At 32.7% G+C, this 83,344-nt stretch carries 77 protein-coding genes and 1 tRNA gene (1 of these 78 running past the window's edge); 36 read left to right on the top strand and 42 right to left on the bottom strand.

The window, feature by feature from the left end; genetic code table 11:
• Positions 1-184: 184 nt before the first annotated feature.
• On the bottom strand, positions 185-904 hold the full coding sequence (locus tag ACEN2I_RS12180; RefSeq protein ID WP_441766372.1) for a DUF4369 domain-containing protein: 720 nt from the start codon (positions 902-904) through the stop codon (positions 185-187).
• Positions 905-1,084: 180 nt separating this feature from the next.
• On the opposite strand from ACEN2I_RS12180, the gene ACEN2I_RS12175 reads away from it, so the two are divergent.
• The 5 genes from ACEN2I_RS12175 to ACEN2I_RS12155 all read left to right on the top strand — a co-directional run bounded on the left by ACEN2I_RS12175 (position 1,085) and on the right by ACEN2I_RS12155 (position 5,707).
• Positions 1,085-1,981 carry an EamA family transporter gene (locus ACEN2I_RS12175; protein WP_441766371.1) on the top strand — a complete coding sequence of 299 codons (897 nt, stop codon included), beginning with the start codon at positions 1,085-1,087 and terminating at the stop codon, positions 1,979-1,981.
• An 81-nt stretch (positions 1,982-2,062) separates the two neighbouring features.
• A complete protein-coding gene (locus tag ACEN2I_RS12170; protein WP_441766370.1) occupies positions 2,063-2,419 on the top strand; it encodes a DoxX family protein in 357 nt (118 codons plus the stop codon).
• A 29-nt stretch (positions 2,420-2,448) separates the two neighbouring features.
• Complete coding sequence (aqpZ, locus tag ACEN2I_RS12165) at positions 2,449-3,153, top strand: aquaporin Z (RefSeq protein ID WP_441766369.1); 705 nt, start codon at positions 2,449-2,451, stop codon at positions 3,151-3,153.
• A 321-nt stretch (positions 3,154-3,474) separates the two neighbouring features.
• Positions 3,475-3,753 carry a DUF2805 domain-containing protein gene (locus ACEN2I_RS12160; protein WP_007803893.1) on the top strand — a complete coding sequence of 93 codons (279 nt, stop codon included), beginning with the start codon at positions 3,475-3,477 and terminating at the stop codon, positions 3,751-3,753.
• A 100-nt stretch (positions 3,754-3,853) separates the two neighbouring features.
• Positions 3,854-5,707, top strand: a complete 1,854-nt coding sequence (locus ACEN2I_RS12155; protein ID WP_441766368.1) for a M61 family metallopeptidase — start codon at positions 3,854-3,856, stop codon at positions 5,705-5,707.
• 75 nt (positions 5,708-5,782) lie between these two features.
• On the opposite strand, the gene ACEN2I_RS12150 is transcribed toward ACEN2I_RS12155, so the two are convergent.
• Positions 5,783-8,194, bottom strand: coding sequence for a prolyl oligopeptidase family serine peptidase (locus ACEN2I_RS12150; RefSeq protein WP_441766367.1), 2,412 nt, complete (start codon positions 8,192-8,194; stop codon positions 5,783-5,785).
• 264 nt (positions 8,195-8,458) lie between these two features.
• Between ACEN2I_RS12150 and ACEN2I_RS12145 the strand changes: the two genes are divergently transcribed.
• Positions 8,459-9,466, top strand: a complete 1,008-nt coding sequence (locus ACEN2I_RS12145; RefSeq protein ID WP_441766366.1) for a 3-oxoacyl-ACP synthase III family protein — start codon at positions 8,459-8,461, stop codon at positions 9,464-9,466.
• 89 nt (positions 9,467-9,555) lie between these two features.
• Positions 9,556-10,227 (top strand): copper homeostasis protein CutC, encoded by a 672-nt coding sequence (locus ACEN2I_RS12140; RefSeq protein ID WP_441766365.1) that lies wholly within the window; start codon positions 9,556-9,558, stop codon positions 10,225-10,227.
• Positions 10,228-10,326: 99 nt separating this feature from the next.
• Here the strand turns inward: ACEN2I_RS12140 and ACEN2I_RS12135 are convergent, their stop codons facing one another.
• Positions 10,327-12,741 (bottom strand): TonB-dependent receptor domain-containing protein, encoded by a 2,415-nt coding sequence (locus ACEN2I_RS12135; protein ID WP_441766364.1) that lies wholly within the window; start codon positions 12,739-12,741, stop codon positions 10,327-10,329.
• A gap of 283 nt (positions 12,742-13,024) precedes the next feature.
• On the opposite strand from ACEN2I_RS12135, the gene argS reads away from it, so the two are divergent.
• Positions 13,025-14,803 (top strand): arginine--tRNA ligase, encoded by a 1,779-nt coding sequence (gene argS / locus ACEN2I_RS12130; protein WP_441766363.1) that lies wholly within the window; start codon positions 13,025-13,027, stop codon positions 14,801-14,803.
• A 101-nt stretch (positions 14,804-14,904) separates the two neighbouring features.
• Here argS and ACEN2I_RS12125 read toward each other — a convergent pair whose 3' ends face one another.
• Complete coding sequence (locus tag ACEN2I_RS12125; protein WP_441766362.1) at positions 14,905-15,810, bottom strand: DUF6607 family protein; 906 nt, start codon at positions 15,808-15,810, stop codon at positions 14,905-14,907.
• A 103-nt stretch (positions 15,811-15,913) separates the two neighbouring features.
• On the opposite strand from ACEN2I_RS12125, the gene ACEN2I_RS12120 reads away from it, so the two are divergent.
• The 14 genes from ACEN2I_RS12120 (at position 15,914) to ACEN2I_RS12055 (ending at position 32,673) form a co-directional block, all read left to right on the top strand.
• Positions 15,914-17,980 carry a TonB-dependent receptor plug domain-containing protein gene (locus tag ACEN2I_RS12120; protein ID WP_441766361.1) on the top strand — a complete coding sequence of 689 codons (2,067 nt, stop codon included), beginning with the start codon at positions 15,914-15,916 and terminating at the stop codon, positions 17,978-17,980.
• Between the two features lie 26 nt (positions 17,981-18,006).
• Complete coding sequence (locus ACEN2I_RS12115) at positions 18,007-18,606, top strand: HmuY family protein (protein WP_441766360.1); 600 nt, start codon at positions 18,007-18,009, stop codon at positions 18,604-18,606.
• Between the two features lie 269 nt (positions 18,607-18,875).
• Positions 18,876-20,360: an SGNH/GDSL hydrolase family protein gene (locus ACEN2I_RS12110; protein WP_441766359.1), complete on the top strand. Its 1,485-nt coding sequence runs from the start codon at positions 18,876-18,878 to the stop codon at positions 20,358-20,360.
• 82 nt (positions 20,361-20,442) lie between these two features.
• On the top strand, positions 20,443-21,774 hold the full coding sequence (locus ACEN2I_RS12105) for a GDSL-type esterase/lipase family protein (protein WP_441766358.1): 1,332 nt from the start codon (positions 20,443-20,445) through the stop codon (positions 21,772-21,774).
• A gap of 1 nt (position 21,775) precedes the next feature.
• Positions 21,776-23,458 carry an MBOAT family O-acyltransferase gene (locus tag ACEN2I_RS12100; RefSeq protein WP_441766357.1) on the top strand — a complete coding sequence of 561 codons (1,683 nt, stop codon included), beginning with the start codon at positions 21,776-21,778 and terminating at the stop codon, positions 23,456-23,458.
• Positions 23,459-23,630: 172 nt separating this feature from the next.
• Complete coding sequence (gene ffh, locus ACEN2I_RS12095) at positions 23,631-24,983, top strand: signal recognition particle protein (RefSeq protein ID WP_441766356.1); 1,353 nt, start codon at positions 23,631-23,633, stop codon at positions 24,981-24,983.
• 155 nt (positions 24,984-25,138) lie between these two features.
• Positions 25,139-26,020, top strand: a complete 882-nt coding sequence (locus ACEN2I_RS12090; protein ID WP_441766355.1) for a bifunctional 5,10-methylenetetrahydrofolate dehydrogenase/5,10-methenyltetrahydrofolate cyclohydrolase — start codon at positions 25,139-25,141, stop codon at positions 26,018-26,020.
• A 313-nt stretch (positions 26,021-26,333) separates the two neighbouring features.
• A complete protein-coding gene (locus ACEN2I_RS12085; RefSeq protein WP_441766354.1) occupies positions 26,334-26,948 on the top strand; it encodes a hypothetical protein in 615 nt (204 codons plus the stop codon).
• 4 nt (positions 26,949-26,952) lie between these two features.
• Positions 26,953-27,243, top strand: coding sequence for a winged helix-turn-helix domain-containing protein (locus tag ACEN2I_RS12080; protein ID WP_441766353.1), 291 nt, complete (start codon positions 26,953-26,955; stop codon positions 27,241-27,243).
• 137 nt (positions 27,244-27,380) lie between these two features.
• A complete protein-coding gene (locus ACEN2I_RS12075) occupies positions 27,381-28,766 on the top strand; it encodes a DUF4153 domain-containing protein (RefSeq protein ID WP_441766352.1) in 1,386 nt (461 codons plus the stop codon).
• Positions 28,767-28,779: 13 nt separating this feature from the next.
• Positions 28,780-29,178 carry a hypothetical protein gene (locus ACEN2I_RS12070; protein WP_441766351.1) on the top strand — a complete coding sequence of 133 codons (399 nt, stop codon included), beginning with the start codon at positions 28,780-28,782 and terminating at the stop codon, positions 29,176-29,178.
• Between the two features lie 402 nt (positions 29,179-29,580).
• A complete protein-coding gene (locus ACEN2I_RS12065; RefSeq protein ID WP_441766350.1) occupies positions 29,581-30,060 on the top strand; it encodes a hypothetical protein in 480 nt (159 codons plus the stop codon).
• A 338-nt stretch (positions 30,061-30,398) separates the two neighbouring features.
• Positions 30,399-31,934 carry a tetratricopeptide repeat-containing sensor histidine kinase gene (locus ACEN2I_RS12060; RefSeq protein WP_441766349.1) on the top strand — a complete coding sequence of 512 codons (1,536 nt, stop codon included), beginning with the start codon at positions 30,399-30,401 and terminating at the stop codon, positions 31,932-31,934.
• Entirely contained in the window at positions 31,927-32,673 is a 747-nt protein-coding gene (locus ACEN2I_RS12055) for a LytR/AlgR family response regulator transcription factor (RefSeq protein ID WP_441766348.1), read from the top strand. The genes ACEN2I_RS12060 and ACEN2I_RS12055 overlap by 8 nt, the downstream gene beginning before the upstream one ends.
• Positions 32,674-32,703: 30 nt before the next feature.
• On the opposite strand, the gene rluF is transcribed toward ACEN2I_RS12055, so the two are convergent.
• The 3 genes from rluF to ACEN2I_RS12040 form a co-directional block, all read right to left on the bottom strand.
• Entirely contained in the window at positions 32,704-33,516 is an 813-nt protein-coding gene (rluF, locus tag ACEN2I_RS12050; protein WP_441766347.1) for a 23S rRNA pseudouridine(2604) synthase RluF, read from the bottom strand.
• 86 nt (positions 33,517-33,602) lie between these two features.
• Positions 33,603-33,950, bottom strand: coding sequence for an antibiotic biosynthesis monooxygenase family protein (locus tag ACEN2I_RS12045; protein WP_441766346.1), 348 nt, complete (start codon positions 33,948-33,950; stop codon positions 33,603-33,605).
• Between the two features lie 11 nt (positions 33,951-33,961).
• Positions 33,962-35,116: a cytochrome P450 gene (locus ACEN2I_RS12040; protein WP_441766345.1), complete on the bottom strand. Its 1,155-nt coding sequence runs from the start codon at positions 35,114-35,116 to the stop codon at positions 33,962-33,964.
• A 75-nt stretch (positions 35,117-35,191) separates the two neighbouring features.
• On the opposite strand from ACEN2I_RS12040, the gene ACEN2I_RS12035 reads away from it, so the two are divergent.
• Entirely contained in the window at positions 35,192-35,872 is a 681-nt protein-coding gene (locus tag ACEN2I_RS12035) for an ArsR/SmtB family transcription factor (RefSeq protein ID WP_441766344.1), read from the top strand.
• Between the two features lie 71 nt (positions 35,873-35,943).
• Here the strand turns inward: ACEN2I_RS12035 and ACEN2I_RS12030 are convergent, their stop codons facing one another.
• From ACEN2I_RS12030 to ACEN2I_RS12020, 3 genes are read right to left on the bottom strand one after another with little or no spacing between them, the layout of a single operon-like run.
• Entirely contained in the window at positions 35,944-36,813 is an 870-nt protein-coding gene (locus ACEN2I_RS12030; protein WP_441766343.1) for an alpha/beta fold hydrolase, read from the bottom strand.
• 55 nt (positions 36,814-36,868) lie between these two features.
• Positions 36,869-37,648 carry a zinc ribbon domain-containing protein gene (locus ACEN2I_RS12025; protein WP_441766342.1) on the bottom strand — a complete coding sequence of 260 codons (780 nt, stop codon included), beginning with the start codon at positions 37,646-37,648 and terminating at the stop codon, positions 36,869-36,871.
• Between the two features lie 3 nt (positions 37,649-37,651).
• On the bottom strand, positions 37,652-38,746 hold the full coding sequence (locus ACEN2I_RS12020; RefSeq protein ID WP_441766341.1) for a Nif3-like dinuclear metal center hexameric protein: 1,095 nt from the start codon (positions 38,744-38,746) through the stop codon (positions 37,652-37,654).
• A gap of 186 nt (positions 38,747-38,932) precedes the next feature.
• Here ACEN2I_RS12020 and ACEN2I_RS12015 point away from each other — a divergent pair, with 186 nt between their 5' ends.
• The 3 genes from ACEN2I_RS12015 to lpxK are packed head-to-tail and all read left to right on the top strand — an operon-like array spanning position 38,933 to position 40,450.
• Positions 38,933-39,175 (top strand): DUF2683 family protein, encoded by a 243-nt coding sequence (locus ACEN2I_RS12015; protein WP_441766340.1) that lies wholly within the window; start codon positions 38,933-38,935, stop codon positions 39,173-39,175.
• A complete protein-coding gene (locus ACEN2I_RS12010; RefSeq protein ID WP_441766339.1) occupies positions 39,151-39,432 on the top strand; it encodes a Txe/YoeB family addiction module toxin in 282 nt (93 codons plus the stop codon). The genes ACEN2I_RS12015 and ACEN2I_RS12010 overlap by 25 nt, the downstream gene beginning before the upstream one ends.
• A gap of 4 nt (positions 39,433-39,436) precedes the next feature.
• Positions 39,437-40,450, top strand: coding sequence for a tetraacyldisaccharide 4'-kinase (lpxK, locus tag ACEN2I_RS12005; protein WP_441766338.1), 1,014 nt, complete (start codon positions 39,437-39,439; stop codon positions 40,448-40,450).
• 5 nt (positions 40,451-40,455) lie between these two features.
• Here lpxK and gap read toward each other — a convergent pair whose 3' ends face one another.
• Together gap and lipA are read right to left on the bottom strand one after the other, a co-directional pair.
• Positions 40,456-41,496 carry a type I glyceraldehyde-3-phosphate dehydrogenase gene (gap, locus tag ACEN2I_RS12000; RefSeq protein ID WP_441766337.1) on the bottom strand — a complete coding sequence of 347 codons (1,041 nt, stop codon included), beginning with the start codon at positions 41,494-41,496 and terminating at the stop codon, positions 40,456-40,458.
• Positions 41,497-41,572: 76 nt separating this feature from the next.
• Entirely contained in the window at positions 41,573-42,439 is an 867-nt protein-coding gene (lipA, locus tag ACEN2I_RS11995; RefSeq protein WP_441766336.1) for a lipoyl synthase, read from the bottom strand.
• A gap of 330 nt (positions 42,440-42,769) precedes the next feature.
• Here lipA and ACEN2I_RS11990 point away from each other — a divergent pair, with 330 nt between their 5' ends.
• A complete protein-coding gene (locus tag ACEN2I_RS11990) occupies positions 42,770-43,639 on the top strand; it encodes a M48 family metalloprotease (protein ID WP_441766335.1) in 870 nt (289 codons plus the stop codon).
• A gap of 62 nt (positions 43,640-43,701) precedes the next feature.
• Here the strand turns inward: ACEN2I_RS11990 and ACEN2I_RS11985 are convergent, their stop codons facing one another.
• From ACEN2I_RS11985 to recF, 12 genes are all read right to left on the bottom strand, one after another.
• Positions 43,702-44,082, bottom strand: a complete 381-nt coding sequence (locus ACEN2I_RS11985) for a PH domain-containing protein (protein WP_441766334.1) — start codon at positions 44,080-44,082, stop codon at positions 43,702-43,704.
• 180 nt (positions 44,083-44,262) lie between these two features.
• A complete protein-coding gene (locus tag ACEN2I_RS11980; RefSeq protein ID WP_441766333.1) occupies positions 44,263-45,096 on the bottom strand; it encodes an energy transducer TonB in 834 nt (277 codons plus the stop codon).
• 158 nt (positions 45,097-45,254) lie between these two features.
• On the bottom strand, positions 45,255-45,806 hold the full coding sequence (locus ACEN2I_RS11975; RefSeq protein ID WP_441766332.1) for an RNA polymerase sigma factor: 552 nt from the start codon (positions 45,804-45,806) through the stop codon (positions 45,255-45,257).
• On the bottom strand, positions 45,797-46,903 hold the full coding sequence (locus ACEN2I_RS11970) for a glycosyltransferase (protein WP_441766331.1): 1,107 nt from the start codon (positions 46,901-46,903) through the stop codon (positions 45,797-45,799). The genes ACEN2I_RS11975 and ACEN2I_RS11970 overlap by 10 nt, the downstream gene beginning before the upstream one ends.
• Before the next feature lie 82 nt (positions 46,904-46,985).
• On the bottom strand, positions 46,986-47,600 hold the full coding sequence (locus ACEN2I_RS11965; protein ID WP_441766330.1) for an FMN-binding negative transcriptional regulator: 615 nt from the start codon (positions 47,598-47,600) through the stop codon (positions 46,986-46,988).
• Between the two features lie 10 nt (positions 47,601-47,610).
• Entirely contained in the window at positions 47,611-48,069 is a 459-nt protein-coding gene (locus ACEN2I_RS11960; protein WP_441766329.1) for a GNAT family N-acetyltransferase, read from the bottom strand.
• A 105-nt stretch (positions 48,070-48,174) separates the two neighbouring features.
• Entirely contained in the window at positions 48,175-49,188 is a 1,014-nt protein-coding gene (gene murB / locus ACEN2I_RS11955; RefSeq protein WP_441766328.1) for a UDP-N-acetylmuramate dehydrogenase, read from the bottom strand.
• A 71-nt stretch (positions 49,189-49,259) separates the two neighbouring features.
• Complete coding sequence (locus ACEN2I_RS11950; RefSeq protein WP_441766327.1) at positions 49,260-50,813, bottom strand: rhomboid family intramembrane serine protease; 1,554 nt, start codon at positions 50,811-50,813, stop codon at positions 49,260-49,262.
• Positions 50,814-50,845: 32 nt separating this feature from the next.
• A complete protein-coding gene (locus ACEN2I_RS11945) occupies positions 50,846-51,907 on the bottom strand; it encodes a glycosyltransferase (protein ID WP_441766326.1) in 1,062 nt (353 codons plus the stop codon).
• Between the two features lie 8 nt (positions 51,908-51,915).
• On the bottom strand, positions 51,916-52,593 hold the full coding sequence (locus tag ACEN2I_RS11940; RefSeq protein ID WP_441766325.1) for a DUF2461 domain-containing protein: 678 nt from the start codon (positions 52,591-52,593) through the stop codon (positions 51,916-51,918).
• 9 nt (positions 52,594-52,602) lie between these two features.
• A complete protein-coding gene (gene trxA, locus ACEN2I_RS11935; RefSeq protein WP_441766324.1) occupies positions 52,603-53,301 on the bottom strand; it encodes a thioredoxin in 699 nt (232 codons plus the stop codon).
• Between the two features lie 64 nt (positions 53,302-53,365).
• Positions 53,366-54,445 carry a DNA replication/repair protein RecF gene (recF, locus tag ACEN2I_RS11930; protein WP_441766323.1) on the bottom strand — a complete coding sequence of 360 codons (1,080 nt, stop codon included), beginning with the start codon at positions 54,443-54,445 and terminating at the stop codon, positions 53,366-53,368.
• 243 nt (positions 54,446-54,688) lie between these two features.
• On the opposite strand from recF, the gene ACEN2I_RS11925 reads away from it, so the two are divergent.
• The 6 genes from ACEN2I_RS11925 (at position 54,689) to ACEN2I_RS11900 (ending at position 60,928) form a co-directional block, all read left to right on the top strand.
• Positions 54,689-55,468, top strand: a complete 780-nt coding sequence (locus tag ACEN2I_RS11925; RefSeq protein WP_441766322.1) for a tetratricopeptide repeat protein — start codon at positions 54,689-54,691, stop codon at positions 55,466-55,468.
• A gap of 83 nt (positions 55,469-55,551) precedes the next feature.
• Positions 55,552-56,124, top strand: coding sequence for a 6,7-dimethyl-8-ribityllumazine synthase (ribH, locus tag ACEN2I_RS11920; protein WP_441766321.1), 573 nt, complete (start codon positions 55,552-55,554; stop codon positions 56,122-56,124).
• Positions 56,125-56,306: 182 nt separating this feature from the next.
• Positions 56,307-58,211: a DNA mismatch repair endonuclease MutL gene (mutL, locus tag ACEN2I_RS11915; RefSeq protein WP_441766320.1), complete on the top strand. Its 1,905-nt coding sequence runs from the start codon at positions 56,307-56,309 to the stop codon at positions 58,209-58,211.
• Positions 58,211-58,963 carry a rhomboid family intramembrane serine protease gene (locus ACEN2I_RS11910; protein WP_441766375.1) on the top strand — a complete coding sequence of 251 codons (753 nt, stop codon included), beginning with the start codon at positions 58,211-58,213 and terminating at the stop codon, positions 58,961-58,963. The genes mutL and ACEN2I_RS11910 overlap by 1 nt, the downstream gene beginning before the upstream one ends.
• Positions 58,964-58,999: 36 nt before the next feature.
• A complete protein-coding gene (locus ACEN2I_RS11905) occupies positions 59,000-59,863 on the top strand; it encodes a rhomboid family intramembrane serine protease (protein WP_441766319.1) in 864 nt (287 codons plus the stop codon).
• A gap of 18 nt (positions 59,864-59,881) precedes the next feature.
• Positions 59,882-60,928: an endonuclease/exonuclease/phosphatase family protein gene (locus ACEN2I_RS11900; protein ID WP_441766318.1), complete on the top strand. Its 1,047-nt coding sequence runs from the start codon at positions 59,882-59,884 to the stop codon at positions 60,926-60,928.
• Between the two features lie 50 nt (positions 60,929-60,978).
• Here ACEN2I_RS11900 and ACEN2I_RS11895 read toward each other — a convergent pair whose 3' ends face one another.
• The 8 genes from ACEN2I_RS11895 to ACEN2I_RS11860 form a co-directional block, all read right to left on the bottom strand.
• Positions 60,979-61,599, bottom strand: coding sequence for a WbqC family protein (locus tag ACEN2I_RS11895; RefSeq protein ID WP_441766317.1), 621 nt, complete (start codon positions 61,597-61,599; stop codon positions 60,979-60,981).
• Between the two features lie 87 nt (positions 61,600-61,686).
• Entirely contained in the window at positions 61,687-63,249 is a 1,563-nt protein-coding gene (gene lepB, locus ACEN2I_RS11890; RefSeq protein WP_441766316.1) for a signal peptidase I, read from the bottom strand.
• Positions 63,250-63,296: 47 nt separating this feature from the next.
• Positions 63,297-64,004 carry a 4-hydroxy-tetrahydrodipicolinate reductase gene (gene dapB, locus ACEN2I_RS11885; RefSeq protein WP_441766315.1) on the bottom strand — a complete coding sequence of 236 codons (708 nt, stop codon included), beginning with the start codon at positions 64,002-64,004 and terminating at the stop codon, positions 63,297-63,299.
• A gap of 37 nt (positions 64,005-64,041) precedes the next feature.
• Positions 64,042-64,608, bottom strand: coding sequence for a DUF5683 domain-containing protein (locus ACEN2I_RS11880; RefSeq protein WP_441766314.1), 567 nt, complete (start codon positions 64,606-64,608; stop codon positions 64,042-64,044).
• A complete protein-coding gene (locus tag ACEN2I_RS11875) occupies positions 64,608-65,510 on the bottom strand; it encodes a ParB/RepB/Spo0J family partition protein (RefSeq protein ID WP_441766313.1) in 903 nt (300 codons plus the stop codon). Before ACEN2I_RS11875 ends, ACEN2I_RS11880 begins: the two co-directional genes overlap by 1 nt.
• A 5-nt stretch (positions 65,511-65,515) precedes the next feature.
• Positions 65,516-66,283 carry a ParA family protein gene (locus tag ACEN2I_RS11870; protein WP_441766312.1) on the bottom strand — a complete coding sequence of 256 codons (768 nt, stop codon included), beginning with the start codon at positions 66,281-66,283 and terminating at the stop codon, positions 65,516-65,518.
• Positions 66,284-66,506: 223 nt separating this feature from the next.
• The gene (locus tag ACEN2I_RS11865; protein ID WP_441766311.1) at positions 66,507-67,739 is read right to left on the bottom strand and encodes a hypothetical protein; all 1,233 of its coding nucleotides are present in this window, start codon (positions 67,737-67,739) and stop codon (positions 66,507-66,509) included.
• Complete coding sequence (locus tag ACEN2I_RS11860) at positions 67,726-70,206, bottom strand: DUF2339 domain-containing protein (RefSeq protein ID WP_441766310.1); 2,481 nt, start codon at positions 70,204-70,206, stop codon at positions 67,726-67,728. The genes ACEN2I_RS11865 and ACEN2I_RS11860 overlap by 14 nt, the downstream gene beginning before the upstream one ends.
• 201 nt (positions 70,207-70,407) lie before the next feature.
• Between ACEN2I_RS11860 and ACEN2I_RS11855 the strand changes: the two genes are divergently transcribed.
• Both ACEN2I_RS11855 and trxB read left to right on the top strand, forming a co-directional pair.
• Positions 70,408-70,482 (top strand) — tRNA-Pro (locus ACEN2I_RS11855).
• A 153-nt stretch (positions 70,483-70,635) separates the two neighbouring features.
• Positions 70,636-71,583: a thioredoxin-disulfide reductase gene (trxB, locus tag ACEN2I_RS11850; RefSeq protein ID WP_441766309.1), complete on the top strand. Its 948-nt coding sequence runs from the start codon at positions 70,636-70,638 to the stop codon at positions 71,581-71,583.
• 119 nt (positions 71,584-71,702) lie between these two features.
• Here the strand turns inward: trxB and ACEN2I_RS11845 are convergent, their stop codons facing one another.
• From ACEN2I_RS11845 to ACEN2I_RS11825, 5 genes are all read right to left on the bottom strand, one after another.
• Positions 71,703-72,536, bottom strand: a complete 834-nt coding sequence (locus ACEN2I_RS11845) for a GIN domain-containing protein (protein WP_441766308.1) — start codon at positions 72,534-72,536, stop codon at positions 71,703-71,705.
• An 86-nt stretch (positions 72,537-72,622) separates the two neighbouring features.
• The gene (locus ACEN2I_RS11840; RefSeq protein ID WP_441766307.1) at positions 72,623-73,357 is read right to left on the bottom strand and encodes a head GIN domain-containing protein; all 735 of its coding nucleotides are present in this window, start codon (positions 73,355-73,357) and stop codon (positions 72,623-72,625) included.
• A 4-nt stretch (positions 73,358-73,361) separates the two neighbouring features.
• Positions 73,362-75,086: a PspC domain-containing protein gene (locus ACEN2I_RS11835; RefSeq protein ID WP_441766306.1), complete on the bottom strand. Its 1,725-nt coding sequence runs from the start codon at positions 75,084-75,086 to the stop codon at positions 73,362-73,364.
• A gap of 3 nt (positions 75,087-75,089) precedes the next feature.
• Entirely contained in the window at positions 75,090-75,422 is a 333-nt protein-coding gene (locus ACEN2I_RS11830) for a PadR family transcriptional regulator (RefSeq protein ID WP_007804050.1), read from the bottom strand.
• 192 nt (positions 75,423-75,614) lie between these two features.
• A complete protein-coding gene (locus ACEN2I_RS11825; RefSeq protein WP_441766305.1) occupies positions 75,615-76,094 on the bottom strand; it encodes a DUF4870 domain-containing protein in 480 nt (159 codons plus the stop codon).
• A gap of 230 nt (positions 76,095-76,324) precedes the next feature.
• Between ACEN2I_RS11825 and ACEN2I_RS11820 the strand changes: the two genes are divergently transcribed.
• On the top strand, positions 76,325-76,777 hold the full coding sequence (locus ACEN2I_RS11820; RefSeq protein WP_441766304.1) for a DUF4442 domain-containing protein: 453 nt from the start codon (positions 76,325-76,327) through the stop codon (positions 76,775-76,777).
• 54 nt (positions 76,778-76,831) lie between these two features.
• On the opposite strand, the gene ACEN2I_RS11815 is transcribed toward ACEN2I_RS11820, so the two are convergent.
• The 5 genes from ACEN2I_RS11815 to ACEN2I_RS11795 form a co-directional block, all read right to left on the bottom strand.
• Positions 76,832-79,084 (bottom strand): multicopper oxidase family protein, encoded by a 2,253-nt coding sequence (locus ACEN2I_RS11815; RefSeq protein ID WP_441766303.1) that lies wholly within the window; start codon positions 79,082-79,084, stop codon positions 76,832-76,834.
• 8 nt (positions 79,085-79,092) lie between these two features.
• Positions 79,093-81,633, bottom strand: coding sequence for a heavy metal translocating P-type ATPase (locus ACEN2I_RS11810; RefSeq protein WP_441766302.1), 2,541 nt, complete (start codon positions 81,631-81,633; stop codon positions 79,093-79,095).
• 141 nt (positions 81,634-81,774) lie between these two features.
• The gene (locus ACEN2I_RS11805; RefSeq protein ID WP_441766301.1) at positions 81,775-82,233 is read right to left on the bottom strand and encodes a DUF305 domain-containing protein; all 459 of its coding nucleotides are present in this window, start codon (positions 82,231-82,233) and stop codon (positions 81,775-81,777) included.
• Positions 82,234-82,368: 135 nt separating this feature from the next.
• Entirely contained in the window at positions 82,369-82,929 is a 561-nt protein-coding gene (locus ACEN2I_RS11800; protein ID WP_441766300.1) for an AraC family transcriptional regulator, read from the bottom strand.
• A gap of 2 nt (positions 82,930-82,931) precedes the next feature.
• Positions 82,932-83,344: the 3' portion of a DUF3347 domain-containing protein gene (locus ACEN2I_RS11795; protein ID WP_441766299.1), read on the bottom strand. Its footprint extends 115 nt past the window's final position; only the last 413 of its 528 coding nucleotides appear in the window; its start codon lies beyond the right edge, outside the window — the gene reads right to left on this strand; the stop codon is at positions 82,932-82,934.

Below are 83,344 nucleotides of genomic sequence, written 5' to 3'. Positions count from 1 at the left end.
TGTAATGGTAACACAACTGTTTTTGGTGCAGTCTTTCTAGGTTCGAGTCCTAGTAGACCAACATAAAAGCCTCTCAATTGAGAGGCTTTTTTATTTATATTGATTTTAAAAACCGTTTTCTAAAATAGATTACATCTAAAAGGCCTGAAAATTTTCAGGCCTTTTGCTTAATTAAAGTTTCAAATTATTTATTTTCTTCTTTTTTAATATCGTTTACATACTTGGTAAGTTTTTTACCATATAATGAATTTGCCACTTTAGGAGTCATGGATTTTTGAATTGTATCCAGAAATTTAATATTAATGTCGTAAATCTCTGCTAAGGCAATATATGGTGCTATTTCGTGGTCTTTGTTGTTAATTGCAAAGTTGGTTGCGAATAAATATTTCCGTTTGATGTTTGAATCACCTTTTACTATAATACTGTCAATCGCTTTTTGATCTTTTCTTTTTAAAGCTTTGAATTTTGCTTCAATTAAAGAGAGGCTTTCATCTTTAAAACGGGAGTTTACTTTTTGATATTCTTCATATAACTCATGGTTTTTTGAACCTGTAATTTTTGCTTCATTTATAAAGTTATCAAGATTTGTATCAATATTTATGTTTCCAGGCTCAGCAAAAAACATAATATTATTGTCTAATGAATTGGTAACGCCACGATCCAAGAATAAATAAAGCATTTCAGGAGATTCTAATTTAATAGTGCTTTCGAAGGCTGAATTACCATCAATTTTGATACTGTCTACAGCTGTAAGGATAGTGTCATTGTATTTTTGAATATACAAAGTTCCTTCTTTTAATCCTTTTATGTTTCCAGTAATATGTAAACTGTCAGTTGATTCTTTTTTGTCACATGAGACAGTTAATAAGGCAATTGCAATAAATGCAATAATTAATTTTTTCATTGGGTTTTAGATTTTGCTGCAAAATAAAGAAATTTTTTAAATCAAGGAGATTGAAGGTTTAATTTTTCAGAAATAAATATAATAGATCCAAAAAAGTCAAATTTCACCTTTTCCAATTTTTAACAATCAGCTAAAAACTAAGTACTATCTTTGCAGGCTAATTTTTTTAAATAAAACAAAATGTCACAAAAACATGTACTGAAGGGTGTTTTTCTGGTTGCTTTAGGTGCTACAAGTTACGGTATGCTTGCGACTTTTGTAAAAATGGCTTACACGGAAGGTTTTACTACTGCCGAAGTTACAACTGCCCAATTTATATTAGGTATTTCAGGAGTTTTGTTGATTAATGCTTTTCAAAAAGCAAAACATAAAGAAAATGTCGTAAAAGCAACTTCTAAAAATATTTTTAATTTAATGCTGGCCGGAACTTCGCTGGGAATGACTAGTTTATTTTATTATTTGGCTGTAAAATATATTCCTGTTTCTATTGGTATTGTTCTCCTTATGCAAACTGTCTGGATGGGCGTTTTGCTCGAAATGGTTTTAGAAAAGAAATTGCCATCACTTCAAAAAATAATTGCTGTTTTTATCGTTCTTGTCGGAACGGTATTGGCAACTAATATTCTTAAAAACGATATTGCATTAGATTGGAGAGGAATTGTCTGGGGTATCCTTGCTGCTGCATCATTTACAACAACTATGTTTACAGCAAATCGTGTTGCTGTCGAAATTTCTTCCGCACAACGAAGTTTATATATGCTATTAGGTGGTGCTGTTATTGTTTTTTTGTTTGCATTAGTTACACAAAATTCACCTTTTAATTTTTCAATTTTCATGAAATGGGGTATTGTACTTTCTCTTTTTGGAACTATAATTCCTCCAATGCTTATGAATGCTGGTTTTCCGTTAACCGGAATTGGTTTAGGAAGTATTGTTTCGGCACTTGAACTGCCTGTTTCAGTGATGATGGCATTTTTTTTATTAAATGAAAAAGTAATTTTTTTACAATGGATTGGAATTGTGCTGATTATTTTAGCTATCATTATTATGAATATTAATTTCAAGAAGAAGTATTGATTTTATTTATTTGTAAAAAAAATCATACTTCGAAGTAAAAGTGTTTTAAATTTATTAAATTCGTACTAAACTCTGATTATCATGAATTTACCATGGCATTTGTACTTAATGGCTTTGCTTTATATTGCTGCAGGAATTAATCATTTCAGATCTCCGGGGATGTATCTTAAAATCATTCCTCCTTATTTTTCAAACCCCAAATTATTAAATATTTTAAGCGGAACTGCCGAAATAATTTTAGGCTTTCTCCTGATACTGCCTGTTTTGAGTCATTTTGCTGCATGGGGAATTATAGCTTTGCTGATTGCAGTGTTTCCGGCAAATCTTTTCATGTATCAAAACAAAAAAGCAGGTTTTGGTTTACCAAAATGGATTTTATTGCTACGTATGCCTTTACAGCTGTTGTTGATTTTATGGGCATACCAATATACCTTTTAACTATTAACCATTATTTAAAATTATTTATTATGAAAAAATTATTTGCAGAGTTTTTCGGAACGTATTGGCTTGTATTTGGGGGGTGTGGAAGTGCTCTTTTTGCAGCAGGAGTCCCGGAATTAGGAATTGGATTTGCAGGTGTTTCATTAGCATTTGGTTTGACGGTATTGACAATGGCGTATGCAGTTGGACATATTTCGGGAGGGCATTTTAATCCGGCAGTATCTATTGGATTATGGGCTGGCGGTAGGTTTTCGGTAAAAGATTTGATTCCGTATATCATTGCACAATGTATTGGCGCACTTGCTGCAGCCGGAACTTTGTTTATTATCTGGTCAGGAAAAGCAGGAAATGCAATAGATAATACTAAAGCCGGAGCTTTTGCATCTAATGGTTTTGGAGCATTTTCTCCGGATGGTTATTCTATGTCATCAGCTTTTATAGCTGAATTTGTACTTACTTTATTCTTCTTATTAGTGATATTAGGTGCGACTGATAAATTTGCAAACGGAAGATTTGCTGGTATTGCTATCGGATTAGCTTTGACATTAATTCACCTAATTAGCATTCCAATTACAAATACTTCTGTAAACCCTGCAAGATCATTGTCTCAGGCAATTTTTGCAGGAGGAGAGCCCTTGTCTCAGGTTTGGTTATTTTGGGCGGCACCAATATTAGGTGCGATCGTGGCAGGATTTGTTTATAAAACGTTACTGCAAGATCATGCAGCGTAATAATAATTTTAGCCTTTAAAATTAGAAGGGAAAATCAGATTTTGAATTGGTTTTCTCTTTTTCTTTAATCAGATTATCAAAACTTTTGAAAAATTACATTCTAAATACACTAAAAATACATATATAGTATAAGAATAAATGATAAATTGAAAAATTAAAAAATTTTTCTATGAAAATTCACATCCTTAAAAAAAATACTAAAATCAATAAAAAAAAATTACTCTATCTGATCAACTAATTATTTTTTTTATTAATATTGATACTTAAATTGAAAATCAATCTATTAATCATTAACCTCTATTTTGAATTAATTTTCACGTGATGAAAAAGAGTAACCGCAAAGAGTTAAATTGGGAACAAACTGAAAAACTTGTTTCGTTGGCATTAGAAGAAAGAAATCCATTTGAAATTATAAAAAAAGAATTTGGATTGTCAGAAAAAGAAGTTCTGGAAATAATGAAAAAGAAAATGCCTCTTGAAAAATTTGAGATGTGGAAAAAGAAGGCAATCGCAAATAAACCAAAACCAAAACCAGTTAAAATAGACGATTTTGATGAAGATTTGGACGGAAAATATTATATAAAAAATAAATTAGACTAACAAAAAACTCCTGAATTGCAGGAGTTTTTTTTATTTATATCTTTACTGTAACAGTTTTGCATTTTGTAAGACTTATATAAAAAATTAAACTTTTAAATAAATGAAAAAAATAATTTGCACATTAGCTCTTGCGGTTACACTTTTTAGCTGTAAAACAGGGACATCAAGTGCTGCGAAAAATAATGTAGCGGTCAATATTAACCTTACTGATGTAAAAGATGATAAAGTTTTGGTAACAGTTACAGCACCGGAAATAAAAACGGATGAAGTAATTTACAGTATACCTAAAACTGTTCCGGGAACTTATTCTACAGATAATTACGGAAAATATTCAGATAGTTTTAAGGCTTTCGATGTAAAAGGAAATGCTTTAACAGTAAAAAGGATTGATGATAATTCCTGGTCGATTTCAGATGCGAAAAAATTAAAAACAATTACCTATTTGGTTGGAGATACTTTTGATACCGAAAAAGGAACCGGTTTTGGTAATGATGATGTGTTTTCGCCAGCGGGAACAAACATTAATGCAGGAATCAACTTTATGGTTAACACACATGGTTTTGTGGGATATTTTCAGGATAAATTAGATATTCCTTATAAAGTTACAATTACACATCCCGATACACTTTGGGGAGCAACTTCAATGACAGATGAAGATGCCAGTAAAACAAGTGATGTTTTTACAACTCCTCGTTATGCTGTTTTGGTTGAGAATCCAATTATGTATTCTAAACCTGATTATACTACATTCAACGTTAACGGAATGGATATTTTGATCGCTGTTTATTCCCCAACGGGAAAATTTACTGCTGAAAGCATTACTCCAGAAATGAAAACAATGATGACGGCCCAAAAAAACTTTTTAGGAAAAGTAAACGCTACTAAAAAATATACTGTTTTGGTGTATTTGTCAAGTATGGCAAAAGATGATGCACATGGTTTTGGAGCTTTAGAACATCCAACAGCTACTACAGTTGTTTTACCGGAATCTATGCCCAAAGAAAAATTGGTTGAAACTATGAAAGATGTAGTTTCCCACGAATTTTTCCACATTGTAACGCCATTAACGATTCATTCAAAAGAAATTCAATACTTCGATTATAATGCTCCAAAGATGTCTGAACATTTATGGATGTACGAAGGAGTTACGGAATATTTTGCCAATCTTTTTCAGATTAATCAGGGGCTGATTGATGAATCCGAATTTTATACCCGTATTGCTGATAAAATTGAGCAAGCAAAAGGTTTAAATGATACGATGTCGTTTACAGTAATGAGTAAAAATGTTTTGGAACAGCCATATAAAGATCAATATTTAAATGTATATCAAAAAGGAGCTTTAATAGGGATGTGTATTGATATTATCATTAGAGAAAAAAGTAATGGTGAACGAGGAATTCTTGATTTGATGCATAAATTGTCTGAAGAATATGGTGTTGAAAAACCATTTAATGATAATGAACTTTTTGATAAAATCACAAAATTGACATACCCTGAAGTTGGTGAGTTTTTAAAAACCTATGTTGCGGGAACAACTCCAATTCCGTATGATCAATATTTAGCAAAAGTAGGAGTAACAAAAGCATCTGAGAAAAAAGCTGGTTCGGTTTTCATAAAGGGACAAGTTCCGTACATAGGAGTAGATCAACAAACCAAACAAATAAGTGTACGTCCGGATATTGAGCTAAATCCATTTTTTACTAATTTAAATCTTAAACCTGGAGATGTTATTTTGTCTATAAATACAAAAGCATATTCTTTGGAGAATATTTATGACTTAATTGGTGAGAGTGAAAACTGGAAAGAAAATGATCCGATTACGGTTCAGATAAAACGTGGTGGTGCTGATCAAACTATAAAAGGAACTGTAAAATTGCCATATGAAGAAAGTGAAACCTTTAAAGCTACTGACCCTTCAAAAGAAAAGCTTAAAAATGCCTGGTTAAAAGGTTAAGGAAAATTATAAATAAAACCCCTAAATTGCTTAGCTTTTTAGGGGTTTTTTATGGTTTTGAAAACGAAATGTAAATTACTTTTTTAAATATTTTTCTAAGAATTGATCTTGTTCCCAAAGTAAATGCAAAATATTTTCTTTAGCTGCGTATCCGTGGACTTCTTTAGGTAAAAGAACCATTCTAACAGGAGCTCCTAAACCATTTAGAGCCTGGTAGTAACGCTCCGTTTGTAGTGTAAAAGTACCGGGATTGTTATCAGCTTCACCGTGAACCAGTAATAATGGTGTTTTCATTTTTTCAGCATTCATAAAAGGTGACATTGTGTTGTAAACTTCAGGGACTTCCCAATAGTTACGTTGTTCTCTTTGAAAACCAAAAGGAGTTAATGTTCTGTTGTAAGCACCGCTTCGAGCAATTCCACAAGCAAAAAGATTACAATGTGTTAATAAATTTGCAGTCATAAAAGCGCCATAAGAATGTCCGCCAATAGCTACTTTTTTTCTGTCAATATAGCCTAAAGCATCTACGGCATCAATTGCAGCTTCAGCATTTGCTACCAATTGCGGTATAAATGTGTCGTTTGGTTCTGTTGTTCCTTCTCCAATAATTGGGAAAGCAGCATCATCTAAAACAACATATCCTTTGGTTACCCAATATACAAATGAGCCATAATACGGGAAAGTAAATTCATTTGGATTTTGAGTTACTTGACCTGCTGAATTTTTGTCCTTATATTCTGCTGGATAAGCCCAGATTAATAAAGGCATTTTTTCTTTTTTAACTTTATCATAACCTACAGGTAAATACAAAGTACCAGATAATTCAACACCATCTTTACGTTTGTATTTAATAACTTCTTTGTAAACATTTTTAATGCTTTCAAATGGATTTTTAAAATCTGTAATTTGAGTTAATTTGTTCTTTTGTTTTATGTTTCTAAAGTAATAATTTGGGTAATCATTTTTAGATTGAATTTGAACTAACACGTCACCTTTTTTGAAATCTTCAATCGATAATAAATCTTCTTTTTTATCGGTATATGTTGAAGTATACAAACGGTTTGTTTTTAATGTTTTTAAACTAAATTCATCAATAAAAGGGAATTGACCATTTTTAGTAAATCCATCACCGATAAGAAACAAATTGTTATTTTCAATCGCTAAGACTTTTTTGCCATATTGATTTTTAAAGGTTTCAAAGTTTCCCGGATCTGAATAATTATCTTGAGAGTTTCTGTCAGAAATTACTTTTGGATTTGGATTGTTTGTAGATGGATTAATTAAATAAGTTTTAGTATTTCGAGTATCGTACCAACTATCATATACAATAGCAGTATTTTCATCTCCCCAAATTAATCCTGCAAAACGTTGTTGCGTTTTTACTAAAGATGTTGGAGCATTATCAAATGGAGCGTCCCAAAGAAAAACCTCATCTCTGAATTCTGCTTTAACACCTTGGTCACCTCCGTCAAGTGCTTCAGTATAAGCTAATGTAGCAGGCTTGTCGTTTCTCCAACGCATACTTCTTTTTCCAGTTCTTACAGATGAAAAACCTTTGGGCATAACTTCGTTTAAAGGAACTTCGTTTACCACTTTAATTTCTTTTCCACTCAAATCATAAACAACTGTTTTTTGAGGAAAACGATTTAAAGGGACAATGTATGAAAATGGTTTTTGAATAGTTGTGATCAACAAATAATTTCCATCTGATGAAAAATCTTCACCCGCATACATATCTGCTCCTTTATATAGGGTAGCATTTCCGTTTAAATTTACTTTATATAACTCAGCAGTAATAAAGTTCTCAAAGTTAGTTTCATCATTTTTGTTTTTCAACAAATCAGGATAAGTTCTATTTTGAGATTTCTTGCCATCAGAGTTAGAAACAATTGGACCAGTAGGTAAATCTTTTTTAGCATCTAACATTGCGGGTCTGTTAGCAGGAATCATTTTCACTAAAATAGACTCATTGTCATTATACCAACTAAAAGGATTTCCAAGATTTGCATTTACTTTGGCTTCGGTTAATTTGCTGGCTTTTGCAGTTACAACATCGACAACCCATAATTCAACCCCGGCATTTGTAGTATGCGAAAAAGCAATTTTCTTTTCATTTGGTGACCAGGATAAATTGCTTATTCTTGGTTCTGCAGGCAATCCTGAAACCTGAATTTCATTTTTGTCTTTTAGCTTTCTTAGTTTGATGTTGTTAATGTAAGTGACAGAACTTGAGATGTTTGTTGTTGGGTTGATTCTTAAACCCGCTAAACGAAGCTCATCCTGATTCAATTCATCTAAACTTTTATAAGTGTTTCTATAAGACAAGAGCATATACTCTTTTTTAGTATCCATTGACACTGAAGGGGCTCTATCAAAATCAGCTAACTCAAGGATAGATTTAGAAGGTTTTTGATAGGTAAGGTTTTCTTGTGCAAAAGCAGCAAAGCCAATGCTTAAAAATAGAAGCAGGGTAACTTTTAATTTCATAATTTCAAATGTTGTGTTTATAAAGCAAGTATGTCTTTTGATTAGACTAAAGTATTGTAATCTTGTTACATTTTTTTAGTTTTTGTCTCATTTTTTTGATTTATTAAACAAAATTAATTTTTTAAAAAGCAGACAATGAATATAATAATATTTTTTAAAGCCTATTGAATTGTTAATTGCGAAAAAAAGAGTAATTTGTATACTAATGTTTTAAACTATACTTAAATTTGCAGTTCATTTTTTTAACAAATAATAAAAAAGAATATGTATCATTCAAAAATAGCGGGCTTAGGATATTATGTTCCTTCAAATGTTGTGACAAATGATGATTTGTCTAAGATTATTGATACCAATGATGAGTGGATTCAGGAACGAACCGGAATTCAGGAACGAAGACATATTATCCGTGGAGAAGATACAACAACTTCAATGGGAGTAAAAGCAGCTAAAATAGCTATTGAACGTTCAGGCATAGCCAAAGAAGATATTGATTTTGTGGTTTTTGCTACATTAAGTCCTGATTATTATTTTCCTGGACCAGGAGTTTTAGTTCAGCGTGATTTAGGTTTAAGAACTGTTGGAGCATTGGATGTTAGAAATCAATGTTCAGGTTTTGTGTATGCGATTTCTGTTGCAGATCAATATATTAAAACCGGAATGTATAAAAACATTTTGGTAATTGGTTCAGAAGTACATTCTACAGGACTAGATATGACAACTCGAGGACGTGGTGTTTCCGTAATTTTTGGAGACGGAGCAGGAGCGGCAGTCTTAAGTCGGGAAGAAGATTTGACAAAAGGAATTTTATCAACGCATTTACATTCAGAAGGGCAGCATGCCGAAGAATTGGCTTTGCAGGCGCCAGGAATGGGAGCGCGTTGGGTAACGGATATTATTGCAGATAATGATCCTAATGATGAAAGTTATTATCCATACATGAATGGCCAATTTGTGTTTAAAAATGCAGTAGTTCGTTTTGCCGAAGTTATCAATGAAGGTTTGGAAGCAAATGGTTTACAAGTATCTGATATTGATATGCTGATTCCGCATCAGGCTAATTTGAGGATTTCACAATTCATTCAGAATAAATTCAAATTATCAGACGATCAGGTTCATAATAATATTCAGAAATACGGAAATACAACGGCAGCCTCTATTCCGATCGCTTTGACCGAAGCTTGGGAACAAGGCAAAATCAAATCAGGGGATACAGTTGTTTTAGCAGCCTTCGGAAGCGGATTTACCTGGGCAAGTGCTATTATCAAATGGTAATTTAGCTTAAAGATATTTGTAAAGCCTGTTTCGTTTTGAAACAGGTTTTTTTTATATTTGGTTTTTGTTCTATTTGAATTAAAGATACAATGAAAAAAAATCAATTAGAAATAGCATGTTTCAACTACGAGTCAGCCATAATTGCTCAGGAAAACGGAGCAGATCGAATCGAATTGTGTGAAAATATGCAACTTGGCGGTACAACACCTAATTATGTTTTAGCGGTAAGGGTTCGCGAAAAACTTTCCATAAAAATGCATGTTATCATTAGACCGAGAGGTGGAGATTTTCTTTACACTGATGAAGAAATTATTGAAATGAAACAAGATCTTAAACAGTTTAAAAAATTAGGAGTTGATGGTTTTGTTTTTGGAATTTTAAATGAAGACGGCAGCATAAATATAAAGAAAAATCAGGAACTAGTCAGTTTGGCTCAGCCACTTTCGTGTACTTTTCATCGTGCTTTTGATGTGGTTAAAAATGTTGAGCAATCTTTAGAAGATGTTATAGATTGTGGTTTTAAAACCATTTTAACTTCTGGACAGGAATTAAATGTTGAAGAAGGTGTTTTTAATCTGCAGAAAATTCAAAAATTAGCCAATAACAGAATTGAAATTATGCCTGGCGGAGGATTACGATCTTCAAATATTAAATTATTACAGGAACAATTAGAACCTACTTTTTATCATTCATCAGCGATTACGGATGATACAGAATCTGCTAACCCCGAAGAAGTAAAAGAAATTCGAAATTTTTTATAAAGATTGAATAAATAAAAAAAGGCCTGAAGCTGGCAAACTTCAGGCCTTTTTCTCTACAAGTGCTAATTAAATATGAAAGTTGATCAATAAAAATGGCAACTAGAACATTCCGCCACCACCTTTATTAGTATTGTCTTCTCTTTGTTTACGTTGCAATTTTTTAATTTTTCCACCTCCAAAATTGTAAGTTAAACCTAAATAAACAGTTTGACTTTCCCATGTAAACTGACCTGATTGCGGATAAGGATATTGAGTATCAAAAGCATATTTCATAGTGTTGAAAATATCATTAAAACGTAAGCTTAAATTCATTTTGTTATCTAATAAAGTATAGCGTGAACCAATATCCATTTTATACATTTCTTTTCTTTCCTGCTGTATATCTTCAACGGAACTTCTGTAAAATCCAAACAATAAAAAGCTTAAACGTTTTGTAGCCTTAAAGTTCGAATTCATACGGCCATTGAATGCAGCAACTGTAACAGTTCTGTCCTCTGCACTGTTTTTTGGGTTTTGTGTTTCATCATACACAAAAACAACTCCCTGCTGGTTAATGCTTGAAAAGTCGATAGATGGCTGGATATCCCACCATTTTGTGATTTTGTAATTAAGAGAAACTTCAAATCCATAAGCGGTATTATGATCATAATTGGTAAAAGTCAAAACTTGTTTATTACCACTTAAATCTGATTCATCCGGTTTTATAACTCTGCTGATTTGGTCATTTATGCTTCTGATAAAAACACCTGTTGTAAAACTTCCTTTTTCTAACGTTTTGGTATAATTTAGTTCTACAGAATTGGTAAACTGAGGTTTTAATTCAGGATTTCCAAATGAGGTTACCAATGGGGTAGAAAATTCGCGAATAGGTTTTGTCTGCTCTAAACTAGGGCGGTCAACACGGCGGCTATAGCTCAGTTGTAAAGTGTTTTTCTCGTTCACATTATAAGTTAAATAGGCTGATGGGTACAATGTAATATAATCATCATCAAATTTTTCGAAACCATGGTTAAAATTAGCAGCTACCTTATAACCCTCAAAACGAGCTCCTATCTGATAACTTAATTTGGTAAATTTTTGACCAAAAGTTACATAAGCTGAATAAATATCGGTATCATAAGTATAATTAGAAACCGCAAATGGAGCAAGCGGGTTACTTGTATTGTAATTGTTCTCTGACCTGGTTATTCTGGCTTCTGCACCTGCTTCAAGAGTAGTTTTTTCGTTTAACGGATTTACATAATCAATATTTAAAGTGCTTAGTTTTCGTTCATCATTTATGAAATCATTATAAAAAATGCTGTTGGATGTATGATCAGTTTTTATGGTTTGAGTATCAAAAGAGGCATTCTGAGTTTCTTCTGTCTTGCTATAATTTCCTTCAAAATCCAGTGTATGGCCTTCTTTTTTAAAGATATGTTTATAGGCTAAATTATAAGTTCCGGTTTGGTTTGGTCCTTGATATCTTGATTTTTGATAGATGTTACTGATTTCTTCAGGTGAATTAAGGTAGTCAATGTCAGTATTTACAAAACCAAGTCCTGTTGCTTTATTTTGAGTCGTATAAAACGACAAAGTATTATGGTCGTTAATTAAATAATCCATACCAACTTTGTACAAATAGGAATCGTCTTCATTGGAAATGTCTAAATTTTGAGTAATACTTTTATCAGTTTTTGTGATAAATCCGTCGTTAAAGTGAGTTCCAAAATTATTACCTGCATTTCCAAAGAAATTTACTTTTCCGGTTTTGTAATTCAAATCCAAAGACTGATTGTATTTTGCAGTTTGTCCAAAGGTAATTCCCCCGCTATAAGTTCCGTTAAAACCGGTATTAGCATTTTTGTGTAAAACAATATTGATAATTCCCGACATGCCTTCAGGATTGTATTTTGCACTCGGATTTGTAATCAACTCAATTTTTTTAATAGATGTTGACGGAATTTGTTTTAGCAATTGCGCCGGATCAAGGTTTGTTGGTCTTCCATCAATTAATATACGCACATTTTCGTTTCCACGAAGAGAAAGTTTTCCGTCCTGATCTACGTTTACAGATGGTATATTATTCATGATGTCAGATGCCGAAGCTTCTGCAGTTGTCAGATCCTTACCAACATTAATTACTTTACGATCAATTTTTTGTTCAATTGTAGAACGTTCGGCGACAATGTTAACGCCTTTAAGCTGTGTTGCTTCTTCTTCCAGAGAAACATTTACGGTTGCAGATTTTTTATTGTCGCTTAAAATTACAGAACCAATATATTTTCTAAACCCAATGTACTGAATTTCGATTGTGTAGCTTTTAAGAGCCAGATTTTTAATAGTAAAATCTCCGTTGTCATCTGTGTTTACTCCGGATACTACTTTTCCGTTGTCTTTAATCGAAACGGTTGCATAAGAAATGGGCGTATTATTCGATTTTTCAATAATTTTCCCGTATATCGTTCCCGTGTTCTGGGCTTGAGCTGTCGCAATTACACCCAGTAATGCGAACAGAAAAAATTTTAATTTCATAATTTGTTGATTGATTATTTGATTTGATTGATGATTGTATTGAAATTTGTTAATAAGACTTTTTTATTAACGATTTGTTACAAGAATTTAATAAGAAAATTTTAAAATTTTCTTACATCCTCTGTTCTGCAAGAGATTAGTGTTTTGATTTTTCGATAATTTTAACAATTATAAACAGTCTGCTCATGAGTATTTCTAATTGTTGTTTGATATTTATTATGTTTTTCGTTTTCTGTAATTGATGAATAAGCAGTATATTTGCACACTTTAAAAATAAGTTTACATGTCATTATCACAAATTCTTACTCCTTCTATACAAAGCGCCATACAAGCACTATTTGATGTTACTGTTGATAAAATTGAATATCAGACTACCCGAAAAGAGTTTGAAGGCGATATTACAATGGTCATTTTTCCATTAGTGAAATTGATTAAAAGTAATCCTGCTGAATTAGGAAATAAAATCGGAAATTACTTGGTAGAAAATGTCTCAGAAGTAGCCCGTTTTAATGTAGTTTCAGGTTTTCTGAATATTGTAATTGCAGACAGTTATTATTTGAATTTCTTTAATGGAATAAAAGACAATTCTAAATTTGGATATGTAACACCAAATCCGGAGGACAAGGCCATAATGGTAGAATATTCTTCGCCTAATACAAATAAACCGCTTCATTTAGGTCACGTCCGTAACAATTTATTAGGGTATTCTGTTGCTGAAATTATTAAAGCTTCGGGTAAAAAAGTGTATAAAACTCAAATCATCAACGATCGTGGAATTCATATCTGTAAATCGATGCTGGCATGGGAGAAATTTGGAAACGGTGAAACTCCTCAAAGTTCAAATTTAAAAGGAGATAAATTAGTTGGTAAATATTATGTTGAGTTTGATAAAGCGTATAAAGGTGAAATCAATCAATTAATAGAAACCGGCAAAACGGAAGAAGAAGCAAAAAAACAGGCGCCTATTATTATTGAAGCACAAGATATGCTTAAGAAATGGGAAGCCGGAGATGAAAAAGTAATTGCACTTTGGAAAAAAATGAACCAATGGGTTTATGACGGTTTTGCTGTAACATATACCAATCTTGGAGTTGATTTTGATAAATATTACTACGAAAGCAATACGTATTTATTAGGAAAAGATGTTGTTCAGGTTGGACTTGACAGAGGTGTTTTCGAAAAGGATCCTGACGGCTCTGTTTGGATTGATTTGACAGACGAAGGCTTAGACCGTAAAATTGTGTTGCGTTCAGACGGAACAGCGGTTTATATGACACAAGATATTGGAACCGCTATTCAGCGTGTAAAAGATATGCCGGATGTTGGCGGAATGGTTTATACCGTTGGTAACGAGCAGGATTATCACTTTAAAGTTCTATTCCTGATTTTGAAAAAATTAGGTTTTGACTGGGCTTCAAGTTTATATCATTTATCATACGGAATGGTTGATTTACCATCAGGAAAAATGAAGAGCCGTGAAGGAACTGTTGTAGATGCTGATGATCTGATGCAGGATATGACCAATACAGCCAAACAAATTTCTGAAGATTTAGGAAAACTGGAAAGTTATTCTACGGAAGAAAAAGCGAAATTGTACAAAACAATTGGGCTTGGAGCTTTAAAATATTACATTTTAAAAGTAGATCCTAAAAAACGTATTTTGTTTAATCCTGAAGAATCTGTTGATTTTGCTGGAAATACAGGTCCGTTTATTCAATATACCTATGCGAGAATTCAATCGATCATCCGTAAAGCTGATTTTGATTTTTCTGCTAAAACGAATATTGAAGAATTACACGAAAAAGAAAAAGAACTCGTAAAACAAATCGAACTTTTCCCGGAAGTAATTCAAAATGCGGCTCAAAATCATAGTCCGGCTTTGATTGCGAATTATACTTATGACCTAGTAAAAGAGTATAATTCTTTCTATCAGTCGGTACATATTTTAGGAGAAGTTGATTTGACTAAAAAAATATTCAGAGTGCAGCTTTCGCAAAAAGTTGCCGAAGTTATTAAAGCAGCTTTTGCTTTATTAGGAATTGAAGTTCCGGAAAGAATGTAAAAAAAAGGTTTGTTACATAATTATTAATTCGAAATAAGCAGCCATAAAAAGAGCCGATAGTCATAAAAAACTTTCGGCTCTTTTAACTAACACAAAACAATTTATTTTTTCACGAACTTATCAATAATGATGTCGGTTTCTGCTTTTGTGGCATTTGGTTTCAAATCAAACAAAAGTGAATAAAGTGCTTTTCTATCTACTTTGGCTTCTAAGTTTAAATCCTGATGTCTGTCAAACAGCGTTTGCCATTTATCACGAACATTTTTCCACAGGGCATTGTTTTCTGCCCACCATTTTTGACCGGCAATACATTTACTATCAGCAACTTTGGTATAGACATCAAACCCTTTTTCTTGTGCCAGCAAAACATCTTTTCCACTGTCATCTCTAATTAGCTTGTCATTGTCTTGCTCATGATTCCACCCTGAAGCGGTAATTTCATGAATATTTCTTCTCTTTAAAACATTATAATCATTACGTTTTGTCATTTCTCTTCTTGGCAGTGGTGCATCAGCAATGTTGGCCCAGTAATCCTTCCCATCAACATGAACCCATGTTGCAGTTCCTTCGTATCTTGGACTGTCATCTACCTGATATACTTTTTGTGTCCATTGGCCTTTAACTGCTTTCTTGTCCATTTTTTTATACTTCCATGAAGTGTTTTTGTCGAATAAATATAAATCAGTGTTTTCGTAAAGCCAGTCTTGTCTCCAGTGTTTGATAATCATATCGTCGCTTACTATTAATAAATGCTGCAAGACAATTTTGTTAGGCGTATCTTCTACTAATTCTACCCATTCCAGAGCCGATTCATGTTTGGTTTGTGAAGGTTTGTAAGTTGCAGAATCTTTTGCATATTGAAAAGTTTCTGCAAAATTAAATTTTACTTCATAGCACCCACACATAGATTTGATTGATTTGATGTCCTGCTGTTTTTTATCCTGACTGAAACCAAGACCGAAAGTTAAAGCCATAACGGCTGATAAGTAGAGGCTTTTTGTAATCATAATTATTATTGGTTTAATTTTTTTTGGCAAATATATAAAACTTATTTAGAATAAATAAAAATAATTATATATTTGCATTGGTTATTAAGACTGAATAAAAATAATGAAAAATAAAATTACCCTTTTTATGCTGTTTGTTTTTTGTCAGATTACTGTTGCGCAGGAAATACAAAAAGACAGTGTTGCTGCAAATGAATTATCAGAAGTTATGGTTGTTACCGGTACTAGAACGGAGAGAGTACTTTCATCGTTGCCGTTACCCATGACAGTCATTACATCTCAGCAAATTGTGAAATCAGGGGTTACCAGATTAAACGAAATTTTAAGTGAGCAGACAGGAATTATTTTGATTCCGGATGAAAGTGGTTTCGAAGGTATTCAGATGCAGGGATTAGATGCAGCGTATACCATGATTCTGATTGATGGTGTCCCACTTGTGGGGAGAACATCAGGAGTTTTAGATTTATCAAGGGTTTCTGTTGGAAATATTGAGAGAATTGAAATTGTAAAAGGTGCATCATCAGCTTTATATGGTTCAGAAGCTATGGGCGGAGTGATTAATGTAATTACAAAAAGACCAGTAAAAGATGTGTTTTCGGGTAATCTGTCTTACAGATATGCAACATTCAATACCAATGATGTGAATGCAAATGTTCTTTGGAAGAAAAAGAAATTTGCGGCTAATTTGTTTGCTAATTATTATTCAACTGATGGATATGATTTGGATAAAAGTACATCCCTGAAAAATGTAGAAGGATATCATAATACTACCATTCAGCCAAAATTATATTACGATTTTTCAAAAAACCTGAAATTAATTGTAAACAATCGTTTTTTTAATCAGAAAGCCGATAATGTTGCTGAGATTGAATCCGAAACCTATATTGGTGAAGCAAAAGAAAACGAATGGAATTCACAGATAAAGCTTGAACACAAATGGAATTCTAAAGTATATTCTGAATACGAATTATATACGACCAATTATATAAATGATTCATTTTTAAATGATGAAAATAATGTGCTTTTTGAGAAAACGTATTATGACCAATGGCTCTTCAGACCTGAAGTCAGAACCACTTTTTCGATAAAAAATGACAAATTAACTGCCGGAGTGGGTTTAAATTATGAAACCCTTGACAGAACCTATTTTGAAAGCAATGTAAATTTTAATTCGCAATATATTTTTTTACAATACGATTACAACCCATCAGGAAAATTGAATATTCTTGCCGGATTCAGATATGATAATCATAGCGAATACGCCTCGCAGTTTAGTCCGAAACTAGCTGTGAATTATAAGTTTAATAATAGTTTTTCTTTAAAATCGTCAGTTGGTTACGGTTACAAAGCACCAGATTTCAGACAATTATTTTTCGATTTTACCAATCCTTCAGTTGGGTATACCGTTTTAGGATATAATGTTGCAGAAGATCGCTTAACCGAATTTGAAGAACAGGGGCAGCTTTTGTCCAGAACAGCAGGGATAAGTTTTGACAAACCATTAGAAGCTGAAAGTTCAATTAATTTCAACTTTGGAGGTTTTTACAAAAGAGACAAACTAAAAATAGATGTAAATGCTTTCTATAATTTAATTGATAATTTAATTGATACACAGGTTGTAGCTCAAAAAATAAATGGTCAGAATATTTTTAGTTATACGAATTACGATAAAATATTTACTTATGGTATAGAGTATAATTCAACTTATAGTTTTACTAAAGAATTTGTTGTTTCGTTAGGGTATCAGTATTTAATAGCTAAAGACAAATCTGTTGTTGATAATTTTGAAGAACACCAATACATCCGAAATTCACAATTACAAACGGTTCAGATTAGTAAATCAGATTATTTCGGATTATACAATCGATCGAAACATACAGCCAATATTAAATTTGGGTACACAATTCCGAAAATAAAAACGGATATCAATTTACGCGTTTTCTACCGTAGCCAATACGGACTCTTTGATACCAACAACAATAACATTCTGGACAAATACGACCAATTTGTAAATGATTATTTTTTAATCAATTTGTCAATTTCAAAATACATTACGGACAAATTATTGCTTCAGGCAGGAGCTAATAATTTATTTGATTATACAGATTCTACTCAGATACCAAATCTTGCAGGAAGACAGCTTTTTACAAGAATTCAATATAATTTTTAATCAATATTTATTTAAACATTTTTACCATGAAAACAAAATTTTTAAAACTTTCTCTTTTAGCTTTAGTACTTTTTACTGCATCTTGTAGTAGTGATGATAACAATGATAATACAGTTCCGGCAGTTGAAACTGTAAAAGTTTCTAATCTTGATGCGTCACAAACAGGATATACGAAGTTCAGTTTTTCAGAAAATAAAGTCGTTACCACTGATAATTGGGACGTAGCTTTCAATACTACAACTATTATCGTAAATGGAGGAGTTAAAATGACTGATAATGAACCAAACAGAACAGGATCTGGTGCAGCCAGTATCGTTTCGGGAACATTCGCCAGCGTAACGTTATATCCTGCGGCTTCTGCTTTTGCTCAGGATGCAGCTACTGTTTATGCAATTCCTAAAGGAAGTGGAAAGGGTTGGTATAATTATGATATGAACTCTCATATTATTTCACCTATTGCTGGAAAAGTTTTTGTTATAAAAACGCATGATGGTAAATATGCAAAATTCGAAATTTTGAGCTACTATAAAGGGGCTCCTGTAACCCCAGACCCATTAAAAACGGAGGATACTGGGTTTTATACTTTCAATTTTGCTTATCAGGCAAACAGCACTACAACATTCTAAGAAAACATTTTAGCACCTGATAAAAGTGTGACTTAAGAATAAGAGTTAATAATATTCAATTATCAATTAGTTAATAACTTTGTTTTTTTTATTTTTTTTGATAAAGAGGTTAGATTCGTTTAGCCTCTTTTTTTTATTTCTTTATTGTTAAAATGAATTAAAAATGAATGTTTAGTTCTATCTTTGCGCATTATTTTTATAAGGAATTAATAGGAATTTTAAATACTTCTAGTTTTTGTTATTCCAATCTCAAATTTATAGTTTAGTAAGTGAATACAAAATCTTATTTTTTTCAGTCTTTTGCAATCGTAGCATTAGCTTTATTAGCTTTTATTGGATTTAAACAAATTTTACCAGATAAAATATTCTCTGATAGTAAAATCGATTCTAAAAACGTGCTGATAGATAGTTTGCTTTTAGAGTCGGTATCTAATGATTCTATATCTGAAGAAAGCGACAGCATAGTTGAAATTGAAAAAAAAGAAGCACAGGAAAAAATCGTTTACAAGACTTCAGAAGGAATTGAATTTCCTACTGAAACTTTTGAAAACTATAAAGGATATCAGTACCTGATTTCTTTCTACGAAAAATTATATCAGTTAGAGCAAAATCCGCAAAACAAAGTCAGAATTGCTTATTACGGAGATTCAATGACAGATGGCGATTTAATCGTTCAGGATGTAAGAACGAATTATCAGGAACGTTTTGGCGGAAATGGCGTTGGTTTTGTTTCCATAACTTCAGAATCTGCGGCTTCGCGAGGTTCTGTAAAGTCTTCATATTCTAAAAATTGGAAAACGCAATCATATTTAAATGTAAAAAAACCAGTAAGTCCGTTTGGAGTAAACGGTCATGTGTTTTTTGCAAACGACAAATCCAAGCCAACATGGGTGCAATACGAAGCAGGAACCAATAAATATGCAACGACTTTAGATAATCCCGTTTTGTTTTATGGAAAATCAGGCAAAAGAGGAAACGTGAACTTTATTGTTGGTAAAGATACACTTCGAAAAAATCTTGTTCCAGGTAATTTGGTAAACAGCTTAAAAGTAACTTCAGGAAGTATAAAGGCATTTAAAGCTAATTTTGTTGATGCCGATTCTATTCCGATTTATGGTTTCAATTTTGATAACGGAAGCGGTGTTCACGTTGATAATTTTTCACAAAGAGGAAATTCAGGTTTACCAATTTCAATGTTTGATGCTGAGGTAATGAGAGCATTTAATAACAATCTAAAATATGATTTGGTTGTTTTGCATTACGGAACCAATGTACTGAATTATGGTAGTAAAAATTACCATTGGTATGAAAAAGGTATGAAAAAAGCCGTGTCCAAAATAAGAGAATGTTTTCCGGGAGTTTCTGTTTTAATTGTTTCTACTGCTGATAAATCAACCAAATATGATTTAGAAATGAAAACAGATTCGGCAGTTGTTCCGCTAATGAAAGCACAAAAAAGATATGCTTTAGAATCAGAATCCGGATTTGTGAATTTGTATACTTTAATGGGAGGAGACGGATCAATGGTTAAATGGGCTGATGAAACTCCGGCAAGAGCCAATAAAGATTATACACATTTTAATCAACGAGGCGCAAAAGCAATCGGAAGATTATTATATGATCAGCTAAATAAAGGTTACGAAGAATATAAGATACTTCGAGAGAAACATGATGCTGCGCCTCGCCAGCAAAGAGCAGCACGAAAAACAAGCACAGATTCTGTTTCTGTAAAAAACGATACTGTAAATGAATAAACTTATTATTTTCTTTTGTTGTCTTTTTTTCTCCACAAACAACAAAACACAAAATTCGGTCTCAAATCCAATAACTAAAAATATGAGAAGTAAAATCGACAGTGCAGCGATTGAATCTTATGATGAAAATCAAATTTATAATGCAAAAGTATTAGAAAATGTTTTCAAAAAATTGCAGGAGAATGAAAGCAAAAGCAATCAGAAAATAAAAATCGTACATATTGGAGATTCTCATATTCAAGGCGATTTAATGACCAATGAAATCAGAAAGAATCTACAGAAGAAATTTGGAAATGCAGGACGAGGTTTCGTTTTTCCGTATCAGCTTGCAAAAACAAATGGTTCTTACAACGAACGATTTTCTTCTAACAGAACTTGGCAAAGTTACAGGAATATTAGTCCAGTAAAAAATAATCCGGTGGGATTAAGCGGAATTGGACTTTGGAGAGATGATGCCGGTTTTGCAGTGCAAATGAATATTAAAGATGCGGCCTATAAGTTTAATTCGATTCATATTATTACACCTCAAAACCAAAATATGTTTGATTTGGCAGTAGCATCTCAAACTAATATTATTCAAGGAACGGAGCAAAAAGTAGTTATACATAAAATAAAAAAAGGAGAGGCAATTTCGATAATTGCACATAAATACAATGTTTCTGTAGCTGAAATTAAAAGAGCAAATCAATTAAAATCAGATAATATTCGCGCAGGAAGAATTTTAAAAATTCCAACAAACGAAACCAAACCAAAAAACTTTAAAAGCTCAGAATTTGTTCCTTTAAATATAGAATCAGATTCATTTTCACATTATTATAAATCTGAAAAAGCATTAGATAAAATTTATTTGATTCCGAATAAAAATGCATCAAAATACGAACTTAACGGAATTGTTTTAGAGAAAGATGCATCAGGAGTAACTTATAGCAGTATAGGAGTAAACGGAGCTAAGTTTTCAGATTATAATAAATATCCGCTGTTTTTTGAACAGTTAAAAGCTTTGCATCCGGACTTGTTGGTGTTTTCATTAGGAACCAATGAAAGTTATGATCATGTAGAAGCAGATGCATATATTAAGCAATTGCGTCAGTTTATAAAAAATATAAAAGAACAAAATACCAATGTTTCTATAATTGTGATGACACCGCCTCCATCTTTTCTTAAAGGAAAAAGAACTAATACTTATGTTTACGATTATGCTAGAAGTATAATTCAAATTGCCGAAACGGATAATGTTGCCGTTTGGGATTTATATGATGAATTTGGTGGAATGCACGGAATTAATCAATTAAAAATTCAAGGATTAATTGGTCCGGACTGGGTTCACTATTCTAAAAAAGGATACGAGAAGCAAGGAGATTTGTTTACACAGGCATTTTTAAACGCATACAATAATTTTAAATTAAAAAATTAAGTTGATTACAATTGATAGGATAAATAATTGGTTTGTTCAAAACTTTGGTGCAGTTACCTTAGAAGAGGCTAAAAGTTGGTTTATATACAATCCGGAAGAAAAATTATTATTTAATACGGGTTTGTTTTTAGGTTTATTTCTGGTTTTTTATTTTGTGTATGGCTTTTTTTTACGAAAGACATTTTATTTGAGATTAACGTATGTTATTCTTTTCTCGCTTTTCTTTTATTATAAGTCAAGCGGAGTTTACTTTTTACTTTTACTGCTATCCTCTGTAGTTGATTATGGTTTGAGTCAGATTATTTACAATACAGCAAAAGACAGTACCAAAAAAGTATATTTGGTAATAAGCGTAATCCTGAATTTAGGATTGTTGGGCTATTTCAAATATATGAACTTTATGATCGTTACGTACAATGATATGTTTAATGGTCATTTTGAGCTTCATAATGTTTTTCTTCCGGTAGGAATTTCATTTTATACTTTTCAGTCGATGAGTTATATTATTGAGATTTATCGGGAAGAAATTAAACCGACAAAAAACTATATCGAATATCTGTTTTTTGTTTCGTTTTTCCCGCAGTTAGTTGCAGGGCCAATTGTAAGAGCAAAAGATTTTCTTCCTCAGATTTATCAAAAATTAAATCTGACGAGACAAGATGTAAACAATGCGTTGTTTTTGATTATTGGAGGATTAATCAAGAAAACGGTTATTTCAAATTACATTTCGATAAACTTCGTTGATCGTGTTTTTGATACTCCAATGACTTATACGTCGTTTGAAAATTTAATGGCTTCTTACGGATATGCCATTCAGATTTACTGTGACTTTTCAGGATATTCAGACATGGCCATCGGAATTGCTTTATTATTAGGATTCAAATTACCAACTAACTTTAGAACACCCTACAAATCGGTTTCGATTACTGATTTTTGGAGAAGATGGCACATTTCGTTGTCAACCTGGTTAAAAGATTTCTTGTATATTTCAATAGGAGGAAATCGTGAAGGTTCATTCGCCGGATTTTTATTTCCAAGTTTATTCTTCTTCGGATTATTGCTTTGGGGAATTACAAATATCAATACTAGCATTATTCCGTTAGCAATTGCTATTGGGTCAATTATTGTTTTTTGTTTGTCCTTTTTACTTTCAAAAAAGAAAAACCAAACACTGGTAACCAATTTTAATCTGTTTACAACCATGCTTTTAGGAGGCTTATGGCATGGGGCCGGAGCCCAATTTATCGTTTGGGGGGCTTTACACGGATTGGCTTTGGCGGTTCATAAAATATTCATGGAACTTTTTCCTTCTAAAAAGGAAGGTGCAAGTTGGTTGTGGAAATTCTTTTCTATTGTAATTACATTTCATTTTGTTGTTTTCTGCTGGATCTTTTTCCGCGCCAGAGATTTCGAAACAGCTTTGCAGGTTATCAATAATATTGGACAATTAACATTTGAACCAGAAAATTGGAAAACCATAGTTTTAGGATATAAAAATGTATTTTTATTGATGCTGTTTGGTTACGTTTGGCATTTTTTACCAGAGGTTATTACAGAAAAAATGAAATGGGTTTTCGATAATACGCCATTATTACTAAAAGCTGTAATTCTGGGCTTTGTTTACTGGATCGTTTACGCAACGGCAGTTGCAGGTTCGCAGCCCTTTATTTACTTTCAATTCTAAGCTAAATGAATTAATCTCGCAAAGTCGCAAAGTTTTATATTCTTTGCGACTTCGCGCCTTTGCGAGAAATAGCATAGTGAGCTTTGCGTTCTTTGCAGTTAAATGCTCTCAAATAAAAATTGCCTGAAATATCTAATTAGATTATCTTTGCACTTCAAATAAAGAAAATAGTATGTTTGATAATTTAAGTGATAAGTTAGATAAAGCGTTCCATATATTAAAAGGGCACGGTAAGATTACAGAAGTAAACGTTGCCGATACCTTAAAAGAAGTTCGTCGCGCCTTGCTTGATGCCGATGTTAACTTTAAAATTGCTAAAGATTTTACAACCAAAGTTAAAGAAAAAGCAATTGGTCAGGATGTTTTAACAACGCTTCAGCCGGGACAATTATTGGTGAAGCTGGTAAAAGACGAGTTGACAGAATTAATGGGAGGCGATGTTGCCGGAATCAATCTTTCCGGAACTCCTTCTATTATTTTAATGTCAGGATTGCAAGGTTCTGGTAAAACAACTTTTTCAGGAAAATTAGCCAACTTTTTAAAGACAAAGAAAAATAAAAAACCACTTTTAGTAGCTTGTGATATTTACCGTCCAGCGGCGATCAATCAGCTGCATGTTGTTGGCGATCAAATAGGTGTCGAGGTTTACTCAGAACCAGAAAATAAAAATCCTGTTGAAATTGCTCAAAACGCAATCAAACACGCAAAAGCAAACGGTTTCAATGTTGTTATTGTCGATACCGCTGGTCGTTTGGCAGTAGATCAGGAAATGATGGACGAAATTGCCCGTGTTCATAAAGCAATTCAGCCTCAGGAAACTTTGTTTGTGGTCGATGCCATGACAGGACAAGATGCTGTAAATACTGCAAAAGCTTTCAACGATATCCTGAATTTTGATGGGGTTATTTTAACCAAATTAGATGGTGATACTCGTGGTGGAGCTGCAATTTCGATTAAATCGGTAGTAAACAAACCAATCAAATTTGTTGGTACAGGCGAGAAGATGGAAGCAATTGATGTTTTCTATCCGGATCGTATGGCCGAGCGTATCCTTGGTATGGGTGATGTTGTTTCCCTTGTAGAAAGAGCGCAGGAACAATTTGACGAAGAAGAAGCCAGAAAACTTCAAAAGAAAATTGCTAAAAACGAATTCGGTTTTGATGATTTCTTAACGCAAATACAGCAAGTTAAAAAAATGGGTAATATGAAAGACCTGGTCGGAATGATTCCTGGTGCTTCAAAAGCCATGAAAGATGTAGAAATAGAAGATGATGCTTTTAAACATATTGAGGCAATCATTCACTCTATGACACCAACCGAAAGGAGTAAACCAGCCATCATCGACGTAAAAAGAAAGGCCAGAATCGCTAAAGGTTCCGGAACTAAAGTAGAGCAGGTAAACCAGTTGATGAAGCAGTTTGAGCAAATGAGCAAGATGATGAAAATGATGCAGGGACCAGGCGGGAAAAACCTGATGAAAATGATGGGAGGCATGAAAGGAATGCCAGGCGGAATGCCGAGATAAAAAAATAAAAAGTTTCAAGTTTCAGGTTTCAGGTTTTGAAACAGAAATTTGAAACTTTTTAATTTAATAAATACGAGTTTCGTTTAACTTGACTCGAGGCTAAAGCCGAATTGGCGCAGCAAACTTTAAACATGAAACAAAAATAACAAAACACAATGCAGCTACTAGACGGTAAAAAAACATCCGAAGACATTAAAAACGAAATTGCAGCCGAAGTTCAATCCATAAAAGCAGCCGGAGGAAAAGTACCTCATTTAGCAGCTGTTATTGTAGGAACAAATGGAGCAAGTTTAACTTACGTAGGAAGTAAAGTAAAATCTTGCCAGCAAATTGGTTTCGATTCCACTTTAGTTGCATTGCCTGAGGATATTACCGAAGCAGATCTATTAGCTAAAATTAAAGAACTAAATGAAGATGACAATCTTGACGGATATATCGTTCAGTTGCCTTTGCCAAAACATATCGACGAACAAAAAATTTTATTAGCAATAGATCCTGATAAAGATGTTGATGGTTTTCACCCAACAAATTTTGGAAGAATGGCATTAGAAATGGAAAGTTTCATTCCAGCTACACCTTTTGGAATCATGCAATTATTAGAGCGTTATAAAGTAGAAACTGCCGGAAAACATACTGTGGTAATTGGAAGAAGCCATATAGTAGGCCGCCCAATGAGTATTTTAATGAGCCGCAAAGGAAATCCTGGTGATTCAACTGTTACGCTAACACATAGCCGCACTAAAAACTTAGAAGAGTTTACCAAAAATGCAGATATTATTATTACAGCTTTAGGAGTTCCTGAGTTTTTAAAAGGTGATATGGTAAAAGACGGAGTTGTAATCATTGACGTTGGAATTACACGTGTAGAAGATACATCAAACCCCAAAGGATACGTTATAAAAGGCGATGTTGCTTTTGATGAGGTAAGCAAAAAATCTTCCTTTATCACACCAGTTCCGGGTGGTGTAGGGCCAATGACCATTGCAATGTTACTTCAAAATACTCTTTTAGCCAGAAAAATCAGAAGCAGAAAATAGTATTCATAAATACATAAGCATAGCCCATTCAAAACGAGTGGGCTTTGTTGTTTTATACTTTGGGCGTGACCGTATTTGCAAAAAGGCGCGCCACCATTTTTGCATATTGTGCGCCTTTTTGCAAATACGGTCGAGCTATCCGCGCTACTTCGGTAGCCAGCTCCTATCTCTCACGCGACTCAATTTGATAAAAGCTTTTATTTCTTAAGTTTTTTAAAAGCCTTTTGAATACAAATTTCTGGAATAAAAAAATCATTTTTTAGTTTGTCAATTCAAAATAAAACATAACTTTGCAATACAAAGTACTTTAATTATGAACCAGAAGCACCAGGAAGATTTAGCACACATTCGTTCTATGATGGAACGCTCTTCAAGATTTATATCCTTAAGCGGACTCTCTGGAGTCTTTGCAGGTCTCTCAGCGTTGATTGGCGGATTGTATGTGTATCAGCTATTCAAAGCAAATGGACTTGAATATTTTGATGGAGATCATAAATTATATTCAGTTGATTTGGTTTCTGAATTATTTTTGACAGCATCTGTAATTTTACTGTTTGCATTAACATTCGGAATCTTTTTTACCATCAGAAAAAGTAAAAAATATAATCTGCCTATCTGGACATCTGCCACGAAAAAAATGTTATTAAATTTAGCAATTCCACTTGTTACAGGTGGTATATTTTGTCTGGCTCTTCTGCATCATCAAATTTACGGCTTAGTAGCTCCTGCTACTTTAATATTTTATGGTCTGGCTTTGATAAATGCAGAAAAGTATACATTTTCTGATGTAAAATATTTAGGATTTTCTGAGTTGATTTTAGGATGTATTGCTCTTTTTTATATTGGATATGGACTAATTTTTTGGATTGTCGGTTTTGGTATTTTGCATATCTTGTACGGACTAATAATGTTCAAAAAATATAAATAAACCAATGGGAATCATTGATAAACTAAATAAAGATTTTGAAAGCCGTGTCAGATTGGGTATTATGTCCATTTTGATGGTGAATGAATGGGTTGATTTTACCGAAATGAAAGGTTTATTGAATATCACAGATGGTAATTTAGCGAGTCATTCATCGGCACTTGAAAAATCCGAATATATAGAAGTAAAAAAGGAGTTTGTTGGTAAAAAGCCAAGAACTTCCTATCGTGTTACCGAAAGAGGTCGTTTGGCCTTTAAAGAACACCTGTCTTACCTTGAAAAGTTAATGAAATCGTAATAATCAAAATTTTTTGTCCAATAACTTTGAAAAACAAAGTACTTTTAAATTATTAAACTATGAAATCGCCAAGAAAAAATATACCAATACATAAATGGCGATAACATAACTGGCAACAATTAATAAATTCTACAATTATGAAAAAACACCACCTTATTTTAGCTTGCAGTTTGATATTTCTACTGCTTTTTTACAAAGAAGACCTGGGTCTTAATTTTGCTCTATTTGGGCTGGTATTAACAGGTTTTGTTTGTTATTTCTTTCAGGATCGGTTTTCTGAAAGGGCACATTTGATTTTGGTCGTAACATCAATTTTGTCTTGTTTGGCTTATGCCTGGTACGGAGATTTCGCTTCTTTTTTAGCATTGGCATTGTCTGTGCTTTTTCTACAGTTTAAAACGCAGGATGTCAAACTTAAAATGGTCCAAGTTTTTCCGCTGATCTTTTTAAACGGAATTACTTCGTTAGGTCGAATACTCATGTTTAAGCAATGGCTTCCGGAAAAGAAAATACACAATGATTTCGCTAAAAAACTGGTTGCATTTTTTGTTATTCCGACTATTTTCGTTGTACTGTTTTTCATCGTCTATTCTTTTGGAAGCAACCATTTCTCTTCATTGTTTACAGATTATACGTTAGATATCGATATTGTACAATTGCTAATAATTAGCGTTTTGGGTTTCTATATTTCTTTCAGTTTTTGGAATTATTGGGTTCCGGAAGTTTGTTATAAAAAAAATGAATTGTTGGATAATGATTTTAAAAATAGAGATGAGATCAAAAATCAAAATACATTCTCGTTTCTTGACTTAGACTTCGAGAGAAAAAGTGGTGTAATTACTTTAGTACTATTGAACCTGATGCTTTTAGTATTTATTGTAACGTACAATTACGAGCAGTTTTTCGAAGTGATAGAAAAATCTCAATTAAGCGCTGCGACACACGAAAGAGTAAATTCAGTAATCTTTTCAATTCTTATGGCTGTCGGTGTGATTTTGTTTTATTTCAAAGGAGGATTCAACTTTGATGAAAAAGCTGTTTTGCTTAAAAGATTAGCCAAAATTTGGATTTTTTTAAATGGTATTTTGATTGTGAGCACAATTATTAAAAATTCAGAATACGTTTCATTTTACGGATTAACTTATAAACGCTTGGGAGTTTATGCCTTTTTGATTCTGGCAATTATTGGTTTGGTGTATGCTTTTCTAAAAATTGCAAAGCAAAAAACAAATGCCTATCTGGTAAATCAAATGGTTTGGTATTTCTACGGAACTATTCTTTTATGCAGTTATATTAATTGGGGAAATCTTATTACAAATTATAATATCTCTGTAAATAAAGGAGTTGAAAAAAAATTTCTAAGAAGTTTGAATTATAATCATAAAGAATATTATGAGTATTTTAAACTTCATCCAGAAAATATGCTAGATAAGGATGATTTTAAATTAGGTTATAAAGAGCCGCAGCCTGATAAAAGCTTTTTGTCACAAACACTTTATTACGAATTTTTAGAAGATAATTAAAAAGGAAAATCAAATGAAAGATATTGTAATGCCATTTCATTTAGTAACACCAGTAATTATTTGTTTAATTGGGCTATCAATGATATTTTTTTATTATAAAACGTTGAAAAAAAACAGATTGTTTTTGAATAGCATAATTGTATTTTTGGGTATATATTTATTAATTACAGGCAAAGCAACATATGATACTATTTATTCTCAATGTTATTTAAATCACTTCGATCTTAACAATGATGGAATGTTTACTGGAGATGAAATAACAAATAATCAAAAAGAAGCAATGAGAAGACTAACTAATGATACAGGACGAAATTTATCGTTTATTTCAGGTTTTATTTTTTCTTTTTTTATTGCAGCGTTTTTTTTTATTTCAGGATTCGTGATTTCAAAAGTGAAATATAACAAAGTATGATCGAATATTCTAATTTTTGTAATTAATTGGCTTGGTTAGTTCTTTTTATAAGTCATTCAATTTTTATAAACTAATTATATTAACGCATTATCACTCTAATTAAAAGTCATTTTATCGAAAATTTTTGTATTATGAGTTTTTGAAAAGTGAAAAATAACTAAAAAATCCTACCTTATCAAAGAGTAGGATTTTTTTTATAACTCCGGTTTTCTTACGTTTATTCTGTTTTTATTTAACGTTTAAAGGCTTAATTTGTCGTTTAATAACTTGTAAATAAAAGTTATTAGGAAATACTTTACTATATTTGGTTCTTCGAAATTTGCTCATTTTAACTAATTAAAAATACCTTAATTAGAAATGAAGAACTAAAATATTAATTAATCTAACCCTAAAATTATTACCATGGAAAAAACTATCCTTAATTCTCCAACAGACAAAATTTATCCTCCAGGTGTATGCATTAAAAAAGCAACTAAAAGTAAACTAACGCAAAAACCTATAAACTTTCCTGAAAATGCTTCAAAAATTCCTTTTGCTCCTATAGTTCAGGCTACTTTTACAGATTCTGAAACACTTCAGGTTAGAGCTGTTTTTTTGGTGTCAACTAATACAGCATTAAATAATGATAAATTAGACTTTATGATTTATCAAAATTGGTATGTGAATCTTGAAGGAGAACGTCAGTTACAATTTTTTATAGCTTATGATATAGATGATGCTATAAGTAAAGAATTTGATGTGTATGAGATAAGTTTTAAAGCTGAAAAAGATCCTTATGGAGAAGATGCATTTAAAAGTATTAGTACAATTCAAACTTTCCTTTGGGATATTGATCCTGAAACTTCGAGAGGAACTGAGACTACTGTTCAACGTGGAACCTGATTTGATTTGGATAAATTTTGCTCTTAAAAAAAGCCAAAAACACTAAGATTTATAAATTTCTACCTAATATTTTTTCGGCTTTAATAGTTAGGCCGTAATAGAAATTTAAATTTTAGAAACGTAATTATAAAATTATAATGATTAAAATAAAATTGTGTGTTAATTACATATTACTACTAATTCCCTTTTTTATTTACTCTCAAAATAATTCAATTATTGACGATTTTTTTAATAATAAAATCAAAGTCATAGCTAATAAATATAAAGAAGAAATTTACTTTAATAAAGCACAATCATTCTTTATAGAAAAGAAATGGGACTCAACCTTAGTTTATTCTATGAAACAACTCAGCATTACTAAAAATGTTGAGTTAAAAGATTACTGTTATTATTTTAGAGCAATAAGTTTTAGAGAAAAAATGCTTCTCAAAGAGGCCAAAAAAGAGTTTGATAGAGTGTCAGATAATTTTCAATTTTATTATAAAGTGAAAATTAATTTAGGCGAAATAGCATTAGAACAAAGAGAGTTTGAAAATGCATTGCACTATTTTAGAGAAATTGAAACACTCTCGGAAAATAAATTTTTCTATAGAAGTAGTGTTTTACATAATATAGGTTTGTGTTATTTGCATTTAAAAAAATTCGAGAAATCAGAAGAATATTTATTTAAGAGTTCAAAATTGCACGAGAAAGAAAATGATACTTTACTTTTAATAGGTTCTTACATGGATATTGCCAACTTATATTATATACAATACAAAGATAATCAGGCAATTCCTTATTTTAAAAAAGCTTATCATTTATCAAAAAAAATAAAGTCATTTGATTTAAAAAAAACTGCAGCAAAGAACATGGCAGCAGTAGAAGAAAATAGAAAAAATTTCCAGACTGCATTGGTATACAGAAAAGAATACGAAGCATGGAAAGATTCGTTAAACGATCAAAACAAAGTCTGGGAAATTGCTCAAGTAGAAAAGAAATTCGCCATCAAGCAAAAACAAAAAGAAGTCAATGTTCTTGAAGCCGAGAATAAAGCAAAAATAGCCGAAAGAAATGGGTTTCTCATTTCTTCGGTTTTATTGTTTATCATGTTTGGTGCCGGGGTTTATTTTTACAGACAAAAAATTAAAAATAATAAGATCATCTTAGCACAAAAAAACCAGCTCGATGAACTGAATGCAACAAAGGATAAATTGTTTTCTATAGTAAGTCATGATTTGCGATCGTCTGTAAATGCTTTAAAAACCAGCAACAGTAAATTAATAGAAAATCTGGAAAGTAAAAATTATACAGAACTTGATGTTTTACTACACAAAAACAGTTCAATTGCTAGCGGTGCTTACAATTTGCTGGATAACCTGCTCAATTGGGCTTTACTGCAAACCCATCAAGCTTATTTTTATCAGGAATCATTGCATCTGTCCAGTATTGTGCAACAGGTAGAATACAATTATAAACCCTTGATGTTAAATAAAAACATCAATTTTAAAAACAACGTCTCACCTGCGGATTATGTATTTGCAGATTTGGATTCCCTTAAAATAGTGATCAGAAACTTGTTAGATAATGCTATTAAGTTCTCTCAGGAAAACGGAACAATTTCAATTTATACACGCCCTTCATCAGAAGATTTTTGTTATTTGGTTATAGAAGATACCGGTTCAGGAATGACCGAAGCCATGCGGCAAGAATTATTAAAAGACACCGTTTTGCTTTCGAGAAAGAAAAACGATGATGCCATAGGAACCGGATTAGGGCTGCAGTTATGTAAAAGCATGATTTATAAAAATGGCGGCAAGCTCGAAATAGAAAGTGAAGAAAATGTAGGGACAAGAATGATTATTGCCTTACCAAAGTTTAATAACCATGGATAATATAAATGTACTAATTCTCGAAGATACAATTGCCGAAAGTGATGCGCTAATAAAAGTGCTTACCGAAAACAATTACAACATTGTTGGGGTTGCCAGGACACATCAGGAAGCACTAACTATGTTTTACCAAAATACAATCGACATTGTAGTGATTGATGTTTTTTTAGATGGAAAACCAGACGGAATTACTTTTGCTGAAACCATCAACATTGTACCTAACGGACAAAAACCATTCGTTTTTTTAACCAGTTCTAAAGACCGCCAGATTTTTGACAGAGCCAAACTGACAAAACCTTTTAGTTTTTTATTAAAACCTTTTAATGAACTTGAAATTCTATATGCACTTGAAATGGCTTTAGAGAAATTTTACGAGCAAACCAATGTTTTTCAAAGCGAAGATCAAAATACGGTAATAAGCAGTGATTCTCTTTTTATTAAAAAAAACAAGGTTTTAAAGAAAGTCCAAATCGATGATATTGTCTACATAGAAGTTGAAGATCGCTACTGCAACATTATTACGGATGCAGAGAAATTTGTTATTCTGATATCCTTAACCAAAATTATTCAGCTTTTGGATGCCGCTAAGTTTTGCCAAACCCATCGTAATTACATTGTTAACCTCAGTAAAATTGAGCAGATAAATGTTAATGATAATCTGATCGTATTAAAAGGAAACCATAAAGTAACGTTGAGTGATAAGTACAAAGACTTTGTAAAAAACTTTAGAATTTTAAAATAATCCGTTTTCAGAAATACTTAAAACTAAAAATCAATAATCTCCTTTTTTCTTAAATCTCGGGTCGTGTTTTGAAATAAATTCAGTTCTTCGTTTCGGAGCTTCGTTTTTTGGTAAACTTGCTTCTTCAGTTTTACTTGACGGTTCAATCAAATGGTTTAATTCTTTGATTTCGTCATCTGTCAAATCACGATAACGTCCAACCGGAATATCCAAAGAGATATTAATGATTCGGATACGTTTCAGCGCCGTTACATCATAACCCAAATATTCACACATTCTACGAATCTGGCGGTTCAAACCCTGCGTCAGGATAATTTTAAACGTGTATTTGCTAATTTGTTCTACTTTACATTTTCGGGTAACGGTATCTAAAATCGGAACACCATTTCCCATTCGTTGTACAAAACGTTCTGTAATAGGTTTGTTTACGGTTACGGTATATTCTTTTTCGTGATTGTTTCTCGCGCGTAAAATCTTGTTTACAATATCACCATCATTGGTCATGAAAATCAATCCTTCACTGGCTTTGTCTAATCTTCCAATAGGAAAAATACGTTTTGGGTAATTAATATAATCGACAATATTATTTCGAACGTCAAGATTCGTAGTACATTCAATTCCAACAGGTTTGTTGAAAGCCAGATATACCATTTTTTCGTGTTTTTCAACGATCAGTTTTCCGTCGATACGCACTTCATCATCCGGTGAAACTTTGGTTCCCATTTCAGGTACAATACCGTTAATAGTTACGCGTCCTTCTTCGATTAATTTATCGGCTTCACGACGAGAACAATAACCGGTTTCTCCAATGAATTTATTCAGACGTTTTAAATTCTCTTCCATACTGCAAAAGTAGTCAAAAATTAGACTTGTTAGATTGTTGGACTTCTTAGATTTTAGATTTCCCCTGTTGAAGGGAAATTTGACTTTTATTTATCGTGAAAACTTGTGCTGTCTTTTGGGGCTTGCTTCCTGTCAAACATTCCATAATCGCGCACAACTGAGGCAATTCTTAAATGATACTCTTTAAAAATTTCATTTCGCCCTTTTGCTTGTGCATGACGATGCATTTCTAGATTCCGCCATTGGTGAATACTTTCTTCATCTTTCCAGAATGATAACGACAACACCTTTTCAGGATTGCTTAAACTCTGAAAACGTTCTATCGAAATAAATCCTTCAATATGATCTAATTCGGGCCTCAATTTTACGGCAATATCAAGATATTCTTCCTTTTTTCCTTCGTTAGGAATGACTTCAAAAATTACAGTTATCATATATTCTATTTTTATTGTTGAATTGAAATCCAGATATTTTTTGGTAATCTGGCATTTATAAGTGGTTCATATTGAATTTGATTTTCTAATAATGAAATGGTTTTATAGTTTTGAAATAAAAACCATAGGACTTCAGTTGTCATATCAATAGAGAAATATTTTGCCAAACACATATGGTCACCAATTCCGAAAGTTAGATTTTCTGCATTATTACTTCTTTCAATGTCAAAATGAATAGCGTTTTCAAATTTTTCAGGATCATAATTTGCCGCTGCGAGAATGATTAAAATGGAGTCGTTTTTTTTGATAAGGCTTTCTCCGATGAAAATGTCTTCAGCAGCAATTCTTCTCGTGTTATGAATGGGCGGATCAAATCTTAGTGTTTCGATGATTGATTTTTGTATTTCAGCTTTATTAGAAAAGCTTTTGTTGTTGAGGATTTGTAATAATGAATTACTCAAAATTCCTCTGCCAGCATCAAAACTCTGAATAAATAAACCAATCATGTTACTAACACAAACTGTTTTAATTTCGTCAAGCGAAAGTGTTCCTAATTCGGATGATTTGTTCAATACATCTTTATAGAAATTTAAAGACAAAAGTTGTTTTTCGACAATTGTAAAGATCTCTTCTGAAGATTCATTTATAGCTTTTACTTGTTCTGCTGTTTTATTCGGAAGCATTATTTTCACGAAAGATGCTATTTTTTCCAAAATGAAATCGCAGTCACTTTCATCAAAGCCAAAACTTTTCAAAACAATCAAAACAGGTAATTTTTTACAAATCGAGTTTACCCAATCTATTTTATTTTCTAATCTATTATTTTTTATCAGCTCAGAAGTGATTCGTTTAACGTCAACTGATTTCATATTTGAGAATAACAAAACGGCAATTTCTTTTGAAATTTCGTGTAGAATTCCATTCGATAATCGGGTTAAATTATTTAAAATAGCCAACGAATGTTTGTTTAAATTTTGTTCGTTGTTTGGATTTATGGTGGGAATCTGAGCTTTGGTGTTTTTCAGAATTGCAACACAGGCTTCATAAGAATATATGACCCATATTTTGTTAGTTTCATCCCGATAAATGGGCTGTTTTTCTAACATAGTTTGATAGGTCAAATAGGGATCATTTACATCAGATTGCAAGAATAAAGTAGAGGTCATGTAATACTGTTTTCGGTAAAGTTATTTAACTTTACCGAACAATACTTCATTCTACATTTAACTATCAATATCCAAATGGAAGATCAATTTGTAAAAACGACATCGTTAATTGGCGATCCAACGCGAGCCTCAATTTTATGGACTTTGTTAGACGGAAGAGCTTTTACAGCGACGGAACTTGCTATCGCTGTGCAAACATCTCCACAAAGCTTGAGTATGCATTTGGCAAAACTTCTCGCCGCCGATTTGCTTTCTGTTGAAAAACAAGGTCGTCACAAATATTATAAATTTTCAAACAAAGAGGTTGCGTATGCAGTTGAAGAAATTGCAAACTTGATTCCGAAAGATAAAATTTCTGCTATAAAGAAAACAGAAAATTATCCTCCAATACAATTTTGCAGAACTTGTTACGATCATTTAGCGGGAAAAATTGGAGTTGCTTTAACCGATAGTTTGTTGGAACAAAAAATAATTGTAGAAAAGAATAACGCTTTTGAAATTAGTGCTGTAGGAGAAAAATGGTTTTCTGATTTCGGAATTAATTTAGAAGGAGCCCAAAAACAAAAACGAATTTTCTTGAAACCCTGTCTTGATTGGAGCGAAAGAAGAAATCACATGGCAGGTTCGGTAGGAGCGTTATTACTCAATAAGATGATAAAAGAAGATTGGCTCAGAAAAACTACAAATTCAAGAGTAATAACAATTACCGGAAAAGGAGAAAAAGAGCTGTTGAAGTATTTTCAAATTATTATTTAGAATTTTCGATTATTAGATTTTACGCAATTACAATACTGCTGTTACTCTCAATTTAAAAAAAACGTAGTGTCTTAACTACTTAGTAGCTCAGAATCTTTAAATAAAAAATCAATAACCTTCTCGTACAATTCATCATCGTGCATGCCGTGGCCCAAACCTTTTGTTTCGATAAATTGACTGTTTTTCCAGCTGCTTGCGATTTTTTTACCTTCTTCAAAAGCAACAACATCATCTGAAGTGTCATGGGCAATAAATCCCGAAACATTGAATTTAGAAGCGAACTTTTGCCCTGAGAAATCTTCGATTCTGAAGTTGAAATGGCTCAGAAAACGATTTTCCAGAAGAGAAAACATCTTGGTATTAAGACTTAACATAGAAACATAGTTGTCTATTAATGTTTTTAAATCTGATGGCGCTCCAAGAATCACCATTTTATTGATACTTGTATTGGGAAATAAATATTGGTGATATACACAGGCTGCACCGCCAATTGAATGCCCTATGATAATTGTTGGCTGGTACTTTTCGACAGCTTTGTTGATGAACTCTGCATAAAGCGGAACATTAAATTCCTTACCACTGCTTTGTCCATGTGCAGGAGCATCAATCGCAATAATGGTACTTCCGGATTTTTGAAGATGAGGTAATGTTTTCTGCCAGCGCGAAGCATTACTTTCCCAGCCGTGTACAAGCAGAATTTTGGTTTCATTTCCTTTCCAGGTATAGGTTTGAAAATAATGCTCGTTATGATGAAATGTTTCTGTTTCTGTATTTTTTAGAATTTCAGGCAAACTTTCTTTATATAGTCTACCAATTCGTGGCTGGCTAAAAAGTGCGTACGAAAGTTCGACAGCCTTTTGCGGACGTACATAACTCAAGAAGTTAATATATTGTCCAACCGATTTTAATGTAATAAAGCGAATTCCTTTTTTAAGTCCCAAAACCTGTAAATGTTATAGTAAAAAAAAGTCCCGATGTTTATCGGGACAATTTTTATTAGATTTTAGCGAACAATTGTTCCATTTTTTCTTTCTCTTCATCAGCAAGTACGCTGTCGACTAAGATTCTTCCGGAATGCTCATCAGTGATGATTTTCTTTCTGGAAGCAATTTCTACCTGGGTCTGTGGCGGAATAGTAAAAAATGATCCTGCAGACGCTCCTCTTTCGATAGATACTACTGCTAAACCATTACGGACACTAGTTCTGATTCTGTTATAAGCAGCTAATAATCTTGCTTCTATTTGCTCTGAAAACTCGGCAGATTTTTCAGTTAAGAAAATTTCTTCTTTTTGAGTTTCAGCCATAATTGCATCTAATTCAGATTTTTTATGCTTTAAATGGTTGCTTTTTGCTTCTAATTTTTCTTTTAAATTAGAGATAACTTCTTTCTTGTGTTCGATAGAAGCCTTCATTTCTTTGATTTGCTTTTCAGCCAATTGAATTTCTAATTCCTGAAATTCAACTTCTTTTGTCAAAGAATTAAATTCTCTGTTATTGCGAACTGACTCTTGTTGTTTTGTGTATTTTTTGATAACCTCTTTGTGCTCTTCAATAGCGTTTTTCTTAGTTTTGATAAGATCCTCAACTACTTCAAGTTCACTTTTAAGTTTTTCTGAACGTGTGCTTAAACCTGCAACTTCATCTTCTAAATCTTCCACCTCTAATGGAAGTTCTCCTCTTACGTTTCTGATTTCGTCAATTCTCGAGTCAATAAGCTGTAAATCGTAAATTGCTCTTAACTTGTCCTCAACACTTAATTCTTTCGTATTCGCCATATTCTATAAGTACTTAACTGGATTTGTATTTTCTTCTGATAAAATGATGGCAAAATTAAGGATTTTTTTCCTAAGATAATCAACAATATAATTTTTTGTATAGCGTTCGCTCTCAAAATGACCAATATCGGCTAAAAGTAAACGATTTTCGGCTTCATAAAACTGATGATATTTTAAATCAGATGTCAAAAAGGCATCTGCTCCGGCCTGAATTGCGTTTTTGATGGCAAAACTTCCTGACCCACCCAGTACGGCAACTCTCTTTATTTTTTTTGCTGTAAAGGCAGAATGACGAATACCATCGGCAATCATTTTATCTTTCACGAAAGTGAGAAATTCTGTTTCATCTATCTCAGATTCTAATTCTCCGATCATTCCCAAACCGATGTTTTGATGCGAATTTTGAAGATCGTAAATTTCATAGGCGACTTCTTCATAAATATGATTCGCAAAAAGGGCTTTTAAAATTCTGGATTGCAAATGTTTTTCAAATGTAACTTCGATTTTTATTTCTTCGGTTTCGGTTAATTCATGGCGCTCCCCAATAACGGGATTACTTTCAGAATTGCCTTTGTAAGTTCCAATTCCGTTCGAATTAAAACTGCAGTTTTCATAATTGCCAATGGTTCCTGCACCTGCATCAAATAAAGCCTGACGTACTTTTTGTGCATTTTCAGGAACTGTATATGTTACTAATTTTTGAATAAAATTTTGCTTCGGAATTAAAACTTTAGTGTTTGTCAAGCCTAAAGCATCACAAAATATTTTATTGACTCCAGCCGAATGATTGTCCAAAGCAGTATGAACAGCATAAATGGCTATATCATTTTTAATGGCTTTTAAAATCGCACGCTCCACATAATTTTTGCCTGTGATTTTTTTGATTCCGGAGAATAATATCGGATGAAAACAAACCACCAGATTGCAGTTTTTAGCAATGGCTTCCTCTATTACATTTTCTAAAGCATCGTGGCAGACCAAAACTCCGGTACTTTCGGTTTCTGAATTTCCAACTAAAAGCCCAACGTTGTCAAAGTCTTCTGCGTAAGCCAAAGGAGCCATTTCTTCAAGAACTTCTATTATGTTTTTGATTTTCATTTTTTAGAATTTTGCTACAAGTCCAATCAAATTTTGGATTAAACAAATTAACGAATAATCAAATCAACTTTAAAATAAATAAAAGGTAAATGCTGCTTTTAATACGATCAATTAATATTATTAATACGAATAAGTAATATCAAAACAATGAGGTTTTTGTATATTTGTAATTCAAAATCAATAATCATGACTACTATAACTATCAAAATTAACGAACGCACAAAAGCAGGGAAAGCCTTTATGGCTATGTCTGAAAGTTTTTTTAAAGGTGTAGAAGGAATAGAAATTATTGAAACGGATTCTAAAAAACTTAAAAAAGAGAACCCATATAATACTGAGTTTGTTGAGATGGTTTTAAAATCAGCAAAAAGTAAAAATAGTACAGAGATTAATCCAAACGATGTATGGGGAAGTTTAGGGTTGAAATAAAAGATTTAGCTAAAAAACATATTATTCTACATTTTAAATCTGGAGATAAAAAAAGTATTAAAAATATCGAACGAATTCTTCTTGAACTTTCCGAAACTCCTTTTTCAGGAACTGGAAATCCAGAACCTCTAAAATATGAACTTAGCGGATTTTGGTCTAGGCGAATAAATCAAAAAGACAGAATTATTTACTATTTAGAAGAAGATATTGTAACTATTTTTGTTGTTTCAGCAATGGGTCATTATTCTGATAAATAACTTTATGAACTTACTTCGAAAGATACTCTTCCCATTTGCCATTTTATACGGATTCATTACTACAATTCGGAATTTTCTTTTTGACAAAGGGATTCTGAAATCTACTTCATTTGATATTCCGATAATTGCTGTTGGAAATTTAAGTGTAGGCGGAACCGGAAAAACACCTCAAATCGAATATCTAATCCGACTATTATCTGATAAATATAAGGTAGCTACTTTAAGCCGTGGCTATAAGCGTAAATCTGAAGGTTTTGTTTTGGCAGATGCAACTTCAAATGCCGAAACTTTAGGAGATGAGCCTTTTCAGTTTTATCAAAAATTTCCAAATATCCAGGTTGCGGTTGATGCCAATCGAACTAACGGAATTGCACAATTGCTTTCTCAAAATGAAAAGCCCGAAGTTATTTTACTTGATGATGCTTTTCAACACCGAAAGGTAAAAGCAGGATTTTATATTTTGTTGACTGCGTTCGATGATTTATATGCAGACGATTTTATGCTCCCAACCGGAAATTTGCGTGAGAGCAGACGTGGAGCGAATAGAGCCAATGTTGTTGTAGTGACTAAGTGTCCGAAGAATTTATCTGATGAAAAACAGGAAGAGATTCGTTTAAAATTGAAGTTAAACGATTCGTCGCAGGTCTATTTTACTTTTATTGATTATGACGATAAGGTTTATGGAAAAGTTGAGAAAATAGAGGTAAAAGATATTAAATCAGAAGCTAAAATTCTTTTAGCCGGAATTGCAAAACCAAAATCTTTTTTTGACTATCTAAAAAATGAAAAGGATGAATGTTTGACTTTTCCTGATCACCATCATTTTTCTGAAAATGATGTAAGTGAAATTCAGAATAAGGCTCAAAATAAAAAAATCATTACAACAGAAAAAGATTATGTTCGTTTAAAGGACGCCACAGTGATTACAAAATTGTATTATTTGCCTATAAAAAGTACTTTTATCAATCATCACCAAAATTTTGATGACACTATTTTGGAGTATGTAAATAGATATTGATGGATTTAAATCACAGTTTCGTATTGTGTTTGTTCTGAATTTTGAATATTCATTTTTACCGAAAGCAGAATCAAATCAATAAGTCGCGACGAGTAGCCTACCTCATTATCATACCAGCCTACAACTTTTACCATTTTATCAATTACAGATGTAAGCTGAGAGTCGAAGAGGCATGAATTTCTATTACCAATAATATCTACAGAAACAATTGGGTCTTCAGTATAATCTAAAATCCCTTTCAGATTCGTTTTAGACGCATTCTCAAATGCTTTGTTGATTTCTTCAATCGACACAGCACGTTTTACATTAAAAGTAATATCCGTTAATGAGCCATCCGGAACCGGAACGCGTATACCGCAGCCTCCAATTTTGTCAACTAATTTAGGGAAAATTTTAGTCAAGGCTTTTGCTGCTCCTGTTGTCGTTGGAACAATCGACTGGCTGGCGCCTCTTGCTCTGCGCAAATCTTTATGTGGCTGATCGTGTAAACTTTGATCGGTTGTGTAAGAGTGTATTGTGGTAATATACGCTTGTTCTATTCCGCACAATTCATCAATAATTTTGATCATGGGTGCAGCATTATTTGTAGTACAGCTAGCATTTGAAATAATGGTTTCACTACCATCAAGAATGGATTCATTAACGCCTAAAACTACTGTTTTGATGGTTTCAACTTCTGAAGGAGCAGAAAGTATTACCTTTTTTGCTCCTGCTAAAATATGGGCATTTAGTTCTTCGTAAGTTTTATACTTTCCTGTACATTCTATTACAAAATCTATATTATGATTTTTCCAGTTTAAGTCTGAAATCTTTTTTTCATGAAAAAACAAAAAAGATTTGCCATCTACTATAATTCCTTCTTCACTATGGCTTACAAGAAAAGGTAATACACCGTGTATGCTGTCGTATTTTATCAAATGCGACATTGTTTTAGTATCGGCAATATCGTTTATCGCTACTACTTCAATTTCTGGATGATTTAGAAGTAATCGAAATAAATTCCGGCCAATTCTTCCAAAACCATTTATGGCAATTCTAGTTTTCAATGTGCAGTTTTTAATTGGTTAATCGCCTATTTCATTTAATCGATTTAACAATCAAACGGATAAACGGTTAAACTTTTTAAAGTATGTGTTTTTGTGCTTTGTATGAAGATCGTACTAAAGGTCCGCTTTCAACATGACGAAAGCCTAATTCAAGACCAAATTTTTCATATCTGGCAAATTGTTCAGGAGTAATAAATTCTTTAACAGGCAAATGTTTTTTACTTGGCTGAAGATACTGACCTATTGTTACTACATCAACATTAGCATTTCGCAAATCAGTCATGGTTTGGAAAACCTCTTCTTCAGTTTCACCAAGTCCTAACATGATTCCTGATTTAGTCCTGTTGATTCCTTTTTCTTTTAAATAGCGTAAAACTTCAAGACTACGGTCATATTTAGCCTGAATACGAACTTCACGTGTTAAACGTCTAACAGTTTCCATATTGTGTGAAACAACTTCAGGATTAGCTTCTACAATTCGATCCAGATTTCTTTCGATTCCCTGAAAATCGGGAATTAAAGTTTCAAGAGTTGTGTTAGGGTTCATACGACGAATTGCTTTTACGGTTTCAATCCAGATAATTGAACCACCGTCTTTTAAATCATCTCTGTCTACACTTGTAATTACAGCATGTTTAATATTCATTATTTTGATAGAACGCGCTACTTTTTCAGGTTCATCCCAGTCTACCGTTTCAGGTCTGCCGGTTTTTACACCACAGAAACCGCATGAGCGTGTACAAACGTTTCCTAATATCATAAAAGTTGCAGTTCCTTCTCCCCAGCATTCTCCCATATTTGGACAGCTGCCTGAAGTGCAAATTGTATTTAAGCTATATTTATCAACTAAGCCTCTTAGCTCAGTATATTTCTGTCCAATTGGAAGTTTAACTTTTAACCATTTAGGTTTTGGAGTTGGTATATTTTCAATCACTGTTTCCATACATCAAAATTCAAAGTACAAAGATAAGCATTGTACTTTATTTGATCATTCGTTTAAAGAATATTTTAGAATTGACTCTCTTATGATTTAATAAAAAAGGTATTTGATGATTATTCTCTTAAGGTGTTAAAATAACTATATTTAAAAGGTTAGTAATCTTAATCATTGTTTTATTTGTTTTTTATTTAGCAGTATTTAATAATTTCCATATATAATTGATTTTTTATTCTCTAAATTTTATATATTATTTGTTAAAAAAATAAATAGTTGTAGAAATAAACTGCCCTATGTTTGTAGTACATTTGATGCTAAATTGTAACGAAGAAAAACATGAAAAAGAAATTTATTATATTAGGAATCGTATTTACTGCTTTGGGTTTTACAAGAATGCAGGCACAAATTAATTTTGGTGAAAAAGCAATAGGAGCAGTTCAAAAAGGAGTTAGTAGTTTTATGCTGACAAATGCAGATGCAGCTAAGTTGTCCAAAGAAGCTGTTGATAAATTGGATGCTGAACATGAAGTTGCCGGTCCAACAGATCCGTACACTTTAAGATTGAACAGGGTTTTTGGAAAACATACTTCAGGAGTAGGGTATACCTTAAATTATAAGGTGTATAAATTAAAAGAGGTAAATGCGTTTGCAACAGCAGATGGAAGTGTCAGAGTGTACTCGGGATTGATGGATATTATGGATGATAATGAATTGCTGGCTGTAATTGGTCATGAAATTGGTCACGTTGCTAATAACGATTCAAGAGATGCTATGCGTGCAGCTTATCAAAAAGAAGCATTGATAGATGGAGTTTCTTCACAGTCTGCAACAATTGCAAGTGTTACCGATAGTCAATTGGGTAAAATCGGAAGCGCTATGATTGATAGCAAACATAGCCGTAAACAAGAAGCTGAAGCAGATTTATTTGCTTATGATTTTATGAAGAGAAACGGTTATAATGTTAATGCTGAGGAATCTGCATTCAGGATTTTAGCTAAAATGAGTGAAGGTACTGAGGCTTCTTTTTTAGATCAGATGATGAGTTCACACCCGGATTCCAGACAAAGAGCTGAAGATGCTAAAGCAAGAGCTGAGAAAGACGGTTTGTATAAAGTGTATGTACAGCAAAAAATTGTAAACACGCTACCAGCACCAGTACCTGCGAAAAAGGCAACAACTAAAAAAAAGGTAACTAAAAAGAAATAAAAGTTTTTTATAAAAAGTAAACCCAACAAATTCAAAACTTGTTGGGTTTACTTTTTTAGACACTATCCTAATACGTGATGCGCTAATACTTTTTGCACTTCGTATACATTTACCGATTTGTTGAATTGTTTTACAATGCTCGGTTGTTGTTCACTTGAAACCCAAATTTTTAATTCGGCGTCAAGTTCAAAAGTTCCTGCAGTTTCAACACTAAATCGGGTAATGCTTTTGTATGAAATTGATTTGTATTCGGTTTTACTGCCTGTAATTCCTTGTACATCAACTAAAATTAATCTTTTATTAGTGAATATAAAAGTGTCGCGAATTAACTTAAACCCCATTTCAATATCTTCATTGTCAGTTAAAAGTTGTCCGTATTTTTTAAGTAAATCTTCTTGACTTACTGAACCAGCGTTGCCAAGAATAGCTGAAAATATTCCCATTTTAGTTTTTATTGTTAATAGAGTGGATATGTTTTTAAACAGTTGTAAAAGTAATTAAAAATGGAAGTTTTTTTACCATTAAAGAATTAAGTTAAATTAAAGGTTTTAAAAATTTAAACTTTGTTGTTCACTAAAGAACATAAAAAAAGCAGAACCTAAATTCTGCTTTTTTGTAATTAATTATTGTATTTCTGTTTTTATTGTTATCGGAAGATTGTATGCGGTTCGTACAGCTTTTCCGTCTAATATTCCCGGAGTCCATTTTGTTTTTAATGATTTTAAAACACGTACAGCTTCTCTGCCTAATCCATAACCGGGATCATTTTTTACTGTAATATCAGTCATTGTACCATCTTTTTCGATTACAAAAGAAACATACACTCTTAATGTTTTTTCAGCATCTAATTCAGGTCTGTTGAAGTTGTTTCCAACATACGTATAAAACTTACTCATCCCGCCTGGAAATTCAGGCATTTTGTCTAATATGGCACTGTTTACTATGGAAGTACCATCGTCTGTCGATTTAGTTCCCTCTCCCGTTCCATTGCCACCTGTTGTTGGTAATGCATTAACTACGGTTCCTGTCCCCCCAGAAGTATTGTCTACAGTAGGAGTATTGTGAGTGTTAGGTGCGATAACATCTGGCATAACCTCAATGGTTGGTACGACAACAGGATTTACTAATTGTGTTTCAGTTGACACCGGAGCACTTTCTTGTAAAGGTGGTGCTATTGCCTCTTCAGTCTTGGGGTGCACAATATTTGGATCAATTTTTACAGGTACTATTGGTTCGTCAAGAATGGTAGGCGGTTGGATTATCGTATCTGTTGGCCTAAATTTATTGATTACAATAGATACGCTTCCTAATGTAGCTATTAATAGCAAAGCCGAAAAGAGAGCTGTGATTGTTGTTTTGGTATTCTCCTGACGTAATTGGTACGCGCCGTACTCTTTGTTTTTGTTTTCGAAAACAAGGTCAGTCCATTTGGTTTCGTAAAGGCTTAATTTAGACATAGTTGATGGATTTAAAAGGTTAAGTAAACTTAAATCATAAGCAAAATGTATTTTTAGTTTTAACTAACAACGAAAACAAAGAACTTTTGGTGTGTGGAATATTTATTTTTTTAAGAATAAAATCATCTATATCTTATTCTTTACTTAAAGATAATGAATTATCTGTTACGCTCGATAATTTCTGCTAATAATTTTTTAGCACGTAGTAATTTTACTTTTACATTGCTTAAAGGCTCATTTATTTTGAGTGCAATTTCCTGATAAGTCATTTCCTGAAAATAACGTAACTGAATGACTTCCTGATAGTGTGGTTTTAACTCTTTGATGCATAAAAGCAAACGAGATAGATTTTGCTCTTTGATTAGGGCATCTTCTGCAGATGGTGTAGGATCGGCAATGTTGTATGCCTGTTGGTTTTCGTTATCAGTGATTTCAATAAAAAGATTTGTTTTCTTTTTGCGGAGTAAATCAATATAAACGTTTTTTGCAATACTGATTAACCAGGTGTTAAATTGAAATTCCGGATTGTAGATTGCAATTTTGTCGAAAGCTTTTGAGAAGGTTTCAATAGTAATGTCTTCAGCAATAGTTTCGTTCTCTGTACGTTTTAACATAAAACCGTACACTTCGTTCCAGTAAAAATCTAATAAAAAAGTAAAGGCGATCTGATCGCCTTGTTTTGCTTTTTCTATTTTAGAATTTATTTCCAATTTACCGGTTTTGAGAAAATATTAGATATAAAGATATTAATTTGTGTGAATATAAGTACGATTTCAACAACAGGAAACCAAACTTTCAGATCGTTTTCTTTTAATTTACCGGCTGAGAATCCCATCACTACCCAGGCAATCAGATATCTGGTTGCCAATAGTGCCAATACAGCAATCCATTGAAATTGAAAAGCCAGTAAAATAATAACTAATAAAAAGAATAATAATTGCGAGCTGTAAAAAAGGCCTAATTGAATTTTGTCGAAAAATTTATAATAATGTGCGGTAGCAATGTGTCTTCTTTTTTGAGTAAACCACTCTTTGTAGGTTTCTTTTGGTTTTGAATATGTAAAACTTTCAGGTATGTACGCAATTGTAGTGTTTGCTTTGTTTGCCGCCTGGTTTACAAATAAGTCATCATCGCCGGAACGAACCTGAATATGATCGATAAAACCATTTACATTAAAAAACTCTTCTTTTTTATACGCTAAATTTCTTCCTACTCCCATGTAAGGTAGTCCTGCCTTTGTCCATGAAAAATATTGGACTGCCGTAAGAACTGTTTCAAAACGGATAATTTTGTTTAATAAAGAGCGCTCAATTTTTTCATAACCACCATATCCTAAAATAATAGTTTTGTTCATGGTAAATTGCGAAGTCATAGCATTAATCCACTCTTTTGAAGTTGGATAACAATCGGCATCAGTAAACAATAGATACTCTTTTGTTGCGGCTTTGATACCTAATGTAAGCGCATATTTTTTATTTCCCCAAAAAGCTTCGTTATTTTTTACTTTTACTAATCGGATATTTGAGTATTGTTGTTCAAATTGTTCAAAGACTTCTAAAGTTTCATCACTTGAGGCATCGTCAATTAAAACAATTTCAAAGTCAGGATAATTTTGATCTGCTAATAACGGAATGTATTTTTTTACATTTTCTTCTTCGTTTTTTGCACAGACGATTACAGAAACCGGAAGCTTTTTTGATGTAATAGTTTGAGGCTTAGCGAAAGCAAACTTTCCAAAAATCCCTAAGTAGTAAAAAATTTGTATAAATACAATAGCAATAAAAAAGTAAAGTAAAAGTATAAGCATCTGTTTTAATGTCTTTTAATTTTTGAATCTTGCGAGTGCAAATGTACTCATGAATTCCTAATTTTCAATGGTTAAAACCGATTTACTTTCGGCATTTTGACATTTCTTTTGCAACAGCAATAGACTGAGGGTTTTCGGTTTTCTCTAACCCGGAGATTATGTTTTTATAATTGTGATCGTCACGGTTTTGGGACAGTTTTTTGGTGGCCTGAATTTCATCAATTTCAATCTCAAAACCAAAAATCCCTCTTGCTTCTCGCATTGTTTTTGCGGATAAATTTTCTACGCTAACCGGGTTCTCCGAGTTCGCTTCATATTTATCGACTAATTTTTTAAGTTGTTCTATTGAAGCAGCCTCATTTACAATTTTAATTCTTCCGTAAATATGCACAGCGATGTAATTCCATGTTGGTACATTTTCATGATCGTACCAGGAAGAAGAAATATAACTATGCGGGCCTGTAAATACCGCCAAAACCTGATCGTTTTCTGCAAAACCTTCAGCTTGCGGATTTAGTTTTGAAATATGTCCCTGCAAAATTTCTTTTCCATCATCATTTATCTCAAGTTCTATAGGAATGTGGGTTGCACATAATTTTCCATTAGTTTGATTAATCAAAATTCCAAAACTGTTTTCCATCAAAAAAGCTTTGATTGATTCCGGATCTTCATTTTTATATATTTCAGGTGTATACATGTTTATGAATTTATTTCAAACATTTTCCGAAACAAATAGCCTCTGTTCGATCTTTATATTTTCCGTAATTCGGAATTACTTTGTATCCTTGGTTTTGGTAAAATTCAGTTGCCTGTTCATTTTTTATCCTTGTTTCTAAAAACAAATCTTTGTATCCGATTGTTTTAGCTTTATCTTCTAAATACAACAAAATGGTTTGTCCAATTTTCTTTCCCGGAATTTTAGAATACATTCTTTTAATTTCTCCTGTAGTGTTGTCAATTGGTCTAATGGCTCCACAGCCGACAATTTCGTTATTCATTTCTGCTATCACAAATACAAATTGATCATTTTCGTTTTGCCAGTCTGTGAAAGAATTTTTTCCATCACTCCCAAAACGGAGGTAAAGATTTGTTGATAATTCTTCGATAATTGCCAGAACTTTTTCATCCTTTGGATCTATTATTGTTATGGAAATATTTTTTGTCATTTATTCAAAAATTAGTACTAATTGTCACATTGAGCGGAGTCGCGATGCTTTTACGCTATAAATAACTTCGATTCTGCTAATTCTGACAATGTGTACAAATGAGATTTAAATCACATTTACTTCAGCTTCAATATGAATTCCGAAAGTTTCAAAAACGGTTTTTTGTACGTCGTGTGAAACTGCTAAAATTTCCTGTCCTGTTGCATTACCATAATTGACTAGAACCAAAGCCTGATTTTTATGAACTCCTGCATCACCAAAACGTTTTCCTTTAAAACCGGCTTGTTCTATCAGCCATCCTGCAGGAACTTTTACTTCGGTATCTGAAACTTCATAGTATTTCATTTCTGGAAACTTCTGGTGAATTTTTTCGAAATCAGATTTCAATAAAATAGGGTTTTTAAAGAAACTACCACTATTTCCTAATTCTTTAGGATCCGGTAGTTTACTTTGTCTGATAGCGATTACGGCATTGCTCACGTCATTTAAAGTTGGAATTGTAATATTGTTTTTAGCCAATTCTGCCAAAATATCTCCGTATGAAGTGTTTATTTTATGATTGCGTTTTGTTAACTTATAAATTACCGATGTGATAATATACTGATCTTTCACTTCGTTTTTAAAAATGCTTTCACGGTACCCAAAATTACATTCAGCGTTTGTAAAAGTCTTCATTTTCTGCGATTCAATATTCATGGCTTCGCATGAAACAAAAGTATCTTTAATTTCTGTTCCGTAAGCACCAATATTCTGAACCGGAGTTGTACCCACATTTCCCGGAATCAATGACATGTTTTCTAATCCTCCAAAATTATTGTAGATGGTGTAAAGAACGAAATCGTGCCAAGGTTCTCCGGCTTGACTTTCAACCCATACAAAATCATCGTCTTCTTTAATTATTTTTTTACCTTTTAAATCAATATGAATCACCAAAGCATCAATGTCCTTCGTTAAAAGCATATTGCTTCCGCCTCCTAGAATAAACTTTTTCTCGTTTTTGTTTTCCTTCAGAATCGTTTTTAATTCCTCAACTGAATGAACTGCAACAAATTGTCTGGCTTTGGCTTCAATGCCAAAAGTATTATGGTTTTTTAAAGAAAAATTGGATTGAATTTCCATAAATAAAAGGCTTTTTGAGGTATTGATTCTAAGTTCAAAAGTAAGGATTATAATTTATTTGGGTTGAAATTTTATTCATTATCAAATTCAATTTGTTCTTTTAATTGAGGGGCTATAAAACAGCCAATAATAAAGCCACTTAAAAGACCTCCAATGTGTGCAGCATTATCAATTCCGCCCATTAATCCCATCAATAAATTATATCCAACAAATATTAATGAGAAACTTAAGAAAGCTTTGCTTAATTGAGGAGGAAAAACTTTAAAAAGCAATAAGGCAATAAAGATGCCGTAGAGACCAAAAATAGCTCCAGAAGCGCCTACACTAACAGTAGCTTCATGCCACCCAATACTGCTCAAACTTGCTAAAATTCCAGTAGATAAATAAATAAGAAAATATTTTGTTTTTCCTACAATGGGTTCTACAAACAAGCCAACAATATAAAGGCCAAACATATTTGAAATTAAATGCATAAGCCCACCATGTAAAAATACGGAAGTAAGCAATCTCCACCATTGTCCATCAGCGACTAACGGCTTAAAGTTGGCACCAATTTCTAATAAATCTTTTCCTTTGAAAGAAATGAATCCAAATCCGGCAAAAACCATGATAATAAAAACAATAAGATTAATGTTTATTAAAATAGGCGTGATATAAAATCCCTCTCTCGGAATCAAATAATCGAAAGTTTCTTTTAAACTTTCAATTGTGGAGTTTTTTTTAATTTTGGCACTTTTCTTTTTTTGCGGTTGAAGTTTGGTGAATGCTAGTATTATTAACCAAATGAAAAGACCTCCACCTAAAGTCCCGAAAAACCATGATAGTTTTTCGCCGTTTCGATTTTCAAAAGGTTCTTGATGTGCTTCTAATAAAATTGGTTTATTGAGGTCGTATTGCGTGTTTTGTTCAATTGCTTCATTAAAACTATCATGGTCGTCTGTGTTTCCAATGAGTTCTAAATAAGTAAATTGACTAAAATCAGTGTGTTTGAATTCTTGTTCAGTTGTTTCGGCAAATTCCTTAAATCTGATCTGTTTTTCAGTATCAGAAAAATGATTGCTTATTTGCGATTTGTACTTTTTACCTAGCCAATACTTGCATTCATATTTAGAAGTATCTCTGCTCTTTTCTAAAATTGGCATTGCGACATAGATAAGCATATCAAAGTGCTCATTGTTTTTTCCAGATACATCGCTGGTATTTAAAACCCCAATATTTTTTTTATCGATGTAAAATTTCTGTAAAGTATAATATTTCGTTTTTTCATGTTTCTGTATCTCCGAAATAGTTTTAATCGGAGTTAATTTTCCTGTCGCAGTAGTTAGGTATTCTTGCGCAATTATAGTAGGAATGGTTATAACTAAAACGGCTAAAAATTGAAAGAAAAAAGATTTGTTATCATCTTTAAATTTTAAAAGTTTAATTCTGGAGCGTAAGAAAAAATAAAGCAATATGCATGATAACCCTGCAGGAAGCCAAAAATTCAAAAACATTTCTCTTATAGGAAATGCTTCAAATTTGATAAATAATAGCCAATGCAAGAAAGAGTAAGTGACTATAAAACTAATTGTTATTGCTAAAAAAGGTAGATAGATTACTTTAAATTTTTTAGAAAAATCGTTCATCTTGGTTAAGTAATTTGGTTGTTTTTTGGGCTTTAAATATAATGTTGATTTAGAAGCTCGTGATATTTCTCCGCAATAAACTTCATATTAATATCATAATTCGCATTTTCCTCCACAAATTTCCTGTTTCTAATAACTATTTTACTTCTCGATTCAATATTCTCAAAAGCCCAAATCAATTCTTCAGCCAGCATTTCGATATTATCAATTTCGATTAATTGTCCGTTTTCGCGATGCGTAATCCAGCTCTGATTTCCGGCAATATCAGAAACTACAGGGTAACAGCTACAGGCCATTGCTTCAAATAAAGATGCGGAAACACCTTCGGTAATGGGCATGCTGATATAGATATTGGATTGCTGTAGTAATTTAGGCAGTTCTGTATTCGGAATTCTTCCTGTAAAAATTACTTTTTCTTCGATTTGTAATGTTGCCGCTAAATCTTTTAAAAACTGCAATCTTGTTCCGTCTCCAACAATCGTTAAGGAAAAATCAATTCCTTTTTGATGTAAAATCCCAAAGGCTCTCAAAATAGAATCATGACGATATTCGGGTTGCAACGAACGCGTGACAATCGCTTCAATTTTGTTTGAATTGTTAAGGGAAGGAGAAAAAAGTGATAAGTCAATTCCTTTTGGAATTACTAAAACTTTATTCATGTCAACACCAATTTCCTTCATCGAAATGGTCATAACTGGTCCCCAGGCGTGAATCAAATCTGCTTTTTTGAAAGCGTGTTTCTGAATGATTTTTTTGAAAGGCAATAAAATAGAACCATCAGGCCATAAATCGGTTCGGCCTTGCTGGGCAATCGCAATGGGATGCATTCCCGAAATGGCAGCAAGAAAACCGTAACTGGTTGTTCTTTCTGCAATAATCATATCTGGTTTTTCTCGTCGGATTGTTTTTCGAATAGAAATAGGAGAGAACGCATATTCTAAAATACGTTTGAACCGATTCAGTTTTGAATTGTTTGGTGTTTGAAGCTCCCAGGTACAGATTTCAAAATCGCCAAATTCTTTCAGGCCTTTCATCCAAGTTATAGCATCAGCACGATAGGATTCTCCCAGGAAAAGTATTTTTCTTTTTTTCATTAGATAACTTAAAACTCTTCCGTTTCTAAAGCGCGATTAATGAATTCGTTTAGAGGTTTTAGCGTAATTAATTTCTGGCTCATTTTAGCCACAAAATCTTTTTTGGTCACTTCAGAAATATCATATTTTTGAGTGGCTGTAAAACTTTTTAATTTTAAAAAGGCAATTGCAGTATGTTCTTTTTCGTAACCTCTCGGTGGATTTTTAAGTGAATTACTTTCATTTATATCCAAACCGCCAAATTCTTTTTTGAAATTTTTATCGGCTAAAATAGCTTCCAGATCATCATGAAAAAACGCAATTTCTTTGCGTACTTTTTTCAGATCTTCGGCTTCTGGCGAATAAAACCCTCCGGCAATAAAACTGGCGCCTTTTTCAATATGTACATAATATCCGGCACGATTGGCACCTTTGGCTCCAGCAGACATCCAAACGCCTAAGTGTGCTTTGTAAGGAGATTTGTCTTTTGAGAATCGAATATCACGATTGATTCTAAATGTACAATTTTTAACTTCTAATAATTCCAATGAAGGATCAAGCGGTTTCATGGCATCCAGAAAATCATTAACCAATTGATGATAGTCTGTTTTAAAGATTTCGTATCGTTTTTTATTGTCCTGAAACCAATCTCTTTTGTTGTTCTTTTTTAAATCGTCTAAAAATTGCAATGATTCTTTCGTTAGCATAATCAGTATTTATTGCAGTTGTTTTTTTAAGTTTTCTTCAGTTGTCAAGCCAATTATTTTCTTTTGTACGGCTTTATTTTCGTAGATTAAAATAGTGGGAAGCGAACTTATTTTCATTGTTTCTGCTAAGGTCTTGTTTTTATCGACATCAATTCTGATGATGACCACTTTGTCTGCCATTTCTTTTTGCATGCTCAAAATAAAAGGCTCCATTTGTTTGCAGGGGCCACACCATTCGGCATAAAAATCAATCAAAACTTGTTTGTCAGTATCTAATAAATGATTGAAATCATTCATCGTCATCCCAACTTGTTCTGTGGATGGCTTAGAGAATCCTTCTGATTTCCATTTTATAATACCGCCTTCTAGTTCATAAACAGTTGGAAAGCCCAATTCGTTTAGTTTTGCAGCAGCTTTTTTGCTTCTTCCGCCACTTAGACAATACACAAAAACGGGTTTCGATTTATCATAAGATTCAGCTTTTTGTGCAAAATCATCACTGTTCCAATTTACATTTACAGCATTGTCGATATGTTCAGATTCAAATTCTCCCGGAGTTCTTACATCTAATATTTGAGGGCTTTCGGTAGCTTTTATTTTTTCAGCAAATTCTTTAGGAGTGATTTCTTCAAAAGAAGTTTTTTTTTGCTCATTGCAAGAAGTCAATATAAAGGAGATTATGAGGAGTAGAGTCTGGGCAAATTTCATGATACCAAATTTTATTGTTTGTTGCTAAATTAGATAATTTTTAAATTTTGAGATCGTTATGGAGTCATAAATTAAATATCTTATAACTTTGATGTGTCGATTTTACTATGGCTTCAGTACGTTCCGGATGTGTGTCTGAAATAAAAAGCTGACCAAAGGTTTCGCTGTTTACCATTTCTATAATTTTGGCAACACGGCTTTCATCTAATTTGTCAAAAATATCATCAAAAAGCAAAAGAGGTTTTACGCCACTTTGTTTTTTTAGAAATTCAAATTGAGCCAGTTTCAAAGCAATCAAAAATGATTTCTGCTGTCCTTGCGAGCCGAATTTTTTAATTGGATGTGAGTCAATTTCAAATGATAAATCATCTTTATGAATGCCAACACTTGTGTAATTTAGTGCCCTGTCCTTATTGATATTTTGCTGTAAAAGTGTCAACAGATCGTTATCAAACAAATGACTTTCATAAACCAATTGCACTGATTCTTCTGATCCTGTGATGGCTTGATGGTGAATGTTAAATATAGGTATAAATTGTTCGAGGAAATCTTTTCGCTTTTCAAAAATAGACTGACCGAAATTATTTAACTGTTCATTATATATAGATAAGGTATCATTGTCAAAAGTATGATTGAGGGCAAAATATTTAAGCAAGGCATTTCGCTGAATGATTATTTTTTGGTATTGAATAAGCTGCTGCAGATAATTGGAGTCTAATTGCGAAATTACACTGTCCATAAATTTACGGCGTGTTTCGCTTCCTTCAACAATTAAATCACGATCAGCAGGCGAAATAATCACCAAAGGAATAAACCCAATATGGTCTGAGAATTTATCGTAAGCTTTGCCATTTCTTTTTAAAACTTTCTTTTGTCCTTTTTTTAAACTGCAGACAATTTGTTCTGTTCTTTCGTTTTTTTCTAATTCGGCATCAATTACAAAAAACTCTTCACCATGTTTGATATTTTGAATGGCTAGCGGATTGAAATAACTTTTTCCATAGGCCAAATGATAAATTGCATCGAGCACATTGGTTTTGCCAATTCCGTTTTTGCCGACAAAACAATTGATCTTATGGTCAAAATCGAAATTGATTTCGGAGAAATTTTTATAATTGAATAAAGAAATTTTGTTTAAATGCATTTTTTTGACAGCTGTGCAGGTAAAATATGATGTTTTGAAATAACAAAAATTTGAGGGTGCAAATTATCGAAAATTATCGATATATTAGGCTTTTGGTGCATTTCAAGATGAATTATTTTAGTGCTGTTGCTAAAGTAATTATGATTATTGAAAATATTTTTTTTAAAATAGTGATAAAATTGATTTTTTTTACTTCAGTTTCAATAAAAATTTTATTTTTGCCGTTCACTAAATTAATTTTAAATGGCTACTTACAATAAAAGAGGATATAAAGCACCAAAAGAAAAGGAAGTTAAAGAAGTATCTGAAGAAACACAGGTAATTATCGATGAAAAAGACAGTACAACTGCTGGTGTTTTTTCTAAATTAGATGAGACTGCTTCAAGAACTGAGGATTGGGTTGCTAAAAATCAAAAAATCATTATTGGTTTAGTTGCTGGTATTGCTGTTTTGACTATTGGATATTTGGCTTACCAAAAATTTATTGAAGCTCCTAAACAAGATGAGGCTGCAAATGAAATGTTTGTTGCTCAGGAGAATTATAAAAAAGCAACAGAAGGTGTAGCAAGCGATTCATTATATAAATTAGCTTTAAATGGCTCTGAAGGTAAATTCGGATTTATTAAAATTGCTGATGAATATTCTGGAACAGATGCTGGTAACTTAGCGAACTATTATGCGGGTATGGCTTCTTTGAATATCGGTAAATTTGATGACGCAATCAAATATTTAGGAGAATTTAAATCAGATGAAGCCATCGTTAATGCTTTAGCAATAGGTGGAATTGGAGATGCTTATTCTCAAAAAAACCAACAAAAAGAGGCTTTAGATTATTATGTAAAAGCAGCTGAATCTAATAAAAATGATTTTACGACACCTCGTTTCTTATTAAAAGCTGGTAAAACAGCTTTGGCTTTAGGTCAAAAAGAAGAGGCGCTGAAATATTTTACTGATATAAAAGATAACTTCGATGCAACTCCGGAAGCAGCTTCTGTTGATGTATTGATTGGATTAGCACAATAATTTAATTTTTAGAGTTCATATTTAGATTTTAGATTCGTATTTTAGCAATCTGAAATCTATACTATAAAATCTAAAATATAAAGATGGCTACTGAAAATAAAAATTTATCAGAATACGATAAAAACACAATCCCAAATGCGAAAGACTTTCGATTTGGGATTGTTGTTTCTGAGTGGAATGAAACGATAACAGAAGGACTTTATAATGGCGCTTTTGACGCTTTAATTGATTGTGATGTACCGGCACAGCAAATTATTCGCTGGAATGTTCCGGGAAGTTTTGAGCTTATTTATGGTGCTAAAAAAATGCTGCAGACACAAAATGTTGATGCCGTAATTGTTATTGGATGTGTAATTCAGGGTGAGACTAAACACTTTGATTTCGTTTGCGAAGGAGTTACTCAAGGAATTAAAGATTTGAATGTTCAAACTGATATTCCGGTTATCTTTTGCGTTTTGACTGATAACAACATGCAGCAATCTATTGACAGAAGCGGTGGTGTTCATGGAAATAAAGGAACAGAAGCCGCTATTGCTGCCATAAAAATGGCTTACATTCGTCAACAGGCTTCTATTTCACATCCGTTTAATCAGCCTTTATTGCCTTCAGGTGCGATTCAAATTGAAGAAACTCCTATGAAGATAGAGAACGAATAAATTACAATTGTTTTAAAAATAGTAAAACCTATACTGAGTCATAATAGTATAGGTTTTTTGTTTTTTTTATGATTGTGAATATTCCCAAACCAACCAGAAATTCATTAAATTTGTGGTTCTTGGTTTAGATTTTAAATCACAAATCACAAATCATAAATCCTTAATCTACAATCTTAAATTAAATGTCGAGTATTATTCAATTGCTTCCTGATCATGTTGCCAATCAAATTGCCGCCGGAGAAGTGGTTCAAAGACCTGCTTCAGTCGTAAAAGAGTTATTGGAAAATGCTGTTGATGCTGATGCAACCGACATTAAGTTAATTATTAAAGATGCCGGAAAATCATTGGTTCAGGTAATCGATAATGGTAAAGGAATGAGTGTTACAGATGCACGTTTGTGTTTTGAACGACATGCAACATCAAAAATTCGTCAGGCCGAAGACTTATTTTCATTAGCTACAAAAGGTTTTCGTGGTGAGGCACTGGCTTCTATTGCTGCGATTGCACATATGGAAATGAAGACGAAGCAAGACCAGCAAGAGCTTGGTACACACATTATTATTGAGGGGAGTAAATTTGTTTCGCAGGAAGTGGCGGTTTTGCCAAAAGGAACTTCATTTGCAGTTAAAAATCTGTTTTTTAATATTCCCGCGCGCCGTAATTTCTTAAAATCAGATACCGTTGAGTTTCGTCATGTTATGGACGAATTTCAACGTGTAGCTTTGGCCCATCCCAATATTCATTTTACATTTTATCATAACGGAAGTGAAATGTACAATTTGCCTGCTGCTGGTTACCGTCAGCGTATTGTAGGAATAATGTCCGGTAAAACAAATGAAAAATTGGTTCCCGTAAATGAAGATACTGAAATTATAAATGTTCAGGGATTTGTTTGTAAACCTGAATTTGCCAAGAAAAATAGGGGGGAGCAGTTTTTCTTTGTAAACGATCGCTTTATTAAAAGCGGTTATTTGCATCATGCAGTTATGGCTGCTTATGACGGACTTTTGAAAGATGGTTCCCAGCCAAGTTATTTTTTGTATCTGCAAGTTCCTCCAAATACAATCGATATCAATATTCATCCAACAAAAACGGAAATTAAGTTTGATGATGAACAGGCTTTATATGCGATTTTAAGAGCTTCAATAAAACATAGTTTAGGTCAGTTTAATGTGGCACCGGTTCTTGATTTTGATCGTGATGCTAATTTAGATACACCATATCATTATAAAGATTTAGAAGCCGAAACTCCAACGATTCAGGTTGATGGAACTTTTAATCCGTTTACAGATGATAAAACCAATCAGCATTATTCAAAGGTTAGTTCAGGATCTGGATCAGGTTCGGGTTTTAGTTCAGGGTCAAATTCATATTCAGGATATTCTAAAAGAGTTGAGCCAACAGCAAGCTGGGAAAGTTTATATGTTGGTTTAGAAACAGAAAGTATCGAAAGTTCGCCATTTACTTTTGAAAATGAAGAAGTAACTTCATCATTATTTAATGATGATGAGGTAGAAACGGCAAGTCAGAAAACGTATCAGATACATAAAAAATATATCGTTTCGCCAATAAAATCAGGAATGGTTATCGTGGATCAGCAACGGGCTCATCAGCGTATTTTATATGAACAATTTTTGCTGAATATGACGGTGAATCAGGCTTCGAGTCAGCAATTGTTATTTCCGTTGAATTTGTTTTATTCTTCCGATGAAATGACGTTAATCGAAGAACTAAAACCTTCGTTAGAAACAACTGGGTTTGTTTTCGAAAATGCTCAAGCAGATCATATCGTGATATCAGGAATTCCGGTTAATATAACCGAAAGTGAAATTTCGATGGTAATAGAACAATTATTAAGCGATTTGCAAGATGGAATTCCGGCCAGCAGTTATAGTCAAAATGATACAATTGCCAAATCGATGGCTAAAAGTTTAGCAGTTAAAACCGGATCTTATTTAACCGAAAAAGAACAGGATAATTTGGTAAACGGATTGTTTGCCTGTAAAGATCCAAATATTTCACCTTTTCAAAAACCAACTTTCATTACTATGCGTGTGGAAGATATAGATAAAAAGTTTGCCTTATGATGAACAACATGACTCCCGTTGTAAAACAATTATTGATAATTAATATTATATTTTTTATAGGATCACAGCTTGTGCCTGCGTCTTATGATTATTTTGTGATGTTTTTTCCAGAAAATTCTAATTTTATGGTGTGGCAGCCTGTCACGCATATGTTTATGCATGCAAGTGTATTGCATATTGTATTTAATATGTTTGCACTCATTTCTTTTGGTTCGACACTTGAGATGTCTTTTGGTTCTAAAAAGTTCTTGTTCTTTTATATTTCTTGTGGATTAGGAGCAGTTTTGTTGGATACTATTATAAAATATTATCTATTTCAGGATGGATTAAATTCGTTATTATCTGCAGGATTTTCTAAAACAGATGTCTTGGGTCTTTTGAGTGAAGGTAAAATAGATAAAAGGTGGCAAGACATATTGACAGCTACAGAATATAGAAATTTTACTGGATCTTATTTTGGAGCTTCTCTGGGTGCTTCAGGTGCTACTTATGGTTTGATGACTGCTTTTGCTTTTATGTTTCCAAATACAGAGTTAGCTTTGATGTTTATTCCAATTCCGATTAAGGCAAAGTATTTTGTATTAGGTATTTTAACTATTGATTTAGTTTTAGGATTGAAAGATAATTCTTTGTTTGGTGGAGGTAGTGGTACCTTAGTTGGGCATTTTGCACATCTCGGAGGAGCTCTTACAGGCTATTTGATGATGCTATACTGGAAAAAAAATCAGTTTAATAACAATCGTTGGAATTAATTTTTAACTTTAAATAATAATACAAAAGAAGTTTTTATGAATATTCTGGATGATTTGAAATTGCAATACAAAATAGGAGGTATCTCACTACGCTTAATTTATTGGAATATAGCCTGTTTTTTGATTTCATTAGTGTTTTTTTATCAATATTCAGGTGGAGGATTTGCTTATCCAAATTGGCTGGCACTGTCTTCAGATCCAAATGTTTTTTTATTTAGACCCTGGACATTTTTAACTTATGCATTTTTTCACTCTACTTTTTTGCATTTATTGTTTAATATGATGGTTTTAAACTTTGCAAGCCAGTTATTTTTGACTTTTTTTACTCAAAAACAATATTTAGGATTATATGTCTTAAGTGCTATTTTTGCAGGAATTGCATTTGTTTTAAGTTACTATTTTCTAAATATTTCAGCTCCTATAGTGGGTGCTTCTGGTGCAATTATGGCAATTTTGGTTGCAGCAACAACGTATCAGCCCTTGATGAATGTTCGTTTATTATTGATTGGAAATGTAAAATTATGGCACATTACCGGTGTAATCCTGATTTTAGATCTGATGCAATTGCGTTTGGATAATACTGGTGGGCATATCTCGCATTTAGCTGGAGCCTTTTTTGGTTTAATTTTTATTAAATTGCTTCAAAACGGTACAGATTTGAGTATAGTTGTTTCCAGAATAATAGATTTTTTTGTCAATCTATTTAAAAGATCTTCTGCGACCCCATTTAAAAAAGTTCATAAAAATTATCAAAAACCTACAGAAAGAGCTACGTCAAGAATTGTTACGAAAGACAAAACGCAACAGCAAATTGATGAGATTTTAGATAAAATTAGCCAGTCTGGTTATGATTGTCTGACAAAAGAAGAAAAAGAGTTTCTATTTAAAGCTGGAAAATAATCCTTTTAGCAACATAATATGAAAAACCTTTCGTGGTTTAATAAAATAATGTTCTTTTTAAATATAGTATTAACTGTTCTTACATTTAGTATCTATGTTCTACCTTTTTTAGCGCCTAAAAGTTTTCCGCTTTTATCGGTGCTCACGCTGTTTATGCCTGTTTTTTTTGTTGCAAATGGATTGTTCTTTTTCTATTGGGCAATTCAGTTTAAAAAACGCCTTATTTTGTCAGGTTTAGTATTGTTAACCGGAATTACATTTATTAGCAAATTCTACAAATTCTCTGGTAAAGAATATGTTGAAGATGAAAAAGATTTCTCAGTAATGAGTTACAATGTACGCCTTTTTAATGTTTTTAAATGGCTGGATCGTGATGATATTCCTTCTAATATAAAGGCTTTTATTGATGAAAAAAATCCTGATATTTTATGCATTCAGGAATATTCTAACTCAGCTCACCTCGATTTAAAGGTATACCCTCACCGTTATATTTTTATTGACGGGAATCAGATAAAAACAGGACAGGCTATTTTTTCAAAGTTTCCTATTATAAATGAAGGAAATATTGTTTTCCCTAAGTCAGACAACAATGTTATTTATGCTGATATAAAAAGGGGCAAAGATGTGATTCGTGTCTATAATATGCACTTGCAGTCTATTAAAATATCACCGGATGTTGATAAGATTTCGAATGATATTGATAATGTAGATCAACGTAAATCACAACAGATTTATACCAGAATCAGTAAAGGATTCAGGCAGCAGCAGGAACAGGCAGAAATCTTTAAAGAGAGTATCAAGCAAAGTAAAAATCCGATTATTATTTGTGGAGACATGAATAATAGTCCTTTTTCGTATGTTTATCGAAATATAAAAGGAACACTGAAAGACGCTTTTGAAGAAGCAGGAGAAGGTTTTGGAGCTACTTATAAATTTCGCTACTATCCAGCAAGAATTGATTATATCTTTACAGACCCTAAAATGAAAGTGAAGCAGTTTGAGAGCTTTTCTGATTTTGAAAATTCAGATCATTATCCCATAATGACAAGATTGACAATAGAATAAATTAAAAAATAACTCCAAAATTCCAAATCAAAAACTGTAGAGGGATTGTCTTATTTGACTTCTAATTTTTGTGTTTTTAAATAATCGATTGCAAATTTACCTTCATTAAAAAGTAAATCCAATATGCTTAAGTTGTTTATAAAACCATGTTTATCATCAAAAACCTGAGGATATTTTTCGAATGAATTGGTATCTTTTTTTCCGTTTGCCAAAAATCTGAAGTCATAAATGTTTTCTGTTTCATGGAAATATTCAGTTGTTTTACCAAACTCTAATTTCATGCGCAAGCATTTGGTAACAATATCCAGAACTTCCTGATTTAAATCCATCAAATAAGTGTGTTTTTTTTCGAATACAGGAAGAATGTCATCTTCGAAAAATTCAAAAAAAGGAGAGCTTCTATAAGCCGCTTCCAGTGATTTGAAGTGTTGCTTTTGCCAGTCAAATTCATTCTCAATCAAAACATCTTTTGTTTTTTGATGTGCTGTTTTAGAATGTTTAACCGGAATATTTAAAAGTTGGATTCCGTTTGGGCTATAGATATAGGCACGGTTTCTGTTGGTTTGTTTCTGAAAATTATCTTCCATTTCAAAAGTGATATTTTCAGATTGAACCATAACTGCAAAATGGCTAATCGATGGAAAATAGGTAGGAAGTAATAAGGAGTTCATTGTCTTTGGTTTAAAAGTTTCAGGTTTCAGGTTTCAAGTTTTATACGAACCTGAAACTTAAAACCTGAAACTAAAATAACTATTTATCTATGCTTTATTTTCTTTTCTTTTTTTCCAGAAATATTCTCCAATAAAAAATACTGCTAAAGCAATCAGAAAATATTTGAAATAAGATTGAGGCTGTCCTTCGCCATCAACAGTTGTGAAAACTCTGTCCCAACGAATTTTATTAATACCTTTTCCGTTTGTGTCCCAACTCATCCAGATAAAAACTGGTTTTCCTACAATATGGTTTTCAGGAACATATCCCCAATAACGACTGTCTTCAGAGTTGTGGCGGTTATCACCCATCATCCAGTAATAGTTTTGTTTGAAGGTATAACTGTTTGTTTGTTTTCCATTAATTATAAAATGAGCACCTTCAATCTGTAGGGTATTGCCTTCATAATTAGTTATGATGTCCTTATAAAAAGGTAAAGATTCATTAGTTAAAGCGACTGTTTTTCCTGCTTCCGGAATGTAAATTGGACCAAAATTATCTTGATTCCATTTGTTGATATGCGGAAAAATTGAGTTGTCATTTCCTTTAGAAATCTGTCTTTTTACATTGGTAATTCCGGCAGTGTTTTTTAGGCGTTCCGCATTTGCTTCTGTTAAAGCTGCAAAATACAAAGTGTCTCTTTTTGTGTCATCTCTGAACCCTAAAACATCAACAAGATTTACCTTAAGTTCTTTTAAAAGTGATTCAAAATCAATTGGTGTTTTACCGTCTAATGCTACTGCGTAAGAATATTGCGGTTTAGCTCTTTCAGGAAGAATTAGTTTTTTATTATTGATGTAAACAAATCCGTCTTTTATAGATAAACTATCGCCTGGGACGCCAACGCAGCGTTTTACGTAATTTGATTTCTTATCGATTGGTTTTATGACACCTGGTTTTCCTTTTGGTTCAAAGAAGTAATGCACGGTATCAACCGGCCAGTTAAAAACAACAATATCGTTGCGTTTTATTTTTTCTAAAGCGGGCAATCTTAAATAAGGTAATTGTGGCCAGCTTAAATATGATTTTCTCTTAGTTAACGGAATAGAATCATGTACCATTGGTAAAGCTACCGTGGTCATAGGAACTCTTGGGCCGTAGTTTACTTTACTTACAAATAAAAAGTCTCCAATTAAAAGTGATTTCTCTAAAGAAGAAGTTGGAATGGTAAAGGGCTGTACCACATAAGTATGTACTAATGTTGCTACAATGATGGCAAAAAGTAATGAACTAACGGTGTCAGCTGCTCTGTTTTCTGGAGTTAATTTTCTTTGGGCATTATACTCTAATTTTTGAGTATAGTTGACATAATAAATATAAAACCCTAAAGTAAAAATTCCTAAAATGGTATCTAAAGTTGATTTTTTTCCAAACGTTCTTAAAGTTTCAACCCAAACTACAGGAAACATAATCAGATTGATGATCGGGATGAAAAGTAATATTGTCCACCAGGTTGGTCGCCCAATAATTTTCATTAAAACAATCGAATTGTAAACAGGAATTGCAGCTTCCCAAGATTTTCGGCCTGCAGCCTGATATAATTTCCAGGTTCCCAGAAAATGGATTACTTGCACGGCTAAGAAAAAAATAAACCAAAGATAAAGTGTCATATTTTTATATTTTAGTTCTGAAATTTCAGAATATTATTTTTTGAATTTTATTTAGATTCCAGATTCAAAACGTCTTTCATTGTGTAGATTCCCTTTTTACCGGCTAACCATTCAGCGGCAATAACGGCTCCTAAAGCAAAACCTTCGCGGTTATGTGCAGTATGTTTTAATTCAATACTATCAACTATAGAATCGTATGTTACTGTGTGTGTACCGGGTACATCACCAATTCTTTTGGCTTCGATATGAATTTCTTTATCTTTCGGATTGTCAAGTGTCCAATTTGCGTAAGCACTATTTTCAATTACCCCTTTTGCTAAAGAAATTGCTGTTCCGCTTGGTGCGTCTAATTTTTGAGTATGATGAATTTCTTCCATTGATACTTTATAAGAATCAAACTGAGCCATGATTTTAGCTAAATATTCATTCAATTCAAAGAAGATATTTACACCCAAGCTAAAGTTTGAACTTGAGATAAAACCACCTTGTTTTTCGTTGCAAAGTGCTTCCATTTCATCATAATGTTCCAGCCATCCTGTTGTTCCTGAAACTACCGGAACATTTGCATGAAAGCAGCTTGAAATATTGGCTACGGCTGCGGTAGGAACACTGAAATCGATAGCGACATCAGCTGTTGAAAGTCCGTCATAAGTATTGAATTCATCTTTTTTCAAGACAATTTCATGACCTCTTTCCAGAGCAATTCTTTCGATTACCTGACCCATTTTTCCGTATCCTAAAAGTGCAATTTTCATTTTTTGTACATTTTTTTAATTTAAATAGGAGTACTATTTAAAAGTTGTAATTAAAAGTTAGTCCAACATTTGGTTTAAAAGTTACATCTGAAGGGTAAATTTCCGGGCGAAGCGATAATCTTTCATTGACGTTAAATTGAATCAAAGCAGCATCAACATTGGCATCAATGATGTTTAAGACATAGAAGCCTACAACGAATAAAGCAGACAAGTCACGATTACGCTGGTAAAATTTTTGACCTGCAATAAGCCTGTCATCGCTTAGATAATCGAAATCGCCACTCTCCGGGCTATAGCCTTCGAGTCTTCGTTTGTATTCGTCACGATACTGATGGTATTTTTTGTTACTGTCGATATAAAAATACAAGCTGGTACCAATTGCACCATAAACCAAAGGGATTTTCCAGTATTTTTTATTGTATGCTTGTCCTAAACCGGGTAAAATTGCCGAATAAAAAGCTGCTTTTGCTGGTGTAAGCGGATCTATTTCCTGTAACTTAGTAGTGTCTTTAGCGACTAAAACCGTTTCTTCTTTTGCCTGAGCAAAAAGAGAGACGGTTCCTAAGAGAAAGAACAATAGACTTATGGGGACAATTTTATTCACTATCCGTTTATTAATTTTATAATTCTGTTAAAGTCGGCTTCTGAGTTAAACGGAATTGTTATTTTTCCTTTTCCGTTTCCTGCCACTTTTACATCAACTTTAGTACCAAAATAATCATTGAAAGTGTTTTTTTGTGTTTCTTTAACTACAAATGAAGAATCTGACTTTGGTTTTCCCTCTGCTTTTGGTTTTAAACTTTCATGGTAGTTTTTTACCAAAGTTTCTGTTTCCCGAACAGATAAATTTTGACTTACAATTTTTTGATAAATATCAGTTTGAATGTCAAGATCTTCAATATTGATAATTGCTCTACCGTGACCCATACTTATAAAACCATCACGAATACCAGTCTGAATAATCGGATCTAATTTTAATAGACGTAAATAATTGGCAATCGTAGAACGTTTTTTTCCCACACGTTCGCTCATTTGTTCCTGAGTTAATTGAATTTCGTCAATCAAACGCTGGTATGAAAGTGCAATCTCTATAGGATCTAAGTCATGACGCTGAATATTTTCAACCAAAGCCATAACTAATGATTCGTTATCATTTGCAATACGAATGTAAGCCGGAACTGTAGTTAAGCCAACTAAAGTAGAAGCGCGTAAACGACGCTCTCCGGAAATTAGCTGGTATTTATTAAAATCTAATTTACGAACAGTAATAGGTTGAATTACACCAAGTTCTTTAATAGAAGTGGCTAATTCACGTAATGATTCCTCATTGAAATTACTTCTGGGCTGAAACGGATTTATTTCGATAGCACTTATTTCAAGCTCAATGATGTTTCCAACAACTTTGTCAGCATTTTTGTCTTCTACTGATGTAATGTCGTTTTCCGGATCTTTTAATAATGCTGATAATCCTCTTCCTAAGGCTTGTTTTTTAATTGCTTTTGTCATAAAAACTATTTGCTGTTTTTCTTTATAATTTCCTGAGCTAAATTAATGTAATTTACTGCTCCTTTGCTGGTTGCGTCATAATTAATGATGCTTTCACCAAAACTTGGAGCCTCACTTAATTTTACATTTCGCTGAATAACGGTTTCAAAAACCATGTCGTTAAAGTGTTTCTGAACCTCTTCGACAACCTGATTTGATAAACGCAATCTTGAATCGTACATAGTCAGCAATAATCCTTCAATGTCTAAATCTGGATTGTGTATTTTCTGAATACTTTTAATAGTGTTCAATAATTTCCCTAATCCTTCTAGTGCAAAATATTCACATTGTATAGGAATAACTACTGAATCTGCTGCTGTTAATGCATTCAAAGTTAACAGACCTAATGAAGGTGCACAGTCAATAATGATATAATCGTACTCCTCTTTTATTTCAGCCAATGCTTTTTTAAGCATATATTCTCTGTTTTCCTTGTCAACCAATTCGATTTCGATGGCAACAAGGTCAATGTGAGCTGGAATAACATCAAGGTTAGGAGCCGAACATTTTACAATAGTTTCTCTAGGTGTATGACTATGTTCAAGTATTTGATAAGTACCAATTTCAACACTTTCTACATCAATTCCAAGGCCTGATGTGGCATTGGCTTGAGGATCAGCATCTATAAGTAATACTTTTTTTTCTAAAACACCTAATGAGGCTGCCAGATTTACTGATGTAGTAGTTTTTCCAACGCCTCCTTTTTGATTAGCAATCGCAATGATTTTGCCCATTTATTTTCTGAATTTTGAACCGTAAAAATACAATTATTTATGGTTTTTGAAAATCTATTTTGTTAACATTTGCTAAACATTCTTTATCCTTTGTTTGGTGGGTGTTTGATTGATTTTTTTTTAAAAAGTATCGATAAAAATTTTCCGAAATTTCTTTCTATTTGTGTTTTGAAGTTCGTAATGAAGAGGCAGAAATTATTTTTAAAAACTAAAGATTAAAAGTTTAGCCTTGTTTTTTTTCTTTCAAATCTTTTATCAGACTTGCTGTAAAAAATAAAATCGTAATTCCTCCAAACAAAATACAAAGCCACATAAACCAGCCCTGCTGCCAAAAAGATATCTTTTCAACTTTATTTTTGGAGGTAGAATTTTGTTGAATTTTGTATATATAAGTTTGAGGTAAAGTTTCTAAAATATTGTTTTTAAAATTAGAAAGATCATAATCAGGTTCTGTAAGATTTTTGTTGCCTGTTTTTATGCTGTATATTTCGTTTGCATTCAAATCGGCAATAATAGAAATTGGTTTTTGACTGTATTTTATTGTCGAAATTGACAAAGGCAGATTGTCATGGTTTTCTATTTTGATATAAAAATCTTTTTCGAATATTTCCGGAATGTTAAAACTGTTTTTGGTGTTTGAATTCAACTCAAATGAAACAATTTCTTCATTGACTATTTGAGATTTTCTTTTGTTTTGAACGGTTACTTTTTTATAAATAATAGCTGTACGTTTATAATAAGTTGGACTGGAAATATTAAAAGTAATCTGATTTATAACTTGTGGCCCATCAAAAAGTACATGAATCTGAGTTTCTTTTTCCGATGAAACTTCAGTTGTAGACGATTTTTTAGGCTTAATTTCCTGAAATATGTTTTTTTGAAGCTGCGTGTTGAAATTTCCCACTTTTAAAACATTAATGGGAAGTGTTTTTTGGTCATCAAAATCAATTTTTAAATATTTATAAGTACTTAAAGGATATGAAATAGTTTTCACAACACTTGCTTCAGTAGAACTGTTTAGGTCGTATAAAACTTGTGAATTTGAAATTCCAAACCATTCTCTCTGATCGTTGCTGCCAGAGATGGAATATTTTTTTTCTACATCTGCATTGGCAATAAATAACGAAAGCTGATTGTTGTTTTTGGCTGATGGAGCAGTAATAATAATCGAAGTGCTTTTCTTTGGGAAAACTGTTCTTGAAACAATACTGTACTCTTCAAATGTATTTTGTATAGCTTCAGAATTACTGTTTATAAAATACGGAATTTTATTTCCTCTTGCATCAAAAATCCTTACATCACTTAAATCTCGTTTTGAATACGACCTGATTTCTGCCGATAAAGGAATTTCATGGAAACCATTTTCTTTAACTTGTTTTATTTTTCCTGTTGTTTGAAATTGTCCAAACGAAAGGTTTGCCAGGAATATGAGTATAAAAAAATTATTTAATTTCATTGTTTTCATTAGATTTGGTTTCATCAATAACTAAAACTTTAATTTTTTGATAAACAAAAGAAATTATCAAGATTAAGATTCCCAAAAGGATAAAAGATATGATTTTTCCGGTTTCAGAAATGTTACTGATGTCGTATAAAAATAATTTCAAAATGGTTAATCCTAGTAAGCTTAGTGCGATAATTCGAATCGTTTTGATTTGTTTTCTTATGCCAATAATTAGAAATACAAAAGCAAGAATACCCCATAGAACAGGGAAACCGGTTTTTATTATTTTAGTTCTGGCTAACCCAATACTATCTTCTGCTATCAATTCGCGAAGATAAGGGATTTCGGATTTATAGTTTTCATATACCGGACTTGTTAGTATGTCGTTAAGTGTGACTGGTGAATTCATCAATACGAGACCATGAAGCATCACTTCTGAACTGGCAATATAGATGATAAAAAAGGATGAAGCCCATGCAAAATAACGATTTTTGAAAAAGCTAAAATTATTGGTACTTTTTATCTGGAATAATTGATAACTAAAATATACGATTATGGCTAATGAAATGTAATGCAGATAAAACGCTACAGGCTGTCCGTTTCCTGTGCGAATAGTATCTGTATGTTCAAAAAAAGTATAGTTTGAAAATCCGAAAGTAAATAAAACAATATTTGTAACTGCAATTAGGAGAGCCAGCTGATATCCGTCATTTGTTTTGTTTTTAATTAAAACAGAAGTTAATATAACAGAAAACAATAAGTGATAAAGAACCGGCAATGCAATGGCGCTGTTAATGTTTTCGATATGACTATTTGACTGGTAAATAATTTCAAGTAATCCTGTTGTGTACGATATTAAAAGTCCTACAACTAATACGTACTTTTTATACTTTTCAGGATTGAAAGTGATATTCAAAATTGTACTATTCTCTGTTTCATTTTTCAATAAAAACAAAACTGCAAATAAGGATGAGAAAGCAAAAATACCTGTTATAAATATGGGATTCATTATAATTTCCAAAGGTAAATTGTTATTATAAAATAAATTCCAGTCCATTATCAGACTAATAACCATCAAGGCATGAACGACTACCGAGCCAAATAGATAACTTGAAATTTTTGATTTTTGAGAAAGCCACAACAATAAAACTGCTTCTGCAGCCCAAAATAAAGTAATGTAGTTTCCTTCGAACTGTATTGGGATTGCCAGTGTTATAAAAGTCAGTGTTAAACCAATAAGCAAGTACACTGCTTTTTTGTCAAGTCCAATTTTTTTGTACAAAAGCCATGCATAAGTTAAATTTAATAATGCAATTGCGGTAGTAAACAAACCTCTCAATTCTGGATGAAAATTTGTTAAAATTGCTATTCCTGCAGCATAAAACAAGAAGGTGTTGCTTGTTAAAATAGTTAACTGTGTGTTAGAGAATTCTCCTTTTGTTTTGATATTGTTGATGATATTCATTAATATAAAAATAAAATAAAAGGCGAATCCAAATAATAAAGCACCAATATAGTGAGGTTTGTCGTTTGTCAAATCATTAGCAAGCCATCCTCCATACAGTAAGACGGTAAAAACATATGTGATTATATTGACAAGATTCCATTTTTTGTGATAGGCAATAGCTAAAATTCCAATATTCAGAATAATAATATAAGTGAATAACACTACATAATTTCCTTCTCCGGTACTAACCATAAAGGGAACAGCAAAACCACCAATTAAAGAAAGTACAGCAAGTTCGATTCGGTTATAGGATAATGATATTAAGGCACTAAAGGCTGTTATGACAATCATTATACTAAAAGCAATGGTTTGATTAAATAAATGATAATCATGAAAAGCAATTCCGATTGTAAAATAAAAAATTGCTATAGCCCCGGCCACAATAACCGAACTGAAAGCAGTATAATTTTTACGTAATTTATGTGCAATTCCCATAAATAAAGCACCACATAAAACACCAATTCCAACACGAGCAGGTTCGTTAATCCAATCTTTGTCAATGGCATATTTTACAAAATAGCTAATTCCTAAAACCAGAATTAAAACACCAATCTTGTTGATTAGGTTTTCACCGATGAATTTCTCTAAATCAGGATTTTGTTCTTTGAAATTTTCCCAAAATGATTTTTCGGGTTCAATAGGAATAGTTTTTTTAATTGTTTGCTGACGAACAGGAGCTGCTTTTGTTTCCATAGAGAAAACATTTTTTTCCGTTTTTACTTTCGGAATTTTTTCTACCGGTGTAGCAGGAGTTGTCTTAACTTCTTCAGGTTTTTTAAGTGTGATTTCTTCTTTTGGAATGACAACGGAAGCAGCTAATGGTTTTTCAGAAGGGTTTTCAACTGTTTTTAAAAAATCTATTTTTTTGTTTAGCCTTTGAATGTCATCTTCAAGATTGTCAAAACGGCCTTTGATAATATTTAAAATATAAATTAGAAAACAAAATAACGCAACCAGAAGAAAACTTTCCATAGAGAAATAAGTATAATGTTATGAGTTTGTAAATATAATAACATTTTGACGGACATTTTTTTTAGTTTTTTTCGGGTTAATTGAAATATTAAGATAATTATAAGTCCGCAACTATGATATAATGTATGAAAATAAAATATTTTCTTATTTCTTAAATTGTTTTGGATAAGCAAAAAATAGTTATATATTTGCACCCGCTTACGGGGTGTAGCGTAGCCCGGTTATCGCGCCTGCTTTGGGAGCAGGAGGCCGCAGGTTCGAATCCTGCCACCCCGACAAAAATCCTTTCTGTATTCACAGGAAGGATTTTTTATTTTAATCCTATTTGTTATTATCTATTTTAGAATAGCAAAAACTGATTAATTGCCTTCTTTTTTCCAACAATAAAAACTTATTTTTGCATCATCAATTAGTAATACAATTAATATTATGTCAGATACAGTCGAAAAAATTAAATGCCTAATTATTGGTTCTGGTCCTGCAGGTTATACTGCTGCTATTTATGCTGCCAGAGCAAATATGAATCCAGTTTTATACCAGGGAATGCAGCCGGGAGGTCAGTTGACAACGACTAACGAAGTTGAAAACTTTCCCGGTTATGTTGATGGAGTTACGGGTCCTGAAATGATGATTCAATTACAAGAACAATCAAAACGTTTTGGAGCAGATATTCGTGACGGATGGGCTACAAAAGTTGATTTTTCAGGAGACATTCATAAAGTTTGGATTAATGATTCAATCGAATTGCATTGTGAGACGGTTATTATTTCTACAGGAGCTTCAGCTAAATATTTAGGATTGCCTTCTGAACAGCATTATCTGCAAATGGGGGGCGGAGTTTCTGCTTGTGCTGTTTGTGACGGATTTTTCTACCGTAATCAGGAAGTTGTAATTGTTGGAGCAGGGGATTCAGCTTGTGAAGAAGCACATTACTTGTCAAAACTTTGTAAAAAAGTTACGATGTTAGTGAGAAGCGAAAAATTCAGAGCTTCGAAAATAATGGAAGAACGCGTTCGTAAAACTGAAAATATAGAAATTTTATTGAATCACGATACAGTTGAAGTTTTAGGTGATGGAAATGTAGTACATGCCATTAAAGCTTTAAACAAAAGTACTGCAGAAGTTATTGAAATTCCAGCAACAGGTTTTTTCGTAGCTATTGGTCACAAACCAAATACAGATATTTTTCAAGACTATATCACACTTGATGAAACAGGATATATTATTAATGTTCCCGGGACATCTAAAACAAATGTTGATGGTGTTTTTGTAGCGGGTGATGCCGCAGATCATGTATATCGTCAGGCAATTACAGCTGCAGGTACAGGATGTATGGCAGCTCTTGATGCAGAACGTTATTTGGCTGCTAAAGAATAAAAAAAGTCAAGTTTTCTTTGTTTCAAGTTTCAAGTTGTTAGAACAAATAGAATCAAAAACAGAAAATCCATTCGCAAGAATGGATTTTCTGTTTTTATGAAACCTGAAATCTGAAAAAACTATTTAATTTTCTTCATCAGTTTAGCTTCTTCAGAAAAACGCGTAAGTTCTATTTTTGCTTTTCCCAAAAGTGAAACTTCGGCTTTGTCTCCAATGGCAAGCGATATTGAAGTCTCTGCCAATACAGTTCCTGCTGCATAATTCTCCGCAGTTAAGCTAGCTTCTTTTATGGTAAATTTTGTTCCGGTAAAAGTAGAATTGTTGTCTATTCGAATGTTTCCTTTTTCAGCTGCACCTTCTATGGTTGCAGTTGCTTTTTGGTATAAATCACATTTGAATTTAATTGCAGAAACCAATGATTTTATAGATGAGTTTTTGCTTAATTGTAAAACAGCATCTTCCGATTTTAAATTTATTTCCGATTTTGATTTATCATCTGCAATTAGACTGAATTTCTTTGCGTTGACATTCAAAAGTAATTTAGAATAATCAAAACTGTTAAATGTAATATCATCTAATTGAAGTTCCTGAATAGCATAAATTACAGACTCATTTTTAGAAATCACCTTTGATAATGACTTAGTATAGGTTACACGAACGGCTAATTTTTTGAAGATAGTAGATTCTTTAGAAGTGTATAAACGAAGTGTTTTGTCTCTTAAATCCATTCCGATAATTTCATGTAAATTATCATCAGCTTCAATTTTAATTTCGTTTTTCTCCCCGCGTTCCAAATAAACCTCAATATTATCATCAACTTCAAGAGCATCAAAATCACCAACTTGTTTTACAGATGTTGTTACAGTTTTTGATCCTTTTATTTTCTCTCTTTTTTGGGCAAAAGTTAATGTCGTAACTAATAGTAATAAGAATATGGCTGTACTTTTTTTCATTAATTCTAGATTTTGATTTTCACAAATATAAAAAAATCATCCACTTTTGATGAATGATTTCTTTTATATTTAACATATAAATGTTTTTATTCCTGACTGATGCTTCCTCCTGAACTCGAATTTTTTTCTATGGTTTTAGGAGCAGTATTGTAAGTAACGTGTCCTCCACTGCTGGCTTCGGCTTTCAGGCTTATAATTGGGTGTACAGTTACACTTCCTCCGCTTGATGCACCTGCTTCAACTTCGTTTGCTAATAATTTTCCGGCATCTAGACTGGCACCGCTCGAAGCTTTTGTCTGAACTTTTAATGCTTTTCCCTGCATGCTTATAGAACTCCCGCTGCTTGATGTAGCCGAAATATTATCAAATTCAATGTTAACATCAATCGTTGCTGCGCTAGATGATTCAAGATCTATATTTTCTCCCTGAAAAACATTTTTACTTTGTACGCTAGATGCGCTCGAAGCTTCAATTTTATCAAGTGCAGGCATTTTTACCGTAACTTTTTTCATTGTAATGTTACGGAAAGAGCTGTATTTGCATTTAATTACCAAAGTTCCGTTTTCTACTTTCGTAATAATTTCTTTTTGTAAATTATCATCGGCTTCAACTGTAACCTCAATTGCGTCAGATTGTTCGATTACTACATCAATGGCATTGCTTACATCTATGTTTTTAAAATCTCCCTGAACAATTCTTTTTTCGGTAGTAACATTTCCGCTGCCTTCAATAGAGTTCATGTTAAAGTTACATGAGGCAAACAATAGTGCAGTGACAGTTACAATAATAAATTTCGTAATATGAATGATTATTTTGATCATGGCTTTAGTTGATTTTGATTATTACTCCGTTTTTATCAGTGGTTAGCTTTCCTTTGGTTTTTTTTCCGTTTAAAACTTCTTTTCCGTTTATTTTAATCGAAACTTCTTTTACAGTATCATTTTCAAAAGTGTCTTGTTCTTCTGCATCATTATAATCATCTTCATCAGCTGGACAGTTAAGACATTTTATTTTAGAGCCTTCTACTTTATAGTTATAGGCACCACTAAAGTGTAAGTTAAAAAAATCATTTTCAGAATCATCATAATCCTCTATAGAAGTATCCGGTTTAAATAATTGCCCTTCTGGTAAATACAAATAAACATCAACTTCCTGACCTCTGAATTTATTTTTTACATCTGTAAGAAAATAATTATCCAAAATTAAATAATTTCCTTTAATGGCAATGTTATAATTAATTTTTTCTGCTCTTTTTTTTGCATTTGTAAATGAGTTTCCTCTGGCGCTTTTTTCAATTTGTAAATAAGGAGCAGCTTCGTCTGTATGCAAGACGTGCAAACGGACATCATTTGAATAAATCAACGCATTGTTGGCAGAGTCCTGTACAAATTCAAAATCTTTATGATGATGGTCAAGATCTTTTGCATAATAATCATTATACCTGAATTTCACATAAAGTGTATCTTTCGAAGTAATATTGATTGCTTTCTTCTCTACTGTTTTATTATCATATGATATTTCAGTAGCTTGTTTAATTCCAATACTGATGGCAATTGCAATTGCAATAATCCAAATCGCCAGTAAAGTATATTTGGCTATATTTCCTATTGTTTTAGTATTTGGTGCCAGAAGTTTGAAACCTAAAAGTGTCATAAAGAAAAACGGAATTCCAACAGCAAAAAACATCAATAAGCCAAATGACCAGATAGGATATTCTGTAAAGTTTCCAGCTTCAACGAAGTTTTGCCATGGAAAATCAATAAAGATATTTGTGCCTAAAGTAAAAACTCCAATTAATAACATAATCAAAATCGAAATACCGGACATAATCAGGATGATACCTAAAAACTTCGCAAAGATTTTAAAAATTGTCATAATAAAGTCTCCAAATGAGCTACTTATTCTCTCAGCTCCCGACTTTACCTGGTTTCCCATTTTGTCATAATCTGCATTTTTAAACCTGTCAGACAGTCCTTCAATTTCTTCGCGAACTTTTTTTTCAATGTTCGAAATCGTAACCGGTTCTCCAGTCATTTCTAGTTTTTCAGATGTTGTAACCGCTTCCGGAGTTACAATCCAAAGAACGAAATAAGCTAAAATACCAGTTCCAAAACCTGCAAAAACAAATATTAAGAAAATGATTTTAATCCATACAGCTTCAATTCCAAAATAATGTCCCAAACCGGTAGCAACTCCGCCAATCATACCCTTTTCTTTATCTCGGTATAATTTTTTGTGTTTTCTTGGACCATATTGATTAAAAGACTGATTTGTTTTTTCCTCGTCTTCAATAATGTAGTCTTCAGGCTGTCCCATTACCGTAATCACTTCGTCAACATCTTTCAGTCCTACAACATGTTTTTCGCTTTTTTGTTTTTCTGTTAATAATTCAGAAACACGCATTTCAATGTCTTTAATAATTTCATCCTGTCCTGATGAGTTGTTTAAAGATCGTTTTATTGCGTCAAAATAGCGTGTTAATTTTAAGTATGCATCTTCATCGATGTGAAAAAACATCCCGCCTAAGTTAATATTTACTGTTTTGTTCATGACTTATTGATTTTGATTGGTGATTAGTTTTACAGCGTCTGACAATTCTGTCCACGTACCGTTTAATTCATTTAAAAATGTTTGTCCTATTTCGGTTAATCCATAATATTTCCGTGGTGGTCCTGAGGTCGATTCTTCCCAGCGATAATTAAGTAAACCGTCATTTTTTAGTCTGGTTAAAAGAGGGTAAACTGTTCCCTCAACAACCAGTAATTTTGCGTTTTTCAAAGTGTCTAATATCTCAGAGGTGTAGGCATCTTTTTCTTTTAATACAGATAAGATGCAAAACTCAAGAACACCTTTGCGCATCTGTGCTTTTGTGTTTTCAATGTTCATAATTTCATTTTGTTTTTTTTAGATTGAACAATTCGTTTTTTGATTGATGATGATTGATTGATGATTGATTTTTTCAGGAGCTTTTTCCTGCTATCCACTGTATCTTTTGTGGCGAACCCCGCCACAAAAGGATGCCGCTTCTATCAGGGCTAGGACTCCAGTATTCATAATAACTTTTAATCTATTATAGGACTACTTTATAAAAGGAATAGTTAGCGGATATTTGTATAATTCTCCGTTAGATGTTTTTATTGAGGCATATATCACTAAAAAGAATTCAAATACTTTTAATAATACAAAAAGCACTACTGCTATTGCACCAATTGTTATTAAACCAATGTTGTCTTGAAAATTAAAATTTCTGATCACATAATTATCATTGTATACAAAGGCTTCAACAGGTATGTTTTTTAAAACTACAGTCAAAAAAACTGGAATTGCAATTAATGCTAAAACTAAAGAATAAAGCAATAAACTTAATTGAAAATTTAAGGCCTGTTTCCCGTGGTGATTTACAAATTCTGATTTGTCTTTGTAACTTGTCCAGATTAATATTGGGAAAATGTAATTCCCAAACGGAATAATGTATTGGGTCAAAGTGCTTAAGTGGGTGAACGTTGCAGTGTTTTTGTCTGATGTATTTTCCATGATGAGTGGTGTTGTTGTTTCCATGATTAAAAGTATATAGTAATTTCTTATGCAAATATATAGCTAAAAGACAGTATCTTGTTTTGCATAGTACTAATTATTAACAAAATTTTAACAAATTTAAAATTTAAAATTCATTTATAATGAACTGAAATTCATTGCTAAGTATTGATTTTATTGACAAAATAGGAAAGTAACAGCAATTTATTGTGCGCGCATAGTTTTTTTGTATTTTTACATAAAAAATAAATCTCATGGCAGTTTCAGTTTCCAAACTCAACAAATTTGTATTATTCAAATTACCTTCAGCATATATTTGTGGTGTTCGTGTCAAAGCAATTGACAATGATAAATGTGTAGTGAGTGTAAAACACCGGTGGATTAATCAAAATCCGTTCAATTCGATGTATTTTGCAGTTCAGGCCATGGCGGCCGAGTTAACAACTGGAGCTTTGGTGATTTCGCAGATTCAGGAAAGTGGAAAGAAAATTTCTATGCTGGTAGCAAACAATAAAGGAAATTTTACCAAAAAAGCAACAGGCAGAATAACCTTCGTTTGTAATGACGGACATCTTATTGCCGATGCCATCAAACAAACCATCGCAACAGGCGAGGGGCAAACCTTCTGGATGAAATCTATTGGAACAAATGAAGAAGGCGTTCAGGTTTCGGAAATGGATTTTGAATGGAGTGTTCGCTTGAAATAAATTTCATAGGAATAAACATAAAAAATACCTCAAGAAATTGAGGTGTTTTTGTTTTTAATAATTCAGGTTAACCCCAAACCCAACTCCCATATCGCTATCATAATGTGTTGTAATACCAAAGTTTCTGGCAATGATATATTTTAAACCGGCCATATATTCTTTGTCGGTATTCCACATTAAATTCATTCGTAAACGCCTTGCAAGCGGAATGTCTTTTCTTTTAAATTGAAATCTCACCTTTCCATCTGTATAAACTTCAAGTTGTGCTTTTACTAACATTGGTAAAGTATATTCTAAACCTGCGCTAAAATAGGAACGTTTGTCTTTAGCATTTGTTTGTCCAAAAAGGTTTTGTTCCTGTTTGTCCATTCCCATTTTTCGATAACGCCAGTCAAAACCAATAAAAGGCATCAGCCATTGCATTTTGCCAATATAGCGGCCAATATGTGTTTCGGTTTCATAACCATGTTCGTCGTTGTAGCCTAATCTCCATTCGGTTCCAATGCTCCAGCGGGTGTTACTGAACATCGCTTCTCCATCGTTTCCATTGGATGCGAAATCATTTTCTCCCATAAAATGAAACATTCGATCATCCATTTTTAGCATTTTATACGCCATTTTGGGATCAGGAATTAATGGATTGGGTGCTGAATTTTCATAACTAAAAATACGACCCATTCCAGCCATCATGTGATATAAAATATGACAATGAAAAAACCAATCACCTTCGGCATTTGCCTGAAATTCGATTGTATCGGTTTCCATTGGCATAATATCAATGACATTTTTTAGCGGAGCATAATCACCATGTTCATTCAGAATCCTGAAATCATGTCCGTGTAAATGCATTGGGTGACGCATCATAGACGCATTATATAAGACTATTCGAACGTTTTTGCCTTTTTTAATTAAGATTTTATCGGTTTCAGAAATCACTTTATTGTCCAGACTCCAAACATATCGGTTCATATTTCCAGACAATTCAAAACGTAATTCTTTTACAGGCGCATCTTTGGGTAATGTTGTTTTTGTTGGAGATTTTAGCATTCCGTAATTTAACGTTGTAATTTCAGCAACTTCTGATGTGTCAGTGGACATTTTCATATCCTCCATTTTCATACCTTCCCTATTATGCATTGAATGATCTTCCGTTTTTACAGATTCATCTTTACCTGAAATTTCAGGATACATCACGGCATTCATGTCCATTTTATTCAAAGACATTTTCATGCCCATATCATTCATTTCGCCATTCATTTTCATCATACCATTCATCATTTTCATCCCTTCAAAATATTTTAATTTTGGAAGATGAGAAATGGTTTGCTTAGATCCTTCGCCTAAAAATAAAGAAGCTGATCCGGTCCTGTCTTCGGCTGTAGCCAAAAAAGCAAATGATTTTTTATCCTCAGGAACAGTAACTATAACATCATACGTTTCAGAAACGGCAATAATCAACCGATCTACTTCTACAGGCGCAACATCATTTCCGTCGCTGGCCACAACGGTAATTTTTCCTCCGCCATACGTCAGCCAGAAATAACTGGAAGCACCTCCGTTCGCGATTCTTAGTCTGACTTTATCACCTGCTTTAAATTGTGAAAGCTGGTTTTCATTTTTTCCGTTAATTAAAAACTTCTCATAATAAACATCACTCACATCCATGGCATTCATGCGTTTCCATTCGTTGGTGACTTTTGTCGAAAACTGTCCGTGTTGAATGGCTTCGGCGTAACTTTGCGTGGTTCCTTTTTTTATGGCAAACCAATCATTGGCGTTGTGGAGCATGCGTTGCACATTCTCAGGTTTCAAGTCGGTCCACTCGCTTAAAATTACCGGAATTGTTGGTAAATCATCGATTCCTTTTCTAAAAGTCGAATCGGCTGCCTTTTTGTTGATGATAAGAAGTCCATACAGACCAATTTGCTCCTGTAATCCCGAATGGCTGTGATACCAATATGTGCCATTTTGGATAATAGGAAAAGTATATTTGTGTGTTGTTCCTGGTTTGATAGGCATTTGAGTCAAATAAGGAACGCCATCTTCTTTATTCGGTAAAAATAATCCGTGCCAATGCAACGCGGTATCTTCGTTTTTTAATTCGTTATGCACATAAATTTCGGCACTATCACCTTCTGTAAAAATTAACGTTGGCATCGGAATTTGACCATTAACTGCAAGAGCGTGTTTTTCTTTTCCGGAAAAATTGACAATAGTGTCCCGAATATATAAATCGTAGCGAACTATTTTTTGAGCATTTACATTAAAAGCAATTAAAAAAACAATAAGAATAGTATATAATTTCATAGTGACCTTTAAAGTTTTAGATTTCGCAATCGCAAAGCATTTACAATTACTGAAACTGAACTCAAACTCATTGCGAGTGCTGCTAACATCGGCGAAAGCAAAATTCCGAATACAGGATATAGAATTCCTGCTGCAATTGGTACACCCAAAACATTGTATATAAAGGCAAAAAACAGATTTTGTTTGATGTTTTTCATCACCGAAAAACTTAGTTTTTTGGCTTTTACAATGCCGTTTAAATCGCCTTTTACGAGTGTTATTTTAGCACTTTCAATAGCGACATCAGTTCCTGTTCCCATTGCGATTCCGATATTCGCTTGCGCTAAAGCAGGCGCATCGTTAATTCCGTCACCTGCCATCGCAACAATTTTGCCTTCTACCTGCAAACGCTGAATTTCTTTCAATTTATCTTTAGGAAGACAATCCGCTTTAAAAGAACTCAGGTGTAAATCATCAGCAACTGCTTTGGCAGTATGAATATTGTCTCCAGTCATCATAATCACTTCGACTCCCTGATCGATTAAATCTTTGATTGCTTTTGCACTCTCTGGTTTGACCGCATCGGTAATGGTTACATAACCTAAAACGACTTTATCAACAGCAATATAAGAAACTGTTTTTCCTAAATTTTGTTCCGCAATAATTTTGTTTTCAATATCGTCGGAGGTATTTGCACCAACTTGATTCATTAATTTTTTATTTCCTAAAGTCACTTTTGAATCATTTACCGTTCCTGCAACGCCTTTTCCGGCAATGGCTTCAAAATCTGAAACTTCAACTAAAGTTTGATTTTTAGCTTTAGAAAAATGAACTACAGCTTGTGCTAAAGGATGCTCGCTATATTGATTTAAGGATGCTATTTTTAGTAATAAATCATCTTCATTAGTATTAACAGCATAGATTTTTTCTACAGATGGTTTTCCTTCTGTGATAGTTCCGGTTTTATCGGTAATCAAAACATCTATTTTACTCATGTTTTCGAGAGCTTCGGCATTTTTTATCAGGATACCTGCTTGCGCTCCCTTGCCTACGCCAACCATTACCGACATAGGAGTTGCTAATCCTAATGCGCAAGGACAGGCAATAATTAAAACTGCAATAGCATTTATTAATCCGTAAACATAGGCTGGATCAGGTCCAAATTTTACCCAGATAAAAAAGGTTAAAACTGAAACAATGATTACTGTTGGAACAAAATATTTGGCTACACGATCAGCCAGTTTTTGAATAGGTGCCCTGGAATGACTGGCATCATTTACCATTTGAATAATTTGTGAAAGTAAGGTTTCTGATCCTACTTTTTCGGCAATCATGACAAACGATTTGGTTCCGTTTATCGTTCCAGCACTTACAGTATCGTCTACTTTTTTATCTACTGGAATGGGTTCTCCGGTTATCATGGCTTCGTCGATACTGCTTTCGCCAGAAGTGATTTTTCCGTCAACCGGAATTTTTTCTCCCGGTTTTACACGTAGTAAATCTCCTTTTTTGATATTTTGAATTGATATTACTTTGTCATTGCCATTTTCCACTAATGTTGCTTCTGTTGGAGCAAGTTTCAATAATGCTTTTATGGCTCCGTTAGTTTGTCCGTGTGCTTTGGCTTCTAATAATTGACCTAGTAAAACTAAGGTTATGATGACCGTCGCGGCTTCAAAATAAAGATGAATTGTACCGTGATGCGATTTGAATTCCATTGGGAAAAAAGCAGGAAAAAACATTCCGATAATACTGAAACAAAATGCTACACTGGTTCCAATTCCGATAAGCGTAAACATGTTTAAATTCCAGGTAATAATTGATTTATAAGCTCGAACAAAAAACATCCAGCCTGCATAAAAAAGGACTGGAATAGAAAACAAGAACTGAATCCAACTCCATTTTTCGATAGACATTAGTTTATAAAGCGGATTATTCGGAATCATTTCTGACATAGAAATAATAAAAATCGGCAGCGTAAATAAAACTGCGATTTTCATCTTTTTCAATAAATCAGTATACGTTTTGTTTTCGTCAGTTTCAGAAGGTTGCAACGCAACTAAATCCATTCCGCAAATGGGGCAATCGCCAGGTTCGTTTGAAATGATTTCAGGATGCATGGGACAGGTGTACTGCGTACTTTTTTGGGTAACTTTAGGAATTAAATCCATTCCGCAAACCGGACAATCTCCTGGTTTATCATACGTTTTATCTCCTTCACAGTGCATCGGACAATAAAAAACACCAGTTATTGTATGATGATGCATTTCAGTTGATTCTTTTTTGTTCTCATGGTCAGTATGCTTCTCATTTTTTTGACTTGAACAACACGATTTAACTGCTGGATCATTAGGCTTTTTAGAAGAAGTCATCTCAATAGTATAATTTCCTGCTTCAGTTAAAGCTTCCTGAAATTTTTCTGTGGGAATATGATTCTCCATTGTTACAGTTGCCAATGGAGGATTTAGAGTGACTTCCGCCTGAATTCCTTCGATTGAATTCAAAGTTTTTTCTACTTTTTTTCGACAGCCATCGCACGACATTCCTGAAATAATATATTGATGAGTCATTGTTTTATCTTTTAAAGTATTACAATGCAAATTTCCGAAGTAACGTTTACTTCGGGTTGTAGAATTTTAAGTATGATTTGTAAGATTTACAAAATCCTAGATATAATGATGATCTAAAAAATAGGAATTTGAAGTATTGTATTACTTCATGCGATTCAGGATCAGTTTCATTTTGGTTATTTCTTCCTCTTGCGATTTAATAATACTATCAGATAGTCTGCGCAATTCCGGATCCTTAATGTTGGCATTTTTACTGGTCATTATGGCAGATGAATGATGCGGAATCATTGCTTTCATATATTGTGTATCACTAATAAAAGCCTGACTTCGTAAAGCGGTTAATGCAAAAACGAAAACAACGATTGAAGATATTAATAGTATTGAATTGATTTTCCTGTTCGGATACATTTTTCGCATTAGCGTCAACATCATTAAAGCCATTGGTGAAACCATTAAAAGCGTCATGTAGGTTCTTGTGTAACTAAAATAGATGTGACTGAATTCGTCAACATTTAAAAACATCACAAAATACATGATAATGAAAGAGAGCAATAACATTATTAGTAACTTTTTATACTGAGAATTATCCATGTTTTCCATAACTAAAATTTTATATTAATTTGTAAGTTACGAATTTTTAAGTAGAGTTTCTTCAATGGTTTTGATAATCAATGGTTTATTGTGAGAAAACAATACTCTTAAATTAAATTTAAATATTAGTAATTATGAGACAGACTATAAATTCTCAATTTGAATGCGATTTTTATTTTTCAATTTTTTAAAGGAAGTAGGAGTAAAACCCGTAATTTTTTTAAACTGATTGCTTAAATGTGCTACGTTACTGTAGTTTAGTAAGTCGGCAATTTCACTAAGCGAAAGTTCATTATAAACTAATAGCTCTTTTACTTTTTCAATTTTTTGACTAATAAAATACTTTTCAATTGTAGTATTTTCAATTTCGGAAAATAAATTGCTTAATGTGTTGTAATCGTGGTTGAGGTTTTCTGCCAAATAATCAGACAAATTGATTTTGAGTTCATTGTTTTTGTGATGCACCAAATCAACAATAAGATTTTTAATTTTCTCAATGGTTTTGGTTTTCTTGTCATCAATTAAATCGAAGCCAAGTGCCTGAAGGTTTTTAAGTAAAATTTCTTTTTGAATATCTGTAATGTCAACTTGTAATTCAACTTCACCCAATTCGACAGAAATAGTTTGAAGTCCAAGTTTTTCAAACTCAGACTTCACTACCATTTTACATCTGCCACACACCATGTTTTTGATGTAGATCATCATAATTATTTAATGGTTTCAACCACATTTCCACAAGTCAGCATCGAAGAACCATAATACGGATTCTTAACTGCTTTTTCTTTGCTTAACCAATCAGCATCTGCCATTGGGCAATATTGTTTGTAGACCACTTGTTCGGATTTTGAAACTTTAATCAGTTCATAAGTGTTTTTTGAAAGTGATTTGAAAATTTCACGCTGTTTTTTAAGATCTGTAGTTGCCGAAATACTTTTAGCATCGGCCGTAAGTTTTTTAACTACTTTCATCCAAGCAGTATGTTCAATGTTTTTTAGTTTGTCCATTTTTACAGCAGTAATTGCAGCCAGTAAATCTATGGCTTTCGCCGAAGTTAATTTGCTGTCACTTTTGATAAGGGCGTCTTTTACAGTAAAATAAGCATCATAAACTGCTTGTAATT

Source organism: Flavobacterium sp. W22_SRS_FK3 (genome assembly GCF_052113665.1).
Classification (GTDB): Bacteria; Bacteroidota; Bacteroidia; order Flavobacteriales; family Flavobacteriaceae; genus Flavobacterium.
This window is presented reverse-complemented; position numbering and strand designations above follow the sequence as displayed.

Bases quoted from the DNA above. Each gene is read 5' to 3' on its own strand.
- ACEN2I_RS11905 (WP_441766319.1), top strand. From the start codon at position 59,000: ATGAATATTCTGGATGATTTGAAATTGCAATACAAAATAGGAGGTATC.
- rluF (WP_441766347.1), bottom strand. From the start codon at position 33,516: ATGGAAGAGAATTTAAAACGTCTGAATAAATTCATTGGAGAAACCGGT.
- argS (WP_441766363.1), top strand. From the start codon at position 13,025: ATGTCATTATCACAAATTCTTACTCCTTCTATACAAAGCGCCATACAA.
- lpxK (WP_441766338.1), top strand. From the start codon at position 39,437: ATGAACTTACTTCGAAAGATACTCTTCCCATTTGCCATTTTATACGGA.
- ACEN2I_RS11800 (WP_441766300.1), bottom strand. From the start codon at position 82,929: ATGATGATCTACATCAAAAACATGGTGTGTGGCAGATGTAAAATGGTA.
- ACEN2I_RS11805 (WP_441766301.1), bottom strand. From the start codon at position 82,233: ATGGAAAACATGGATAATTCTCAGTATAAAAAGTTACTAATAATGTTA.
- ACEN2I_RS12115 (WP_441766360.1), top strand. From the start codon at position 18,007: ATGAAAACAAAATTTTTAAAACTTTCTCTTTTAGCTTTAGTACTTTTT.
- ACEN2I_RS12105 (WP_441766358.1), top strand. From the start codon at position 20,443: ATGAGAAGTAAAATCGACAGTGCAGCGATTGAATCTTATGATGAAAAT.
- trxB (WP_441766309.1), top strand. From the start codon at position 70,636: ATGTCAGATACAGTCGAAAAAATTAAATGCCTAATTATTGGTTCTGGT.
- aqpZ (WP_441766369.1), top strand. From the start codon at position 2,449: ATGAAAAAATTATTTGCAGAGTTTTTCGGAACGTATTGGCTTGTATTT.
- ACEN2I_RS12080 (WP_441766353.1), top strand. From the start codon at position 26,953: ATGGGAATCATTGATAAACTAAATAAAGATTTTGAAAGCCGTGTCAGA.
- ACEN2I_RS11865 (WP_441766311.1), bottom strand. From the start codon at position 67,739: ATGAAATTAAATAATTTTTTTATACTCATATTCCTGGCAAACCTTTCG.
- ACEN2I_RS12085 (WP_441766354.1), top strand. From the start codon at position 26,334: ATGAACCAGAAGCACCAGGAAGATTTAGCACACATTCGTTCTATGATG.
- ACEN2I_RS12060 (WP_441766349.1), top strand. From the start codon at position 30,399: ATGAAACAACTCAGCATTACTAAAAATGTTGAGTTAAAAGATTACTGT.
- ACEN2I_RS12160 (WP_007803893.1), top strand. From the start codon at position 3,475: ATGAAAAAGAGTAACCGCAAAGAGTTAAATTGGGAACAAACTGAAAAA.
- ACEN2I_RS12025 (WP_441766342.1), bottom strand. From the start codon at position 37,648: ATGGCGAATACGAAAGAATTAAGTGTTGAGGACAAGTTAAGAGCAATT.
- ACEN2I_RS12065 (WP_441766350.1), top strand. From the start codon at position 29,581: ATGGAAAAAACTATCCTTAATTCTCCAACAGACAAAATTTATCCTCCA.
- ACEN2I_RS12180 (WP_441766372.1), bottom strand. From the start codon at position 904: ATGAAAAAATTAATTATTGCATTTATTGCAATTGCCTTATTAACTGTC.
- ACEN2I_RS11815 (WP_441766303.1), bottom strand. From the start codon at position 79,084: ATGAAATTATATACTATTCTTATTGTTTTTTTAATTGCTTTTAATGTA.
- ACEN2I_RS11875 (WP_441766313.1), bottom strand. From the start codon at position 65,510: ATGACAAAAGCAATTAAAAAACAAGCCTTAGGAAGAGGATTATCAGCA.
- ACEN2I_RS11840 (WP_441766307.1), bottom strand. From the start codon at position 73,357: ATGATCAAAATAATCATTCATATTACGAAATTTATTATTGTAACTGTC.
- ACEN2I_RS12040 (WP_441766345.1), bottom strand. From the start codon at position 35,116: ATGACCTCTACTTTATTCTTGCAATCTGATGTAAATGATCCCTATTTG.
- ffh (WP_441766356.1), top strand. From the start codon at position 23,631: ATGTTTGATAATTTAAGTGATAAGTTAGATAAAGCGTTCCATATATTA.
- ACEN2I_RS12035 (WP_441766344.1), top strand. From the start codon at position 35,192: ATGGAAGATCAATTTGTAAAAACGACATCGTTAATTGGCGATCCAACG.
- ACEN2I_RS12055 (WP_441766348.1), top strand. From the start codon at position 31,927: ATGGATAATATAAATGTACTAATTCTCGAAGATACAATTGCCGAAAGT.
- ACEN2I_RS12010 (WP_441766339.1), top strand. From the start codon at position 39,151: ATGGGGAAGTTTAGGGTTGAAATAAAAGATTTAGCTAAAAAACATATT.
- ACEN2I_RS12155 (WP_441766368.1), top strand. From the start codon at position 3,854: ATGAAAAAAATAATTTGCACATTAGCTCTTGCGGTTACACTTTTTAGC.
- lipA (WP_441766336.1), bottom strand. From the start codon at position 42,439: ATGGAAACAGTGATTGAAAATATACCAACTCCAAAACCTAAATGGTTA.
- ACEN2I_RS11985 (WP_441766334.1), bottom strand. From the start codon at position 44,082: ATGGGAATATTTTCAGCTATTCTTGGCAACGCTGGTTCAGTAAGTCAA.
- recF (WP_441766323.1), bottom strand. From the start codon at position 54,445: ATGCATTTAAACAAAATTTCTTTATTCAATTATAAAAATTTCTCCGAA.
- ACEN2I_RS11835 (WP_441766306.1), bottom strand. From the start codon at position 75,086: ATGAACAAAACAGTAAATATTAACTTAGGCGGGATGTTTTTTCACATC.
- trxA (WP_441766324.1), bottom strand. From the start codon at position 53,301: ATGAAATTTGCCCAGACTCTACTCCTCATAATCTCCTTTATATTGACT.
- ACEN2I_RS11845 (WP_441766308.1), bottom strand. From the start codon at position 72,536: ATGAAAAAAAGTACAGCCATATTCTTATTACTATTAGTTACGACATTA.
- ACEN2I_RS12045 (WP_441766346.1), bottom strand. From the start codon at position 33,950: ATGATAACTGTAATTTTTGAAGTCATTCCTAACGAAGGAAAAAAGGAA.
- ACEN2I_RS11820 (WP_441766304.1), top strand. From the start codon at position 76,325: ATGGCAGTTTCAGTTTCCAAACTCAACAAATTTGTATTATTCAAATTA.
- ACEN2I_RS11965 (WP_441766330.1), bottom strand. From the start codon at position 47,600: ATGTATACACCTGAAATATATAAAAATGAAGATCCGGAATCAATCAAA.
- ACEN2I_RS12175 (WP_441766371.1), top strand. From the start codon at position 1,085: ATGTCACAAAAACATGTACTGAAGGGTGTTTTTCTGGTTGCTTTAGGT.
- ACEN2I_RS12140 (WP_441766365.1), top strand. From the start codon at position 9,556: ATGAAAAAAAATCAATTAGAAATAGCATGTTTCAACTACGAGTCAGCC.
- ribH (WP_441766321.1), top strand. From the start codon at position 55,552: ATGGCTACTGAAAATAAAAATTTATCAGAATACGATAAAAACACAATC.
- ACEN2I_RS11900 (WP_441766318.1), top strand. From the start codon at position 59,882: ATGAAAAACCTTTCGTGGTTTAATAAAATAATGTTCTTTTTAAATATA.
- ACEN2I_RS12150 (WP_441766367.1), bottom strand. From the start codon at position 8,194: ATGAAATTAAAAGTTACCCTGCTTCTATTTTTAAGCATTGGCTTTGCT.
- ACEN2I_RS11870 (WP_441766312.1), bottom strand. From the start codon at position 66,283: ATGGGCAAAATCATTGCGATTGCTAATCAAAAAGGAGGCGTTGGAAAA.
- ACEN2I_RS11910 (WP_441766375.1), top strand. From the start codon at position 58,211: ATGAACAACATGACTCCCGTTGTAAAACAATTATTGATAATTAATATT.
- ACEN2I_RS11980 (WP_441766333.1), bottom strand. From the start codon at position 45,096: ATGTCTAAATTAAGCCTTTACGAAACCAAATGGACTGACCTTGTTTTC.
- ACEN2I_RS11825 (WP_441766305.1), bottom strand. From the start codon at position 76,094: ATGGAAACAACAACACCACTCATCATGGAAAATACATCAGACAAAAAC.
- mutL (WP_441766320.1), top strand. From the start codon at position 56,307: ATGTCGAGTATTATTCAATTGCTTCCTGATCATGTTGCCAATCAAATT.
- murB (WP_441766328.1), bottom strand. From the start codon at position 49,188: ATGGAAATTCAATCCAATTTTTCTTTAAAAAACCATAATACTTTTGGC.
- ACEN2I_RS12075 (WP_441766352.1), top strand. From the start codon at position 27,381: ATGAAAAAACACCACCTTATTTTAGCTTGCAGTTTGATATTTCTACTG.
- ACEN2I_RS11990 (WP_441766335.1), top strand. From the start codon at position 42,770: ATGAAAAAGAAATTTATTATATTAGGAATCGTATTTACTGCTTTGGGT.
- lepB (WP_441766316.1), bottom strand. From the start codon at position 63,249: ATGACACTTTATCTTTGGTTTATTTTTTTCTTAGCCGTGCAAGTAATC.
- ACEN2I_RS11960 (WP_441766329.1), bottom strand. From the start codon at position 48,069: ATGACAAAAAATATTTCCATAACAATAATAGATCCAAAGGATGAAAAA.
- ACEN2I_RS11810 (WP_441766302.1), bottom strand. From the start codon at position 81,633: ATGACTCATCAATATATTATTTCAGGAATGTCGTGCGATGGCTGTCGA.
- ACEN2I_RS11925 (WP_441766322.1), top strand. From the start codon at position 54,689: ATGGCTACTTACAATAAAAGAGGATATAAAGCACCAAAAGAAAAGGAA.
- ACEN2I_RS12120 (WP_441766361.1), top strand. From the start codon at position 15,914: ATGAAAAATAAAATTACCCTTTTTATGCTGTTTGTTTTTTGTCAGATT.
- ACEN2I_RS11895 (WP_441766317.1), bottom strand. From the start codon at position 61,599: ATGAACTCCTTATTACTTCCTACCTATTTTCCATCGATTAGCCATTTT.
- ACEN2I_RS11940 (WP_441766325.1), bottom strand. From the start codon at position 52,593: ATGCTAACGAAAGAATCATTGCAATTTTTAGACGATTTAAAAAAGAAC.
- ACEN2I_RS11945 (WP_441766326.1), bottom strand. From the start codon at position 51,907: ATGAAAAAAAGAAAAATACTTTTCCTGGGAGAATCCTATCGTGCTGAT.
- ACEN2I_RS12145 (WP_441766366.1), top strand. From the start codon at position 8,459: ATGTATCATTCAAAAATAGCGGGCTTAGGATATTATGTTCCTTCAAAT.
- ACEN2I_RS11950 (WP_441766327.1), bottom strand. From the start codon at position 50,813: ATGAACGATTTTTCTAAAAAATTTAAAGTAATCTATCTACCTTTTTTA.
- ACEN2I_RS12015 (WP_441766340.1), top strand. From the start codon at position 38,933: ATGACTACTATAACTATCAAAATTAACGAACGCACAAAAGCAGGGAAA.
- ACEN2I_RS12135 (WP_441766364.1), bottom strand. From the start codon at position 12,741: ATGAAATTAAAATTTTTTCTGTTCGCATTACTGGGTGTAATTGCGACA.
- ACEN2I_RS12090 (WP_441766355.1), top strand. From the start codon at position 25,139: ATGCAGCTACTAGACGGTAAAAAAACATCCGAAGACATTAAAAACGAA.
- ACEN2I_RS11830 (WP_007804050.1), bottom strand. From the start codon at position 75,422: ATGAACATTGAAAACACAAAAGCACAGATGCGCAAAGGTGTTCTTGAG.
- ACEN2I_RS12070 (WP_441766351.1), top strand. From the start codon at position 28,780: ATGAAAGATATTGTAATGCCATTTCATTTAGTAACACCAGTAATTATT.
- ACEN2I_RS12125 (WP_441766362.1), bottom strand. From the start codon at position 15,810: ATGATTACAAAAAGCCTCTACTTATCAGCCGTTATGGCTTTAACTTTC.
- ACEN2I_RS11860 (WP_441766310.1), bottom strand. From the start codon at position 70,206: ATGGAAAGTTTTCTTCTGGTTGCGTTATTTTGTTTTCTAATTTATATT.
- ACEN2I_RS11970 (WP_441766331.1), bottom strand. From the start codon at position 46,903: ATGCTTATACTTTTACTTTACTTTTTTATTGCTATTGTATTTATACAA.
- dapB (WP_441766315.1), bottom strand. From the start codon at position 64,004: ATGAAAATTGCACTTTTAGGATACGGAAAAATGGGTCAGGTAATCGAA.
- ACEN2I_RS12170 (WP_441766370.1), top strand. From the start codon at position 2,063: ATGAATTTACCATGGCATTTGTACTTAATGGCTTTGCTTTATATTGCT.
- ACEN2I_RS12020 (WP_441766341.1), bottom strand. From the start codon at position 38,746: ATGAAAATCAAAAACATAATAGAAGTTCTTGAAGAAATGGCTCCTTTG.